Here is an 81,294-nt window from a genome sequence, read left to right on the forward strand (position 1 = left end):
AGCTGGCCCTCAGGGAATCCAAGGCGTAGCCGGAGCAAAAGGTGATAAAGGGGATATTGGACCACAAGGGACAGCTGCAGATGAATCAAACATCGTTCATATTAATGGAACTGAAACTTTGGGGGCTGGAGTAAAAACATTCAGTGATAAAATAATAGTTAGAAACCAAGCAGACTTTGTAGCAGGTGCAAAATTACTAACTGACCGCATAGAGCCTAGTTCGTTGTTTGGTTCTATTGGCATCTACAAAGCTGTTTTAACTAATTCAACAGTTCCTACCCCTGAAGCTGCTTCTAACAATAAAGAAATTCCTAATACCGAGTGGACAAATAATAAGATTGCTGAAACTATAACCAATATGTTTGAATCCGGTACATGGGGTCCTCAAATTACGCCTCAACAATATGTGAATCGCATATCAATTGATCAAGCATCTTATACAAGAATAGGAAAAATAGTTAATGTTACTGGTCAATTCTCGTTTTTAAATACAGCTCAGGGAAATTTAGATTTTAGTCTGGAAATTCCTCCTATTACCGGGATACCGTTTAACAATTTGACTACTGGTGTAGCTGTCCTCAATACATATACATCTCGTACTACTGGACAGGAAGTTGTTGGACAAGCAGCAAGGATAGATGTAGATTATAACTCGAATCGACCACATTTTCGTTTGGACAATTTTGGGGGAACTCTTTCAGATGTTCGAATAACATATCAATTCACCGTAATTCTTCGATAGTTATGAAACAAATACTTATCGTCACAAGCTTGATTTTTTTGGGATTTGCCGCTAAGGCCCAAAATGCGAGTGTAATAAACAGCTCGGGAAAAAGTGCAAAAATGGATACATTCATCCATGATTACAACGTGGGGGAAATCGTTGTATCAACAATCCTAGCAGAACCAGAATATGTAACTCAGGGCTTTCTACAACCAATGATATTCTGGAGCGATGTTACTAAAGATTACCGGATAAAATTAATAAACAACTACATCAGTCCAAATGGTGATGGGAAAAATGATTTCTTAGTTTTTGAGGGATTAGAAAATTTTAAAGTGAATAAGTTAATTATTGTAGACAGGGCCGGAAGGATGATTTTTTCTAAAATAAATTACAAAAATGATTGGGATGGCCGGTTGAATGGTAAGGATTTATCAGAAGACACCTATTACTGGATTTTGGAATATGGTGATAATAATAAGTTAAAAGGTTTTGTTAGCATAACCCATGATGGACAATAAGAAAAAAACAATTGTAAAAGTGATTGTTGTAGCAACAGCACTTATACTCATCACGATCATTGAGGCATATGCACAACTCAATCCATTGAGTAGTATTTATTATCAAAATGAATATTTGATCAATCCAGCATTAGTAGGAGAGGACCAAAGAACTAATTTCAATTTTTCTTTAAAAAAGCAGTGGATAAATACTGAAGGCAGTCCTTCAATGCAGGCAATTTCGGTAGACTATGGATTATCAGAAAAAACTGGGATAGGGATATCAATCACAAATGAAAAAGCAGGATTGATACAACGGTCAAAAGCTTTAGCATCATTTGCTTATCGCCTACCAGTGTCATACAATGAGGATATTTTAAGTGTAGGAATGGGAGCTGGAATATATTACGAAGCATTGGATTGGGAAAAATTTAAAGGAGACAATACAGACCTAAGTTTCGCAAACTTTAATAATCGCCCAGCCTACCTTGATGCTGATATTGGGATAGCTTACCAAAATGACGGCTTAAAGCTACAGGTCGCAATACCTAATGTAAAAAGATTCCTGGTCAGGGATTTGAAGCGATCAATAATAAACAGATCCACGTTTTATTCATCGATAAGTTATAGATATACTTATGATTATAGTGAATGGTTTGATTTTATTGAAGGGAGGGCAGCCTATCGTGGAGTAGAAGGGTATAAAGGAATATTTGACATAGGATTGAATATTAACTTTCTCGGAGGAGATTTGATTTTAAACTCTATGTATCACAGTTCGAAGAGCATAACAATAGGTGGAGGAACAATTATAAACAAGAGTTTGCAGATGATCCTGTACTATAGTACTGGAACATCAATGATTCAAAACTATAACAATGGTGAATTTGAAATAGGTATTAAGTATTCGATATTCGGAAGCAGAGGGTACGAATCAGGAGCAAATAAAGACAGGTTTTAAATATGGGAAAGTTTAGGGTATTTTTCGTGACATTAACGATTATAAGCATATTTGCATCAATAGATGTTGAAGGACAAACATATATAGGAGGTGTCGGTACTTATAATCTTTCTGGTTTTGGAATCGGGTTTCAAGTTGCCATAAAGGAAAACAATAAAATAAGTTATCAGACCAGGTTGATGGACAACTGGGGAAATAAAAATAAAATAGCTTATCAGACTTATGAATTTGGAGCGGGCATAAGCTATAAAATTTTTAAGTTGGAAGATGAATTAAGCCTTTTAATTGGGGCTTCTCCAATAGTATCATATCAGCGTCAATCGGACGAAGATAGCAATATACTACAGCAATTTAATTATGGAGGAAATGCCAGTCTAACGGTAAATATAAACACCGCAAATAATTCAATTTTCGGCATAACGCTTAGTAAAGCTATATACGGAAAACATTTTATTGCAGTTGAAGATATAAGATTAGGAATAGCTTATAGTTTCTATTAGGATAAAAGGGGAAAAGGATCAAATCCAGCTCCCCTCTTGTTTTCAAACCCATAGCTTTAACTATGGACTATAAAAGTATATAATTTTATTGAAATTTAATACAACTTGTAACATCTACCCACTCCTGATTAGCTCTTTTTACCATAGCGTTATGAATGCTTATTGTTATTGCAGAAGGTAGGTTATTTAAAATTCGGACCAATTCTAAAGCTTTGAAGATATTTTCGGCAGATACTTGAAATTGTCCGTGGTTTGCTAATTCGATAATGTAAATGTTCTGGTTATTCTTCTCACTATTCATGGCTTTGTTTTTTTGCAAGTTTAAATTCCAATACAAATTGTCAAGGGCCTTTCCAGGTTCATATATCCTTTACAATAATCATGGATTAAGGATTAACTTAGCATTATAAAACAGAACCCATGGAGGTCAACGGGGATCATGTATGTCAGAATGAGGATATCATCAAATTTTAAGGCTCTCAAAATCAACCATGTATTTTTATTTTTGTCAATTTAAATTTATTTTTGTCAATTTTACATTTTTTTTATTACATTTGTTGAAAGAGAGCGTTAATTAAGAATAAGGGGGCGATATTTAGTTATTGCTCCCTTTTCTTTTACAAGAACAGATATAAAGTTTTATTTTTATCATTTTTTATTTATTAATATAAATTTTTGTACATTTGAAACGTAATATCATAAGAGAGATGTTAGGGATAGACAACGAAGGGCAATAGGATTATTGCCCTTTGCCTTTTATACTATTCTAAGATGATGTATTTCGATATTACATCATCATACACATCACGAAAATGTGCGGATCTGTAACGGAAAATACTCTTTATACGTAATGAGATTCGGGATATTGTTTAGCATACCAAAACAATTCATCAAGAAAATAAACCTTTTTATACAGAAAATTGAGCTTTTCGTAACATTCGGACACTGCTTTTATGTAAAGAAATATCTTTGCATGATACAGTTATGGCCTTTTGTAAACTTAGGTAGGATAAGAATAAAACTACAAAGGCTAATTATTATTATGAGACGCACGCAGAATAAAGTATCACTAATTGGTTTTGTAGGTAAGGAACCAAATTTTAGTTATGTAGGAGATAGCAAAATTCCTTTCGCCGCATTTTCTTTGATTACCCACGATTTGATTAAAGTAGAGGATGTTAAGACCGCTAATACAATTAATATAAAATCGAAGGATAATTTCCACAAAGTAGTATGTTGGCGAAAAAATGCTGAACTGGTAAATGATTATCTTAAAACAAAGGCATATATATATGTCGAAGGCAGCATTTCAACAAATGAATATAGAGATGGTAGAAATATTTTACAAAGATCTGTAGAAATTAATGCTGAAAAAATCATTTTTCTAGACAAGGGCCGCTCAATCGATGCAATGTTGGAAACAGCAGTCCCAGATCCCGGATAGTGTTAATTAATAAAGGAGAAGTTGGCTAGGTAGGAACTACCCAACTTTTCCAATATTAGAGCGCTTCGGTATTTTAAAGAACCAAATTTATTACTAAAACTTTGATCAACGCTTATCACAGTTATGCTTAGATGTAGGTATCTTCCGCTAAAGTCACTAATCTTTCATCTTGATTAAAAATATTAGGGTAGAAAGGTATATTTCCTACATAGAACATGGCAATTTCTACAAAAGGTTGATGCTTTCAATTAATATTTCTAGTTGATTCGTGAGCTGTAATCTGGTTCCCTAATGTCGTCCTTAATATAATATTTAAGGGTATCGCAATTTTCGAAACGAAAGTGTCACCAACGGTTCTGAAGCTAGCATTGACTTCATGGCCATAGGCAAAGTGTAATCTTTCTCTTATGTTTTTCAACCCAGAATTTAATGACGTAGACGACTTGGGTTTAAGATTTAAAGCATTTATAGTTTCTAATACTATATTACTTTCCTCTATTCTGGCAGAAATATATATCCCAATTTCCTGATTGGAAACATTTCCATGCTTGAATACATTTTCAACTAAAGTTATTAAGACCAGGGGAATAAAGGGTGTTTTTTTGACCTCATCCGAAATATCAATAATTATGTTTAATTCCATGTTTTTTCTCAATTGATAGAGATAAACTAGTTTTTCTACCTGTTCTACTTCTTCACCTAATAAAATAAATTCTTTCTGTTCATTATTGTCAACCGCATACCTCATCATATCTGATAAAGTCAGGATAGCTTCTGAGGCATTTGGCGAATTAATACTGATATTTTGATAAACGTAATCTAATGTGTTAAATAGAAAATGAGGATTTATTTGTGCTTTTAGAAAATCATTATGAGCTTTGGAAAGTGCTCTTTGCATTCTTTCCTGATTAATTATCAGAAGTAACCTTTCTTTTTCCAAACCTTCCTTCAAATTACGTTCCCTCAAATATGTTGCTAGGAAATAATACGCCGTAGAAAAACCCAGGATATAGATGCAGCGGTAAATAACTTGAAATGCATACCGCCAATTCAATACTGCTACACTGTTGGCTGGGGCTATTTTATAATACATCAGTAACTGATCAAGATAAAAGTTGGAAACTATATAAACTGAAACAGCGAAAGTTAAAATTAATGGTAGTCGCCAGATACTTTTAATGTTGTTTGCTAACGCCCATTTTAACAGAATATTAGAATGAGTATAAAACAGTAAAATTATCAATATATAATGTGATAAATAAGAGACTGGATGGCCAAATTTTCCCACATATAACCCTATTACCCCTATTTCATATATCATAAATAAAGACCAAACAAGTAGGTGTATTCGGTTTTTATAAATCCATCGTGAAATACTTTTATTCATGTTATTATTGGTTTATAAGTAGAAATGGATGGGTATGGTGTAAGAACTTTTAACCACGCGTACTAGCTGGTTAGTTTTCATGAAAAAAATCATGAAACAATCAAAAATCATCCTGAGTCCAAAAAAATTATTTGTTTTTAAATCATTAAAAAGAATTACAAAGCCTAACGACAATTATCCTAGCGATCCTACAGATCAAACTACTGTTACAATTACTAGCACTGCTACAAGTGGTATTCTAATTTTCGGTTAATTGGGTAATAAGACCAGATATCAGGAGCTCTTGCGTCTGGTCTTTAATAATTTAGCATCTATAAGTTCATTAAAAGATTTGCGATAGTATTCACCAACCGTAATTACAACGCCATTACTCATTTTTACCGAGTTTCCTGATATCGATTCGATATGTTCTTTTGCAATTATAAAGCTTCGCTGAAACTGAACAAATCCATTTTGTTCATTTAATATTTTTGCTATCTCTGATAGGGTCATATATGTTGTAATGCTTTTATTCAATACATGAATCTGTATATAATTGACTTTGCTTTCCACAGCAATAATATCACGAATATTAACTTTTATAAGTTTTAGATTTTCTTCTTTACTCTTTACTAAGACGAAATTATCGATATCGTGAGTATCGCCAGGCGCTTTATTCTTTTTTGGAAAGAGCTTACTAATTGTTGATATAAATTTGGTTAATGAATAAGGCTTAAGCAAGAATGCATTAGCTTCTATCTGAAAGGCTTCGTAAGCATATTTGCTATGTGCTGTGGTAAAAACAAGTTTATCTGTTTTTTTTCGTATTTCATTGGCAAGCTCAATACCTGTAATACCTGGCATATCAACATCGAGCAAAACTAGATCCAAATGTTGACCTGCAGAGATTTCTATTAAAGCCTTGACGGGATCTGTGTAAGTTGCAATTACTTCTAACTCCGACATTGATTCGATATGTTTTAGTAAGCCTTCAATTGCATGAGGCTCATCATCCACTATAATACACTTGTACATATTCCAATTTTATTGAAAACTAAAGATACTTTTTTGAATCTGTTCTCAATAGTTTTTATAGATGTTTTACTGAATTTGGCAATTTCGGTAACGAAAATGAGCCATTTTATAAAGAATTTCAATCGATCTGTGTAAAACACTTGCATTAAACTTACAAGCATGTATTTTAGAATATCGCAAAAACAGTGAGAAAGTAATACGGCTGAATAAAAGTCTTTCATTAAATTCCTCTAGAAAGAGAATTTAACTTTAATCAAAAATATTATGAAAGAAATCATAGAACAACAGAAAGTAAAAGCTTTTATAAAAAAGGTCGAGATTGAATGGCGAAACGAAATCGCTTCAATTGAGGTATTAACTGACAATGTAAGTTTTAATGTTTACCTGCAACTTGATATTCCTGCTAATGAAGTGCAAAATCTACTTCTGCCAAAGATTTATATGTTCGTGGATTTTGAGACATTGATAACATTACATTTTATAGATAGTAATTTTAACTCTATTTCTTTAAAGATGAGTAAAGACAAAAGAAAATATGATTAAAATTAAATCTTATTTATCAATTGGTTTAGGTTGTCACCTATTTCACTTTAATAATATCATCCCAAGAATTTGTATAATCCGGGGTTAAAAAACTCCTTCTCATATCCCATTTTTTTACTAACCCTTCGCTGGCCAGCCGTATTGTTCCTTTTCCATAATAACTATTAAGATTGTCCAAAACCTGACTTACCTTATTATTACGATCATTATAGGACTTAAAAAAATTTAGCTGTACTTCATTTTCGGGAATCAGTCCGGTAGCGCTTACTTCAACTTTTTGGAATTTAAAGCCCTTTCTGAAAATCTTTTTAAGCCCACGGAGGGCAGCTTTGATTAGATCAGGTGTGTTGTTAACGGGATGATCCAAAGCAATAGTAATGCTTGGGAATGCCTGTGGCAGATCCTTCCTAAACATATTTGTCAATAGCCTTACCGAAAGAACATTGGTACAGAGTTTTTCTCGTCTAAGTTTAAATGCTAATCTCGATGCATAATTCGAAGTTGCTTCTTGCAGTTCTTGGTAATCATCAGTTAATTTACCGAATGCCCGGCTTGTACACATTCCCTTTTTTGGTTCGAAGTAAGTTTTCATGTTTAAACAACTTTCGCCGCGTAATTCACGCCACATTCTTACCCCTACAATGGACATATTTTTATTGACCCACTCTATAGGCATCTTTCGGAATTTCTCTGCAGTATCTATTTTTAGTGAGATTAATTTAGCCGCATATTGCCGACCGATGCCCCAGACATCCTCTACAGGATAATCAGATAAAGCTAGGTCGATTTTATCTGCTGTATCGAGCAGGCATACGCCGTTTCCTTTTTTAGCAAGTTTATTGGCTAGCTTTGCCAAGGTTTTCGTAGGTGCAGCGCCCACACTTACCGGTATTCCGGTATTTTTTATAATCGTTTTCCTTATTTTCGTCATGTATTTTGCTATATCATCAAAACCATCAAGTTTTAGAAAACATTCATCGATGCTATAAACTTCAACCTCCGGACTGAATCTAGCAAGATTATTCATTACCCTTTCACTCATATCCCCGTAAAGTGCATAATGACTGCTAAAAACAATAATTTTTTTTTCGATGATCATTTCTTTAAGTTCAAAGAATGGGGTTCCCATTTTGATACCTAAAGCTTTGGCCTCGTTGCTCCGGGCAATTACACATCCATCATTATTACTTAGGACTATTACCGGTGAAGTCCTATGTTCAGGCATCCATACTCTATGGCAGCTTGCATAAAAATTATTACAGTCTACCAGGCCGAACATATTTTGATTTTTCTTGTGGTACACAATGCCAGGTAACGGCACCAAAAATTTCGACATTCCGCCCAGTTATATTAAGTGGTGGCTTTTGTTTTGAAGCATATAAATAAATTTGATCATCTTTTCTGACTAAAAACCGATTTAACCATTCTCCCTCAACATTGCAAATTATCATCGTTCCATTATGGACGATTTTAGACCGATCTACGATTAAAAGTGTGCCCTTTGTGATACCATAATCCTGCATTTCATTGTTTTCAGCCTCAAAATAAAAAGTATTAATAGGGTCTTTTACAAGGCGCTGCACAATGTGAAGCCTCCTTTCCTTATAGTCTTCTGCCGGGCTGATAAAGCCACTCACCTTACCTGCGTTTGCCAAAGGCTCTTGTTCTTCATTACGTGGTACATCTAACTCTCTTAACATATAGCAAAATTTTAATACAAAATAATGCTAATATTTTTAGCATTCCAAAATAAGTTATACATTTGTATAGATTAAAGGGCTAACCCTTTAAAAACAAGCACTTAGCTTTTAAACTAATTACTAACAAAAAAGGTTATTAACTAAAAGAAAGATTATGCATTATACACACTTTACCATATATCCGGCAGATACCATGATTCCGCAATTATGCCGGGTAGATATGGACGATGAAACATATTTTATAACAATTGATGGTAAAACCCTGGGCTGGATGGAACGTGATTACAGCGTTGATTTTGGGTTTACCACAGATAATCCGGAAATCCAGGCGTTAATGCCGGACTTATTGGTAAAATTAAAAGAAGTCAAAAAAAGAAAGGACTTTGGGGAGATGGTTAAGACCGTTTGGGGAGAAAATATCATCAGTACTAAATTTATCGATGATGAAAAACTCCTGGTCATCGTCCATATTGACACAGATCTTGATGAATTTGGAAATGTTGTCCGGGACATTGTATTGGATTATGTAGAATTTGAAGAACACCTGGATTTAATATTAAAAAAAGAAAATACCCAAGAAACGTTCGAGGTTGGAATAAATTAATATAAAATGGAAATGATTACAGTTGAACATGCTGAAGAGCTTATAACCTACTTCAATGAAAATGTACTTTCAAGTGAGTTTGAAGGGAAAGGCGCAGATTACGTTTTAAGAGTTAAAGTGAAAAACAATGTAGACATTGAGAAGTTAACAAAAGGTGGTGAATTTGCCTGGTATGATAAGGGGGAATACCCTGATAATTTTAAGGCTATAATAACTACAAAAGATGGTAAACTAACATCATCATTTGATTATGTCGGCACCGCAGATATCGTTCCTGGTATGGAAATCGATGAATACGATGCGCTTATCGATTTTAAAGATTTTTGGGCGGACGATGTGGCTAAGAAGTTTAATAAGGAAAAAGAAGTAGAATTTATTGTACAGGACGGGATCGATGTAATGAAGGCCTCTAAGCTTATTTTCGACTATATAAACGAAAGTACAAAGCTAGGATCAGATATAACGATAATCTTAATCGATTCGATGGGGGAGAGAACAAATTTATTTGTACCGGCAAACACAAATAAAATGTAAATTTAGGCATGTGTTATACAGCAACCCAAACCAGTAAGGCATACGAATACCAGGATTATTATGGTGCCTCGATGGCACGATTGGAAGATATAGAAATTATGCAGACCTGGTATAAGGCGGATGGATTTGCACATCCTAAGTTATTGGTCTTACTTGATCACGATGGAAATAGAGAGCTTGAATTACAACAATGGGGATTGATGCCCAGTTGGAATTTGACTTTAACAGAAATGCTTAAAAAAGCAAAGGGTAATTTAAATGCCAGGGCCGAAACGATCAGGGATCTAAAGTCATTTAAAAATTCGATCAAGTCTAAAAGATGTATTATTCCTGTAAATAGCTTTTTTGAATATAAGCATATTGGAGAAGGGAAGGAAAAACAGAAGTTGCCTTTCTTAATCCACCCAGTAAATCACCCTTGTTTTAATTTAGCTGGGATATATAGCCACTATTTAAACCCAGAAACTAAACAGTGGTTAACAACATTTGCTATCGTTACTGAACCCGCAAATAAATTTATGGCAGATATACATAATAGTGCGAAAAGAATGCCTTTAATGCTGTCAAATAATTTGATTAGTGATTGGATTAACCCTAATACTTCAGAAGCAAAAATTGACGAAATCATGCGTTATTCGTGTGATGATTCATATTTATCTGCTTACAGGATAAGAAGAGACTTGAAAACGGCAGAAAACGATGAAAGTGTATTGTTACCAGTAGCTGCATAAAAGAGACTATGGAAAATATTATCAGACTATTCAGGCAAGCCATATTAAAGGAAGATCATTCGGAGGAAAGTGGAATTCCACTGGCAGCATCAAAGAAGACATCATCAAAAGTAAATTAGATCTGGTTGCAAAAACTTAAAATTTCTTTCTATCTTAGCATTGTGGGGGTGAGAGCCCACAATCAATATTTATATTGAGAGCGTTAATTTAGATTAAGCAGGCGCATTTATTTGTGCTTGCGTTTTTTGTTAATCATTTTTTCCCTTTATTGTTATGACAATAGAAGATCCAAAAGCCAAAATCCCAGCTACTTAAAATTATCTCTATTTTCAATCGGAGAAAAAGCAGAAACGGGTAAGAACTCTCTAGATGAAATACCCTAATGATCCGCGAGTAAATTAATATGATTAAGATTATATTTTGATCTATGGGATTGGTTTTCTATTTGTTGAATAATGCTTTTATCCACTCCTAATATGAAACCGATATCCTCCTGGGTTAACTTTTTCTCTAGCCTTGTTTTTAATACAAATTCCACCACAAACTGTTCCACCGAAGTCAACTTTTTTCCCATACTGCAACAAAAGAAAAAAAATATCAAGCAATTAAACTATATGTATGGTGAGGATATAATACCGAAATTTGTATATTTAGTAATATTGTAAAAACTATGAAAAGTGATAGTTCACTATTAGAAAGGATTACCATTGTTAAGGGATTAATGGCAAGCATGGCTACTATCAGAGCCCAGAGATTCACTGTTGCAGATGTAATAGAGATGTTGGAATCTGGTATGAGCAAAGAACAGATTCTAGAAGAGCATCCCGTTTTAGAAGCTGATGATATAGATGCTTCACTTATTTATGCAAAAGATAACGATATTTATAAACGCCATTTTCCACTAGATAAGCTATAGTAGCGACTAAAGGGAAAGAAGGATTATAAGTCATCTTTTGCTTTCCCTCTTAACATGTCGCCATTGCATTATCAAGGTAAGATAACTTCACAAAGCAGTCAGTGCCTTTTATGCGCAATTGATGTTTCTACACGACCTAATTAAATGTAAACCGTAATTACTTACATTTAAGTATTCTCCACCGCTGGGTATTTGTTCATTTAAACTGTAGTGTGCAAAACAAATTGTGACAACTGTCTAAAACAAAATGTGGCGTCCAAAAAGTTATTTTTCTAATAAGCATTGTTATTAAAGCATATAGTTCACCATCAAATAGCTACAAGTGTCTAAAACAATATGTGACAAACAGTTAATTTAAAATGGTAATAAAACAAATTATGAGGGAATTTCTTAAAAAACGGTGGTATTATGAGATTCTGAAATTCATATGGAACTGAAACAATTCTATCAGGACTAATTTCTCAAAAACTTGTATCACAAAACAAAGTTTGTTAAATTTACAGAAGAACGTTTTATTGATACAATAATGAAGATCGGATACGCCAGGGTTTCTACTAAAGAACAAAATTTAAATTTGCAAATTGAAGCGCTAGAAAAGGCTGGATGTGAAATCATTTTTAGGGAAACAATTTCTGGAGCAACAAAGGTTCGCCCGGAACTTGATAAAATGATTGGGCAGTTTCGAAAAGGTGATGAATTGGTAGTTTGGAAATTGGACCGTTTGGGAAGAAGCTTAAAACATATAATTGATTTAGTCCTAGGTTTGAGTGAAGACGGAATTATTATAAAAGGTTTAACTGATGGGGTTGATACTTCAACAATTAACGGTAGGCTTTTTTTAAATATAATGGCTTCATTAGCTGAGTATGAAAGAGAACTGATCAGAGAGAGAACTAAGGCAGGTTTAGAATCTGCAAGGGCAAGAGGAAGAATGGGTGGTAGACCAAAAGGTTTCACCAAAGACACGATTTCTAAATTATTGGTGATGCGTTCAGTTTACAAGGATATGGATAAAACACCGGAGCAAATTTATAAAGGACTTCAATTAACCAAAGCAACATTCTATCGCTATGCTAAAATTTTAGACACCCACACAAACGAGGAAATAAAAAAACTTCAGAAGAAATAAAAAATGTATACATGTCTGTAGTAATGGTTTTGCATTAGCGAATAGTTAGAAGATGTTTCCTCATTTAGGTTCTTTATTTTTTGATAATTAGCTATTTAATAGGTTTTATACTTTTTGCATAATGCTATCCTTGGCACATCTTAGATTGCCATAGTAATAAAATTAGATTATCTTAGGTTTTTCAAGTCTCTCAACGTTAAGATTAAATTCTATTTATGATTTATTATCACTTCACACAAACTTTTCTAGGTCAGATCCGTAACAATCAAAAAATTTTGGACGTTTTAGAAAACTTTTTTCAAGAAAACATTGACAAAAATTCGATCAAAGGTATTGGAAAAATAAGTCCTTTTACAAAAAGTATTTATGTTCTGAGGAGTAAAGCACCGTATTTTGAAGCTATTCTTGAAGAAAGAACCTTAATGCATAAAGAAAATAAGTTAATCGTGTATTTTGTTCGGGCTCTTAAAAATGTTAAAAATAGTCTTCAAGAATATGTTGATATCAGAGATGGAAAGTGGACAGAAAAACGGCCTTTTGATATAGAAGATGAAGAAAGTTTTTTAAAAAAGCTTGATAATATTGATAGTAATACTTCCCACCTAAGCAAAATACCAGAAGAACTAACTAGCTGGCAAAATGATTATCAGCTTAAAATTACATATGACATATATGAATCTGATCTATGGGTGAATTATGCTGTTAATAATTCACCAAAAGATGGAATGAGGCTTGAAGACAGTAAATTATTTCTAAATCTGCTTAGAAAAATTGTTGTACAAAAGCACAAGGGTAGAATACTAAATGAAACAGGGCGTACAACATATTTTGGTTTTAAAGATCTCGATTTTAATATAGAATTACTTTATATAGAAACCTTGGTATCTGGGAAATCATATATAATCATTTTTGGTGGATCACATTTAAATGATCAGGTTGACTATAACTCTCTCTTAAATTCCAAATTCACGGAGCTTTTTTATACTGAATTTAAGACTTTGCAAGATATCAGCCAATTTTGTCTAAAAGCTTATCCAAGCTGGACATTAAAGGAAGATGAACTATGGCTAAAAATACAAAAGAATAGTGAATTTGGTAACTTATCGTTACTACCAGAGCAAACTAGCTTCCTAGAAAACTTTAAATTTCCAAAATACATTAATGGACAAGCTGGCAGTGGCAAGTCGACAATTTTATACTACCTTTTCTCTAATATATATTACTTCATGTGTGCTGGTGAAATAAAAGGTGATATAGTATTTATTACGGAGAATGAAAAACTTTTGAACCATACAATTGATTCGGTTTACGACTTAGTCCTAAATAACCCAGAATTTCAGCTTTCAAGTGAAGATGCTGATTTGATAAATTTAAAGAAACACTTCCATTCCTTCAAAAACTTTTTACGCTCCTTCCTCCCAAGTTCAGATTTATTCAGTGATGAAACATATTTGGATTTCTCTAAGTTTAAATCTTTATATGAGGCATCCGCTATAAATAATTCATTAAAACGTCGTTTTTCAGCTGAGATAATTTGGTTTACAATAACTACTTACATCTACGGATTAGAGCTAAATGACAAGCTTACAATAGATAATTACGATGAAAAGATGCCTAAGGAGGGAAAGGAAATTATTTCAAAGGATGATTTCGCGATTATAGAGAAAGAAATCTTGAAACCTTTCTACGACAAATTAATACTGGAAGATCAGTTATGGAATAAGATTACTCTTATTAAATATTTGAAAGATAATAAACTTATTGACAAAAAATTTGAAGTAATATTTTGTGACGAGTCGCAAGATTTTAGTAAAATTGAATTAGAATTTATAATTTCACTCTCTAGGTATTCGGGCTATAATCTTGAAGGTGTAAATCAATTTCCAATAGTATTTGCAGGCGATGCTTTACAAACAGTCAACCCCACGGGGTTTCGGTCTGAAGTATTGACTTCAATGATATACAAAAGTCTCACCAATCCGTTGGTAGGCTTTAACCTAAACCAAAGAGACCTCGTTTTTACTCCAGAATACAATTATAGATCTTCTCCGACTATTGTTGCGATTTCAAATGTAGTTCAAAACTGGAGAAAAATTGATCTCAAAGAAGATATAAAGGAATTTCAAAAACCAAAACGCAAAAACAGTTATCTAAACCAAAATCTTAACATTTTCGTTGATATTGATGCATTTCAGAATAGTGAAGAGTTAAAACAGAAAATTCAATTCAAAACTATTATAGTTCCAGTAAATAATGAAGAGATAGGTGCATTTAAGGAAAGACACACTGTACTAAAGGATTTTAAAAATATTATTTCTGCTATCGATGCAAAGGGGCTTGATTTTTCAGAGGTTGTAATTTTCGGTTTTGGCCAATTATTTTCAGAAAACGATTATGGTATTTATGAGAAAAAATATTTTTATAATAAGCTTTATGTTGCCGTTACCAGGACACGAGACGAGCTTATTATAATTGATTCTAAAAAAGCTAAATCTGACTTTTGGGACGTTATAATAACTAGTTTCATATCTACAGAATGGAATAAAATCAATCATGGACTGAGTAGTGTAGATGATTTATTAATTACAAATAGTAATAGTATAATTCAAAGCAAAAATACTATTGTCGAAGACGACGCAAAAATACAAAAAGAAATTGGTTGGGTAAATAGAAATGTTCCGCTCTTAAGAATTGCATCAAATCACTTTTTAAAAATTGGAAACTATGAAGAATATTTCTTTTGTCTCGGTTTAATATCAGAAGTCAATGAAGATTATTTAAAAGCATCTGAATACTATTTAAATAAAGAACTTATTACCAATCTCGAGGCTAAAAAACGCGCTCTTTATTCACTATGGAACGGAAAATATTTCGAAAAGATCAAGAACATAGTAAGCATTGATGGTCTTGAAAAGAAAATACTTGATTCTCTTTATTCTGTGATCTTAATAAAAGACGGAATATTTGATGAACCTGATATTTCACTTTTTGAGGATAATTTGAAAGCATTAGTTGAAGTCAGAAAGAACACCATCTGGGTAGAAGAATTTAAGGATCTTTTTCTAAACAACATAAAACTCGATTTTCAAAGAGATTTGCACTATAGAATCTTTGAGATTTTAAACTTGGTATTTAAAGAGTATATAAATAATGAAGAGAAAGAGGAAGTAGCTGACATTTTATCAACTAATGGGCAACATAGTTATGCAATTAGCATCTACGATAAGCTAGGAATCAAAGGAATTAAATATTATAGATCATTAGCTGAAATTGCGAAAAAACGAAGAAAACATGAAGAATATATACTTAGTTTAGGCAAGATTCTTTACGAAGATTTTGCAAAAAACAAGCTAGAACAAATAAATAAAGGAGAAATAGCAGAGGAAATATTATTTTACTATTTAGAAAACGACTTGGAATCAAACCTTGATTCAGACGACCCATATTATTATGCATATATTCTACTTAGTATGTTATATAGTAGTCGAAAAAACACTTTTGATGGCTTGAATGAATACGAACAAGTTATTGCCTACTTCTCTCTTCATGAGAGAGAGGAAGAACTTCTATCTTTCTTTTATTATCTACTTCAGGAACCAGAATTTACCAATATAATATATAACCGAACTATAAATGATTGGTCTAGGTTATATATAAAATTATATGGTATAGAGGAATTAAATCTTGAGTATGAAATACTATGCAAAATTAAAGATGTTCCTTACATTCCATTTTTCGGGTCGGGCTTAGATCATGAACAAAACCATATAACTAGTATCAATGTCCGTAATTTTAAACATTTTGAATACTTAGAAGTCGTAAATATTGGGTTAATAAATCTCGTTGTCGGGGACAATAACATTGGTAAAACATCAATTCTTGAAATGTTCTTAATATCACCGGATGCTGAACAGTACTATAAAAGATTACTATACTGTTATATTGAAAGATCGAAGATAATCCCTGATAAAAAAATAAATTCGGAGAAAATAGAATATGTATATGAAATTGATCAAGACTTCCTCATTGATTATTTACCAAATCAAAGTTTACTAAATCCAGTATTTGAGGTATTGTCAGGGCGTAGGATTAGTAAATTAAATATAATGATCGATGAAGGGCAAGAAGTCGAAAAAGGATTTACCGCTTTGAATTTTACTAAGATAAAAAAACGAAATGAATCTCTGCCTTACAATGAGACCTTAAACCAGCCATTTTACTCATATGGGAAAGGTTATGGAAAAGATTTATCATTGTTTTACGATGAGTATATTCGAAAAGATAGAACCTTAGAAATGGAATTTTTGGAGAACTTAAGCCTTTTTATTCCAAAAATAGAAAAAGTCATGATAACCGCAGATGGATGGATTAGTATTAGAGTAATGGATTCAAATTTAGACAAATCACTTCATAGCTTTGGAGATGGGGCGAATAAGCTTTTCCGAATTCTACTATTATTAACTGTACATAAAGGTAAAATGGTTTTGATTGACGAAATTGATTCTGGAATACATTTTAGTAGATTTAAAAGGTTTTGGGAAATAATAATCAATATCGCTACTAAAGATAATACGCAAGTGATAGCGTCAACTCATAACTTAGAATGTATCAATTTTTTTGCTGCCGCATTGTCAGATGATAATAATGAGAAAGCTAGAGTCATTCAGCTTTTGCGAACGAATAGGTTAAAAGCAACTACATACGATTATCATAATTTTAAGTTTGCATTGGAAGATAATTTTGAACTTAGAGGATAAATGATGCTTAATATATTTTGTGAAGGGATTGGTGATCAATTATTTATTGCTGATTTCATTGAGAGCCATTTTCCAATAATTCTGGAAAGGACATACGAGAAGTTTAATAATGATAAAGTTCTTGTTATCAAAAATGCTACTATAGAAATTATTCCAATTAATGGATGTAAACAAATTAATAAACTTGTAATAAAAGATCTTTTTGTTAATAATACAGAGAGAGGTGGGAAAAATCTCTTAATTTTTGATGCCGACTACACAGGCATAAATGGTAATAACGGTTTTACTAACTGTAACACCATGATAGAGAATTTAAAAAAACATCCGACTCAGCCTATCGAATTTATTCATTTTCTTTGGCCTGACAATAAGAATGATGGACTTTTTGAGAATCTTCTTGAAAAATTAATTCCAAATGATAAGATTGAGATAGTGAGGTGTATTGAATCTAATCTTGAATGTTTAACCGTTCTAAAACATATCCATGATATTAAGGTACCTGGAATTAAAGAAAAAATTAGTTCATACCTCCATTTATTTTCACAATCCACCAAAGTTATGGATCGAAGTTACAAATCAATTTTTTGGAATTTAAGTCTTGAAAACTGTAATGAACTATTAGACCTAAAGATTTTCTTTGAACAAAATTTACCAAAACCGTATTAATTCACTTTTACTCTTGGTATGTGAGCTCCTTTCTGGGGAGGTTAGGCTGGATTATTAAAGAATAAACTTTGTCTCACAAAACGAACCTTAAATAGTCAGCTTTATAAAAATGAAATTATGAATGATACACAATGATGGAAGCAATATTTACCCTTATCGGCGTTGTCTTAGGAGCAATACTTACATGGCTGCAAACTTATTTGACCAAAAAAGGAGAGACTAAAAAAAACGCAAAATACTTGGCAATAAGGATAATACCGATCTTAAATCAATACTTACAAGTCTGTATTGATGTAGTTAAAGATGACGGATTGTATAACGGACAAAGAACTAATGACGGATGTCTAGAGCCGCAGATAAAAACTCCTAGTGCGCCAGCTTATCCAAACGATGTCGATTGGAAAAGTATCGATGATGACATAATGTTTAAGCTGATTTCGTTCCCATCTCAAATTGCTGATGGAAACCAGAATATTAAATTTGCTTGGGAAATTACCGGCCCGCCCGATTATGACGAATGGTTCGATGAAAGAATATTTTATTACACCCAGTTTGGCTTGATAGCTTATAGGTTGTCGGAGGCTTTATCAATAAAGTATGGAATAAAAATGAAAACTTATGATCATTGGGATCCTATTGAGTATTTAAAAAAAGAGTTAGAAGCAGCTTCGGAGCGGCGACATTTAGGAAAAGAAGCAATTGAAAAAATAATTAACGATATTCTAGGATAATCGATGGATTCATATATTACAATAAGTGAAATTAAGATATTAAAAGGCCCGGATAGATTATTAAGAATGAGAGTTTTGATATCTCAATGTTGGGATATGGAAATTGAATTATTTTTAGTGGCCACACTTGCTGAAGCCTTAATCTATAAACATCATAATCTCTCGGTTGATTTTCCAGTAAAAGATCTTCTTGAGATAATGCCGAAAGGTGCAGGCGAATTTTTCAAGGGTAAGGTAGGCATTGATTTCTTCTTTCGTGTTAAAGGGCCCAGTGTATTTGAAGTAAGATATTATACAGAGGAGTTAGAAACGGTTAGGGCAATTGTAACTGCAAATTCTGTTTTAGACCTCCATGAAAAAGATCTACATAAATATGAAAATAAGTATACTATTCACGATTTGCGGAATGGAACGCAACTTCCACCGATAAATAAAGTACTTAATTATATAAAAGGGAGTAAAGAATCTCAATAAACGTAATTATAAATATTTAATCTCAAATAATGTGAAACTAAAACAAGAGGGTAAAACTGGAACAAATGGATTAGATTACTTCGATATTTGTACTGACGATTTCAAAGAACAATTTGGATACATTGCAAAAAAAAATAGGCTGTGGAAATTGTACATTAGACTAAATGGAGAAAAATTCTATTACTCAGGATCGTTTATCGGATGTATTAAAAAGGCTGGTGAGTTAGCTGGCGCCGAATTCAATTAAATCTCAAAAACGGACATTAACCTGGTGCCGGTTGCCAGCTGCTCCTGATCAGATCCGTAAGGAACCAGGTTAAGAAGTAAAGTCCGGAGCAAATTAAAAATCTCAATAAACGATAGAAAAATTATCTTCCAAAGAATGAAAAATAAAAAATTTGTGATCCTAGGGCTAATATGGCTAGTTACCTTTGCTGCAGCTGTTATTTATTTACTCTTTATGAATAATCAACTTGGAATTGAAGGTTACAATAAAGCTGTTAATAATTTAGTGTTCATATTAAAAATAATAGCTTTTTTAATTGTAATAGTGATTTTTGGATTTATTCTTTATGCCTGTTATATACATAAAACGAAGAATAAGGTTTAATAAATAAACCCATCAGGGTACGAACTCAGTTTCCGGATTGGAGCCGGCCTTAAGAAAGCCGATGGAACAACTTGGTTTTGACGGTAGTCTCGGGGTCCTTTCGTTTACGAGATATGTAAACGAAAAGCATGATTGTGGAATGGATGAATACGTGAAAGGACTAATGGGAGAAGAGGATTTTTATACCTACAAAAAAACCTTGATTGACCTAAAACCTGAATAACTAATTAAATATGAAATACCAATATCAGCCATTATCCAAAACTTCTGCGATTATTGAAATTAATCCAGAAACAGATATAGAAATCAAACTCTTGAAGGACATTGACCGTAGCAATCCTGATCACGAGTTTACACTACATTACTATTATGAGAGCGCACTGCAATCCCGGAACGGAGCAGCTGTATTATTAAGTATTGATCGATTTATCCAATATCCAACCAAAGGGGTAATTTCATTTAAAGTTGTTACTGGTTTAGGTGGATAAAATGAAATTAACTATGGAACCAATAAAGATTTTTATGATGATTGCCTCTTTTATATTGGTTTATTACCTAGTAACATGTTTTATTAAATGGTACAACGGTGAAACCAAGTCCGAGGTGTTCAATATTTTCTACTCCATGAAAAACGCCTACCTAAAAAACCGTGATGTCGAAGACAAAAAAAAGAATGAGTAATTTTCCTCTATAATGATACTATAATATCTGGTAAAGGGTTGTGATTTAAGGCCTCAATAGTCATTCAAAAAACGAAAAATTACAGTTTGATTTCGGTTAACCTTTTTCATATTTATCGTTATATTTGTATTCTTATTAAGCAAGGATACAAATGGTGAAAATGAAAGCAGGATATGTAATGACTCAGTCCGAAAGAGATAGTTTTAACAGGGACAATGCCAGGCCGAGAAAAAAAACTGGCAGGGTTGATTACTACTTTAAACCTGCAGGGACATACCCTGCTAGAATATATGTATTTATGCATGCCGAGATGTGGCGTGACAGGAATAGAAGGCCAATGGGACTGGCTTTTAGCCATCCCTTTCTCAGCAGACCTATGAATTCTGAAGAAATAGAATACCACCATTTTGACTTTAGACTATGTTATCATCAGTATGAAAATTGGGATAGGCTACTTTTCGCTGAACTGCAGGAATGTGATCTATTGGATGTGGAGACTTACTGGGAAGGGCAACGCTTCCACCGAAAATTAGCTAAATTTAGCAAAATGATAAATTATCGGCTTTAAGCCATTTTATTAAAATATGGATTATATAATTTTCTATCAAGAAATTAACAGCAAAGAAAAAGCTTTTCTTTGCACATCAAAGGCAGAGCTGCGTATTCTTTTTGATGCACTGGGTATGTCAGTAGATGGTGAAACTTTTACCAGGGCAATAAGTGCAATTGAAGGGGGAAAACAAGTTAACCTGGAGAATTCTGTGAACAAGATAAAGTTAAGAGTTGATGGAATAGAGGATGGCGACATCAAATTTGAATATGTAAATTTGGTGATTGCAAATGATGATAAGCTCATATTTCGCGTAAGGAATATTCTTGATATCGTTAAATTGTAAATGAAAAATAAAAAAATGAATATTGATCCGGATTCAATTATTGATATTAAAAAAGAGGGGGTGGCAGCAGCTCTGGATCCAACTGTTTTTAAAGATGGAAATTCTTATTGTTGCTTACTTGGATCAGATCCACAGTCTGGTGTTTTTGGTTGCGGTGCCACACCTGAGGAGGCCATAAAAGATTGGGAAAAAAATCTTAGAACTCACCTCACTAGCGCCGGTGATCAGGATGAGGTTGTTAAATTTGTGAAAGCAATTATTAAATCTATACCAAAAGTTGTTCCCCCTCATGTTCAAGCGTTTTATGACCAGTTTCGGCCGGTGGATCGTAATAAAATAAGAAAAACAAATAAATAAGATTTTTAAGAATGTACGGTAAACCGTATAAAAATTATTTTTTTAACTATGACATTTGAAGCTGAAGATAAGGGAAAAGAAAAACATAAGGGTCAGGGTGGGAAAAGAGCCGGTGCAGGGCGAAAACCAAATAAAGAAAAGAAAGTTACCCTGGGCTTTAAAATAAGGGAGGATTATAAGTTAGCATTGGAAAAAATGTTCGGATCAGATTTGGCGCAAATTTTAAGAACTTACGCAGAAAGTTTACTGACAAAAAAATGACAAAATTAATTTGATTTCGGTTAACCGTTTTCAAAACTTTTCCTTATCTTTATATCATAATACAATTGGATATGGAGATAAATGTTTTAGTGATAAACACGACGATAATTCAGGGGAATGACCTTGATGCGATCATAAAGATTGCAAAAGATGATTATGGATGTCCTAGATTACCTAGCCACAATCATTATCTACTAGCTGCTGTACATGACACCGATGTCGATGATGTGATAGCAGAAATTGAATCACTCCATCTAGGAAACCCTGCCTATGAAATCACACGGAGAACCATTAATAGCCAGGCTGAACTTAAAGGCCTTTCATACATACTGGAGCTGGAACCCAGATAACCTAAAAGAAATAAAGAAACGGCAATGGTAAGAACGTCCACCCATGACCTTCGCCCTGATTTTAATTAATCGGGGTTGGGGTGGTAGAAGGCAGAGTGTTTATTGACTTCTTCGATTTAACTCCTGCAGATTTTTTTCACAACTAACCAATAAGCACGAGATGGAAGTTCCTCATTTTGAAAACCTGGTAACATACGAAGATTATACAAGTGCCCTGCGTATTGTAGAAAGGTACCATGACCAGATCAGGGTTATGGTTAAATATTCCTCGGACCTACAGCAGAAGAAATTGTCCGGGATAGACCTTGCCGGTGGTCGATGTTTTTTTGATATTATAAAGGACCGGGTTTCACTTCGAACATATAATGCGATTTACAAGCACATTGAGATCGAAATTCTAAGGAGCAGGATCCTATTATTTTCTCCCCGTGATTTTACAGTTGATCATTTTCTCACTTTATTTCCAGATGAAACTGAACTTGGAAAAATTTATAATCTTTCGAGTAAGGGAAGTAAAGAGGTTTATGACACCTTGAGAAAATTGAATATTGAAATAGATTAGTTTAATATTAAATTTATGAATATGAACAAAATAGATGACTTAATAATTGATCATTTAAAGGCTGGGAAGACACAGAAGGAAATAGCAGAAATTTTCGTCAGCAACAATATATACCCGAACAGTTTAAGCTCGATTGAAAAAAGATTGAAGGTGATTAAGGAGTTATATAACGCGAGTACCATGTTTCACTTGGGCGTAATCCTGACAAAGAACATTAAAAAATCAAAATTGCCTGATTGATGATTACCAGGACACAGTATTTGAGTGCACTGGAGATAGTGGCTCAATACGAAGAACAGAACAAACATGACGATAAATGGCAGCGGATCTGCCTAACTGATTTCTTAATAGAGCATAATGCCTCTAAGCGGCTAATTAATGCAATATCTGATCTCCTAAGATCAGAAGTAAAAAACACTGGTCTTGATGAAAGCCTAAGTGTAAAAGAATTTATAGAATCCTTTACACTCAAACAAGTCAAAGGAATTCGTAATATTGGTAGCAGAACTACTATGGAACTGACGGATATACTTAAAGATCATGACCTGGGACTAGAAAAAGAGTGAACCAAATAAAATCTAAATTAAAGCAAGATGAAAAATTCAGCACAACATTATATAGACACATTGCTGTTTATAAAAAAATATAGGGAGATGGAAATTGCAAGCCTGGCTAAAAACAAAAAGGCTTTGAGTAGTATACTCCCATCGGATAAATTCAAACATCTATTTAATTCTTGGTCCGGTCGAGAAAATAATTTTGGTAGTTTCTTTTTGAATCTTGAATATGAATTACAAGGTTTATTTTTAGTTCATTGGGGCATTCCGATAAATGGATATAACGAATATCTAACTGAAATAGACAGTCATCCCTACGCAAGTATATATTCTCATCCCCCTATGTTTATAAGCTGGATCGATGCGTTAATGCTATTCTTTAATAACCATGGTATTGATGAACAGGTTATACCTGATTTCAGAATGCCATTTCTACCGGATAAAAGATATGGCAACTCGGCAAACTGGGGCAGTTACATAATGTCTTTAACCTTGGACAACCAGCTTGATGTTTTGCTGGCCATTGAAGAGAATTCATTTGAAACACTGGAGCAGAAAAGACAAAACAGGGAATATTTAAGAACAGCAACACTAAAACAGATGCAATCTTAGAAAAAAAAGAAAAATTTTATCTTGATTTAGTTAACTTTTTCAAAGTTATTTTGTATATTTATGCTATTAATCAATAGGAATAAAGATGAAAACAATCGAGATACAAAAAGCTATTATTATGCCGCAGGTTGATCCTTCGGATATCATTAACGAATTTTCTGTTAATCTTCACAAATACTCCTGGAACGATCTATTTAGCGCCTTAGAGCAGGAAATCACCCCCATAATGCGTATTATCATACGAGCTGCAATTTCAGCAAAAGATAAAAAGCAGGTATTTCAGTTGACCATCGATAAAGCAGAAAGAAAGCTTCTGCAGATAAACAATACGCGTCGTAAAAATTTTGTCCGCCGGACTTTCAAAAAGTGGGGCTTATTTTCTATGTTGGAAATTCTAAAAGATTATCCAGACTATGAATCTGATATGATGTTTAAAGATCTCGAAGTTAAGTCCAAAAAAAAGAAGCGTAAAAAAATAAAACCTCGTTTTGATTTTAGGGCAATGCAGCTTGTAAAATGCGAACAGATATTCCATTCTGTTGATAAGGGTTCAAAAGAATTCAATAAGGTTTGCGAGAGGATCGCTGCACTTACCAGGGCTGATATCAAGAGAAGCCCCTTGAAGCTTACAGTAAAGTTAGCAGATAAAAGTACATATCTATTTTCTTTCAAATGGAGTACAGATGAATCGAAAATTAAAGCGTTTCATGCTAAGGCAAATATAACCGGCATTACCCATGATGAACTGGTTGAGTTCAGAAGAGTATCAAATTTTTAAGAGTTATTTTTTCCCATTAAATTAAATCGGGGATCAAAGTTTAGAAATTTTAAAGGAAAGAGTAGTTTTGTCATTGGGGATGAAATTGAATCCGTATGGTAATTAAATTCAAAAACCCAGGAAGATAAAATGGTACAGAAAGAAAATAATACCCGACATGGTGGCTCTAGAAAGGGATCAGGAAGAAAACCAAAGCTCTCAAATCCAACTGTTATCGGGTTTAAGATTGAAAATGACATAAAGGAGAAAGCTAAAACAATCTTTGGCAATAGACTACCGGAAATGTTTAATGCCTGGCTAAATAAAGAAATAAAAAAAGCAGAAAAAATAAATAATTCTATCCCTTAAATTTTAAACGTTCCAAAAATGAAAAACACGATCTTATTATCACTTTTACTAATGCTTTCTACATTTTTGTATTCCTGCCAGGATTCGAGGATGCCGGAAGATAAATTCTCTGGGAGCTGGGTATCTACACTTCAATCTGATTCGATTAGTGCACCGGTAGTAATCTACAAAAAAGGAGAAGAATATGTCTTCAAAAATACCTATAATGGTAAAACGAAAGAATATACTGGATCGATAGAAAAATCCAACAATATGCTGGTGATTAATATAGGGGGTTATGCCGGTAAAATTTTGCACCTGCCTGATTCTGATCGGTTAAAAATGTCGACTGTAAATGGAGAAATCAACTACAGGAGAATTACCCCGGCAGAAGAATTACAACGAAGTAAACGCCGTAATAAAATTCAATAGTAATCAGAAATCGATCTTATTTATGAATATAGAAAATTATGATAAAAGGATGATTGTATACCACGGAACCAATGCAACGTTTGATGAATTTGATATCATTAAAAAAGGCGAAAACACTGAGTATAACAATACAATCCATGGAATATTTTTCACGGACAAATATGAAAATGCTAAACTATTTGGAGAGCGGATTATTCAGGCTGAGATAACTATGCACAAAACATTAGACCTCAGGCTTGAAGGTATTTTTAATATCAAAGAGCAGGCTGGTGATATTATTGAGATTGTCTTCGGTGAAAAGATTGGTCCAGAAGATGCTTTAGAAAAATTGAACGAAGACATTAGTCTTGGTGAAATCGCAGACTTTTATGATGCACTTCATTCTGATTATGCAGCTGACAAATTAAGAAGTTTAGGTTATGATTCGATAATTTCAAATTTGGGTAGTGGAAATGATGAATATATAGTTTTTAATACATCACAGATAAGACAAATTGATAAGAATTTTGAAAAACCGCAATTGATACAGCTAAACTTCAATAAAATAAATGAAAGGAGGCTGAGCTTATAAGCCTTAATAAAAATTCAAAAAAAATTTATTTTTATCTATTTTTTTCAAAAGTTGGTGTTTCCCCCTTTCAATTTGTATTTTCACAGCCAAAGAAATGTTATCATGCAAAGCTGGTTTACAAGAATGCGTAAGGAAAAAGGGATTCTCCAAAAGCAACTGTATTCTGCTTGTGGCATTTCGGGGCCAACCTGGCTAAAGATTGAAGAAGATCCAACCCAACTGAAAGCAAAGGATCTAATGATCATAGCTCCCTTGTTAAATATGAAATCAGATGAATTATTTCGTCAAATCATTGAGAATAGCCATGTATTTGAAGCTGAGCTTCCGAAAAATGCGACAATCAAAAAGCAAGATAGAGAAGTCGTTTTCAGTATTGCTGCAGCAGTGGCGAGATCAGGTAAAACCTGGAGAGAGTTCGGAGATATTGCGGAGGCTAAAAGCCATAGTAGTGTTAAGCGTAACCTTGAATCGTGGATCAACAAATCAAATTCACTCCTATCTAAGATCGGCTATAGGATAGGGATTGTCAAAAAAGATTAATAGGTTTTTAGAGTTAATTAATGCCCTTTAAAAGGGCTTTTTTATGCAATATATTTTTGTTTTTGTGCTCACATTTGAGTACATTTGTTAAAAATATTTACATATGAAAGAAAGATTAACTACCTCTCGGATGACCAATATTAGATTGTGCATTTTAACCGCTCTTGCGGCTATTACGGCCTTCTGTTGCCACTATCATAGGGATTATATAGCTTCAGTAATAACAACATTTATCGGGCTCTCAATGATTCTTTTACTCTGGACAAAGCAAAAGATTGAAAAAAACTCGAAAAGTGAGGGCTCTAATGGGTAACGATAAAAAGGAGCATTGTTTGTGGTGCAGCGCAAAAGTGGATTCGGGTATGAGGGTATGTTTTACCAGCTGGTCAATTTGCGATGACTGTCTACATAAGACTAAAGAACCGGACAATGCACATAGATGGTATAAAAAGGTTTTCTGCTTTATTTGTGACCTGGTTGTTGACTTAGGTTATAAGACGGCAGAAACAGAACCGGCACTTTATCTATGCCCTTGCTGCATCGAGAAGGGCAAAGACATTAAAAAAGTATCAAATTCATTTCAGAGGATTAATCAATAAAATCAAAATGGGCAAACAAATAGAACCAATAAACGAAAAGCATCGGATATCATTTCAAATGCCACAAATAAACCGGGATCAGCAGATATGGTTAGGTCAAAGCATTATAGCGCTAATTGGGATAAATCTTCCGGGTTATTTAAGTGAGCAGACCAATAAGGAAGACATTGCGCTAATGTTTATCGATATCCTGAAGCATTTTGGTATTACAATCGAAAACCTATATCAGCATGACCTTATAGAAAACATTCTAGATCCTGATTTTACATATAAGCTGAAAACAAGCTTGAGTTATGAAATATTGGAGAAAAAGCAAATTTGATTAATTACTTTTGATAGGATAGAAAGGAAGACAAGATGAAAAATAAAATAAGCGAAAACTTAAAATCACATCCCCAGTCAGATTTATTGGGAATGGAAGAATTTATTATAACTGAAGATTTCGAAGCACTTTTTTCTTCGCTGGTAGGAGTCTACTCCAGGTTGGCCAGCACAGAAAAGTTTAGGAAAGATACACAACCAGACTTAGTTAAAGTTTCAGATTACATTAAACGGAGCAAGGAAATCTACATCATCAAAAAATCAATTTTGACCAAGCCATTGATTGCTCTTAGAGATGCGATCGAAGAATATCGTCCTGAACTGAGAAAGATGGAGAATTTGGAAAAGAGGTTGCAAAATGGTTAAAGAAGATTTTAAACTAAGCGATGAACAAAACTCATATATCTATGAGAATATTATCAAGCCGGAATTATTTGCCGGTGGTAAAGTTTATAATGATCAACCAACAGCATTATACTTAGGTGCTCAACCAGGAAGTGGAAAAACCGCCCTGAGTCGTTTCCTCGATCAACGAGTAGACAGATCGAAAACGGTGGTGATTAATAACGATGAGCTTAGAAACCACCATCCTGAATACAGAAAACTTATGGATCATCCCACCGAATTTGCAAAAGCTCCTGTGATGGTAAATGCGGACAGCACAATTTGGTTACAGAGAGTCTTTCAGGATGCAATAAAGAATAATTACAATATAATATTTGACTCGACGCTCGGCAGCAAGAATATTACCGGCTTTACAGATGCAATGAAGCTCTTAAAAGAAAAATATCAATATCAGATTGAACTTCACATTCTTGCTGTTAAACCGGAGTTATCAAAAATGGGGATTCACTTGAGGTACGAAAGCCAGGTACAATCAGATGGGAAGGGAAGGTTTGTAGAGATGAGCACCCATGATCTCAATTTCAGTATGCTGCAGCCAAACATAGAAAAAATATTAAAAGATGTTGCTATCGATCATATTTCTACCTATACCCGGCTGATCGGTTTTGAGAACGGACAGATCAAAAACAATTCTGTTGACCAATTAATGGGTATTAATAGACCGACCTCCAGCGATTTCACCAAAATTAAGGAATCCATCAACAATGAATGGCAGCGCCCACTTACAGATAATGAAAAAACATACTTCAAATTCCGTTTTGACCAGGTAGTTGGAATGATCAGTAAACGCGGAGGGGATCTTGCTCAATTTAAAAATGATGTAAGGGACCTAACCAGGTATAACATTGAAAAACTTGATTTTGCCAAACTGAGCAATTCTGGTCCAAAAATATAAAGGGTTAGATTAATCTAACCCACAATACGTATGAACCCGGATATTAGCAGATCTTAATAACCTGGTAACTTCATACATACTCATATCTTCAGTAAAATTATCGTGAAGTAGTTTCCAGGCTTTGGCTAAGCCTCTTTTAGAAGTTGAAAAAAATCTGGGATCATTGTTTTGATCCGTGAGGTCAGATCCTTTTATCACTTTTTCATTTAGATCATAACTGATCTTAGTATTCGAATTGTGCAGATAAAATTCTTGTTTTTCCATAATAAGGGGTTTTATTGCAACAGGATATCCGAGCATTTTGTCAAGGTTGGCAAAGCCATTTATATAACCTTGACAAAAGCAGCTGCTCGTATATATGTTCGCAATGACAAAACACCAATTATGAAAAGCCAGGATAGCATCTATTTGGATGCATCGTTGATTTTAACAATAACCAGCTGATAGCCGATCTTTCTGAGGGCATTATCAGCCTTGCTCAACCATCTAAAAAATGTAGATCTGAAACCGCTCCTGCTCTGATAATTACATGCTTCGGCCATTTTAGCCCAGGTCAAATTTTCCTTTTTTAATTTCTCCTTTATAGATTCCTGCAATTCGTCCATTATATTATAGTCTTATAATTTTTTTGTGATGTTTTTTTTGGGCAGCAGAACGGCATGTTTAACAACCGTAACATCGATACCGTCCCTAAGTTTATTCTTTAACTCTATGGGGATGTTTAATGCATCATCCCATTGGTAAGGGTAATAATTGACCAGGTAATCTCTTTCTTCGAAGCTCTCGCTACAGAAAGCTGTAGCCTTCATTACTATACCTATCGACCTAGATGGTTTTATAGTACTGGCGATATTCTTTGTCAAGCTTTCTAACTGAACCTGTGACAATTTATCAGCCATTAACACAACATTTAATGTTGGAAGGGGATGGGAATTTATGAGCCTAAAAAATATTGCTTTGTTTTTATAGGCCAACAGTAATACTTTTACTGCATCTTCTAATGATTTGAACTCAATATATTTCATCAGTTTTGTCCAGGGCTTATTTATTTGTTTTTGGAAAAATGAATTCAACAGTGAAGTCAGATTTAAGCGATAGTGCTGCATCGAATGTTTTTTGGTTTTTACCTGAGAATCCCTTAATTAATCCTGTTTTCCCTTTAGTTAGTAAAGAATTTAATTGAGCATCATTTATTTTTTTACTTGCGATTGTTCGGAAGATCTTAAATTCGCATCCAGAGTTTTGTTCACTGCAGCTGGCTACTTTATCATTGATCCTGATAAAGCCTTTTTTGCATTTAGGACAAATTACCTTGTCTGCGTTTACTGCCGATTCAAGACTTTTACTTTGTTCCGTATTAAGTGAAAGTAGTCCTTTGGTGATATCATTTGTATAATCATGGATTGCTTTCATAAAACTTTGTGCCGGATACTTACCGATCCTGATTTCTTCCAACTTCTGTTCCCAATGTCCTGTAAGCACCGGATTTCCTACCGGCTTATCCTTAATCAGGTTATAAACGGAAAGCCCCAAAGCTGTTGGAATTATCGAATTCTTTTTGACGGTGGTGACATATTCCCTAGTAAATAAGGTTGTGATGATTGCTGCCCTCGTTGCTGGTGTACCAAGGCCAAGGTCTTTCATGGCTTCCCGTTGTTGTTCATCCTCTATCTTTCTACCACAGTTCTCCATCATTTCGAGCAGGGTATCCATTGTCAATAATGGTTTTGGTTTGGTTTTTTTACTGAGTATCGAGGTGTTGTTAATTGCTAAAGTTTCACCTTTATCAAGTTCCGGAATGGAACTAACAAATTGTTCGTCTTCATCGATGTTATTCACTGGTTCATTTTGGATTCCACGCCACCCTGCACTTATCGTTTTAACGGATGATACCCTAAAATCAACACCTGCAGATTCAATAATGACGGAGTAAACAGACTTCACACATTTTGGAGCAAAGGATTCTAAAAACCTAAATACAATCAGGTCATACAGGGCAAGTTGATCAGACTTTAATGATGACCGGTCAAAACTCTGGTTAGTGGGCAGGAGTGCATGGTGATCAGTAACCTTGTTATCATTCACCGAGCCCTTGTTAAGCTCATTCAAGTTTATATTTTTCCCTGCAGTCGAATAGTGGGGCAATTTAATTAGCTTATCAATAAGGGAAGGAACCGTTTTGAAAACATCTTCACCAATGTAACTTGATCCAGTCCTGGGATATGTTATCAGCTTACCTTCATAAAGAGTCTGGGCAATCTGCAAGGTTTGATCCGGATTGAAATTAAGCTTCCGACTAGCCTCTCTCTGGAGAGAGGTTAGATCATAGAGTTTCGGTGGATTCTCTATTTTAGATTTATGCTCGGCCTCGACAACCTTACAAATTTTTAAATGATCAATTGAAGCTTTGATTTTGTTAACCTGGTCAATTTGCTCATAATCTTCTTTACTCTGCAGTGAGAAATCAACCCCATTCTTGTTGCAGGTGATTGAAATTTTGTAATAATCCGAAACTTTAAAATCGGAATGATCGATATATCGTTTACACACCATCGCAAGTGTGGGAGTTTGTACTCGACCAATGGATAATGTCTTATTTGTATTTGCAGCTCCACTAAGAGCCCTGGTGGCATTTAATCCAATCAGCCAGTCCGCCTCGCTTCTACATTTGGCAGCGTAATAAAGTGTGTCGTAATTTGTTCCTGGTTGAAGTGTGTTAAAGCCGCTTAGGACAGCTTCATCCGTTTGAGATGATATCCATAATCGCTCAAATGGGAGGGTACAACCAAGATATTCATAAATATACCTAAAGATCAGTTCTCCCTCTCTCCCTGCATCTGTGGCCACTATGATCTTAGTGGATTCTTTTAGTAAAGACTTGATTATGTTGAGCTGCTTTTTTGCACCAGGCTCATCAATATAATCTTTACCTTTTTTTACCTGCTTTGGCACCAGTTTGAATTTACTGGGTATCATTGGTAGTTGAGAAAGATCAGAAAAGGAACTAAAGCCATAAGCGTCCGGCATTGCCAATTGAATCAGGTGACCATAGGCCCAGGTGAAGGCAATATTCTTGCCTTTAATGTGTCCTTCTGCACTTTGTGTTGCTCCCATTATTCGGGCAAGATCTTTCGCTACCGAAGGTTTTTCTGCAATTACTGTAATCATTGATAAATGGTTTGAGATGTTTTTAAATGGCCAATCTCTTCAGGAAGGCTTAGTCTGTTTATTGAAAGGATTAATTCCAAAGAGTCAAATTCACGTACATGCATTAAAAACCTCTTTTGATACAATATCGTATCATTATGGTCTGTAATCACGACACAGTAATTAAGAGCATGATCAGGTACACGGGATACATTTACCTGTATAGGATAAGGAGACACCAGGGGGTTAGTCTCCAGAAAGGGGAAAACTATTTCCAATAGGTCATATAGCTCATAGTTCTGCATGATATCCCTAATTCCCTGTGTATAAAAATACTGCCTAAAAGTGGGTATATAATACTGTGTATCGCCTTTTTTGTACTGAGTGACAAATGAGGCAAATTCTTTGTTAAGGTTAATGCTTGTTTGTAACATAATTTAAATTTTTTATGGGTTTGAAAACTAATTTAAATGTACTCATATATGAGCACAAATACAAAATTATTATGTGTTTTTTTTTATTTTTTTCCCCTTTGATTTAAATTATTATGCCAAATGTTGGCTATCTAGATGATGAGCGCTGGAGGGTGGGCCGTAAACAACCTGGTTAAAGTTGTAGCCCGGAAGTGGATTTTTGAGGTTGGTGTTAACCAGGTGAAAAAAATTAACGTACCGGGGTTGCAACGTTAAATTGTTTTTCTTTAATAAGTTATAAAACATAAAAGAAAAACAATTGATTAACCAATCCTTAAAGGCGTGGGAGCATAAGGTTTGTAGAGAAGTATAAAATTAACTTTAATAGAAAAGGCCCCGTAGGGGCCCAATTTTTTTAATTTACAGGAATCGGCTGTGTTACCAAGGAATCTAGGTTCATGAAACAGCCGCGTTTATCAACAATACCTTCTCTAAACATCGACCATAAAATCGACGATCCAAAATTGGCCAGTGCTGGGTTAATGAATAGATCTTGTTTTTCCAGGGCTTCCGCTAATGAGCAGCTTGGGGCATCATCAGCAACTTCTGACTGCTGTAAAAGAGTAGGATAATCTTCGGTGATAAGTGGAAGACGGCTGATCGGCTCAAACTGATCTGAATCGGGCTGTTTAATATTTGATATCGATGAAAGAATAACCTGTCCAGTTTTCTTTGAATTTCCAAAATCCATCCAATATAATGGAGTTTTAAAATTAACAGTGTTTTTCCACTCCACAGAAATATCTAATCTTGTTTTTACATTATCTACACAGGAAATAATGAAATCATAATTGCTAAGGGACTTGATGGGAAATTTAGTTTCCTGGGCTTTCCATCCCGTACCAAAGAACCTGTTTATTCTATTGACTAGTGCAATACCTTTATTTAGCCCAATTTCACTCGCAGAAAATAGCTGCCTTCCGATATTCGATTCGGAAACCAAATCGTCATCAAAGACTGTAACTTGTAAACCGGCATGTTCTAACTGGAGAAGCGCATGGTTTATTTTCGATAAACAGGTTAGCATGTGGCTACCTGTTCCGCCAACACCGATCAGAGCAATTTTAACAGGGTTCAAGGCATTATATAGTCTTGGTGATATAAAGTGTACTTTTTTCTTCATCATTAATCGATTAGCGTTTTAATAGTGATATTTTCTGATTTTAACTCTGATAAGGGAAATGGGGTGTCAACACCGATGTGACTTTTCCAAAACTCTACAATATTTGATTTGATAGGACTAACTGATCTGTTCATGTGGGAAAAACTACTGTTCCAAAAAGCACTCTCCCAACCCTCTATGAATTCTTCCAGTGAACTGGTTTTAACAAAATCTAAGTCGACGTTACCCATGCATACATTCCCATCCCTTACTACACTTTGATCATAAATATTAAAGAATGGTGCTTGATAGAGGGGGGTTGAAAGAACTGGTGATCCTTTAGGTGTTAAATGTAATGCATACACACTTAAATAGTTTTTACTGGCTTTCCAAAGTAGTGATGGGACATTTGCTCTACCATTAGGTATTTCAAGTAATTCGGTAAAGTTGAGCTGAACATTCTGTGGTTCGGTGTACCATATCACATAGGACTTATGGGCATGGTTATTTACTTTTAATATATTTTTAGGGAGCAAACCTTTTGGGGTAAGAAAATTGTTTGCAAGTTCTCCTGACTGTAAACATAACGCCAGCTCTGTACATTCCTGAATGGTTAGGGGATGAGCATTTACGGGCTTGCCTTTTTCATTAATATCATAACTCTCGATATAAACATCTTCACGATCCTCAGTTTTATGTATTAAAAAAGCTTTAAACGGTGTGTATTTTTTATTGATATGGGTTGATAGATCTCTTGACATAATTAAAGGTTTTCAAGTGTTTCGGCCAGATCATTTAATAATCTGAAATATTGTTTTACGTATAGGGTATTGAAATTATTTATGATTGTATGCGGTTGATCAAATAAATGAGGTTCCTCGCAGGGCAATGCGATCTCCGTTTTTTCCTGTAAATGATCGTTAACAATATACATTAGTTCTTCTCCATGCGGCTCAACAGTCCAACCATAGCAAAAGGACATATATTCATCCGGAGTAAGTACATTATAATCATCCTCCACATCTTCCGGATGTACAATGGTATTGAATATGTTGAAATTTCCATATTGTCTATAAAAACAAAGAAAACTATTTGCTACCTCTAATAATGACTTTTCTGTCTCATTGCTCGGTAGGTAATTTGCAACACGCCTTTCAAATGCCATTAGGTTTTTTGTGTTAACTGCCCTTGCTCCAAAGTCTCTTTTGTATAGTAGTGCATCTGGGATAATCTCTGATACTGCATTTTCCTCTGGCTCCAATTCGCTCCAACATTCATAAATTCCCCCGATAAAAGTGTGTTGGTAGTGTTCCAACCTACAAACCTTAAACAAATAACTAAATACTGACATTAAAAGATTTGCGGCCGAAAAGTTCTTTTTTTCTTTGAGGCGGTAGTATGGTGATACATCAATAAAGTATAGTGTATTATTTATCGAAATTTCCTTTTGAATTTCGATGGCCACATCGTTTTTATGCTCCACCAGTCTAACCACATAGTTATCATTATGACTTGACAAAAAAGATTTAATATCATTAAGAGCATTATTGATATTTTGGGGATAGGTGTGGGTTTTAGAGAGGGATATATCGGCTGTAAATGTTGCATTAAAATTTTTGATGTTATTTTCTATTGATGATTCCACCTTTGCCCTGTCCATTAAAATGGGGGGCAGTGGTGAAATAGTATGAAATGAATGATTCAGAAAACCATTTCCAACAGGTTTATGGGTGCTGTTTTCTTTCTTTCCCGAAGTACTTCCTGAGCGTCTCTTGCGTGATCTAACTGGCTGCTGAAAGTTAGAATTGATTGATATTTGATACATAATGTTTCTGAATTTGGTAGACTGACAATCTTAGATTTTTTCATCCCTTTGTTCCTAAAGTGGTTGTAAATGTGTATTTAATTTTATCTTTTTCAATAGTGGGGCCTTCGATCTTAGCTGTAGTAAGAATTGGGAAATTGTTTGCATAAAAATTCAATACGGCCTGCGTTGTAAATGCTGGATTTGGGTCTTCTAATGTTTCTTCTTTTCCTTCAAGTTTGAAGACAAAAATTCGGGGAAGTAGGGTTTTAAGTAGCATATTATTAAAAAAGGGTTAATGTGTTTTTCTTGAATTCCAGTTCTTGCTTTAATTTTTGGATATCCTCTGCATTGGAAGGGAACTTATCGGGGTTAGGCAGTAGAGCATAAGCCTGTTCATAATCTGCATTTGCTGTAAGCTCCTTTATTTTGTTATGTAGAGCGTCCCACTGTTTTTTGTTTTCTGCCTCAGCTGCCTTAGATGCTTTGACAATTGCGCTTTCTTCTTTAGCTCTCTCCACACTCTTTGTGAAAGAAACCATATTGAGCAATAGAGTATCTACCACAGTTAGTGGTTCGGATATAGCGTTGATTAATCCGTTATCCAATTCCTCAGCTGTACCGCTTAAAACAAGTGGAGGAATATGGTGCGCTGCTTTATCAATATTGTCTTGATTTGAAATAAAAACGATAACCTGAAAGGTATCCCCAGTTTGGGTAACCTTAAAAGTACATTCAGCGCTTAGGTTAAGTTTCTGTAATTGGGCGAAAAAATTCATATAAAAAATTTTAATAAATATCTAGTCAGAAAAGCTTTGTTAAGGCCCTTCCGTCATTGTTTCATAGTATAAATGTACTCATATATGAGCACAAATACAATATAATTTTGTTTTGGTTTTTATTTCATTTCCCTTTCATTTATTTGATGACCAACATATTTTAAAAAAAAAGGCAGTCATTTCTGACTGCCTGGCAAAAGGATAGAAGCGGTACCCCACAGGAACGAGGAGTACAAGCGGATAGCCTGGTTTCTTTTCAGAAACGCCCCAACTTTTAATTTATCTTCATGTTTTGTTTATTCACTTTATCGAAATTGATGTTAACGATTTCCTTCGATTGCTCGTTTTGCTGCTTTTGGTCTTTGAGTATTGAACCATTTGTTTCAGAAGTTTTATTTATTGAATTGATAATACGATTTTCAAGCATGTTGGCATCGGCTTTAAGTTTTCTTAAAGTGTCTATTTTGTCCCAGGTTCGACCCTTCTGATTCTCTAATAGATTGATATCCTTATATTCATTTGCAAGTTTTGCCTTGTAATTTTGTGCAAGACCATTACATTTTTCTATCGCATTTAAAAAATACCTTGCTGCTAATGCCAGGTTTTCATTAGGCAGGCCATTAGAGTATGTATATTCAACAAAATTTCGTTTTCCGAACATTTCATAGTCATTACCCATATTATTCTTTTTGATGTATAGGTCAAATCCATAAAGCTCACCAATCTTGGTTGGCAAAACTAATCCATTTGATTTTGCTTGCTTGTAGATATCCAATATTGCAAGACCTGCCTCATCAGATTTGGCAAACTGACGGCCTTGGATAGAAATGGGATTCATCTTTGCACCGGTTTTACTATCGATTTTAAGTTGTGCTGAGTATGTTTTTGAATCCTCATTTAATGATTTAAATACTTTTTCAGTCTTAAGAACATGCTCTTTCATCTGTTTTAATTTCCACTCTAGATCTATTTGACCAGCTGTAAAAGATTTTTTTTCTGCCTCCAGTCCTGCAATTTTTTTATCCAGCTTAAGCTTTTCCAATAAATCTGTATTACCGGATAGAACAGCCACATATTCTTTGAATGGAAGACCAGAGCTTTCGTCTAGGGCACCTTCATCAACAGTTCTGACTGAAAGTGTATTGTTTTTAACCTGGTCGATAAAAAGTTGCTTATTACGAAGTAGATTGAAACCATAAGCATCCAAACTTCTATCTACCGCGTAAACATAAGTGTGAACTTTGTTATCAAAATGCAATTTAGCAACTTCATTTCCTTGTCGGGGTCCGCGACCATGCCTTTGTTCAAGATCCTTTGGCGTCCATGGAACATTTAGGTCATGCATGGCAACAACTTTTGTCTGAACATTAGTTCCGGTTCCCATTTTCTTTGTAGATCCAAAAAATACACGGAGTTCTCCAGAACGGACTTTTTGAAACATTGCCTGGCGAGCTCTGTCAGTCTTAGCATCATGTACAAATGCAATTTCATTTGCTGGGATATTGTAATCTTCAACTAACTTTCTTTTTAGCTCCGCATAAACATTAAATCTGTCAGATTTACCTGGAGTACCAAGATCGCAAAACACAAGCTGGGTTCCTTTACAAAAGTCTGATTTTTGATACCAGTCACTTATGTTTTTAGCCGCTACAGATAATTTACTGCCGGGATCATCACTGTAAAAAGGAGCTACAAGCCTCATATCTACGGCCATGTTTCTTGCCGTATTTGTAGCAATAAGCATTTTTGCAGTTTTTTCTCCCTCGGTAAGTTCATGCCGATGAATTAGTGTAGCATCTCCATTTTGTGCAAATTCAATCAGGTTTTGAGAAAACTGTTCCTGATCCTTTGTTAGTGGTATATTTACAAGTTTAACAACATTATCCGGTCTTTCGATCTTTAGGTCTTTTTGGGATATGAAATGGGTAATTTTGCTATAAAGCGAGCAAAGCTCCGGGACTTTAATAAAAGTTCGGAATCGCTCTTTCATAATGAGCTGGTTGGTTACAGATACCTCATATTCAGTGGATTTTTTTGTAAATACACTGGCCCAGCTATCAAAGTTGTAGATATTTTGTTTTTCTAAGGTTTCAGGGGCAATATATTTGAATATGTTATATAGTTCGGTAAGCGAATTAGATATGGTTGTTCCTGAGTAAAAGGAAATCCCTTTATCTGCTCCGTGGTGAGCCTGGAGCGTCCTGGCAGCAACGAGCATATTAAAAGATCTCTGGGAACCAAAGGTGTTACCTAAACCGGCAACACGACCATGACGTGTAGTGAAAGCTAAATTTTTGAATTCGTGGGATTCGTCTACCGCGAGATGGTCGATACCTAAGTCCCTAAAATCGGGGATATCAGTATCTTTTTTTAAAGACGCGATTACTGTTTCGAGTTTAACAATGAGATTTGCCTCACGTTTTACCAACCCTTTGAGCATAGCCTTGCTTACTTCCCCACCTTCTTGCTTAACTAACTCTATATCTTCTTGAACCTGTTTCAATTCTCTGGAAAGTAAAGCTTCTTGAATATCTTTTGGTTGTGGGATCATGCCAAACTGCTCATGTGTTACAATAACACAATCCCAATCATTATTTTTGATCATATTAAGAAAGCTTAGTCTTTTTGCCTTTGTGAAATCTGCGTCGCCGGGAAAAAGAACTTTAGCATCAGGAAAGGCCTTTATATAGTCTTTAGCAACATCAGCGGCATTAGCTTTTAAACAAGCGATCATAGGTTTTTTTGCAAAACCAATTTCTCTCATTTTTTGTGTCTGTAATGCCATAATTAATGATTTACCTGCTCCAACTGGGTGATCACAGATACCTCCGCCATTTAATACCAGTTTCCAGGCTGCATCCTTTTGATGCTGATTTGGTATAAAGTTTTCTAGCCCTTTGAACTGTAAATGCTCGCCATTTGACCTATGAGTTGAAAAACAGTTGAACTTAGCGTTATAATTACCTGCAATGTGGTCCTTTTCCTGATTTGATAAGGCAGCCATAAACTCGCCAAATCGGTTTGTAATTTCTTCTATTTTTAGGGCAACCTTTCTCATGCCCTCGTGATCAGCGGCACGAACTGGATTTCCATCCAGGTTGTAACCCACTATACGAGTTAGATAAGGAGAATTAGATACTAATCCATATTCAAGTAATTGAAGTCCATCAAACTTTCCGCTTTCCGTTCTTACTGCATAAGCCTCATCAATAATTGAATTGGAGCCGCCATATTTCTTTTCAGCCTTGAATGTATCAGATCCTTTAAGATAAACAACCTTGATATCTTCTTCAAAAAGCTTACTTGCAAACTCTTCATAATACTTTTTATCGAGCCATCTTTCTCCAAGGTTGAAGTCTAGTTCTTCAAACTGTATTTTTTTCGGTAAAACCTTCAGAAGTTCAGAATACCCCTCACCTTCTGGTGTAGAAATATCATTTAGTGAAATCCTGGGGAAGTTAGATTGATAATAATTTAACTTTTCATTTATATTTCCACTCAAAAAAGCATCTTTATATTGGAATTCTGACTTCTTAAAATCATAATATATAAATCCTTTAAGCTGTTTTAAAAGTTGATCAGAATCATTAACCCCGGAGTGTAACTTAATGAAATCAAGATCGACTTTATTAAGACTATTTACTGAGAGGAAAAGTGCATCGAGTGGTGAAATAGTCTTAAATGTAGAAGAACTAAATGCGACGGGATGACTGAATAGATCTGCAGGTACATAAATAAATTCCTTATTCTCGTTAACAGATCTTTTCTCCATCGCATAACTCTGCGAGGAAAGCTGATCATAATTTATTAGGGCTTTACTTCTTCTATCGTTTAGTCTACCATAATTCTCAAAATAAAACTGGTACAGACCAGCTGCCTTATCTCTTAATTCAGGATTCTCAATTTGTTTTTGTTTTTCAAAATCATATAATTCGTTGAACGCGTCCCTCAGTTCAATATATGCTTTTGCATGGTCAGGGTTTATCTTTGTATCTAATGGAGAAAAGGTGGTTTTACCTTCAAATAAATCGTCTTTTTTTAGATGGCCGGGTTTTCCATCCTGAAGAATTAGAACACCATCGGAATACCAGGGTTTGATCTGGCCTGAGAATACAGCATCCCTTGAATTTCCCAATTCGAGGATAGGGTTAAAAAGATCAAATTGTAAGCCGGCAGTTGCTTTTTTCACCGGATTAGGGTTATCCTGTGCCTGGGCAAAAAGATCTAAAGAAATATGCTGACTTTTTGCTTTGAACTTGGTAAAGTCATAATTAAGCTTTGCACCCAACAGATCTGCGATCTGTTCCACAGTTCCACTAAATTCTAATAAGGCAGCAGCCTTACCATATAGGTCGGTACCTAACTTTACCTCATCTGCTATGTAGTTATTATTTTCCTGGTAGAAATTGAAATAAGAGTTTACATTTCCGTACCGAGTATCATTTTCCGTACTCGCCAAAAGCAAATCTTCATTGGACAGGTTTAGTTTTTTGTCATTCTTTTGAAGAACAATTAAATCAGATGAAACCTCGGTTCCGGCATGTTCATTGAATAATTTGTTCGGAAACCTTGTAACACTTACAATATCAGCTTTACTAAGCATGAATTTACGGATACTTTCATTCCCTGGGCTATTCAGGAAGGAGGCGGTTACAATAAAAGCAAGAAACCCTTTATCTTTTAACATGTCAAGATTCTTAACAAAAAAGTAATTGTGTATCCGGTTTGTTGATTGTTTGACGATAGGCCTTTTATCCTTCAGGTACTTTTCATCAAAAACTTTAGCGTCACCGAAAGGAATATTTGACATTGAAAGATCGAACCGGTTTTTGAAGAATTCCATACTGTTTGCATGTTTCTCAAAACCACCTGTAAATAAGTTGACAGGCGTAGTTCCGTTTGCACCAGGTTTATAAAGTCCCTTGATAATGTACTTGGCTTTTAGAATTGAAGCGGTGAGCTGATCTTTTTCGACCGCATAAATCTGTTTATTACTTATAGCGCTACCTTCAGTTTCTAAAATAGAATCGATGAATGCTCCGGATCCTGCTGATGGTTCCAAAATCAACTTCGGTTTAAAATTCGCGATTACTGTTTCGGCAATGATGTTCGTAATAGATTCTGGAGTAAAGAAAGCACTTAAAACACTATTTCTTATACTATCATAGAAAGTACCAGCTTGTACCTTGTTAAATGAATCCATCTGGACACAAAGTTGGTCCAGTTTTTTTTTATGTTCAAATAAGTTGAGGGAGGATTTAGACCATTGGGTTGGATCATCAGAAAGTAAGACTTCTTTTATACCACCAAAACCTCGATACCGGTTAAGTATCTTAATTTGCTCTGAAATGGTTTCTTTTCTTGGGGTGTTTCTGTGGATATCGAATGCTAATGATATAGCGGCCAGGTTATCCTGGATTACTAGATTTTTATTAAATGCCATCGGGCTTGGGTATAGTAAAATAAAAAGAACAGTCTTTTAGGCTGTTCTTCCAAATAGGGTGTAGAATATTATTGTTTATTATCTCTGGTAAGTTTTTTTGAACTTAAGAAGGAATTGCGCGATGTGTGGAAGAATCAACTTATCGATAGCATCCATCTCACCTGTGAAGTTGTCCATGATTTTGTTATAAACTGAGTCGGTCATTAATGCGAGTTCATGAAACATCGCGTCCGATTTTTTATCGTCAATTAAATGATATTCCTTAGGATAATGGGTCATCATAAGGTATTCTAAGTGTTCAACCCTTGAAAATTCTATACCTTCAAATAGTGCAGCAAAAGCAAGCTCTTTTGCTCCTTCATCAGATGCTCCTGAAGAGAGTGACAAGGTATATTCAGTCTCGGCCAGGGATGATCGTAGCGTAAGAAACTGATCAAGGGTATCCTGAGCTACCATATTTAGATAAAAAGCTTTGTTGGCCCTGGTTAAATAATTTTTTAACTTCCATTTCCAGTAGCCAGAATCAACCATGTTATTATTATTTTCGTTTTTCATATTGTGTGTTAAATTTTCAATGCTTTATTTAATTTGCTGAAATCTAATATTTGCGGCTCCCCCTCTTTTTTCATTTCCACTTTCCTTCCGTTAATAGCTTTCAAATCATCATTAAAGTCGGATTTTATAGCTTTATGGATTGTTAGAATATTTTCTAATTTAAGTGTTTTAATCAGGACATTATTGAATAGTTCCATATACTTTGGATTTTTAGGAAACTCAATTTTGTAATCACCCTGGTCATTTACTTTAGTTTGAATTTTAAATTGATCTGCCTGAGAATTTTCTTTAGAAATAAGGGCATTGATCTTATCAAGATTTTCGATAAGATCTGGCTTAATCTGTTCCAATTTCGCAGTATTGAAAAATAGAAATGAAAGATTATTATTGATGTTGTTACTTGCATAAGCCCTTGTGATGGCCAATGGTTCAGATGACTCACTTCCTAATCTTCGTATGAACTGAAAATCATAAACATGTCCGGACATATCATTGTCGAATGCTAAGGTGAATTTAAAGTCCTTATCAAGCTTATTAATATTTTTTAGCTCTTCAGGAGTATTTAAAATCGCCGTTAACTGTTCAGCTGTAAGCTGGCCACCGGTGCTTCCATAAATATTCGTTGGCAAACCATGTAACTGGTGGTAACTCATTTGATCTATGAAGGACTCCCCCACGATTAGATTTTTAACCTTGTTATCATTGAGAGCTGAAAAACCTACACCGGATGATCGATCTGATCCTTCCGAATGGCTTTTGAACTGGGAATTTCGTACTTCAAGACCAACAGCTGTATCGTTAAGAATAGAAGTCGTATAAATGAACCCAGTGTTTGTTAAAGTTGTTCCAGTTTCGAAATTTACTTGTTGGTTTACCAGTTTCGGAGCAAATAAAGGATCCTTGATTATTTTAGGATCTATCATTCGTTGTTTAATCAAATAATAACTATCGTCCAAAGGTCTAACATTTAATGTATCCAGAGAAAAGAAATTTCGTTCTCCAGCTTTTTTCATTTTAAGATCCTGAGGAACGTAGTTTGAAATCTCTTTCTTTTTTTCGGGCGAGATATTCAGATAATCATAACAAACATTATTCAACAGCATATAAAACTTCGATGGATCTTTTTCTGTATTGAATTTCGCAAAAATTGTATCTGCCCTATCTTTGATAAATCTTAAAATATTTCCTCCGGCATCAGTATTATGTTTTTCTCTATACATCCTGTGATCCGGGTTAATAATAATAGAATCACCTGTTTCGCGATGGACCAATGAAGGCCACTTCATGCCGTCAGCCCGGATAATATCATAGCCATGGTAGACCGCGAAGTCTACCAAGTCTATTTCTTTTTTGAAGTCATCAAATGATTTAGCCATTATTGTTCGTTTTTATCTTGCTCAATCAAGTTTTTGTTTCTGGATTTCCATGCCCGTCTCATCATTAAAATAAATACTATAAAACTGGCTGGGAAAACAACCCACTCAATAAAGTCAATAACTGAAATTTTCAATAGAATAGATAATAACATTAATAAACCTCCTCATTTAAATTTTCATCGGTTCCAGGAACATCATTTAGTTCCTCCAGCTGTGAAGTGCTCATTTCAGTTAGAGTAGCTGTATCCCTTCCTTTATCAAGTAATAAGATTTCGTTAACCACTATTTCTACAGACTTTTGGGTAGCTCCATTGCCATCTTTGTATTCATTTGTAAAAAGCCGGCCTTCAATGTTTATGTAGGCTTTACCTTTCACATAGTCTCTAATTATTTCCGCATTTCTTCGCCATGCAACTATCTTATGGTAATTGGGTCTGGTTTCCATAATGTATTTTCCAGGTTGGGCAGGATCAGCCCTTTTTACCACGTCATTAGTAATCAGCGAGAATGCTGCAAAGGGTATTTTTTCGGTTCCTACTGAATTAAAAATTGGATCTTTTCCTACAAATCCGATTAATGTAACTGTGTTTTTTGTGCGTCTCATAAGATGTGTTTAAATTAAATTTTTGGTCCTTTAGAAGCTTTCGGGGATAGCTTGACAATATCCTGAGTAGGTTTCATTGTCGTTTTTTTCGTTTGTGTGGTATCTTTTACTTTATTTGATTTTTCTTTTCCTGTACTTTCCTGAATTTTTTCAGACTTCTTAACGACCAAGTTATTTCTAACCGGATCAAACCTAACAGAGAAGGTTCCCTTCTGCTCTCCCCCATTGAATGTTGGATTTTCAATATTAATACTTTTACCTGATTTTAAAGAAGCAAAATCAGCTGGAGGAATTTCAACACTATAAATTGTAGTGTTAAACTTGAAAGCTTTTGGTGCTCCCATGTTACGCACTATAACCTGATTTGTTTTGTCATCAAGCTTCGCTAGATAGTTTTGCTCTTTTTCGGAACGGATAGGATTGGGACCGTCCGGATTTTTAATTAAAGGCTTATTAGTGAATGATAAAGTCTCACCTGAGAGAAGTATATCTTTTTCACCATCTTTAAGTTTATAGCCTCCCTGAAGCCATTCTGTTATCTCAGGCTTGGGTAAAACTTGTAAAAACTTAGCTTCAACGGTATTATTTTGGCCGCGTTGCAGATAGAATCTCCCTTCAAGATCTGAAGTTTTTCCGGCCATATTGGTGTATGTAAATTTATGGATACCTTCAGTATAATTACCCTTTTCAAGATTGTATTTATCGCGTGGCGATAAAGAATCTATCGGAACCCCATAGATAGTCCCTGCTATTTGGCCAACCAAATTTTTTAATGGGAAAGGAATTGGTGGGGTTGTTTGTTGTGACTTGGAAACACCATTTGGTTTTTCCTGTTCGTTGGCAGTGCCTTGTTTTTCCATTTTATTTGAGTTTTGAGTTTTTGAAGGGAATTCCGGTTTCGATTGTTTGGGGTTTTGCTGATCGGTATATTCTTGTAATATAATCTCTGATTCAGAAACCGTAATTTTGCCGTCGTTGGTCAAAGCATCTCCTACTTTACTTGAAAGTGTTGGAGCAAGACCTGAAAGAGCTGAAGCGTGTTGTTGTTCCTGCTCATTTAATAAATTTGAATTCATATATTTACATTTATTAAAAATATCAATACTACCAAAGTTAAATTAAAATTTTCAATAAGCAAAAATGTTAGACTTAAAAAAAAATATTGCAATAGTATTAGTGACAACTATATCCGTATTTTCGTTGACAATAATTTTTATTAAAAATACCAATTACAATTTTACCAAATCAAAATATACAATACTGAAAGAAGACAGTTTAATACTTGCGAACCTAACATTGAGGTCTGACCTGGCTCTTAGTCAAAACCAACTAAAGGCCAATTCAAATAACTTTGAAAGCGAAGAAGAAAAACAGGCAGTTCTTACAACAGTCCATGATCTAGAGCGGAAAATTTTAACAAGGGCTAAAACATTTTCGGAACTGAAAGTTGTAGTCGATAATATACAGCTTACATCACCCAACTTTGTGAATTTCCCAACCATCATACCTTTGAAACCAGGCACGTACAAAAGATTATCATCTCAGTTTGGCCTAAGAGAACATCCAATCTTAAAGGTAACTAAATTTCATCAGGGATTAGATATATCAGCCCCATTTGGAACAGTTGTTTATGCTCCGGCAAATGGTGTGGTTAGGGAAGTAAATGATAATGCAAAAGGCTATGGTACAAAAATCCTGATAGAGCATCAGTTTGGATTTAAAACAATATTTGGACACCTTTCCAGCTGCTTGGTAAAAGCAGGTGATGTGGTTAATGTGGGCCAGCCTATTGCAAGGGTGGGATCAACTGGGCTTTCAACTGGCCCACATCTTCACTACGAAATTTTGAAAAACGATTATAAAGTGAATCCTATTGAGTTTACTAGGATAACAGAAAGAAAATTGAGTACTGGTTTATAAATCAACCAAATATCCTATTGAAGTTAGCTTCCATAGCTTCAAAAAACTCAGTTTTTTTCCTTTCTTCTTCAACAATCTGATCCGCATAATAATTGGCGCTTTCGTCCTCATCCGCAGGCTCCATAATTTCGTCGGTTACTTCTTCTATAGCAGTGTACAAAGAAATTTCACCATTGTCTGGGGTAACAATCCATAGTGGATTGAATCCGTTTGAAATATAAAAATTCAAAAGCGATATGAAAGATTCTATCCTTCCCTTTCCTCCGAACTCTAATTGGTGTATTTTATTTTGATTTAAACCACACTTCTGGGCAAGTTCAGTCTGAGAAATATCCTTATCTAAATTGAGAACGTTTTTGCTGTAATATTTGCGCAACGTCAATAGGCGCTGGCCCAACACGTCCGGGTCTATCATTTGTTCTTTTTGGTTCACAGAATTTTGTTAGAGAAGTAAAATATATGCATTTTATTCCCGAAATTAAGATATTTGTTTCAAAAAATTACTATCCTAAAGAAAATCTAGGCAGAAATAATACCTAATGCCTCCATTTCCTGTTGTATTAGTTCTTTTACATCCTTCTTGATTTTTGCAAAGTTTTTGGCTAGGATATCATCCGTGATATCTTCACCTTTGGCATTCAGAAAGTCTGATTTTTTGTATTCAGGTCTATTGAGGTTGTGATATTGATTATTACTAGGGTGCTCTAGTCGCTCATCACCTAACATATCCATGTCAGCATGACCCTTAGCATATCTAACAGGCAGTGGATTTTTTCTTGTATCAGAAAGCCTTAGAACAAATTCGCCTTGTGATAAACCACTTATTTTACTTGCCGGGATTACATAATCCATTTGTGTACTTTCGGAGAATGAAACACCGGAATTCGAAATACTATTCGAGTGCCTTCTTTGAAGGACTTTCCCGAACATTTCCTGCATATCCTTAGCTGTCTCAGCCATTACACGACCACTAACCATATTTCCTACAGTATTCCTTACAGTATCTGCAACTTTTTTCCCATAATCTTTAACAAGTTGGGCCATATCCTGGAAACCTAAAAGTACAGCTACTTTGTTGCTCCGTGCCGTCGCAATTAGGATGTCGATATCCTTTACATAAACGGTAGCTAACTCATCGATAGCAAGTAAGGTAGGTTTATTTCCAGGCCTATTCACCTTTTTAACCACCTGTCCCATGATCATCGAAATTACAGCACCATAAGTTTCACGGCGCTGTTCATTGTTAACCAGGCACAAATACTGAGGATTTTTAGGGTCAGATACAAAGGTACTGCAGTCATTTCCTGACAAAGCCCAATAAACCTTTGCTGTAGCAAATCTTGCCAAAGAAATTTTCGTTGTCGCAACCTGGCCGGACAATTGTTCACCGGCTCCATCATTTACAGCATCAACAAATGCACTGAAAGCAATTTGTGTCGCCGGATGGTTAGCCAGAACAGAGAAAAGGTCATCTCGTTCGTAGTTCAGAAGGCTAATAACATGCGGGAGGGAGCAACAATTACCGAGTTTCGCCAATTCGCCATTTTCCTCTTTACTTTTCAAACTTGTATATCTCAGGAAAATAATCAATGCACCTAGTAAAGCTTTTGAAGATTCTGAGAAGAATTCACCTTTTTTTTCTATCCAGCTACGGTTCAAACTTTCCAAAAAAAGAGTTGCCATGTCGTTACAGTCGGCTTCATCTTGGAGTAGATCGGCTGATAATGGATTAATTCTAACAGATCTACTTGGATCATCAATATCAAACACATTGAAAGTAGGTTTTACATCTTTGAAATTAGGATGAGCCAGGATCTTCCTTTTGTTTTTTATGAGATAGCGATAAACCAGGTCCGAAAGCTCGCCCCTCTTGAAATCATAAACACACATTGTCCAACCCTTTAACATTGATTGACGTATGAATTCATTGATAAACACAAAAGATTTACCGGTTCCAGGATTACCGGTGACTATATTTCCAGCAAAAGGTAAAACAAAATTCCAATATGACCTTCTTTTCTTCGGTCCATAACAAGCCGGAATATATATAGAATCTTCATCTCCTATTTTAGTTTCTACCTGATCAAATTCCTCTTCTATATCATTAAACTTATCTAATTTACCCAACATTTTCCTATAGCGGTAAAGCTGGTAAAGCCGGTTAATACCAATATTAAAAAATGTAAATGAAACCAGAGTTACCAAAACATATAATACGCTACTTGATAAAATTATTCCGGGCATACGAAACAATGAAAATGAGGCTAAAAAGATTAGTCCACCCGCAAAGGCATAAATTGTATAAATGCCTTTTTTCTCCAATTTCATTTCTTTCTTACCACTGGATCCCAATGCAAAAAGGAAACTAAAGTATATCGCTATAACTTTAAAAATGAGATCAGTCTTGCCAAAAACAGGATTAATGCTTAACATTTTATGTATTCCTTTATCAATCCATGAAGAAGTAAACCCGAACATTTTAAAGGCCGGGTATCCATAAATATAGCTTGATATTAATAGTATAACTATTGCTGCGATAATAGCGAGCTCTGTTGTATTTCTGTGATTTTGTACGTCGTTTGACATAGAGTGTTGCTTTAAATGTTTCTACCTTTTTTCTTTTTCTTATCTGTTTTTGCCTTGTTAGGCCTGTTATCAAAATTACCTGAGCCAAAAACGCTTATAATATCAGCATACGTCTGTCTCTGCTGTTGCTCTTCATGTTTTCTTATAGCGTCAAGGCGAGCAAATTTAAATTCAATGAAGCGTTCTATCATTTTATCCACGAATTCATCAGCCTTGAATTCAGGGTATAATTTTGCCATTGTAGCCAGTGCTTCTTTAACTGAGGTGTTCTGCTGTAAATGTGTCTGCAGCAATTCTTTTTTAAGGAAATTGTTGATGTAAACACTTTCAAGCTTTATTCCCGATTGCTTAAATTGTGAAACATATATATCTCTGATCTCTTCATTAATATACTTACTCAAAACTATTTCATCTGCTTTTCTTGGGAAACTGGCCTGATATTTTTCTACTAGGGCATTAAACACTTCTTCAAAAACATTTTCTTTACCCAGGTTTAAAGCGAAATGACTTAATTGGTCTTTAATCCCTGAGGCCGTTAGAGTTGATTCTAAATACCCCTCATTAGACATTAGCCTATAAACTTGCTCAGCAGATAACCCTCCTACTTTACCATCTGCAATTTGATTCCGGACAAATACTCTTATAGCATTTTCAATGCATAATGGCAGTACCTTGTTTTCTTTGTCCCATTGGATCTTTTCAATTGCCTCGGACAAAAGAACATGTCTTTCTAACTCACTAAACTTATTAAGTGACTCAGAAACGCGAATAAAATCAAAAAATTCATTATGATCAGAATAATCTTTAATCAGTAGATATTTTTCGGTTTCTGGATTTTGGGTAGAAAGAACAGCATAATATTCAGAAAGTGATTTATTTATTACTTCTGATCTTTCAAGTCTGTTTGCTCGTTCTAAAATCTTTTCTCCTGTATAAGTCAGGGTATCGAGAATAAGTTTATCAATATCACCTTTAAAGCCGAAAACTGCTGCAGATTCATTAATTGAGTTGTGTAATGGATCAGCCTTAAAAATATTCGTTAGAGTCTCCTGGGTAAAGGTTCTTAGAACTTCATAAGGTTTCACACCCTCCCCTGCTTCATCTGTTATCTTTTGATTTACTATCTCATTTACTTTTTCATTAATAAATTCAGAAAGCTTCAATGGTGGCACCCGATTCTGCTTTTCCCAAAGCACGATTTCTTCCGCCCCTTTCAATAGTAATTCTTTTTCAATCAATGTTGTTGACTTGAATATACCTGAGGATTCAAGATGTAAAACAAATCCTTCGACTGTAGATTTCTCGTCTATAATCTGAAATAATTTTAACTTCTCGGATCCAACGTTAAGATCTGAATAATAACATTTCAATTCGCCTTTAAGTATATCTTTTCTGTCTGCTACTTCGGCCTGAGCAACCAAATCTTCTTTGATCTTTACAAGCACCTTTTCAAGATGGTGATCATATAATTCTTCCTTTCCAAGTAATTTAAGTTTTTCCTGGAGCAGTGTGATACTGGATAAAGAAGATAGTTTATCAGAAAATTCATCTCCTTTAGACAATAACCTATAATAATCACCCAATTTATTTCCAGCAGCTGCAGTATCCTTATAAGCATCATTTATGATCGTTTTTGCCTGACTTAGGATTTCTTTCTTAACCTTTGAGGACAATGATTTGTCATCATCAACCCAAATAGCCTTTTCAGCCGATTGTTTGATAACGATATCTCTATCTTTTTCGCTAATATTTTGAATCAGCTCGGATTTTTGCAATGAAAGAATGAATCTTTCCCTGGAATCTTTGCCGACAAAGTATTTAACTTGATCATCCGGAAACTTTTCTTGCACATGATCAATATAGCTTTGTATCACATTTTCTATAATCGGCCTTCTTCTTTTTTCATCTTCAATTTGAATACGACTTTCTATGAAGAATTGAATTGTCTGATTAACTTTATCTGAGGTAACCAAACCTGCGTAGCTCGAAAACTCTGGTGTATCTTTTACTTGCTCATATATTTCATTGGCAGTCATCTCATGGGCAACGTCCTTATAATTGTCCTTTAAAAGTTTATTAAAGGACTCAAACACTTCAAAATACTTTTCCTTTTTAGAAATGAATTCATCGATAATAACTGGATCGATTAGTGGTAACTTGAATTTTAAAATTGAAGATACATCCTGGCTGGTTAAAAATAATGATTGAGAGGAGGCCCAATTCTGTAAATCTTTCCATTCCTTCAAACTTTCGACATAAACATCTGTGATAACCTTATCTAATGTTTTTGGAACAATTGTATTAGGTAACACATTTTCACCGGGCACTAATCTATCTTTAAGTTTATTAAAAGAAAGAGATCTATTGATTTCAGTGGCTTTAAAGACACAACCAGATTCAAGATCTAGAAAGGAAAGTCCATAAACCCTTCCATCCTTATATTTATCAAAAAGCGGTTCAATACCCCTCCCATTTAACGCTGTCTTGAACTGTGAATAATTGAATGTTTGGGACTGATCCAAGACATTCATAACTTTTGTATTAATAACCGAAACATCAAAAGATTCTTTGAATTTTTGGTTCTTATCAAATATGTTATCTAAATATGGAATAGAAAAACTGTGGTAGAGGTCAGATGCATGAATAGGTTTATGATCAGGATCATCAACCATTGAAAATAATAACCCTTTGACAGATTTGTCTTCATTTAGTATGGTGGAGGTATGAATGCCTGATAACATTAACAACCTTTTAACATCAGTTAAACTAGTAGGCTTAAAGTGATTTTTTAACTCCTGTGTGGCGCGACCGATAGCAATTTTGACACCTTTTTTTTCAAAAAGATCTTTATATTCTAATTGCTTTTCTGGGCTGATTAAGGTAGTTGATTTCTTATTATTTTTTTCACTGCTAACCTGGGTAAGATTGTATTTATCTTCTAACATTCGCGTAATCTTTTGACTTCTCTTGTATTCGAAAAAATCATTGATTTTGCGGCCATCTTCATCGATATTGACAGTTACAATATGAATATGTTCATGGGGACGATCTGCATGGCGATAAACAACATAAGGTTGGTTGCCATATCCAAGTTTTTCCATGTAGTCCTTGGCTATATTTTGAAAAGTTTCATCAGTTACTTTTTCTCCAGGAGGCAAATTAATTGAGATGTGCCTGGTAGGTTCTTCAACTGAAGTTTCTGCAATTAAGTGCTTGAAAGTAGCACAAAAAACTTCTTTATTTTCAATACTGAAATTATTTGAAAAAATACGCGTAGCAGTGCCATTAGTAACCTTATTTTCGTTATAAAGTACCATACTTACAGGATTTGTACCACTCGATATCTCTGCAATCATTTTCTATTTCTTCAAGGTTAATGCGAGAACTTTGGTCAACTCAATTACATTATTAACTTCTTCTGCTTGCATCTTATAAGCACCATGTTGGTTCATTTGCTTAGCAATTTGATTTAAATTATTACCAATTTTATTTAAATGATAAAGCAATTTATCATGGGTAGTTAAAGTTTTAAAAGCTTTTTTGTCATTTAACAATTTAATTCTCGCATAACTACTGAACCTTTTAATACCGAGATCAGCCATATCAGCAAGAATTTTATTTTGTTCTTCTTTAGTTACGCGCACATAAAATCTGAAATCCTTTGCCTTTTGATCTCTATCGTTGTCATCAATTCTACTTCTCCCTTTTGGTAATGCCATATTTTAAGTTTTAGTTATTTAAAAATGCAACGGCACGGCGCATTTGTCAACATCGTTTTTATATCCCCAGAGGGGCAAGGAGGCAAATAGGAGGTAAAATGCGCAGCATTTTTGTCCGACATTTGCACACCTTGCAGGTAAAACGCCCAGACCAAAATAGTATAAAAAATTGAAATAAAGAATAATTGATCGGGATAGAGGTGATTGAAGGTTGCTTTTCTAGAAATCTAGAGATTTAGAAATATAGGTTTCCATAGCATGTTAAGTACCCTAAAGAGTTTTAGAAATGACAGTAAACTGCTATTAATCGATTTCTAAATCTAACATAATAGAGAAATAGCCATATAGAAATCTTGTGGAATAGAATTCTACAAACATACAGCCCTCAATAAAAAGAATTTTAGAAACGTAGAATATTATAAAAATAGAATATTAGACATAAAGAAATCTAAATCTTTATAAATCTTGGTTTCTAGATTTATAGCAATAAAGAAATAAATATTTATGAAGATAAATATTTATAGTAATAAAGGAATAAATAAATTGAGAGATAAAGATTAAGATAAATAAAGGAATAAATATTTATCTTTAGCAATAAATATAATAAGAGAGAAATAAATAAATTTTATTAACGAGAAAGAAATAAATATTTAAATAAATAAATAAATATTGATATTTATAAATTTTTATTTATTTTTGAATCTCAAACCCAAGCACAAAATAATTATGGTAATTAGTATTGCAAATCAAAAGGGAGGGGCTCAAAAGAGTACCCTGACTTCGCTTTTTGCGACGGCAATTCATTATGGAATGGTCAAGCATAAAGTAGCGGTGATAGATGTAGATCTCCAGGCAAGTTTGTATAGATCCCGAGCTAAAGAATTGGAAGCAGTAATGCGAAGTGAAACGGAAAAGAAAAAGTTGGAAGCACTAACTGAAAAAAGAGGAAGCCCACTTTATCCAATTTTCAAATGCAGCCACCAGGATTTAAGGAACAAGATAGTGGAACTAGAAGGAGAAGGATATACTATTATCTTTTTAGACTTACCTGGAACACTTGAGGCATCTGGTTTAGATACAGTTTACCCATTGATCCATTTTTTATTTATCCCATGTTATACAGATCTTAAATCGCAGGATAGTACAGCTCAATTCATTAAAAAAATTAACCTTATTCTAAAAGGAAATCAAGTAGAAAACAATCTTATTGATTATGCCGTGTTTTTTACCAAGTATACTACAAATAGTAAATTGAAAGATTACGATAAGTTTAATACAATCAGGAATTCGTTTAACGCAGTCGGAATAAACATACTGGAAAATGGGTTTCACGAGTCGAAAGTGTTTTCTGATAACTTTCCATGGACCGTTATGCCAACAATGATCGATACCAGGATGCAGAAAATTAACCCAGAGCCATTGTTTATGGAAATGTTTACGTTCATGAAATCTAAAACAACAAAATAGTTATGACCAAAAAAAAGGAACCATTATCATTCGCTTCATCCTTTGATGATCTTGATTTACCAGTAATTGGGCATACTTCCCCAGCTGTACGAAAAGAAGAAGGTGTTTTCTTATCGGAACAAGTTGTTAAAGTAGATAAAGTTGAGGATAATTATGAAGAAACAAAAGGGGATAAGGCACCACAGCAAAATTTAGACCTTGGACAAATAAGCGAACCGAAAATCCAAAAAGAAAAAGCTTCCGACGAACTGGTGTCAGAAGATGATATCGAAAGAATATTTTTCAAGGAAGTGAAAGGTAGTAAAATATCATTTGGCACCCAATACACTAAGGATCACAAGGCCATGCTGGATAAAATATTGCTGGCATTCGACGGTACATCTTACGGGTTCGTATGTAACCTTATTGAAAATTTTTATAAAAAGAATGAAAAAATCATAAATAAGCGAATCGCTAAAAAGTTTAAAATTTAGAATATGCTAAGCAGTTATAGTTGGAGTGACTTTATAGTCGCTATGGTATTCCTATATCTATTATATTACGGATTTATCTATTATAAGTACTATTTGCCCCAAAAACTAGCTGGTAAGAGTAAAAGTACCAATGATCCGGGCGACCATAAAATCGATGAAAATATAGAAAATAACGACGATTTGCACGCGAATGAATTTATTAGAAAAACTAATAATAAGTTTGATGCTATTGAAAATATTAATAAAATTGCATTAAATAATGAAGTTTCAATTCCTGACGACGAATTACTGGCAATGGATGAGGGATATTTTGAAGTAGAAGAGGAAGAAGAAATATCTGCAGATGAAATAATGAATAGCGAAACTATTCAGGAATTTCTCAAAGAAGAGGAATACTTGGACAATACTCAAATTAAAGAAGATGAAGAGGTTGTCTTTGAAAACTTTACGGACCAGGAAGGACAGGACGAATTTAAATTTAATGATTATATAACCGGTGAAGAAGATAAGCTTCCTGAGTCAATTTTATCAGAGACTACAGAGATTAAAGAAACCGATAGAACAATCGAATTTGATCCTGAATTCGAAGATCTTAAAAATGTTAAAAAAGAACCAGACCAGGTGGTCGGTACTAATACCGGCGAAAGCAAAGATGGTGGTGAACCTGAACCTAAAACGAAAAAGGTTAATAAGGAATCGGATGATGACCTCCAGGATGAAACATTCAATTTCGATAAATATTTATAAACGTAAACAATTCTAAAATGAAAAATCAAAAATTAACAAAAAGAGCATTAGCTTTTATTTTAACTTTTCTTGCAACAACGGCTGTATATGCACAGAGTGGAATAGAGAAGGCAGCTCAGGATTTCACTACCTCAACAAACAATGTAAAAAATTATCTAGAAAAAGGTTTTATGGGCCTTGCTTTCTTGGCAGCAGCAGTTGGATTAGTTACAGCTTTGAATAAAGCTAATGTGGAAGGAGAAAATGCATCGAAACATTATATTAAATGGTTTGTAGCTGCAGGTATATTTGCACTAGCCTGGGCAGCAATGAAAACCATTTTCGCTTAAGGGATATGAGCAAGAGGATATATAAAGCGGCCGATAGCACTCCCGAATTTTTGGGAGTGGATGGCCCATATATAAATTATGTTCTCTATTGCGGATTTGGTTCCTTGACCCTTTTTCTGATCATGGTGGGTGCAGGAGTAGTTATGTATGTAGCTATACCGTTGGGTGCTCTTCTTATAGTAGGAACCTTTTTACTGGTTAAGTACATAAGTAACAAATATGGATCTTCCGGAATAGATAAGGAACTTATAAAAAGCAAATCTGTGGATGTCATATATTCTAACGACCCAAATATCTTTAAAAACTTAACCAAATAAATAACATGGCTGGAGCTGCGAGTTTACTAGATAAGATTCCTATCCTTCGGATAAATGATGATGTTGTCATAACTAAAAGGGGAGATTGGGCGGTAGGTTTTAAGTTGGATCTACGCGAGATCTTTTCTTTGTCCCAGGATGATTTTGAGGCCCTGAATATTTTCTTCAATAATGTGATCGATAGGATGCCTGAATTTTCTGTGATGCATAAACAAGACTGGTTTACCAAAAAGAAATTTAAGCCTAATAATAAGAGGGGAGATAGCATCTTGGGTAAACATTCTGATTTCAAATTCATAGAAAGGGAACATGTGAATCATGAATGCTACATCTTTTTTATAAAAACAACAAAGAACGTTAAAACAAGATCGTATTCTACAAATCTTTTTAATTCGACGATAGTCCCGGCTGATTCTATAAATGAACGTGCCTTCAACAACTTTTATTCCGATATAGCATCAATTGAAGGGATGTTTAAAGCTAACACTGAATACTTCTCTCGAGTAGAACGACTTACAAGTAAAGACTATTACGACTCTGAAACAGACATGGGGTTGCTTAGCCGCTATTTCACATTAAGCCGGACCCGTGAAATGGTAGATATCGATTTCAGAAATGGAATGATGGTCGGCAATAAACACTGTTGTTTTCATAGCATAGATTCATTAAAGCAATTTCCTGAAAACATTGACCTGGTTAAAAATAATAATGAGGGTGGCAAGGCCAATATCAAGGCCTTGTTTTCATTTGCCCATCCAGTTGCACTGGCGCTTAAGTTTAACCACATATACAATCAGTATGTTTTCAAGGATAATTTTAAAGAAACAATAAGGGAGAAAGAGCTACAGAAGAACAAATTATCTAACTTTTCCGCAGTATCATCAACAAATGATATCAACTACAAGAGGATGAAGGAATTTCTCGATGCTAGCCAGCTTGGATCCATTCCAGTAAGGTTTCATGCTAATGTTCTTACGTACTCCGATAGCCCAGCTGAATTGGCTGATGATGCGATTATGGTTGGAAATGGATTTATGGAAATGGGAATAAAGCCCAGGTTAAATAAATTTGACAGTAAAGAACTTTATTGGGCAGGTGTTCCGGGAAATGGTTCAGATATTCCGGCAAATTTAACTTCCACTTTATTTGCGGATCAGGCTGCATGTTTTATAAATATGGAAACTGCCTACAGAGATAGCAATTCAGACTTTGGTATTAGGTTTTGTGAAAGGTTGAACGGATATCCATTGCATGTGGATATCCTTTTTGAACCTTTAAAGGCAGGTGTAATATCAAATAGGAATATGATTATAGTCGGTCCATCCGGATCTGGTAAAAGCTTTCTAACAAACACATACCTCAGTCATTTATTTGATCATGGTCATCACATGGTTCTGGTAGATATGGGTCGATCATACAAAAGGCTTTGTGAACTGAACAATGGAATTTTTATAGACTTCAATGAGTCTAACCCACCTAAATTCAATCCATTCTTTTTAGACGATAAAATAGGGTTAACAGATGACAAAATAGAAAACATAAAAGCGTTGTTATTCACTATCTGGCTTGATGAGGAAGCTTCTAAGCTTCAGGATAATGTTATGAGGGAGCATATCGTAAATTACTATAAAATAGCAAGTAAAAATCCATCTCTTCGACTAGGCTTTAATTCATTCTATGAATTTATAAAGGCTGTCTATCTGAAAAAGAAAAAAGATGAACCAAACAGCACTGAGTTCAACCATTTTGATTACGAACATTTTATAATAACGACCAGGATATACTACAAAGAAGGTAAATATGACCAGCTTTTAAATTCTTCGACAAAGTTAGACTATACAAATAATCAACTTGTAGTTTTTGAAATGGAAAGTATCAAGGACAACCCTACCTTGCTTAGTATATATACCATCATGATCATTGATACTTATCTAAATAAGTTGTTCAGGTTACCAGGCGAAAATATCATGAAAGCCTTATTGATGGAAGAAGCCTGGAAAGCATTAATGAATGATAAAATGTCAAGTTTCCTGCTTTATGCTGTAAAAACAGTCAGAAAATATTATGGTCAGCTGATTACAGTAACACAGGAGTTGGACGATTTGATCGGAAACAAATTTGTGAAGAAAGCCCTGGTTGGAAATAGTGATATTAAAATCCTCTTAGATCAAAGTAAATACAAAAGTGGATTTGTACATGTGAAAGAACTTATAGGTCTAACTGATCATGAAGCCAGCCTAGTGCAGTCCTTAAACAAACAACCTCAGAATGGCAGGAAATACATGGAGTTTTATATCAAGCTCGGGACAATTTCGAAAGTGTATGCAGTAGAGGTTTCGGATATGGAATACGCAGCATTTACAACAAATAAAGATGAAACGGATGTAATCTACCGGCTACAGAATGAAAAAGGAGGGGACCTTATCCAGGCATTAGAGCAATTTACAGAAAATAAAATCAAGAAATAATGAAATTTAAATTAATCCTCATAATAATATCTTGCATCTTCAGCTTAAAAGCCATGGGGCAAGTTGCTACCTATGATGCAACAACATTTGCCGCAGTTAAATCGGGAAATGCATTTCTTGCTTCAACAAAAGCACTAGCAGAAAAATCTTTTTCGTCATTAACAGATTTAAAAAAATCGGGTTTGGATTTATTACAGATAACAAAACAATATCAGGATGCTTTATCTGCAGTCAATTCTTTTGTAAGAAATTCTGACCAGGCGAAGGATATTTTTGCTGCTCAGAAGCAAATCATAGCCATGTATACCAATAATACATATAAATATGACCGGTACTTTAATGATAAGTATAGAGAAATGGTTCACTCAGCGATGAAAAATGGCTTAAATAAAAGTGTGAAGGTCATGTCAAAAACAAATGTGATTCTTTCTGAAAATTTTGTCAAAATGAATGACAACGAAAGATTTCAGCAGCTCGACCAGATCAGTAAGGAAATGATGAAGATATCGTATGGGATGAGATCGTTTATTGATGTATTCTCGAGATATGCAGAGGCTAGGCGACAAAATCCAAATTTCGAAGAAATTAATTTAAACCAATAATTTTAAAATTATGGAACTAACAAATTTATTGAATGATTATTTTTCCCGTTTCGTTACATTGGAGAAATCCATGGCCCTCTGGTTAGTTGCCGGAAAAGCTCTTGGTTTAATAGGTGCTTACGTCTATATATTCAAAAGGTTCGCATCAAAGATGCTAAACGGAGGTGTTTTTAATATGGAAGATTTTGCCTACCCCGTATTTATAGCATTTGTCCTATCGGCTTATACGCCAATAGCCAAAGGTATACCACAACTATTTGGAGCCTCCATCTTTGAGGCTAACGGAACAACTCAACTTATGAAATATACTGAGTTCGTAGGTGGTATTAACGAAAGGCAGAAAGAGTATGAGTCAAACCGGGAAGGTAAGTCTTTCAAAATCACACCTCAAACACAAAGTGCGGCTACTGAATTTGCAAATGATGATCCAAATGCCGTTAATGGTAATTACTCAGGACAAATTGACCAGGGGATAAATGCCACTGATATGTTGTTGGATCCAAAGAAATTTGTTTCTTCAATCATGTATTCGGTGCTTAGCTTCGTATTGGTCCTAATTGCTCAGGTTTGCATGGCTGTTCTTTTCCTTATTTCTAAAATGTACCTCATTTTCCTTTATGTCTTTGGTCCTATTTCAATTGGGATGTCACTAATACCCGGATTCGAAAATTCTATAACGAACTGGTTTCAGAAAATGTTACAATATTCACTTTGGGTACCGATAGCAAATACGATATCCGAATTAACTATTAATTCTTTTAAAACTTTCGGAGAAAACAGTGTTCTTGGCCTGGAACCTAATATTATGATGATGGCGCTAATCATGTCTTCAGTGTTCATGATTGTTAGTTTCCTTTGTGTACCAAAAATTACTTCTAATATTCTATCGATTGGCGGTGGACAAAGTTCAACCAAAGCAATGGCAGCACAAGCAGCTCGAATGCTAATAACTAAGGGGGTATAAAAATGGCAGATAATCATCCATTATCAGATTTGAAAAATATAGACAGGGCTTATAAAATAAATAAGTCCATCACTATCATTGCCTTAGTTGGGGTAATTGTTGTTCCGTTGATATCACTATTTTATGCAAATAAAATTATTGAAGAAAACAGGTCCAAAGTATATACGCTTGTAAATGGAAACGCTCTTCTACTTGCAGAAAGAAAGGATGCAAATGACAACAGGCCTGCAGAAATCAAGCATCACATAAAAATGTTCCTAGATCTTATGTTTACACTTTCACCAGATCGAACCCAGATTGAGCAGAACAGTAAACAGGCGCTGTATTTAGGGGATAATTCGGTGCGACAATTTGTAGATCAATTAAAAGAGCAGAAATATTACGACAAGATGATCAGTGCAAATGCTGTACAGTACATAAAATTGGATACTAATAGCATACAGGTTGATTTTAGTTCGTATCCATATAAAGCGATGGTCACAGCTCAGCAGCAAATAGAAAGGCCTACGACTATCACATTAAAAGAACTAAAATGTACTATGAATTTAAGGAACATTCCAAGATCGGATAATAATCCACATGGTCTTTTGATTGAAAAATTTGAAGTTACATCAAATAATACAATTCAGAGTTATGACAGAGAACATTAATACTCCCGCTTTTAAGGCCAAAAGAAAAATGTATACAATTGCTCCTTTGGCCTTTATTCCAATATTTGCATTCTTATTTGACCTATTAGGTGGTGGAACTACAGTTGCCGCAGTTACAAAAGGGGAAAAGAAAACTTTTGATATGTCTATACCGGACGCAAAGGTGACAGATATAGCAACAAAAGATGAAGCTTATATCCAAGCAGATGAAGAATCGAGGAAAAACTCTATAGTAAACGACTTTGACGTAAATTCACTTGCAGAAAAACCATCAGGAACACAGGCCGCTGGCTCAGCACAGAAAATAAGTTCTCCAGATGCCCAACAGGCCCCGAATGCAAATAAAGATGTTGAACAAATTCTTCAAAAATATTATAAAAATCAGGGGACTAGTACACCACCACCGAGTAATGAAAGGTATACAGGATCCGGGGGATACAGTGGATATTCACCAAAGCGCCAACCGGTGTTACATAAAGAACGAGAAGTAACGGAAAAAACAGGTGAAGCGATCGACATAGTTGAAGAAAAGCAAGACAATCCCTTGTTTTTTGGCGGAACATCGAGGAAAAAGAATATACCTGATAAGTCTTCTTCTGATTTAGCATATACGGCTCCGTTCCGCGCAGTTGTACACGGTGAGCAGGCTGTTTCTCCTTCTGGTAGTATTAAAATGAGAACTACGGAGCCAATTGTATTGAACAATATCACATTGCCGGCCAACTCATTTATTTTTGGTACTGTTGAGATAAGAAGAGAGGATAGAATTAATATTAAAATTAATTCTATCAGGGTTAAGCAAGAGTTAATAAATGTAAATATGTCCGTGTATGATGTAGATGGACAAGAGGGGATACATGTTACTGGAGGGAATTTGAAAGAAAAAACTGATCAGATCATTGACGGAGTAAATGCTCCATCGGAATTAAGTAACCTGCCAGTTATTGGAAACGTAGCTGAAGCAACAAAAAACCTATTTAGAAAAAAAAGGGGTAATAACTCTATAATTATTGGTTCTAGCTATAAATTATTAATCAAATCAAACTAGGATGAAAAAATTAAAGATTACTTTATTCTTTTGGTTAATCCTTTTCACATTGCACGGGCAAGATCGTAACATTAATAAGAAGGTTTTCGTTACAACTAATAAAACAACATTCTTAATTTTCAATAGTGAAATTGACTTCTTCGATTATGGATCGAAAGAAGTAGGAGTTGAAATGACGGAAAAACCGAATATTTTGAAACTAAAAGCAACGGCAAGAAATATCAGGGAAACTAATTTAACTGTATTAACTAAGGATGAACAATTTTATTCAATCCTGGTCAATTATAAAGAAACACCGGATACCTTAAACTATTTTTTTAAGAGTGACAAGCAAGTAACAAACAAAAATGGCTCAAATTTCCAGCCAACAGCAGATCCAGAAAAGAAAGTGAAATCTGAGTTTGAAAATAATTCAGAAGAAATTATTAAGCTTTCTAAAAAACAAACTCCTATAACTGGAGGAAGGCAGGGAGATGTAATAGCTCTTGTCAAAGGTGTATTCATTAAAGATGATAAAATTTATGTTCTAATTGGATTTGTTAATCAATCTTCCATAAATTATGATTTCGATTTTATAAAATTTTATATTAGAACAAAAGCCAGATTAAAAAAAGCCTCTGCCCAGGACACGCAGATAGATCCTATATTTACATCTAATAATGGTGAATTTTTAAAACTTGGAGCCCATGGAAAGGAAGAAAATAATCAGGTCTTCGTTTTCGAGAAATTTACCATTCCAAAACAAAAAGAATTCGTAATTGATATTGGTGAGAAAAATGGCGAAAGGAATTTAAAATTCGATCTTCCAGGAAGCGCAATTTTAAGCGCAAAGAAGTTCTAGCCGAGCAATTATATACACAAAAGGATTAAAAGCTCTTAAAACAGCTTAAACAGTCAAATATTAAAAAATTAAAGAGCTATAACAGGCTCTTTTTTCTTTTCCCTTTTATTTATTAGCTTTTACCAATAACATAAAAACCATGAGCCGCAGGCGAATTCCTAATATTATAAGAATATATAAGAGTTATAATAATGGCTGCAATACTCGAACGCAGGTATACGAAAGAATCATTCAGGGCTATATTTCATGCTGCAATACTCGAACGCGAGTAACATACTCTGCAAAGTTCGAACGCAGAGACACAATACTCGAATGCAGTGCTGCAATACTCGAACGCAATGCTACAAAGATCGAACGCAATGCTGCAATACCCGAACGCAAAGTTGCAAAGTCCGAATGCAATGCTGCAATACTCGAACGCAGGTATCATTTTAATATAAAAATGTGTTTAAGATAGCCTTTAAATAAAAAATGAAAGGGGAAAAGGTCTTTGGATTTAAAAAAAGTATCCATTCTAAGATAAATTATAAGACACAACATAATCGACGCTGCAAAGATCGAATACAAAATATTTATTTTTATCAATTTTTTTATGCGTGACCGCTGCAATACACGAACGTAAAAAAAAAGGCCTCATTGATAGAGGCCTTAGAAAAGATAAATGCAATACTCGAACGCAAATTATGATAATAGATCCGCTTCCTGAACTTTTTGTTTTGCTTGAGAAAGAGTAAGATTAACTGAGAATGAGCGATAATATGCAGCTTGGTAGGCTTCTGCTTTCTCTTTTAAATTTACAGTGGGATTATTAAGCCAACGCTGAAAAGGATCTTTTTCATCTCTGTATTTTGTATCGCTATACAAGCCTTTATACTGATTTTTCAACAGATCCCAAAGGTTTCTTTTGAAAGAATTATGACCAGAGGGTTCTTGTAAGGGTTTTAAGAAGTTTAATTCCACATAATAATCCTCATCATATTTCCTGGCATTATCGCCCTGAGTGAATGTGAAGGTAAATGGGATCATTCCTTTAGTCACCATAGCATCTAAAACGCGTTTTAAAGAAGTTTTTCGGTTACGAGGTTCCTTAACATCAATGCCTGCAAGACTGGCTAAGTAATCAACAGCAAGCTTAGTTTTGGTATTATTGGTGCTTAATACAATATGACTGGTTTTATATAGAAAGAGAAATAATCTTTTCCTTCCATCACCACCACGTCCTTTTCCAACCATGCTATAACCATTTGACTCAATGTTATAGTATCTCGATAGTGCTCCTTGTATGAATTCGTCAGAAACCCGGATTTCATACAACTTTATTGCATTGCTTTTTCGGTCTACATTGAGTTTAATATCTTTAAGGATGGGAAAGTTTGTCAATGAAATTGTTTGCGATCCCTGTTGAGTAGTATACTCCCTAGAAAAGATAATATTTTTTTGTAAAGCCTGGAATAAAGCGTAGTCAAATACAGTTTCAAATTTATGCCCAAAATATTCCGGAGCATCAAGTTTTGGATTAGCTTTCAAGACAGGGTGCTTCTCACAAAGATCCTGTTTATTTCGGCCAGACTCCTTGGCAAACTCATTTAAGGTGAAGCATGTAAATCCAAAAAGGTTCTTATTTAATCGCTTGGTTAGGAATACGATAACATCAGTGATCATTCCGGCGTCATGCCCAAAGGATTTCTCAATGTCTTTCAAATTATCGGCAACACTTCTATCAATACGGCTTAAAGCGTAAACAAAATCTCCAGCTGGTGCTTTACTTATTTCTGCCTTCATAAATATTAATCTTTACTATTTTCAATACTCGACAAATTATCGGCTAAAATCAATTCAAATATCTTGATTGGATCCACCTCAAAAAATTCTGCCATTTTCAAGATGTGGCCAACCCGGAAATTATGGGGCACAAAATGTCCTTCAGCATCCTTTAGTTTATTATAATGGATATTCAGATCCTTAGCCAAAAGGGAAACAGGAACGAATTGATTAACTATAATATCTGAGAACTTGAGTATAACCCCATTATTGATGAGAGCCGAAATTGTGTGATATCGTAATTCTTTTGTAGATGTTCTAGAATTTTTTTTTGTCATTTGTCTACAAATGTAAATAAAAATTGATAAAAATAAATTTTTGTTGTATCTTTATGCCATGAAAGTTAACGCAGGGCTAATGGCTATAATATTAAGTATATTGTTTAATATAAACAATAGCTATTCTCAGTACACCCATTACGAAGGACAAACTCAGGCTACAATTAGTGGCAGCAAAACTGATATAGGTTTCTTAGGTGGAATTGGCGCGCAATATTACACAACTGATTTCATATCTCTGCAATTTAATTTAGGCTATGAGTGGGGTAGACCACATCAGGCGTATTATAAGGCTTATAATCTTGATTTTGGAATGACCTATACTCCTGTGGAATTAGGAAGGTCATTTTACCTGAACCTGAAAGCTTTGGGTAGTGTTGCAACACAAAAGATAACCGACAATGTTTTGATTTCCGCATCAACTTTTAACTATGGCGGTAAGATAGGGGGAGGGCTTGAATACTACCTTGATGATAGAACAGCATTAGAATTCAGCGGACTTCAGGGCTTTTATGCTAAGAAAACCTTGGGTCAGAAACAATATGAAGTCGGCTTAACAATTAAAATAAATATTAATTAACAATAAACAATTAACACAATTAACACTTTTTTTTATGAAAACATCTAAATTATTTAAAGCAGTTTTATTATTATCAGTTTTATCCCTTTCATTATTTACAGCTTGTAAAAAAACCTCCTCAGCAGATGACAAAGTAGAGGAAGAACGTCAAAATCAAAAAAATGAGGCCGCAAGAAAACAGGCAATCATTGATAAACTAAATGGTAAAACCTATAAACTGGAGAGCATACAAAATGTTACAACCGGTGAAATGCTAAATGCATCAGCAATGTTTCCCGCTTGCATTGGGGATGATACTTTTACCACATCTGATGGAAGTATAATTTCTTGGGATTACGGCAAAAGCAAATGTGCAGCAGTTAATAATACGATTCAGAGCAATTTCAATTTTACAGACAAAGACACTGACAGTATCCGTTTTTCAGGAATGGACGAAGAGAATGCGTTTAAAGCACAAGGTATAAGAAAACAAGTTGTCTATATGGTTAAATCAATGGACTTGACTGCAAAAAAATTGGTTCTTTCTTTTAAACTGGCAAATGGTAACGAGATAAACCGTACCTACAGTTTTTAATTAGAGCTGCTTCTTAAGTTAAGGAGACAGTAGTCACCTTTTTCCCTTTCATTTCTCAATAAACACAATAAGTATGAACCCGAATTTTACTTATAGGGGGCTTATATGCCTTATTTTCCTGATAACAATGGGATTATCGTCTCATTCTCAGGTTAATATCTCGCCAAACGGAAATTTCCACATGGAAAGTGAGGATATCTATTTTAGTGATGACGTTCCAACTTTCACTAATAAACTGTTCTATGCTGTGCCTAATGGATCTGGACCGATAGCTAATTTTCCTGCAATGGGAGCACGATATCAAGGAGACGGTGGACAAAGGTATTCTGATCGTACCGCTTGGTATTCCTATTCTGGAAACGGATATATTACAGGTACTTTTTCATTTGTTCCACAGTATGACCAGGAGAATAATCCCATCACAGTAAATCAGTTTGTCACCTATTGTGGAAGGAGACCTAATGCATCAGGTAATTGTAAATACACAAATTATAAATACAACTCATTTCTTATACAAGTCGAGGTTCCATATTTCCTAAATACGGATGCCATTAAGATTATATGCAATACACAAGCTCCTATTCAAATAGCTGATTATTTTAAGTCAACAATAACAGGTGTAACCTTTAAAGTTGATGGTGTTATAACAAGTACAATTGAACCTGGATCATTAGGCCTGGGCGAACATGTGGTTACGGCAGAAAAGTTTTATAACAATGGTAATTATACCGGTGAATTTAGGTTTACAATATTAGAAAAGCCAGTGCCTGTCATTACGCCAAACGGAAGTACCAATATATGCGAAGGATCAAATGTTGTATTATCTGCACCAGTTTCTCCGACAGGCCAGGTTTATACCTATCAATGGAGCACTGGTCAGACTTCAAGAGACATAACTGTTAGTAATGCAGGGAATTATACTGTAACAATATCAAATGGAGCGTGCTCTTCTACTTCCCCTTCAATTTCAGTTTCTACTAAACCTGTTCCTGATAGATATGTAAATGTAACTGGCAATACCAGTATTTGCGATGGGGAAACTTCAATATTAACGGCATCAAATGCAAAATCATATCTGTGGTACAAAGATGGAATAGCAACTTCTATAACTACACAGTCAATAACTATAAGTACAGCAGGTTCTTATAGTTGCGTTCTAACAGGAGATAATGGCTGCTCGGTGAGTACAAATCCGACAGTGATTACTGTTAAGCCAAATCCAAGACCTACCATATCGGTTACAGGCTCATTAACATTTTGTGACGGGGATAAAGTTACACTAACGGCACAATCAACAGGAATTCCGAACAATTACCAATGGAGCAATGGTCAATCAGGGCAGACAATTCAAGTGTCAACCTCAGGAATTTATTCTGTAACAGCTACTAATCCTGGATCCTGTCAGTCTACTAGTATACCTGTTGTAGTAAACGTATTGCCGAATCCAAAACCTACCATTACTGCCGTAGGCCCTACATCGTTTTGCGTAGGGGATGGGGTGAAGTTAATCGCGTCACCAGGTAAATCCTATCAATGGAGTAGCGGTGAAACGACACAGGAGATATTTGTTAAAACTCCTGGAACATTTTCAGTTGAAGTTGAAAACACCAATGGCTGTATCAGGGTATCGGATCCAACGACAATTACCGTTAAACAACGTCCGAATCCCTCTATAGTTACTGAGGGTTCTCTATCATTATGTGCAGGACAAACAGTTAAACTAACTTCATCGATTACTGGTGATGCTTATGTTTGGTTTCCAAATGGAGAAACTACCCAAAGCATTAATGTGTCAAATGCAGGTACATATTATGTACAAGTTTTTAAGGACGGTTGCTCTGGTAATTCAGAATCGAGAACTGTAACCGTCACTAATCCGGTAATCCCCACGATTCAAAATTTAAATGGATTAAATACACCATGCTATGGTGAAATTGTAACATTGCAGGCAAGTTCTGGCCAAAGTTTTCTTTGGAGTACCGGCGAAACTAGTCAAGCGATCCAGATAACCCAAGGAGGAACATACTTCGTTACAACAAAAGATGCGAAAGGTTGCAGCGCAGTTTCCCAAAGCATCCGAATTATATACAAAAACCAATTTACACCAATTGTAACCGCAAGTGGTAATACAACAGTATGTGATGGTGACGGAGTGCTTCTTACTGCTACAAACGGAAAATCTTATTTATGGAGTAATGGTGCAACCACGCAAAGTGTTACAGTTTTTGCTAGTGGTGCTTTTACTTGCAAGGTTACAAATAGCGAGGATTGCACTGTGGAGACACCTCCAGTAACTGTAACTGTAAACCAAAGGCCTAAGCCGAATATAGTGTCATTAAGCTCAACCACATTTTGTCAGGGAAGTTCAGTAACATTATCAGTGGGAAATCCTGTGGGGGGTGCAAACTATACCTGGAGTAATGGCCAAAATGGGCAGTCCATCACAGCTACAACGGGGGGAATATACACAGTTACCGCAATGTACCAGAATGGATGTTCTGCGGTAAGCAATTCACAAGTAGTAAACGTCTTACCGATTTCTAAACCGACAATTACTGCAAGTGGTGATCTAGATTTTTGTGAGGGTGGATCTGTAAGATTGACTATAAACGAAACGGGAGATAAATACCTTTGGAGCACTGGAGAAACAACAAAATCTATTTTAGTTTCTACTACAGGTAGTTATTCAGCAACTATTACAAACAATAATGGTTGCAGCTTAAGTTCAACTCCGATTTCGGTAAACGTTAAAGTAGCACCAAAGCCAGTAATCACATCAAATGGCCCTTTAACACTGTGTCAAGGGAGTTCAGTAATATTATCAGTTGCAAACCCTGTACCAGGTGCAAATTATTCCTGGAGCACCGGGCAATCTGGCCAATCGTTGTCTGTAAATGGTTCAGGTAACTATATTGTCACAGCGGTTTATACCAACGGATGTTCCGGAGTAAGTGAGGCAACCATTGTTAAGGTTTTACCAATTGCCACACCAACAATTACGGCTAGCGGACCGCTCTCTTTCTGTCAGGGAGGATCTGTTACATTATCAGTAAACGAAACTGGCGATTCTTATTTATGGAGTAATGGAGAAACTTCGAAAAGCATCGAAGTAAAATCTGGAGGAACATATACGGCAACAATTACAAATGTAAATGGGTGTTCTTTATCTTCAGCACCAGTAAGCGTCCAGGTCTACCAGGTTCCAAAACCAACTGTAAATGCTAGCGGACCTTTAACTTTTTGTCAAGGAAACAGTGTAACATTAACCGTATCAAATCCACAATCAGGAGCAAATTATACCTGGAGCAATGGTGTAAGCGGTCAAACTACCACAGTTAACAGTTCAGGTTTATATAGTGTAAATGCATCATATACTACTGGATGTAGTGCTGTAAGCAACGCTAGCGCGGTATTAGTTCTACCCATTGTGAAGCCAACTATAACCGCCAGTGGACCACTTAATTTCTGTGAGGACGGGTCCGTTACATTAACCATCAATGAAACTGGTGATTCATATTTATGGAATACTGGCGAGACAACAAAAAATCTTCTTGTGAGAACTTCTGGTGTATATACTGCAAAAATCATTAATAATAATGGTTGTAGCCTTTCGTCTGAAAGTGTTGCTGTATTTGTAAACCCATCACCAAAACCTTTAGTAAGCGCAAACAAACCTTTAACATTCTGCCAGGGAGAAACATTAACATTAAATGTTACAAACCCTTCTCCAGGGGCAACTTATACGTGGAGTAATGGATTAACTGGTCAATCTTTAGATGTTAAATCAGCCGGTTCGTATACTGTTACAGCAGTTTATGCAAATGGCTGCTCCAAGATTAGTGACGCGACATTAATAGAAGTATTGCCGATCGTGAAGCCTACAATCAGTGCGAGTGGATCTTTAACATTTTGTGAAGGACAGTCGATAACGCTAACTATCAATGAAAGTGGTGACAATTATTTGTGGAGCGATGGTGTTGTAGGAAAAATCCGAACCGTCACAACCTCTGGAAATTATGTTGCAACTATTTCGAACAAGAACGGTTGTAGTCTATCTTCTTCCCCTATAGTTATAACAGTTAATGCGAATCCAAAGCCTGTTATTATTACTAGTGGTAACACTACATTTTGTGCTGGTGAGAGCATTCAAATGTCAGTTCCGGCTACTCCAGGATTCACCTACAAATGGAACACTGGCGAAACAACTAATCAAATTACAGTTTCACAAGCCGGAAATTATTTCGTTTCAGTAACAACGGATAAAGGCTGTACAAATACTTCATCAACTATTCCAGTAATAGTATTGCCAAATCCAAAACCATCAGTATCGATCAAAGTCGTTACCAAACAATAGATTATTGTTATTATGAAAAAGATATATCTAATTTTCGCCATCCTTTTATTACACTTTGGTGCGTTAGCGCAAATACAAACTTCTAATGATATAGTGGCTTGCGAGGGCGATGATGTAGTCCTTACTGCTAGTGCGGGGAAAACATTTAAGTGGAACAATGGTGAAACAACACAAAGTATTACAGTTAAAAATAGTGGGGTCTACACCGTAGAGGTCTATAATGAGGATAACTGCCTTAAGCAGAGCGATCAAATTAAGGTAACGTTAAACCCAAGGCCAAGTGCCAAGATAACCCTGAGTGGCGTAACAACGTTCTGTGAAGGTCAATCTTTGACACTTACAGTTCCTAATAACCCTAATAGCCAATATTTCTGGAGCAATGGTACGACAGGAACAAACACAATAACCGTAAACAAGACAGGGAAGTATTCTGTTACAGTAAGCAATCAACTAGGCTGTTCTGCAACTTCTGAAGTCGTTGAGGTAACAGTGCTTCCAATTGTTAAACCAACAATAACATCAAGTGGCCCATTGAGCTTTTGTGATGGCGGTTCTGTAATCTTAACGATAAATGAAACGGGAGATAAGTACTTATGGAGCACCGGAGAGACAACAAAATCAATTACTGTAAGAGCTACAGGAACTTATACAGCTACAATACAGAATAACAATGGTTGTTCTGAAACTTCTCTACCGGTTGTTGTAACAGCAAGTCCAAGACCTAAACCCATCGTTTCAGCTAGTGGACCACTGACTTTTTGTGATGGCGGATCTGTGACTTTAACCTTAACAAATCCGGAACCTGGAGCAAACTATTCATGGAGTAATGGCCAAACAGGACAATCAATAGTAGTATCAAAGTCCGGTACATATAATTTGACCGCTGCATACCAAAACGGTTGCTCAGCTATAAGTGACGGTTCTAGTGTAACTGTCCTTCCAATAGTTACACCAACTATTACAGCTGGTGGTCCCACAAGCTTCTGTGAAGGTGGGAATGTGACATTAACAATAAATGAAACGGGGGATAAATATCTTTGGAGTACTGGTGAAACAACAAAGTCTATCACGGTTTCCACTACAGGATCATATACAGCTACAATCACTAACAACAACGGATGTTCACGGATTTCAGCACCAACGAGTATCATAGCCAATCCAAGGCCAAAACCGTTAATCGTTGGAAATGGGCCATTGACATTCTGTCAAGGAGGAAACGTTACTTTGTCTGTTTCTAATCCTGTACCGAATACAAATTATACTTGGAGTACTGGCCAAACGGGGCAATCAATCGTAGTAACAACTAAAGGATCCTATACGGTAAGTGCTGTTTATCCCAATGGTTGTTCTGAGGTTAGCACAGCTTCAGTTGTTGATGTACTACCAATTGTTAAACCTACGATTACGATCAGTGGTGCCACAACCTTTTGTGAAGGAGGTTCTGTAACACTTTCAGTTAATGAAATTGGAGATAAATATCTTTGGAGTACTGGTGAAACAACAAAATCAATAACAGTATCAGTATCGGGCAGCTATACAGTTTCTATTCAGAACTCTAACGGATGTACATTAACCTCGGATGTTGCAGCCATAACTGTATTAAAAAAGGTAAAACCTTTAGTTTCATTATCGACTCCTAGTCCGCTATGTGAAGGTGAAAAAACTACTTTGTACGTTTCAAATCCAGAAGCTGGAGCAAATTATACCTGGAGTAATGGTAAGTCCGGGACATCAATAGATGTAACTGAGAGCGGAACTTACACTGTGTTTGCAAGTTATACTAACAGTTGCTCAACAGTATCTGACTTAATTCCCGTAGTTTTTTATCCGATTCCTAAGCCAACAATAACGGCAGACAATCCATCTACGATCTGCGAGGGTACTCCGTTAAGATTAACCATTAATGAAAATGCGGCAAGTTATAGATGGAGTACTGGTGAAACTACCCGTTCAATCAATGTATCAACATCAGGTAATTATATTGCATATATTACAAATGCTCAGGGATGTGAAAGGGCGTCTGATCCGACTATCATCAATGTTTTAAACAACAAACTAGCAGCTATCTCGGTTTTTGGGAAAACCAATATGTGTGAAGGCGAAAGTGCCACGCTAACAGCTTCCCAAGGAACTAGCTATTTATGGAGTACTGGGGAAACGACAAGATCGATAATTGTAAAAACCAGTGGTGTCTATAATGTTGAGGTAAAGAACGCAGCAGGATGTATTAGCAATTCTGCTGATTTGAGAATTAATGTTTATCCAATTCCAAAACCAACAATTCAAATAACCGGTTCCACTGAAATTTGTGCACCTGGCACTGTAACATTAAGCATCAAGGAAAATGGTACCGCATATCGTTGGAGTAACGGCGAAACAACTAAAAGTATTACAGTTGGAATCGGTGGAACTTATATTGGCTATATTTCAAATGTACAAGGTTGTGAAAGAGAAAGTGAGCCAGTTGTAGTAACTGTCCGTGATAATGCTGTACCAGTTGTTACTGCATCATCCAATACTAGCTTTTGTGAAGGGGGGAGTGTCACACTCTCTGTACCAAACACCATTGGCTATACTTATTTATGGAACACGGGAGAAACTACTAATCGCATTGTTGTTGACAAATCTGGAGATTATTATGTAAAAGTTAAAAATGACTTAGGTTGTGAACGCTTATCTCTTAACACCAAGATAACAGTATATCCGATTCCTAAGCCAACAATTATCTTGTCCGGTCCAACAGAATTTTGCCAACCGGGATCTATCACCCTAACCATTAAAGAGACTGCGGCATCATATCGATGGAGTAACGGCGCAACGACTAAAAGCATTACCGTTACAGGTTCTGGATCTTATTCTGCATTTATCAAAAATGCTGAAGGTTGCGAAAGGGAAAGCGATCCAATAGTCATCAATGTAAAACCAAATGAAGTTCCGGTTATTACCGCCTCTACAAGTACAACTTTCTGTGAAGGAGATAAAGTAATACTAAGCGTACCGAATAAACTGGGAGAAACATACCTTTGGAATACCGGTGAAATAACCAACAGCATCGAGGTAAGCAAGGCAGGGGATTATTCTGTCAAAGTTAAAAATGCTTCAGGCTGTGAAAGTTTATCTGCGGTGACAAAAGTTGTTGTTCACCCGATCCAAAAGCCAACCATTACTTTATCCGGTCCGGCAGAATTCTGCCAGCCTGGATCAGTAACCTTAACCATCAAAGAAACTGCAGCTTCATACCGCTGGAGCAATGGTGCAACAACTAAATCAATTACAGTTAGTTCTTCTGGAACCTTTACTGCGTTTATTAAAAATGCCGAAGGCTGCGAGCGAGAAAGTGAAGCAGTTACTATAAAAGTGAAGCAAAACGAAGTGCCTGTGATCACGGCCTCGTCTAACACTACTTTCTGCGAAGGGGATAAGATTACCTTATCTGTACCGAATGTGGTTGGCCAAACATATTTATGGAGTACAGGTGAAACAACAAACAGTATCGAGGTAGGCAAAGCCGGTGACTATTCTATTAAAGTTAAGAACCTGGAAGGATGTGAGCGCTTCTCCGAAATTACAAAAGTAATTGTTCATCCTATCCTTAAACCGACGATTGCTCTGTCTGGTCCGGCAGAATTTTGCCAGCCAGGAACTGTAACACTTACCATTAAGGAAAATGGTACATCTTACCGTTGGAGCAATGGAGAAACCACCAAAAGCATCGTCGTATCATCATCGGGAAGTTTTACCGCATTTATCATCAATGCCCAGGGATGTGAACGAGCTAGCGATCCTGTCGTAGTGACTGTTAAACCTAATGAAATACCGGTTATCACGGCTTCATCCAATACAACCTTTTGTGAGGGGGATAAAATTACATTATCAATTCCGAACAAGTTAGGTGAAACCTATTCTTGGAGCACTGGAGAAACAACAAACAGTATTGTTGTAGATAAGTCCGGGGATTATTTTATTAAGGTTAGAAATTCAGATGGATGTGAAAGACTCTCTGCGGTAACCAAAGTTGTTGTAAATGCAATTCCAAAACCAACAATTACTTTATCTGGTCCGGCAGAATTTTGCCAGCCAGGATCTGTAACCTTGACTATTAAGGAAACTGCAGCATCTTACCGATGGAGCAATGGTGCAACAACAAAATCGATTACCGTTACCGAATCCGGGACATTTACAGCCTACATCAAAAATATTGAAGGATGTGAGCGAGTTAGTGAGCCTGTAACGATCACAGTAAGGGAAAATATAGTGCCGGTTATTACCGCTTCCTCTAGTACAACATTCTGTGAGGGAGAAAAAATAACACTATCGGTACCGAACGTAATTGGCCAGACCTATTTATGGAATGGTGGACAGACCACAAATTCTATTGAGGTTTCGGCTTCAGGTGATTATTTTGTTAAGGTAAAAAACCTTGTTGGTTGCGAGTCATTTTCAGCGATAACCAAAGTTGTGGTAAACGCGATACCAAAACCAACTATAGTTTTAACAGGCCAGGCAGAATTCTGCCAGCCTGATAGTGCTGTCCTAACTATAAAAGAAAATGGGGCATCATACCGTTGGAGCAATGGTGCAACCACCAAAAGCATTACCGTTAAAGAATCGGGCACTTTCATAGCTTACATCAAAAATGCTGAAGGATGCGAACGTGTCAGCGAGCCTACGGTAATCACTGTCAGGAACAATCCTGTTCCAGTGATCAGGGCCTCATCTAGCACTACATTCTGTGAAGGTGATAAAATTACACTCTCCGTGCCGAATGCAGCTGGCCAGAGCTATCAGTGGAGCACGGGGGAAACAACCAATAGCATCGAGGTAAGCAAATCAGGAGAATATTTTGTTAAAGTTAAAAATGCTGCAGGTTGTGAAAGATTTTCTGCTATAACACCAGTTACTGTCCATCCTATACCAAAACCTACAGTGACCCTTTCAGGTTCTATAGATTTCTGCCAACCGGCTAGTGTTACTTTAACGATCAAGGAAACTGCGGCTTCATATCGCTGGAGCAATGGTGCAACAACCAAATCAATCACAGTTACAGAATCGGGGACTTACACTGGATTCATTAAGAATATTGAAGGTTGTGAGCGTTCAGGAGATCCGGTAATAGTCAACGTGAGGGAAAACACGATGCCAAAAATTGAGGCATCCTCAAACACTACATTTTGTGAAGGTGAGAAGATTATCTTATCGGTACCAAATGTTATAGGGCAAACTTATCTATGGAGTAATGGACAGACGACCAATAGCATAGAAGTTTCCACAAGCGGGGATTATTCGGTAAAAGTTAGAAATGCCGAAGGCTGTGAAAGGTTATCTGAAGTAAGAAAAGTTGTAGTTCATCCAATCCCGAAACCTACGATTATACTTTCAGGTTCAAATACCTTCTGTCAACCAGAGAATGTTGTTCTGACAATTAAAGAGGACGGGACATCTTATCGTTGGAGCAACGGTGCAACTACAAAGAGTATTACAGTGAGAGGGTCTGGAATATTTACAGCCTACATCAAAAATGCAGAAGGTTGTGAACGTGCTAGCGATCCGGTTGCTATAACTGTAAAGGAAAATCTTGTCCCTGTAATTACCCCATCTTCGAGCACAACATTTTGTGAAGGCAATAAGATCACTCTTTCGGTTCCTAATAAATTAGGTGAAAGTTATTTATGGAATACTGGTGAAACATCTAGTAAGATAGAAGTAGATAAGGCCGGAGAATATTTCATTAAAGTAAAGAACTCAGACGGTTGTGAAAGGCTTTCAGAAATCACAAATGTTGTAGTTTATTCGATTCCGAAACCAACAATATTATTATCTGGTCCAAGCAAATTCTGTCAACCAGATAGCGTAATCCTGACCATTAAAGAAAATGGGACTGCATATCGCTGGAGTAGTGGTGAAAAAACAAAGAGTATTACTGTCAAAGCATCAGGAACATATAAAGCGTATATCAAAAATGCCGAGGGTTGTGAACGTGAAAGTGATCCGGTTACAATAGAAGTTAAGGATAATCCTATCCCATTTATTTCAGCAGCTTCAAACACCACATTTTGCGAGGGTGGTAAGGTTACACTTTCAGTGCCAGCTGTAATTGGCCAGACCTATCAATGGAATACAGGCTCTACAAACAATACCATTGATGTTGCAACTTCTGGAGATTATTTCGTTAGAGTCAAAAATTCTGACGGATGCGAAAGACAGTCTGAAATCACGAAAGTAGTGGTTCATCCAATACCAAAACCTACAGCTGTGATAACAGGTAACCTGACCTTCTGTGAAGGTGACAGTGTGATATTAACTATAAAAGAAGAGGGAGCGAATTATCGTTGGAGCACAGGGGCAAAAACAAGAAGTATAATTGTAAAAACCTCTGAAACAATAATTGGATTTATTTCTAATGCTGAAGGCTGTGAGCGTGCTACTGACCCAATCATTACGACTGCTAAGCCAAATCCTGTTCCTACAATCAGTGCATCGGGAAAAACAACAATTTGTGACGGTGAAAAGGTGACTTTAACTGCAAGCTTAGGTGTAAGTTACCTTTGGAGCAATGGTGCAACCACCCGAAGTATTATTGTTGATGCTCCAGGTGACTACTTTGTAACAGTCAACAATGCACAAAGCTGTGGAAGAACATCTGCTGTTACGAAAGTAATTGTTCTTGCAAATGATACTCCAATCATTACAAGCAGTCTCGGTGTAGAATTCTGCAGTGGCAGCACTACTGTTTTGACTGCTTCAGATGGAAGTTTCTATCGTTGGAGCACGGGTGAAACAACAAAGCAAATTTCAGTTAATAAATCTGGTTCTTATACAGTAACAGTTATTAATGCTAACAACTGTGCGCGAGAAAGCGCCCCAATTGTACTAACGGTGAGACTACCAACAATTCTCAAAAGAGTAAATGATTTTGAAACCTGTGTAAATGGTGGTAACGTAAATCTCGATAGCAAAAACATAGATAATCCACTAACAGGAGTTTATAGTGGCAAGGCAGTTGTTGGAACAATATTCAATCCTGCAAGTGCTGGCCTGGGTACCCATAAAATTGAGTATACGTATACAAATCAATATGGATGTGTAAGTAAAACAGATTTTACTATTACCGTTGTTGATCTAACAGTATTGGAGATAGATCCTGATATAGCAGTTTGCGAAACTTCAGCTAACATAATGTTATTGAATGGAAAATTACCTGTAGGGGTAACCACATCTGGTACCGGCGTCACAAATAATGTTTTCAAACCTTCTGAAGCAGGACTTGGTAAACATATAATACAATATAATTATACAAACGGCTCAGGTTGCAAGTCATCTGCAACGCGTATTATTGAGGTTGTTGCAACTCCTTCGGCGCCGGAGATATCGGGTAGCTTAGAAGGGTGCGACGGGGATGTATTGACTCTTACTGCAAGGGCTACCGTTGTAGGAAATAGTCAATTGACCTACCTATGGTATAAAAAAGGTATTTCAACTCCTTTCGCCCAAGGCCAGGTTATCTCATATACTCTAAATACTTCAGAAATAATATATGTTTCTGCAAGAGCTGCAAATGTTTCAAGTTGTGAGAGCAGTCTTACTGAAATCAAACTGAAATCAAATAATCCTTTAGGTGATTTTTCAGTAAATGCGACGAGAATACCTTTAGCTGGCATAGTGAAATTTACACCAGCTGTTACTGGAGCTGTAAAATATACCTGGGACTTTGGAGATGGAGGAAAGTCGTCCGATCAGAATGCTGTACATTATTATTACAAAGCTGGCAAATACACGGTGACAATGATTGCTTACTCTAGTCAAGGCTGTCCGCTAATTGTAACCAAAAAAGAATACATAACTGTAGACGAGGATAAAATTATAATAACTCCTCCAGGTAACGATAGTAATCCGATTGTGCAGAATAAAGACTCTCATCAACACATTGTTTACCCAAATCCAATAAAAGATGCAACTGCAAAGATAAGGATCTTTAATAAGGACAAACAGGTACAAAAGGCTACAGTTCAAATCTACACCATTGGACAAAGATTAATAAGCAGCCAAGTTTATGAAGTTAATCCAGGTCAGAATGACTTCGAGTTAAAAGATCTTCATCTTTTAACAGGAGGTAAGACATACTACCTCTTCACAATTAATATTAACAATCAACAAACAACTATAAAAGTATTGATTCTATGAAAAAATTAATGATAACTATCTTTTCTATTGCCGTCTTCCTATATGGGTGCGGTGATAGAAAAGAAATGATGAGGTTGATAGATAGCCCTCCAGAAATCTCCATTTCGAAGTTAAATGTAACTCTAGGAAAGGAAGTTATAACAGATAGTGTAAGATTTTATGATTCTCCATCATTTTTCTACAATACTAAATTACTTCTGAGCGATAAGTATAAAAATATATGGAAGCTTAACTACAATGTATCTAAGGGAAATGCTAAAGTTTATTATGATGGAAAGGATTTGAATTTGACATCCATCCGTGTCGATTTAGATGAAATATTGTTATCTGTAAGTCCAAAATCAAAAGGAAATATTTCAGTAGACTTTATAGTAGAAGATCGGTTTAGTAACTCAAAACAGGCAACACTGAATTTATTTGTATTTGATAATTTAATACCAATAGCTGTTGTTTCGGCTAAAAAATTGGGGCAGAATTCACCTTTGGAATACACGATCGATGGTGCCGCAAGTTACGACCAGGATGCAAATTTCAACGGTGCTGTAGTTGGTTACATTTTCAATATTGAGGGAAAATCTATACAAACGACAAATCCCACGATCAACTATATTTTTCCGACTCAGGGAACATATAATATCGAATTAAAAGTTATCGATAATAACGGCGCAATATCCAATCCAACGATATATAAATTAAATGTAAACTAGATAATATGAGAACAAAAACCTTATCACTAGTTTTAATCTGTACGATACTGTTTGGTATAGAAATCAGGGCACAAGTGGTTCCTGTTTCGGCAGATTTTTTAAGACTACCAGTAAATGTAAGGGGGGCTGGAATGGGTAATTTATCAGTTGCTAATGGAGGAGATGCAAACTCCGTTTTCGGTAATCCTGCTTTAATCTCTTTTAATGATGAAAATAATTATAATGAGGTATCGAGCTTCTCCTCAACATTTTCACCAATCGCGGTCGATTTAACTAAAGATATTAAGTATTTAACGCTGAATGGCCACACCTGGATAAATCAAGGAGAATATATTGGTATGAGTCTACAATACCTGTCTTTAGGTGATGTCCATTTTTATGATAGCCAGGCTAATGAAACAAACTTTGTAAGACCTAATGAATGGGCTATTGGTGGGACTTACGCAAAACAGTTTAATTCAAGTCTCGGAATGGGTATAACTTTTAAGGGAATATTTTCCAGCTTAACTGGGGGTGCTGAATTGGAAGGTATAAAAACGCGAGGTGGATTTGCATTAGCAGCTGACTTTGGATTGTATGGTAGAATTCCCGATGCTGCAGATAATGAAATTAGTTATGGATTTGCACTTACTAATATTGGTAGTAAGATAAATTATTCTGATTCTGAGGAAAAAAGTTTCTTACCAATGGCTCTTAGATTTGGTGGAGGCTATAAACTTAACTTCAACGAAAGTTATGTAAGAGTTGGCTTAGAGTTGACTAAGATGTTAATTCCATCTCAACCAATCTATGACCAGGATAAAAATATTATAAAAGGTGCGGATCCAAATAAGACAGTGCCTGCAGCAATATTTTCATCTTTCAATGATCATCCGGACGGAATCTCCGGCGAGATTAAAGAATTCGGTTTAAGTGTTGGAGCAGAGGCTGGATTAAATGATAGTTTCTTTTTTAGAGGCGGTTTTTATTCAGAGGCCAAACAAATGGGATTAGGCTCTTTTGCATCTGTAGGCTTAGGTTTCAAGAAAGAATTTAACAATAAAAGACTTGGTATCGATATAGCCTACCTTATACCGACTGGAGAAAATTTCTCGTTGAAATCAAGCTTCAAGTTTGGAATATCACTTAGTATATCAGAATAAATTCAAACCCATATATAAACTATGAAAGAACAAAATAATGACGAACTAGAAGAATATTCTACTACGATTAAAGATATCGGTTCGTTTAATGCAAGTGGCGAAACAGTTTTCCACGCATTAGAAGAAATTAAGTTAAAGGTTTCTGAAAAGTTAAATTCTAATTTTCTTCCCCCTTTAGTTATTGAAAGTGCTCACGTAATTAAAAATCGTGATTTTATCATTGACCTGACAGACATTCTTCGGCTATAATCAAATAAGCATTACTACAATTTTTTTTATATGAAAATTAAACATTTACTTGTTTTAGTGGCACTCCTATTGTCATTAAATTCCTTTGCACAGGCTCCGGATCAGTTCAATTATCAAGGGGCTTTACGAAATACAAACGGTTCGCCAATAGCTAATAGATTCATTTCTATTCGACTTTCAATACTCAATGGATCTTCATCTGGTTCAATTGAATATCAGGAAACAAAAACTGTACAAACCTCAACGGTTGGACTATATAGTGTTGAAGTGGGTGCACCTGGAGGGAGGAATATACAGGGTCGAATTTCAGATGTTACTTGGGGAAATTCATCAAAGTTTTTAAAAGTTGAGGTAGATCCTACAAATGGGAGTAATTTCTCAATAGTTGGTAATTCCGAATTATTGAGTGTGCCTTACGCAATTTATGCAAGTAAAAGCGGAGATGCTTCTTCTGGAACAAAAGGGGATAAAGGTGACACTGGTCCTCAAGGTATCCAAGGCCCAAAAGGAGATAAAGGCGAGACTGGTGGAGTTGGCCCACAGGGTTTGCCTGGTGTAAAAGGTGATACCGGTGATGATGGTATCCAAGGACTAAAAGGTGAGACTGGAGAGAAAGGTGATAAGGGAGATACCGGCGCAACCGGCCTGCAGGGATTTACCGGAGCACAGGGCCTACCTGGTGTAAAAGGCGATACCGGTCTTCAGGGCATTCAGGGTGAAAAAGGTGATAAAGGAGAAACTGGTGCAGCTGGCCCTCAGGGAATCCAGGGCGTAGCCGGAGCAAAAGGCGACAAAGGTGAGACTGGAGAGAAAGGTGATAAGGGAGATACCGGCGCAACCGGCCTGCAGGGATTTACCGGAGCACAGGGCCTACCTGGTGTAAAAGGCGATACCGGTCTTCAGGGCATTCAAGGCGAAAAAGGTG

At 35.5% G+C, this 81,294-nt stretch carries 78 protein-coding genes and 1 pseudogene; 55 read left to right on the top strand and 24 right to left on the bottom strand.

Annotation, left to right across the window (positions count from 1 at the left end; all coding sequences use genetic code 11):
• From U859_RS30680 to U859_RS0125275, 5 genes are all read left to right on the top strand, one after another.
• On the top strand, positions 1–742 hold a 742-nt coding region (locus U859_RS30680), incomplete at its 5' end, for a hypothetical protein (protein WP_037505816.1).
• Between the two features lie 2 nt (positions 743–744).
• Positions 745–1,245, top strand: coding sequence for a gliding motility-associated C-terminal domain-containing protein (locus tag U859_RS0125255; protein ID WP_025146038.1), 501 nt, complete (start codon positions 745–747; stop codon positions 1,243–1,245).
• A complete protein-coding gene (locus tag U859_RS0125260) occupies positions 1,232–2,185 on the top strand; it encodes a PorP/SprF family type IX secretion system membrane protein (protein ID WP_025146039.1) in 954 nt (317 codons plus the stop codon). The genes U859_RS0125255 and U859_RS0125260 overlap by 14 nt, the downstream gene beginning before the upstream one ends.
• A 2-nt stretch (positions 2,186–2,187) precedes the next feature.
• Positions 2,188–2,685, top strand: a complete 498-nt coding sequence (locus U859_RS0125265) for a hypothetical protein (RefSeq protein ID WP_025146040.1) — start codon at positions 2,188–2,190, stop codon at positions 2,683–2,685.
• A 1,042-nt stretch (positions 2,686–3,727) separates the two neighbouring features.
• Complete coding sequence (locus U859_RS0125275; protein WP_162800040.1) at positions 3,728–4,129, top strand: single-stranded DNA-binding protein; 402 nt, start codon at positions 3,728–3,730, stop codon at positions 4,127–4,129.
• 244 nt (positions 4,130–4,373) lie between these two features.
• On the opposite strand, the gene U859_RS31350 is transcribed toward U859_RS0125275, so the two are convergent.
• A complete protein-coding gene (locus U859_RS31350) occupies positions 4,374–5,516 on the bottom strand; it encodes a sensor histidine kinase (protein ID WP_084153154.1) in 1,143 nt (380 codons plus the stop codon).
• A 91-nt stretch (positions 5,517–5,607) separates the two neighbouring features.
• On the opposite strand from U859_RS31350, the gene U859_RS32095 reads away from it, so the two are divergent.
• Positions 5,608–5,769, top strand: a complete 162-nt coding sequence (locus tag U859_RS32095; RefSeq protein WP_162800041.1) for a hypothetical protein — start codon at positions 5,608–5,610, stop codon at positions 5,767–5,769.
• Positions 5,770–5,789: 20 nt separating this feature from the next.
• Here the strand turns inward: U859_RS32095 and U859_RS0125290 are convergent, their stop codons facing one another.
• Complete coding sequence (locus tag U859_RS0125290; RefSeq protein ID WP_025146044.1) at positions 5,790–6,530, bottom strand: LytR/AlgR family response regulator transcription factor; 741 nt, start codon at positions 6,528–6,530, stop codon at positions 5,790–5,792.
• Between the two features lie 264 nt (positions 6,531–6,794).
• On the opposite strand from U859_RS0125290, the gene U859_RS0125300 reads away from it, so the two are divergent.
• Positions 6,795–7,073 (top strand): hypothetical protein, encoded by a 279-nt coding sequence (locus tag U859_RS0125300; RefSeq protein ID WP_025146046.1) that lies wholly within the window; start codon positions 6,795–6,797, stop codon positions 7,071–7,073.
• A gap of 37 nt (positions 7,074–7,110) precedes the next feature.
• Here U859_RS0125300 and U859_RS0125305 read toward each other — a convergent pair whose 3' ends face one another.
• A complete protein-coding gene (locus tag U859_RS0125305; protein WP_205314443.1) occupies positions 7,111–8,409 on the bottom strand; it encodes a Y-family DNA polymerase in 1,299 nt (432 codons plus the stop codon).
• Entirely contained in the window at positions 8,330–8,773 is a 444-nt protein-coding gene (locus tag U859_RS0125310; RefSeq protein WP_025146048.1) for a LexA family protein, read from the bottom strand. The genes U859_RS0125305 and U859_RS0125310 overlap by 80 nt, the downstream gene beginning before the upstream one ends.
• A gap of 154 nt (positions 8,774–8,927) precedes the next feature.
• Here U859_RS0125310 and U859_RS0125315 point away from each other — a divergent pair, with 154 nt between their 5' ends.
• The 28 genes from U859_RS0125315 to U859_RS0125475 all read left to right on the top strand — a co-directional run bounded on the left by U859_RS0125315 (position 8,928) and on the right by U859_RS0125475 (position 29,069).
• Positions 8,928–9,377, top strand: a complete 450-nt coding sequence (locus U859_RS0125315; RefSeq protein ID WP_025146049.1) for a hypothetical protein — start codon at positions 8,928–8,930, stop codon at positions 9,375–9,377.
• A 6-nt stretch (positions 9,378–9,383) separates the two neighbouring features.
• Positions 9,384–9,911: a hypothetical protein gene (locus tag U859_RS0125320; protein ID WP_025146050.1), complete on the top strand. Its 528-nt coding sequence runs from the start codon at positions 9,384–9,386 to the stop codon at positions 9,909–9,911.
• An 8-nt stretch (positions 9,912–9,919) separates the two neighbouring features.
• Positions 9,920–10,642 carry an SOS response-associated peptidase gene (locus U859_RS0125325; RefSeq protein ID WP_025146051.1) on the top strand — a complete coding sequence of 241 codons (723 nt, stop codon included), beginning with the start codon at positions 9,920–9,922 and terminating at the stop codon, positions 10,640–10,642.
• Between the two features lie 670 nt (positions 10,643–11,312).
• Positions 11,313–11,558, top strand: coding sequence for a DUF433 domain-containing protein (locus U859_RS0125335; protein WP_025146052.1), 246 nt, complete (start codon positions 11,313–11,315; stop codon positions 11,556–11,558).
• A 469-nt stretch (positions 11,559–12,027) separates the two neighbouring features.
• Entirely contained in the window at positions 12,028–12,687 is a 660-nt protein-coding gene (locus U859_RS0125340; protein WP_316931589.1) for a recombinase family protein, read from the top strand.
• 215 nt (positions 12,688–12,902) lie between these two features.
• Positions 12,903–17,444 (top strand): AAA family ATPase, encoded by a 4,542-nt coding sequence (locus U859_RS0125345; RefSeq protein ID WP_025146054.1) that lies wholly within the window; start codon positions 12,903–12,905, stop codon positions 17,442–17,444.
• Positions 17,445–18,110, top strand: a complete 666-nt coding sequence (locus tag U859_RS0125350; RefSeq protein ID WP_025146055.1) for a DUF3226 domain-containing protein — start codon at positions 17,445–17,447, stop codon at positions 18,108–18,110. It abuts the gene before it with no gap.
• 131 nt (positions 18,111–18,241) lie between these two features.
• Positions 18,242–18,841, top strand: coding sequence for a hypothetical protein (locus U859_RS0125355; RefSeq protein WP_025146056.1), 600 nt, complete (start codon positions 18,242–18,244; stop codon positions 18,839–18,841).
• Positions 18,842–18,844: 3 nt separating this feature from the next.
• Positions 18,845–19,315 (top strand): hypothetical protein, encoded by a 471-nt coding sequence (locus U859_RS0125360; RefSeq protein ID WP_025146057.1) that lies wholly within the window; start codon positions 18,845–18,847, stop codon positions 19,313–19,315.
• Positions 19,316–19,346: 31 nt separating this feature from the next.
• Positions 19,347–19,562 carry a hypothetical protein gene (locus tag U859_RS0125365; protein WP_025146058.1) on the top strand — a complete coding sequence of 72 codons (216 nt, stop codon included), beginning with the start codon at positions 19,347–19,349 and terminating at the stop codon, positions 19,560–19,562.
• Between the two features lie 135 nt (positions 19,563–19,697).
• The gene (locus U859_RS0125370; protein ID WP_025146059.1) at positions 19,698–19,925 is read left to right on the top strand and encodes a hypothetical protein; all 228 of its coding nucleotides are present in this window, start codon (positions 19,698–19,700) and stop codon (positions 19,923–19,925) included.
• Between the two features lie 233 nt (positions 19,926–20,158).
• Positions 20,159–20,413 carry a hypothetical protein gene (locus U859_RS0125380; protein ID WP_025146060.1) on the top strand — a complete coding sequence of 85 codons (255 nt, stop codon included), beginning with the start codon at positions 20,159–20,161 and terminating at the stop codon, positions 20,411–20,413.
• A 353-nt stretch (positions 20,414–20,766) separates the two neighbouring features.
• Complete coding sequence (locus U859_RS0125390; protein WP_162800042.1) at positions 20,767–21,174, top strand: hypothetical protein; 408 nt, start codon at positions 20,767–20,769, stop codon at positions 21,172–21,174.
• Positions 21,175–21,190: 16 nt separating this feature from the next.
• Positions 21,191–21,502, top strand: coding sequence for a hypothetical protein (locus tag U859_RS0125395; RefSeq protein ID WP_025146063.1), 312 nt, complete (start codon positions 21,191–21,193; stop codon positions 21,500–21,502).
• Positions 21,503–21,859: a hypothetical protein gene (locus tag U859_RS0125400; RefSeq protein ID WP_025146064.1), complete on the top strand. Its 357-nt coding sequence runs from the start codon at positions 21,503–21,505 to the stop codon at positions 21,857–21,859.
• A gap of 48 nt (positions 21,860–21,907) precedes the next feature.
• Positions 21,908–22,120 carry a hypothetical protein gene (locus tag U859_RS0125405; protein WP_025146065.1) on the top strand — a complete coding sequence of 71 codons (213 nt, stop codon included), beginning with the start codon at positions 21,908–21,910 and terminating at the stop codon, positions 22,118–22,120.
• A gap of 71 nt (positions 22,121–22,191) precedes the next feature.
• Positions 22,192–22,470 carry a hypothetical protein gene (locus U859_RS0125410; RefSeq protein WP_025146066.1) on the top strand — a complete coding sequence of 93 codons (279 nt, stop codon included), beginning with the start codon at positions 22,192–22,194 and terminating at the stop codon, positions 22,468–22,470.
• Between the two features lie 160 nt (positions 22,471–22,630).
• The gene (locus U859_RS0125415) at positions 22,631–23,032 is read left to right on the top strand and encodes a hypothetical protein (RefSeq protein WP_025146067.1); all 402 of its coding nucleotides are present in this window, start codon (positions 22,631–22,633) and stop codon (positions 23,030–23,032) included.
• Positions 23,033–23,271: 239 nt separating this feature from the next.
• Positions 23,272–23,598, top strand: a complete 327-nt coding sequence (locus tag U859_RS0125425; RefSeq protein ID WP_025146069.1) for a hypothetical protein — start codon at positions 23,272–23,274, stop codon at positions 23,596–23,598.
• A 27-nt stretch (positions 23,599–23,625) separates the two neighbouring features.
• Positions 23,626–24,201: a hypothetical protein gene (locus U859_RS0125430; RefSeq protein WP_025146070.1), complete on the top strand. Its 576-nt coding sequence runs from the start codon at positions 23,626–23,628 to the stop codon at positions 24,199–24,201.
• Between the two features lie 85 nt (positions 24,202–24,286).
• The gene (locus U859_RS0125435; RefSeq protein WP_025146071.1) at positions 24,287–24,979 is read left to right on the top strand and encodes a hypothetical protein; all 693 of its coding nucleotides are present in this window, start codon (positions 24,287–24,289) and stop codon (positions 24,977–24,979) included.
• A gap of 129 nt (positions 24,980–25,108) precedes the next feature.
• Positions 25,109–25,327: a hypothetical protein gene (locus U859_RS0125440; RefSeq protein WP_025146072.1), complete on the top strand. Its 219-nt coding sequence runs from the start codon at positions 25,109–25,111 to the stop codon at positions 25,325–25,327.
• Positions 25,328–25,345: 18 nt separating this feature from the next.
• Complete coding sequence (locus tag U859_RS0125445; protein ID WP_162800043.1) at positions 25,346–25,738, top strand: hypothetical protein; 393 nt, start codon at positions 25,346–25,348, stop codon at positions 25,736–25,738.
• Positions 25,739–25,760: 22 nt separating this feature from the next.
• Complete coding sequence (locus U859_RS0125450; RefSeq protein ID WP_025146074.1) at positions 25,761–26,309, top strand: hypothetical protein; 549 nt, start codon at positions 25,761–25,763, stop codon at positions 26,307–26,309.
• Positions 26,310–26,411: 102 nt separating this feature from the next.
• Positions 26,412–26,849, top strand: a complete 438-nt coding sequence (locus U859_RS0125455; RefSeq protein ID WP_025146075.1) for a helix-turn-helix domain-containing protein — start codon at positions 26,412–26,414, stop codon at positions 26,847–26,849.
• Between the two features lie 657 nt (positions 26,850–27,506).
• Positions 27,507–27,770, top strand: coding sequence for a hypothetical protein (locus U859_RS0125465; protein ID WP_162800044.1), 264 nt, complete (start codon positions 27,507–27,509; stop codon positions 27,768–27,770).
• 35 nt (positions 27,771–27,805) lie between these two features.
• Complete coding sequence (locus tag U859_RS0125470) at positions 27,806–28,135, top strand: hypothetical protein (RefSeq protein WP_025146078.1); 330 nt, start codon at positions 27,806–27,808, stop codon at positions 28,133–28,135.
• Positions 28,128–29,069, top strand: a complete 942-nt coding sequence (locus U859_RS0125475; RefSeq protein WP_025146079.1) for a zeta toxin family protein — start codon at positions 28,128–28,130, stop codon at positions 29,067–29,069. The genes U859_RS0125470 and U859_RS0125475 overlap by 8 nt, the downstream gene beginning before the upstream one ends.
• 9 nt (positions 29,070–29,078) lie before the next feature.
• Here U859_RS0125475 and U859_RS0125480 read toward each other — a convergent pair whose 3' ends face one another.
• The 14 genes from U859_RS0125480 to U859_RS0125565 form a co-directional block, all read right to left on the bottom strand.
• Positions 29,079–29,333 (bottom strand): hypothetical protein, encoded by a 255-nt coding sequence (locus tag U859_RS0125480; protein WP_162800045.1) that lies wholly within the window; start codon positions 29,331–29,333, stop codon positions 29,079–29,081.
• Positions 29,334–29,686: 353 nt separating this feature from the next.
• Complete coding sequence (locus U859_RS0125490) at positions 29,687–30,094, bottom strand: hypothetical protein (RefSeq protein WP_025146082.1); 408 nt, start codon at positions 30,092–30,094, stop codon at positions 29,687–29,689.
• Positions 30,095–30,110: 16 nt separating this feature from the next.
• Positions 30,111–32,237 carry a type IA DNA topoisomerase gene (gene topB / locus U859_RS0125495; protein ID WP_025146083.1) on the bottom strand — a complete coding sequence of 709 codons (2,127 nt, stop codon included), beginning with the start codon at positions 32,235–32,237 and terminating at the stop codon, positions 30,111–30,113.
• Positions 32,234–32,650, bottom strand: a complete 417-nt coding sequence (locus U859_RS0125500; protein WP_025146084.1) for a DUF6876 family protein — start codon at positions 32,648–32,650, stop codon at positions 32,234–32,236. Before U859_RS0125500 ends, topB begins: the two co-directional genes overlap by 4 nt.
• A 394-nt stretch (positions 32,651–33,044) precedes the next feature.
• Positions 33,045–33,815 carry a PRTRC system ThiF family protein gene (locus U859_RS0125510; protein WP_025146085.1) on the bottom strand — a complete coding sequence of 257 codons (771 nt, stop codon included), beginning with the start codon at positions 33,813–33,815 and terminating at the stop codon, positions 33,045–33,047.
• On the bottom strand, positions 33,815–34,552 hold the full coding sequence (locus U859_RS0125515; protein ID WP_025146086.1) for a hypothetical protein: 738 nt from the start codon (positions 34,550–34,552) through the stop codon (positions 33,815–33,817). Before U859_RS0125515 ends, U859_RS0125510 begins: the two co-directional genes overlap by 1 nt.
• A 2-nt stretch (positions 34,553–34,554) precedes the next feature.
• A complete protein-coding gene (locus tag U859_RS0125520) occupies positions 34,555–35,616 on the bottom strand; it encodes a hypothetical protein (protein WP_162800046.1) in 1,062 nt (353 codons plus the stop codon).
• A 40-nt stretch (positions 35,617–35,656) separates the two neighbouring features.
• Positions 35,657–35,875, bottom strand: a complete 219-nt coding sequence (locus U859_RS0125530) for a PRTRC system protein C (RefSeq protein ID WP_025146088.1) — start codon at positions 35,873–35,875, stop codon at positions 35,657–35,659.
• 4 nt (positions 35,876–35,879) lie between these two features.
• The gene (locus tag U859_RS0125535; protein ID WP_025146089.1) at positions 35,880–36,374 is read right to left on the bottom strand and encodes a PRTRC system protein E; all 495 of its coding nucleotides are present in this window, start codon (positions 36,372–36,374) and stop codon (positions 35,880–35,882) included.
• A 274-nt stretch (positions 36,375–36,648) separates the two neighbouring features.
• Positions 36,649–41,817: an Eco57I restriction-modification methylase domain-containing protein gene (locus U859_RS0125540; RefSeq protein WP_025146090.1), complete on the bottom strand. Its 5,169-nt coding sequence runs from the start codon at positions 41,815–41,817 to the stop codon at positions 36,649–36,651.
• A 78-nt stretch (positions 41,818–41,895) separates the two neighbouring features.
• Positions 41,896–42,372: a DUF1896 family protein gene (locus tag U859_RS0125545; protein WP_025146091.1), complete on the bottom strand. Its 477-nt coding sequence runs from the start codon at positions 42,370–42,372 to the stop codon at positions 41,896–41,898.
• 8 nt (positions 42,373–42,380) lie between these two features.
• A complete protein-coding gene (locus U859_RS0125550) occupies positions 42,381–43,748 on the bottom strand; it encodes a toprim domain-containing protein (protein ID WP_025146092.1) in 1,368 nt (455 codons plus the stop codon).
• Between the two features lie 151 nt (positions 43,749–43,899).
• Positions 43,900–44,352, bottom strand: coding sequence for a single-stranded DNA-binding protein (locus tag U859_RS0125560; RefSeq protein ID WP_025146093.1), 453 nt, complete (start codon positions 44,350–44,352; stop codon positions 43,900–43,902).
• A 14-nt stretch (positions 44,353–44,366) separates the two neighbouring features.
• Positions 44,367–45,428 (bottom strand): DUF3945 domain-containing protein, encoded by a 1,062-nt coding sequence (locus U859_RS0125565; protein WP_025146094.1) that lies wholly within the window; start codon positions 45,426–45,428, stop codon positions 44,367–44,369.
• Positions 45,429–45,492: 64 nt separating this feature from the next.
• On the opposite strand from U859_RS0125565, the gene U859_RS31355 reads away from it, so the two are divergent.
• Positions 45,493–46,272: a M23 family metallopeptidase gene (locus U859_RS31355; protein ID WP_025146095.1), complete on the top strand. Its 780-nt coding sequence runs from the start codon at positions 45,493–45,495 to the stop codon at positions 46,270–46,272.
• A gap of 1 nt (position 46,273) precedes the next feature.
• Here U859_RS31355 and U859_RS0125575 read toward each other — a convergent pair whose 3' ends face one another.
• From U859_RS0125575 to U859_RS0125590, 4 genes are all read right to left on the bottom strand, one after another.
• Positions 46,274–46,705, bottom strand: a complete 432-nt coding sequence (locus tag U859_RS0125575; RefSeq protein WP_162800047.1) for a hypothetical protein — start codon at positions 46,703–46,705, stop codon at positions 46,274–46,276.
• 86 nt (positions 46,706–46,791) lie between these two features.
• Positions 46,792–48,858 (bottom strand): YWFCY domain-containing protein, encoded by a 2,067-nt coding sequence (locus U859_RS0125580; protein ID WP_084153156.1) that lies wholly within the window; start codon positions 48,856–48,858, stop codon positions 46,792–46,794.
• 11 nt (positions 48,859–48,869) lie between these two features.
• Positions 48,870–52,214: a relaxase/mobilization nuclease domain-containing protein gene (locus U859_RS0125585; protein WP_025146098.1), complete on the bottom strand. Its 3,345-nt coding sequence runs from the start codon at positions 52,212–52,214 to the stop codon at positions 48,870–48,872.
• 3 nt (positions 52,215–52,217) lie between these two features.
• Positions 52,218–52,577 (bottom strand): MobC family plasmid mobilization relaxosome protein, encoded by a 360-nt coding sequence (locus U859_RS0125590; RefSeq protein ID WP_025146099.1) that lies wholly within the window; start codon positions 52,575–52,577, stop codon positions 52,218–52,220.
• 726 nt (positions 52,578–53,303) lie between these two features.
• Here U859_RS0125590 and U859_RS0125595 point away from each other — a divergent pair.
• From U859_RS0125595 to U859_RS0125645, 11 genes are all read left to right on the top strand, one after another.
• Positions 53,304–54,044, top strand: a complete 741-nt coding sequence (locus tag U859_RS0125595; protein WP_025146100.1) for a ParA family protein — start codon at positions 53,304–53,306, stop codon at positions 54,042–54,044.
• A gap of 2 nt (positions 54,045–54,046) precedes the next feature.
• The gene (locus tag U859_RS0125600) at positions 54,047–54,517 is read left to right on the top strand and encodes a hypothetical protein (protein WP_025146101.1); all 471 of its coding nucleotides are present in this window, start codon (positions 54,047–54,049) and stop codon (positions 54,515–54,517) included.
• A gap of 93 nt (positions 54,518–54,610) precedes the next feature.
• Complete coding sequence (locus U859_RS0125605; protein WP_025146102.1) at positions 54,611–55,264, top strand: hypothetical protein; 654 nt, start codon at positions 54,611–54,613, stop codon at positions 55,262–55,264.
• A 17-nt stretch (positions 55,265–55,281) separates the two neighbouring features.
• On the top strand, positions 55,282–55,593 hold the full coding sequence (locus tag U859_RS0125610) for a DUF4134 family protein (RefSeq protein WP_025146103.1): 312 nt from the start codon (positions 55,282–55,284) through the stop codon (positions 55,591–55,593).
• Between the two features lie 5 nt (positions 55,594–55,598).
• The gene (locus U859_RS0125615; protein ID WP_025146104.1) at positions 55,599–55,910 is read left to right on the top strand and encodes a DUF4133 domain-containing protein; all 312 of its coding nucleotides are present in this window, start codon (positions 55,599–55,601) and stop codon (positions 55,908–55,910) included.
• Positions 55,911–55,915: 5 nt separating this feature from the next.
• Positions 55,916–58,378 carry a TraG family conjugative transposon ATPase gene (locus tag U859_RS0125620; protein ID WP_025146105.1) on the top strand — a complete coding sequence of 821 codons (2,463 nt, stop codon included), beginning with the start codon at positions 55,916–55,918 and terminating at the stop codon, positions 58,376–58,378.
• The gene (locus U859_RS0125625) at positions 58,378–58,980 is read left to right on the top strand and encodes a hypothetical protein (RefSeq protein ID WP_025146106.1); all 603 of its coding nucleotides are present in this window, start codon (positions 58,378–58,380) and stop codon (positions 58,978–58,980) included. Before U859_RS0125620 ends, U859_RS0125625 begins: the two co-directional genes overlap by 1 nt.
• A gap of 10 nt (positions 58,981–58,990) precedes the next feature.
• Positions 58,991–59,944, top strand: coding sequence for a hypothetical protein (locus U859_RS0125630; RefSeq protein ID WP_025146107.1), 954 nt, complete (start codon positions 58,991–58,993; stop codon positions 59,942–59,944).
• 2 nt (positions 59,945–59,946) lie between these two features.
• Entirely contained in the window at positions 59,947–60,594 is a 648-nt protein-coding gene (gene traK / locus U859_RS0125635; RefSeq protein ID WP_025146108.1) for a conjugative transposon protein TraK, read from the top strand.
• The gene (traM, locus tag U859_RS0125640; RefSeq protein ID WP_025146109.1) at positions 60,578–61,642 is read left to right on the top strand and encodes a conjugative transposon protein TraM; all 1,065 of its coding nucleotides are present in this window, start codon (positions 60,578–60,580) and stop codon (positions 61,640–61,642) included. The genes traK and traM overlap by 17 nt, the downstream gene beginning before the upstream one ends.
• Before the next feature lies 1 nt (position 61,643).
• Positions 61,644–62,483 (top strand): DUF4138 domain-containing protein, encoded by an 840-nt coding sequence (locus U859_RS0125645; RefSeq protein ID WP_025146110.1) that lies wholly within the window; start codon positions 61,644–61,646, stop codon positions 62,481–62,483.
• A 681-nt stretch (positions 62,484–63,164) separates the two neighbouring features.
• Here U859_RS0125645 and U859_RS0125650 read toward each other — a convergent pair.
• Both U859_RS0125650 and U859_RS0125655 read right to left on the bottom strand, forming a co-directional pair.
• Positions 63,165–64,265, bottom strand: coding sequence for a hypothetical protein (locus U859_RS0125650; RefSeq protein ID WP_025146111.1), 1,101 nt, complete (start codon positions 64,263–64,265; stop codon positions 63,165–63,167).
• Between the two features lie 5 nt (positions 64,266–64,270).
• Positions 64,271–64,582: a hypothetical protein gene (locus tag U859_RS0125655; protein ID WP_025146112.1), complete on the bottom strand. Its 312-nt coding sequence runs from the start codon at positions 64,580–64,582 to the stop codon at positions 64,271–64,273.
• A gap of 58 nt (positions 64,583–64,640) precedes the next feature.
• Here U859_RS0125655 and U859_RS0125660 point away from each other — a divergent pair, with 58 nt between their 5' ends.
• The 8 genes and pseudogenes from U859_RS0125660 to U859_RS31360 all read left to right on the top strand — a co-directional run.
• Positions 64,641–65,162, top strand: coding sequence for a hypothetical protein (locus tag U859_RS0125660; protein ID WP_025146113.1), 522 nt, complete (start codon positions 64,641–64,643; stop codon positions 65,160–65,162).
• A 34-nt stretch (positions 65,163–65,196) separates the two neighbouring features.
• Entirely contained in the window at positions 65,197–65,736 is a 540-nt protein-coding gene (locus tag U859_RS0125665; RefSeq protein ID WP_025146114.1) for a hypothetical protein, read from the top strand.
• 73 nt (positions 65,737–65,809) lie between these two features.
• Positions 65,810–70,090: a hypothetical protein gene (locus U859_RS0125670; protein ID WP_162800048.1), complete on the top strand. Its 4,281-nt coding sequence runs from the start codon at positions 65,810–65,812 to the stop codon at positions 70,088–70,090.
• 12 nt (positions 70,091–70,102) lie between these two features.
• Positions 70,103–78,271, top strand: a complete 8,169-nt coding sequence (locus U859_RS0125680) for a PKD domain-containing protein (RefSeq protein WP_162800049.1) — start codon at positions 70,103–70,105, stop codon at positions 78,269–78,271.
• A complete protein-coding gene (locus U859_RS0125685; protein WP_025146118.1) occupies positions 78,268–78,978 on the top strand; it encodes a PKD domain-containing protein in 711 nt (236 codons plus the stop codon). Before U859_RS0125680 ends, U859_RS0125685 begins: the two co-directional genes overlap by 4 nt.
• 5 nt (positions 78,979–78,983) lie before the next feature.
• Positions 78,984–80,120 (top strand): type IX secretion system outer membrane channel protein PorV, encoded by a 1,137-nt coding sequence (gene porV / locus U859_RS0125690; protein ID WP_025146119.1) that lies wholly within the window; start codon positions 78,984–78,986, stop codon positions 80,118–80,120.
• Positions 80,121–80,141: 21 nt separating this feature from the next.
• Positions 80,142–80,369, top strand: coding sequence for a hypothetical protein (locus U859_RS0125695; protein WP_025146120.1), 228 nt, complete (start codon positions 80,142–80,144; stop codon positions 80,367–80,369).
• Positions 80,370–80,399: 30 nt separating this feature from the next.
• Positions 80,400–81,294, top strand: a pseudogene (locus U859_RS31360) (collagen-like protein); the annotation flags it as partial.

Source organism: Pedobacter jeongneungensis (genome assembly GCF_000633455.1).
GTDB lineage: Bacteria > Bacteroidota > Bacteroidia > Sphingobacteriales > Sphingobacteriaceae > Pedobacter > Pedobacter jeongneungensis_A.

Bases quoted from the DNA above. Each gene is read 5' to 3' on its own strand.
- U859_RS0125255 (WP_025146038.1), top strand. From the start codon at position 745: ATGAAACAAATACTTATCGTCACAAGCTTGATTTTTTTGGGATTTGCC.
- U859_RS0125260 (WP_025146039.1), top strand. From the start codon at position 1,232: ATGATGGACAATAAGAAAAAAACAATTGTAAAAGTGATTGTTGTAGCA.
- U859_RS0125265 (WP_025146040.1), top strand. From the start codon at position 2,188: ATGGGAAAGTTTAGGGTATTTTTCGTGACATTAACGATTATAAGCATA.
- U859_RS0125275 (WP_162800040.1), top strand. From the start codon at position 3,728: ATGAGACGCACGCAGAATAAAGTATCACTAATTGGTTTTGTAGGTAAG.
- U859_RS31350 (WP_084153154.1), bottom strand. From the start codon at position 5,516: ATGAATAAAAGTATTTCACGATGGATTTATAAAAACCGAATACACCTA.
- U859_RS32095 (WP_162800041.1), top strand. From the start codon at position 5,608: ATGAAACAATCAAAAATCATCCTGAGTCCAAAAAAATTATTTGTTTTT.
- U859_RS0125290 (WP_025146044.1), bottom strand. From the start codon at position 6,530: ATGTACAAGTGTATTATAGTGGATGATGAGCCTCATGCAATTGAAGGC.
- U859_RS0125300 (WP_025146046.1), top strand. From the start codon at position 6,795: ATGAAAGAAATCATAGAACAACAGAAAGTAAAAGCTTTTATAAAAAAG.
- U859_RS0125305 (WP_205314443.1), bottom strand. From the start codon at position 8,409: ATGTCGAAATTTTTGGTGCCGTTACCTGGCATTGTGTACCACAAGAAA.
- U859_RS0125310 (WP_025146048.1), bottom strand. From the start codon at position 8,773: ATGTTAAGAGAGTTAGATGTACCACGTAATGAAGAACAAGAGCCTTTG.
- U859_RS0125315 (WP_025146049.1), top strand. From the start codon at position 8,928: ATGCATTATACACACTTTACCATATATCCGGCAGATACCATGATTCCG.
- U859_RS0125320 (WP_025146050.1), top strand. From the start codon at position 9,384: ATGGAAATGATTACAGTTGAACATGCTGAAGAGCTTATAACCTACTTC.
- U859_RS0125325 (WP_025146051.1), top strand. From the start codon at position 9,920: ATGTGTTATACAGCAACCCAAACCAGTAAGGCATACGAATACCAGGAT.
- U859_RS0125335 (WP_025146052.1), top strand. From the start codon at position 11,313: ATGAAAAGTGATAGTTCACTATTAGAAAGGATTACCATTGTTAAGGGA.
- U859_RS0125345 (WP_025146054.1), top strand. From the start codon at position 12,903: ATGATTTATTATCACTTCACACAAACTTTTCTAGGTCAGATCCGTAAC.
- U859_RS0125350 (WP_025146055.1), top strand. From the start codon at position 17,445: ATGATGCTTAATATATTTTGTGAAGGGATTGGTGATCAATTATTTATT.
- U859_RS0125355 (WP_025146056.1), top strand. From the start codon at position 18,242: ATGATGGAAGCAATATTTACCCTTATCGGCGTTGTCTTAGGAGCAATA.
- U859_RS0125360 (WP_025146057.1), top strand. From the start codon at position 18,845: ATGGATTCATATATTACAATAAGTGAAATTAAGATATTAAAAGGCCCG.
- U859_RS0125370 (WP_025146059.1), top strand. From the start codon at position 19,698: ATGAAAAATAAAAAATTTGTGATCCTAGGGCTAATATGGCTAGTTACC.
- U859_RS0125380 (WP_025146060.1), top strand. From the start codon at position 20,159: ATGAAATACCAATATCAGCCATTATCCAAAACTTCTGCGATTATTGAA.
- U859_RS0125390 (WP_162800042.1), top strand. From the start codon at position 20,767: ATGAAAGCAGGATATGTAATGACTCAGTCCGAAAGAGATAGTTTTAAC.
- U859_RS0125395 (WP_025146063.1), top strand. From the start codon at position 21,191: ATGGATTATATAATTTTCTATCAAGAAATTAACAGCAAAGAAAAAGCT.
- U859_RS0125400 (WP_025146064.1), top strand. From the start codon at position 21,503: ATGAAAAATAAAAAAATGAATATTGATCCGGATTCAATTATTGATATT.
- U859_RS0125405 (WP_025146065.1), top strand. From the start codon at position 21,908: ATGACATTTGAAGCTGAAGATAAGGGAAAAGAAAAACATAAGGGTCAG.
- U859_RS0125410 (WP_025146066.1), top strand. From the start codon at position 22,192: ATGGAGATAAATGTTTTAGTGATAAACACGACGATAATTCAGGGGAAT.
- U859_RS0125415 (WP_025146067.1), top strand. From the start codon at position 22,631: ATGGAAGTTCCTCATTTTGAAAACCTGGTAACATACGAAGATTATACA.
- U859_RS0125425 (WP_025146069.1), top strand. From the start codon at position 23,272: ATGATTACCAGGACACAGTATTTGAGTGCACTGGAGATAGTGGCTCAA.
- U859_RS0125430 (WP_025146070.1), top strand. From the start codon at position 23,626: ATGAAAAATTCAGCACAACATTATATAGACACATTGCTGTTTATAAAA.
- U859_RS0125435 (WP_025146071.1), top strand. From the start codon at position 24,287: ATGAAAACAATCGAGATACAAAAAGCTATTATTATGCCGCAGGTTGAT.
- U859_RS0125440 (WP_025146072.1), top strand. From the start codon at position 25,109: ATGGTACAGAAAGAAAATAATACCCGACATGGTGGCTCTAGAAAGGGA.
- U859_RS0125445 (WP_162800043.1), top strand. From the start codon at position 25,346: ATGAAAAACACGATCTTATTATCACTTTTACTAATGCTTTCTACATTT.
- U859_RS0125450 (WP_025146074.1), top strand. From the start codon at position 25,761: ATGAATATAGAAAATTATGATAAAAGGATGATTGTATACCACGGAACC.
- U859_RS0125455 (WP_025146075.1), top strand. From the start codon at position 26,412: ATGCAAAGCTGGTTTACAAGAATGCGTAAGGAAAAAGGGATTCTCCAA.
- U859_RS0125465 (WP_162800044.1), top strand. From the start codon at position 27,507: ATGCCACAAATAAACCGGGATCAGCAGATATGGTTAGGTCAAAGCATT.
- U859_RS0125470 (WP_025146078.1), top strand. From the start codon at position 27,806: ATGAAAAATAAAATAAGCGAAAACTTAAAATCACATCCCCAGTCAGAT.
- U859_RS0125475 (WP_025146079.1), top strand. From the start codon at position 28,128: ATGGTTAAAGAAGATTTTAAACTAAGCGATGAACAAAACTCATATATC.
- U859_RS0125480 (WP_162800045.1), bottom strand. From the start codon at position 29,333: ATGGAAAAACAAGAATTTTATCTGCACAATTCGAATACTAAGATCAGT.
- U859_RS0125490 (WP_025146082.1), bottom strand. From the start codon at position 30,094: ATGAAATATATTGAGTTCAAATCATTAGAAGATGCAGTAAAAGTATTA.
- topB (WP_025146083.1), bottom strand. From the start codon at position 32,237: ATGATTACAGTAATTGCAGAAAAACCTTCGGTAGCGAAAGATCTTGCC.
- U859_RS0125500 (WP_025146084.1), bottom strand. From the start codon at position 32,650: ATGTTACAAACAAGCATTAACCTTAACAAAGAATTTGCCTCATTTGTC.
- U859_RS0125510 (WP_025146085.1), bottom strand. From the start codon at position 33,815: ATGATGAAGAAAAAAGTACACTTTATATCACCAAGACTATATAATGCC.
- U859_RS0125515 (WP_025146086.1), bottom strand. From the start codon at position 34,552: ATGTCAAGAGATCTATCAACCCATATCAATAAAAAATACACACCGTTT.
- U859_RS0125520 (WP_162800046.1), bottom strand. From the start codon at position 35,616: ATGTATCAAATATCAATCAATTCTAACTTTCAGCAGCCAGTTAGATCA.
- U859_RS0125530 (WP_025146088.1), bottom strand. From the start codon at position 35,875: ATGCTACTTAAAACCCTACTTCCCCGAATTTTTGTCTTCAAACTTGAA.
- U859_RS0125535 (WP_025146089.1), bottom strand. From the start codon at position 36,374: ATGAATTTTTTCGCCCAATTACAGAAACTTAACCTAAGCGCTGAATGT.
- U859_RS0125540 (WP_025146090.1), bottom strand. From the start codon at position 41,817: ATGGCATTTAATAAAAATCTAGTAATCCAGGATAACCTGGCCGCTATA.
- U859_RS0125545 (WP_025146091.1), bottom strand. From the start codon at position 42,372: ATGAAAAACGAAAATAATAATAACATGGTTGATTCTGGCTACTGGAAA.
- U859_RS0125550 (WP_025146092.1), bottom strand. From the start codon at position 43,748: ATGGCTAAATCATTTGATGACTTCAAAAAAGAAATAGACTTGGTAGAC.
- U859_RS0125560 (WP_025146093.1), bottom strand. From the start codon at position 44,352: ATGAGACGCACAAAAAACACAGTTACATTAATCGGATTTGTAGGAAAA.
- U859_RS0125565 (WP_025146094.1), bottom strand. From the start codon at position 45,428: ATGAATTCAAATTTATTAAATGAGCAGGAACAACAACACGCTTCAGCT.
- U859_RS31355 (WP_025146095.1), top strand. From the start codon at position 45,493: ATGTTAGACTTAAAAAAAAATATTGCAATAGTATTAGTGACAACTATA.
- U859_RS0125580 (WP_084153156.1), bottom strand. From the start codon at position 48,858: ATGTCAAACGACGTACAAAATCACAGAAATACAACAGAGCTCGCTATT.
- U859_RS0125585 (WP_025146098.1), bottom strand. From the start codon at position 52,214: ATGATTGCAGAGATATCGAGTGGTACAAATCCTGTAAGTATGGTACTT.
- U859_RS0125590 (WP_025146099.1), bottom strand. From the start codon at position 52,577: ATGGCATTACCAAAAGGGAGAAGTAGAATTGATGACAACGATAGAGAT.
- U859_RS0125595 (WP_025146100.1), top strand. From the start codon at position 53,304: ATGGTAATTAGTATTGCAAATCAAAAGGGAGGGGCTCAAAAGAGTACC.
- U859_RS0125600 (WP_025146101.1), top strand. From the start codon at position 54,047: ATGACCAAAAAAAAGGAACCATTATCATTCGCTTCATCCTTTGATGAT.
- U859_RS0125610 (WP_025146103.1), top strand. From the start codon at position 55,282: ATGAAAAATCAAAAATTAACAAAAAGAGCATTAGCTTTTATTTTAACT.
- U859_RS0125615 (WP_025146104.1), top strand. From the start codon at position 55,599: ATGAGCAAGAGGATATATAAAGCGGCCGATAGCACTCCCGAATTTTTG.
- U859_RS0125620 (WP_025146105.1), top strand. From the start codon at position 55,916: ATGGCTGGAGCTGCGAGTTTACTAGATAAGATTCCTATCCTTCGGATA.
- U859_RS0125625 (WP_025146106.1), top strand. From the start codon at position 58,378: ATGAAATTTAAATTAATCCTCATAATAATATCTTGCATCTTCAGCTTA.
- U859_RS0125630 (WP_025146107.1), top strand. From the start codon at position 58,991: ATGGAACTAACAAATTTATTGAATGATTATTTTTCCCGTTTCGTTACA.
- traK (WP_025146108.1), top strand. From the start codon at position 59,947: ATGGCAGATAATCATCCATTATCAGATTTGAAAAATATAGACAGGGCT.
- traM (WP_025146109.1), top strand. From the start codon at position 60,578: ATGACAGAGAACATTAATACTCCCGCTTTTAAGGCCAAAAGAAAAATG.
- U859_RS0125645 (WP_025146110.1), top strand. From the start codon at position 61,644: ATGAAAAAATTAAAGATTACTTTATTCTTTTGGTTAATCCTTTTCACA.
- U859_RS0125650 (WP_025146111.1), bottom strand. From the start codon at position 64,265: ATGAAGGCAGAAATAAGTAAAGCACCAGCTGGAGATTTTGTTTACGCT.
- U859_RS0125655 (WP_025146112.1), bottom strand. From the start codon at position 64,582: ATGACAAAAAAAAATTCTAGAACATCTACAAAAGAATTACGATATCAC.
- U859_RS0125660 (WP_025146113.1), top strand. From the start codon at position 64,641: ATGAAAGTTAACGCAGGGCTAATGGCTATAATATTAAGTATATTGTTT.
- U859_RS0125665 (WP_025146114.1), top strand. From the start codon at position 65,197: ATGAAAACATCTAAATTATTTAAAGCAGTTTTATTATTATCAGTTTTA.
- U859_RS0125670 (WP_162800048.1), top strand. From the start codon at position 65,810: ATGAACCCGAATTTTACTTATAGGGGGCTTATATGCCTTATTTTCCTG.
- U859_RS0125680 (WP_162800049.1), top strand. From the start codon at position 70,103: ATGAAAAAGATATATCTAATTTTCGCCATCCTTTTATTACACTTTGGT.
- U859_RS0125685 (WP_025146118.1), top strand. From the start codon at position 78,268: ATGAAAAAATTAATGATAACTATCTTTTCTATTGCCGTCTTCCTATAT.
- porV (WP_025146119.1), top strand. From the start codon at position 78,984: ATGAGAACAAAAACCTTATCACTAGTTTTAATCTGTACGATACTGTTT.
- U859_RS0125695 (WP_025146120.1), top strand. From the start codon at position 80,142: ATGAAAGAACAAAATAATGACGAACTAGAAGAATATTCTACTACGATT.